General features: G+C 58.9%; 105 protein-coding genes, 2 tRNA genes and 4 pseudogenes (1 of these 111 cut by a window edge). 55 read left to right on the plus strand and 56 right to left on the minus strand.

Features of this window, described 5'->3' with window-relative positions:
• From nosZ to FQ185_RS21455, 6 genes are all read left to right on the plus strand, one after another.
• Positions 1–1,668, plus strand: partial view of a TAT-dependent nitrous-oxide reductase gene (nosZ, locus tag FQ185_RS21430; protein ID WP_149419166.1) — the 3' portion only. It extends 252 nt beyond the left edge of the window; 1,668 of the gene's 1,920 nt are visible here — the last part of the coding sequence; the start codon falls outside the window, past its left edge; it ends in the stop codon at positions 1,666–1,668.
• Between the two features lie 27 nt (positions 1,669–1,695).
• The gene (locus tag FQ185_RS21435) at positions 1,696–2,985 is read left to right on the plus strand and encodes a nitrous oxide reductase family maturation protein NosD (RefSeq protein WP_149419167.1); all 1,290 of its coding nucleotides are present in this window, start codon (positions 1,696–1,698) and stop codon (positions 2,983–2,985) included.
• Entirely contained in the window at positions 2,982–3,905 is a 924-nt protein-coding gene (locus FQ185_RS21440; RefSeq protein WP_149419168.1) for an ABC transporter ATP-binding protein, read from the plus strand. Before FQ185_RS21435 ends, FQ185_RS21440 begins: the two co-directional genes overlap by 4 nt.
• Positions 3,902–4,732, plus strand: coding sequence for an ABC transporter permease (locus FQ185_RS21445; protein ID WP_149419169.1), 831 nt, complete (start codon positions 3,902–3,904; stop codon positions 4,730–4,732). The genes FQ185_RS21440 and FQ185_RS21445 overlap by 4 nt, the downstream gene beginning before the upstream one ends.
• A 33-nt stretch (positions 4,733–4,765) precedes the next feature.
• Positions 4,766–5,272 (plus strand): nitrous oxide reductase accessory protein NosL, encoded by a 507-nt coding sequence (locus FQ185_RS21450; protein WP_149419170.1) that lies wholly within the window; start codon positions 4,766–4,768, stop codon positions 5,270–5,272.
• A gap of 110 nt (positions 5,273–5,382) precedes the next feature.
• Positions 5,383–6,126, plus strand: coding sequence for an SDR family NAD(P)-dependent oxidoreductase (locus FQ185_RS21455; protein WP_149419171.1), 744 nt, complete (start codon positions 5,383–5,385; stop codon positions 6,124–6,126).
• Positions 6,127–6,751: 625 nt separating this feature from the next.
• On the opposite strand, the gene FQ185_RS21470 is transcribed toward FQ185_RS21455, so the two are convergent.
• From FQ185_RS21470 to FQ185_RS30225, 12 genes are all read right to left on the minus strand, one after another.
• Entirely contained in the window at positions 6,752–8,245 is a 1,494-nt protein-coding gene (locus FQ185_RS21470) for a nitrite reductase (RefSeq protein ID WP_149419174.1), read from the minus strand.
• Positions 8,242–9,081, minus strand: coding sequence for a uroporphyrinogen-III C-methyltransferase (gene cobA / locus FQ185_RS21475; protein ID WP_149419175.1), 840 nt, complete (start codon positions 9,079–9,081; stop codon positions 8,242–8,244). The genes FQ185_RS21470 and cobA overlap by 4 nt, the downstream gene beginning before the upstream one ends.
• 70 nt (positions 9,082–9,151) lie before the next feature.
• The gene (gene nirJ, locus FQ185_RS21480) at positions 9,152–10,330 is read right to left on the minus strand and encodes a heme d1 biosynthesis radical SAM protein NirJ (protein WP_149419176.1); all 1,179 of its coding nucleotides are present in this window, start codon (positions 10,328–10,330) and stop codon (positions 9,152–9,154) included.
• A 27-nt stretch (positions 10,331–10,357) separates the two neighbouring features.
• Positions 10,358–10,861: an Lrp/AsnC family transcriptional regulator gene (locus FQ185_RS21485; protein WP_149419177.1), complete on the minus strand. Its 504-nt coding sequence runs from the start codon at positions 10,859–10,861 to the stop codon at positions 10,358–10,360.
• Positions 10,836–11,279 carry an Lrp/AsnC family transcriptional regulator gene (locus tag FQ185_RS21490; RefSeq protein WP_149419178.1) on the minus strand — a complete coding sequence of 148 codons (444 nt, stop codon included), beginning with the start codon at positions 11,277–11,279 and terminating at the stop codon, positions 10,836–10,838. Before FQ185_RS21490 ends, FQ185_RS21485 begins: the two co-directional genes overlap by 26 nt.
• The gene (locus FQ185_RS21495) at positions 11,272–11,787 is read right to left on the minus strand and encodes an Lrp/AsnC family transcriptional regulator (RefSeq protein ID WP_149419179.1); all 516 of its coding nucleotides are present in this window, start codon (positions 11,785–11,787) and stop codon (positions 11,272–11,274) included. Before FQ185_RS21495 ends, FQ185_RS21490 begins: the two co-directional genes overlap by 8 nt.
• On the minus strand, positions 11,784–12,242 hold the full coding sequence (locus tag FQ185_RS21500; RefSeq protein ID WP_149419180.1) for an Lrp/AsnC family transcriptional regulator: 459 nt from the start codon (positions 12,240–12,242) through the stop codon (positions 11,784–11,786). Before FQ185_RS21500 ends, FQ185_RS21495 begins: the two co-directional genes overlap by 4 nt.
• Before the next feature lies 1 nt (position 12,243).
• Positions 12,244–13,422 (minus strand): cytochrome D1 domain-containing protein, encoded by a 1,179-nt coding sequence (locus FQ185_RS21505; RefSeq protein ID WP_149419181.1) that lies wholly within the window; start codon positions 13,420–13,422, stop codon positions 12,244–12,246.
• Complete coding sequence (locus tag FQ185_RS21510; protein ID WP_371926662.1) at positions 13,419–13,742, minus strand: cytochrome c; 324 nt, start codon at positions 13,740–13,742, stop codon at positions 13,419–13,421. Before FQ185_RS21510 ends, FQ185_RS21505 begins: the two co-directional genes overlap by 4 nt.
• Before the next feature lie 19 nt (positions 13,743–13,761).
• Entirely contained in the window at positions 13,762–14,076 is a 315-nt protein-coding gene (locus FQ185_RS21515) for a c-type cytochrome (RefSeq protein WP_149419183.1), read from the minus strand.
• A gap of 24 nt (positions 14,077–14,100) precedes the next feature.
• Positions 14,101–15,792, minus strand: coding sequence for a nitrite reductase (locus FQ185_RS21520; protein ID WP_149419184.1), 1,692 nt, complete (start codon positions 15,790–15,792; stop codon positions 14,101–14,103).
• A complete protein-coding gene (locus FQ185_RS30225) occupies positions 15,776–15,922 on the minus strand; it encodes a hypothetical protein (RefSeq protein WP_178113574.1) in 147 nt (48 codons plus the stop codon). Before FQ185_RS30225 ends, FQ185_RS21520 begins: the two co-directional genes overlap by 17 nt.
• 68 nt (positions 15,923–15,990) lie before the next feature.
• Between FQ185_RS30225 and FQ185_RS21525 the strand changes: the two genes are divergently transcribed.
• From FQ185_RS21525 to FQ185_RS21550, 6 genes are all read left to right on the plus strand, one after another.
• Entirely contained in the window at positions 15,991–16,794 is an 804-nt protein-coding gene (locus tag FQ185_RS21525) for a CbbQ/NirQ/NorQ/GpvN family protein (protein ID WP_149419185.1), read from the plus strand.
• Positions 16,778–17,365, plus strand: a complete 588-nt coding sequence (locus FQ185_RS21530) for a cytochrome c oxidase subunit 3 (RefSeq protein WP_149419186.1) — start codon at positions 16,778–16,780, stop codon at positions 17,363–17,365. Before FQ185_RS21525 ends, FQ185_RS21530 begins: the two co-directional genes overlap by 17 nt.
• A 10-nt stretch (positions 17,366–17,375) precedes the next feature.
• Positions 17,376–17,633 carry a cytochrome C oxidase subunit IV family protein gene (locus tag FQ185_RS21535; RefSeq protein ID WP_149419187.1) on the plus strand — a complete coding sequence of 86 codons (258 nt, stop codon included), beginning with the start codon at positions 17,376–17,378 and terminating at the stop codon, positions 17,631–17,633.
• Between the two features lie 260 nt (positions 17,634–17,893).
• Entirely contained in the window at positions 17,894–18,334 is a 441-nt protein-coding gene (locus FQ185_RS21540) for a cytochrome c (RefSeq protein ID WP_149419188.1), read from the plus strand.
• A gap of 3 nt (positions 18,335–18,337) precedes the next feature.
• A complete protein-coding gene (locus FQ185_RS21545; RefSeq protein WP_149419189.1) occupies positions 18,338–19,768 on the plus strand; it encodes a cbb3-type cytochrome c oxidase subunit I in 1,431 nt (476 codons plus the stop codon).
• Positions 19,769–19,845: 77 nt separating this feature from the next.
• Positions 19,846–21,687 (plus strand): nitric oxide reductase activation protein NorD, encoded by a 1,842-nt coding sequence (locus FQ185_RS21550; protein ID WP_149419190.1) that lies wholly within the window; start codon positions 19,846–19,848, stop codon positions 21,685–21,687.
• A gap of 173 nt (positions 21,688–21,860) precedes the next feature.
• On the opposite strand, the gene FQ185_RS21555 is transcribed toward FQ185_RS21550, so the two are convergent.
• Both FQ185_RS21555 and FQ185_RS21560 read right to left on the minus strand, forming a co-directional pair.
• Positions 21,861–22,052: a protein DnrP gene (locus tag FQ185_RS21555; protein ID WP_149419263.1), complete on the minus strand. Its 192-nt coding sequence runs from the start codon at positions 22,050–22,052 to the stop codon at positions 21,861–21,863.
• Positions 22,053–22,057: 5 nt separating this feature from the next.
• The gene (locus FQ185_RS21560) at positions 22,058–22,741 is read right to left on the minus strand and encodes a Crp/Fnr family transcriptional regulator (RefSeq protein ID WP_149419191.1); all 684 of its coding nucleotides are present in this window, start codon (positions 22,739–22,741) and stop codon (positions 22,058–22,060) included.
• A gap of 469 nt (positions 22,742–23,210) precedes the next feature.
• On the opposite strand from FQ185_RS21560, the gene FQ185_RS21565 reads away from it, so the two are divergent.
• Entirely contained in the window at positions 23,211–24,401 is a 1,191-nt protein-coding gene (locus FQ185_RS21565) for an NnrS family protein (RefSeq protein WP_149419192.1), read from the plus strand.
• Between the two features lie 28 nt (positions 24,402–24,429).
• Positions 24,430–24,867: a hypothetical protein gene (locus FQ185_RS21570; RefSeq protein WP_149419193.1), complete on the plus strand. Its 438-nt coding sequence runs from the start codon at positions 24,430–24,432 to the stop codon at positions 24,865–24,867.
• Between the two features lie 76 nt (positions 24,868–24,943).
• On the opposite strand, the gene ytfE is transcribed toward FQ185_RS21570, so the two are convergent.
• Entirely contained in the window at positions 24,944–25,618 is a 675-nt protein-coding gene (gene ytfE, locus FQ185_RS21575; RefSeq protein ID WP_149419194.1) for an iron-sulfur cluster repair protein YtfE, read from the minus strand.
• 154 nt (positions 25,619–25,772) lie between these two features.
• Here ytfE and norR point away from each other — a divergent pair, with 154 nt between their 5' ends.
• From norR to FQ185_RS21610, 7 genes are all read left to right on the plus strand, one after another.
• On the plus strand, positions 25,773–27,302 hold the full coding sequence (gene norR / locus FQ185_RS21580; RefSeq protein ID WP_149419195.1) for a nitric oxide reductase transcriptional regulator NorR: 1,530 nt from the start codon (positions 25,773–25,775) through the stop codon (positions 27,300–27,302).
• 88 nt (positions 27,303–27,390) lie between these two features.
• Positions 27,391–28,038 carry a pyridoxamine 5'-phosphate oxidase gene (gene pdxH, locus FQ185_RS21585; protein ID WP_149419196.1) on the plus strand — a complete coding sequence of 216 codons (648 nt, stop codon included), beginning with the start codon at positions 27,391–27,393 and terminating at the stop codon, positions 28,036–28,038.
• A 157-nt stretch (positions 28,039–28,195) separates the two neighbouring features.
• On the plus strand, positions 28,196–28,750 hold the full coding sequence (gene moaB, locus FQ185_RS21590) for a molybdenum cofactor biosynthesis protein B (RefSeq protein WP_149419197.1): 555 nt from the start codon (positions 28,196–28,198) through the stop codon (positions 28,748–28,750).
• Positions 28,747–29,982: a gephyrin-like molybdotransferase Glp gene (glp, locus tag FQ185_RS21595; protein WP_149419198.1), complete on the plus strand. Its 1,236-nt coding sequence runs from the start codon at positions 28,747–28,749 to the stop codon at positions 29,980–29,982. Before moaB ends, glp begins: the two co-directional genes overlap by 4 nt.
• Positions 29,983–30,104: 122 nt before the next feature.
• Entirely contained in the window at positions 30,105–31,100 is a 996-nt protein-coding gene (locus FQ185_RS21600) for a peptidase U32 family protein (RefSeq protein WP_149419199.1), read from the plus strand.
• A gap of 10 nt (positions 31,101–31,110) precedes the next feature.
• Positions 31,111–32,001 (plus strand): U32 family peptidase, encoded by an 891-nt coding sequence (locus tag FQ185_RS21605; protein WP_149419200.1) that lies wholly within the window; start codon positions 31,111–31,113, stop codon positions 31,999–32,001.
• On the plus strand, positions 31,995–32,465 hold the full coding sequence (locus FQ185_RS21610; RefSeq protein WP_149419201.1) for an SCP2 domain-containing protein: 471 nt from the start codon (positions 31,995–31,997) through the stop codon (positions 32,463–32,465). Before FQ185_RS21605 ends, FQ185_RS21610 begins: the two co-directional genes overlap by 7 nt.
• Before the next feature lie 844 nt (positions 32,466–33,309).
• Here the strand turns inward: FQ185_RS21610 and FQ185_RS21615 are convergent.
• The 4 genes from FQ185_RS21615 to FQ185_RS21630 all read right to left on the minus strand — a co-directional run bounded on the left by FQ185_RS21615 (position 33,310) and on the right by FQ185_RS21630 (position 36,990).
• A complete protein-coding gene (locus tag FQ185_RS21615) occupies positions 33,310–33,708 on the minus strand; it encodes a putative zinc-binding protein (protein WP_149419202.1) in 399 nt (132 codons plus the stop codon).
• 74 nt (positions 33,709–33,782) lie between these two features.
• Positions 33,783–34,457 (minus strand): Crp/Fnr family transcriptional regulator, encoded by a 675-nt coding sequence (locus FQ185_RS21620; protein ID WP_149419203.1) that lies wholly within the window; start codon positions 34,455–34,457, stop codon positions 33,783–33,785.
• 86 nt (positions 34,458–34,543) lie between these two features.
• Complete coding sequence (gene narL / locus FQ185_RS21625) at positions 34,544–35,191, minus strand: two-component system response regulator NarL (protein ID WP_149419204.1); 648 nt, start codon at positions 35,189–35,191, stop codon at positions 34,544–34,546.
• Positions 35,188–36,990, minus strand: coding sequence for a HAMP domain-containing protein (locus FQ185_RS21630; RefSeq protein WP_149419205.1), 1,803 nt, complete (start codon positions 36,988–36,990; stop codon positions 35,188–35,190). Before FQ185_RS21630 ends, narL begins: the two co-directional genes overlap by 4 nt.
• Positions 36,991–37,295: 305 nt before the next feature.
• On the opposite strand from FQ185_RS21630, the gene FQ185_RS21635 reads away from it, so the two are divergent.
• From FQ185_RS21635 to FQ185_RS21690, 12 genes are all read left to right on the plus strand, one after another.
• Positions 37,296–38,600: a nitrate/nitrite transporter gene (locus FQ185_RS21635; protein ID WP_149419206.1), complete on the plus strand. Its 1,305-nt coding sequence runs from the start codon at positions 37,296–37,298 to the stop codon at positions 38,598–38,600.
• Positions 38,578–39,975 (plus strand): NarK family nitrate/nitrite MFS transporter, encoded by a 1,398-nt coding sequence (locus tag FQ185_RS21640; protein ID WP_149419207.1) that lies wholly within the window; start codon positions 38,578–38,580, stop codon positions 39,973–39,975. Before FQ185_RS21635 ends, FQ185_RS21640 begins: the two co-directional genes overlap by 23 nt.
• A gap of 69 nt (positions 39,976–40,044) precedes the next feature.
• The gene (locus FQ185_RS21645; protein ID WP_149419208.1) at positions 40,045–43,818 is read left to right on the plus strand and encodes a nitrate reductase subunit alpha; all 3,774 of its coding nucleotides are present in this window, start codon (positions 40,045–40,047) and stop codon (positions 43,816–43,818) included.
• 1 nt (position 43,819) lies between these two features.
• Positions 43,820–45,358: a nitrate reductase subunit beta gene (gene narH / locus FQ185_RS21650; protein WP_149419209.1), complete on the plus strand. Its 1,539-nt coding sequence runs from the start codon at positions 43,820–43,822 to the stop codon at positions 45,356–45,358.
• A gap of 2 nt (positions 45,359–45,360) precedes the next feature.
• On the plus strand, positions 45,361–46,116 hold the full coding sequence (gene narJ, locus FQ185_RS21655; protein WP_149419210.1) for a nitrate reductase molybdenum cofactor assembly chaperone: 756 nt from the start codon (positions 45,361–45,363) through the stop codon (positions 46,114–46,116).
• Positions 46,109–46,789, plus strand: a complete 681-nt coding sequence (gene narI / locus FQ185_RS21660; RefSeq protein WP_149419211.1) for a respiratory nitrate reductase subunit gamma — start codon at positions 46,109–46,111, stop codon at positions 46,787–46,789. The genes narJ and narI overlap by 8 nt, the downstream gene beginning before the upstream one ends.
• Positions 46,790–46,799: 10 nt before the next feature.
• Positions 46,800–47,759, plus strand: coding sequence for a peptidylprolyl isomerase (locus FQ185_RS21665; protein ID WP_149419212.1), 960 nt, complete (start codon positions 46,800–46,802; stop codon positions 47,757–47,759).
• Positions 47,760–47,784: 25 nt separating this feature from the next.
• Entirely contained in the window at positions 47,785–48,777 is a 993-nt protein-coding gene (moaA, locus tag FQ185_RS21670; RefSeq protein WP_149419213.1) for a GTP 3',8-cyclase MoaA, read from the plus strand.
• 266 nt (positions 48,778–49,043) lie between these two features.
• Positions 49,044–51,059 (plus strand): ribonucleoside triphosphate reductase, encoded by a 2,016-nt coding sequence (locus FQ185_RS21675; RefSeq protein WP_149419214.1) that lies wholly within the window; start codon positions 49,044–49,046, stop codon positions 51,057–51,059.
• A gap of 32 nt (positions 51,060–51,091) precedes the next feature.
• Positions 51,092–51,259, plus strand: coding sequence for an anaerobic ribonucleoside-triphosphate reductase (nrdD, locus tag FQ185_RS21680; RefSeq protein WP_149419215.1), 168 nt, complete (start codon positions 51,092–51,094; stop codon positions 51,257–51,259).
• A complete protein-coding gene (locus FQ185_RS21685) occupies positions 51,256–51,951 on the plus strand; it encodes an anaerobic ribonucleoside-triphosphate reductase activating protein (protein WP_149419216.1) in 696 nt (231 codons plus the stop codon). The genes nrdD and FQ185_RS21685 overlap by 4 nt, the downstream gene beginning before the upstream one ends.
• A 93-nt stretch (positions 51,952–52,044) precedes the next feature.
• Positions 52,045–53,664, plus strand: a complete 1,620-nt coding sequence (locus FQ185_RS21690) for a methyl-accepting chemotaxis protein (RefSeq protein WP_149419217.1) — start codon at positions 52,045–52,047, stop codon at positions 53,662–53,664.
• 39 nt (positions 53,665–53,703) lie between these two features.
• On the opposite strand, the gene FQ185_RS21695 is transcribed toward FQ185_RS21690, so the two are convergent.
• From FQ185_RS21695 to FQ185_RS21710, 4 genes are read right to left on the minus strand one after another with little or no spacing between them, the layout of a single operon-like run.
• Positions 53,704–55,083: a 4Fe-4S binding protein gene (locus tag FQ185_RS21695; protein WP_149419218.1), complete on the minus strand. Its 1,380-nt coding sequence runs from the start codon at positions 55,081–55,083 to the stop codon at positions 53,704–53,706.
• Entirely contained in the window at positions 55,071–55,925 is an 855-nt protein-coding gene (locus FQ185_RS21700) for an FTR1 family protein (protein WP_149419219.1), read from the minus strand. Before FQ185_RS21700 ends, FQ185_RS21695 begins: the two co-directional genes overlap by 13 nt.
• A gap of 22 nt (positions 55,926–55,947) precedes the next feature.
• Positions 55,948–56,280 (minus strand): cupredoxin domain-containing protein, encoded by a 333-nt coding sequence (locus FQ185_RS21705; protein WP_149419220.1) that lies wholly within the window; start codon positions 56,278–56,280, stop codon positions 55,948–55,950.
• A 1-nt stretch (position 56,281) separates the two neighbouring features.
• The gene (locus FQ185_RS21710) at positions 56,282–56,812 is read right to left on the minus strand and encodes an iron transporter (protein ID WP_149419264.1); all 531 of its coding nucleotides are present in this window, start codon (positions 56,810–56,812) and stop codon (positions 56,282–56,284) included.
• Between the two features lie 188 nt (positions 56,813–57,000).
• Between FQ185_RS21710 and FQ185_RS21715 the strand changes: the two genes are divergently transcribed.
• The 3 genes from FQ185_RS21715 (at position 57,001) to FQ185_RS21725 (ending at position 57,780) form a co-directional block, all read left to right on the plus strand.
• Positions 57,001–57,222, plus strand: a complete 222-nt coding sequence (locus FQ185_RS21715) for a DUF3079 domain-containing protein (protein ID WP_149419221.1) — start codon at positions 57,001–57,003, stop codon at positions 57,220–57,222.
• Between the two features lie 204 nt (positions 57,223–57,426).
• A tRNA-Cys gene (locus FQ185_RS21720) sits at positions 57,427–57,500 on the plus strand.
• A 193-nt stretch (positions 57,501–57,693) separates the two neighbouring features.
• Positions 57,694–57,780 (plus strand) — tRNA-Leu (locus FQ185_RS21725).
• Positions 57,781–57,859: 79 nt separating this feature from the next.
• Here FQ185_RS21725 and FQ185_RS30705 read toward each other — a convergent pair.
• Both FQ185_RS30705 and FQ185_RS21735 read right to left on the minus strand, forming a co-directional pair.
• Positions 57,860–58,068, minus strand: a pseudogene (locus tag FQ185_RS30705) (hypothetical protein).
• Between the two features lie 321 nt (positions 58,069–58,389).
• Complete coding sequence (locus FQ185_RS21735) at positions 58,390–59,226, minus strand: SDR family oxidoreductase (protein WP_149419222.1); 837 nt, start codon at positions 59,224–59,226, stop codon at positions 58,390–58,392.
• Between the two features lie 154 nt (positions 59,227–59,380).
• On the opposite strand from FQ185_RS21735, the gene FQ185_RS21740 reads away from it, so the two are divergent.
• A complete protein-coding gene (locus FQ185_RS21740) occupies positions 59,381–60,046 on the plus strand; it encodes a TetR/AcrR family transcriptional regulator (protein WP_371926660.1) in 666 nt (221 codons plus the stop codon).
• Here FQ185_RS21740 and FQ185_RS21745 read toward each other — a convergent pair whose 3' ends face one another.
• The 11 genes from FQ185_RS21745 to FQ185_RS21795 form a co-directional block, all read right to left on the minus strand.
• Positions 60,047–60,472: a hypothetical protein gene (locus tag FQ185_RS21745; RefSeq protein WP_149419224.1), complete on the minus strand. Its 426-nt coding sequence runs from the start codon at positions 60,470–60,472 to the stop codon at positions 60,047–60,049. It abuts the gene before it with no gap.
• A 152-nt stretch (positions 60,473–60,624) separates the two neighbouring features.
• Positions 60,625–60,909 (minus strand): hypothetical protein, encoded by a 285-nt coding sequence (locus tag FQ185_RS21750; protein WP_149419225.1) that lies wholly within the window; start codon positions 60,907–60,909, stop codon positions 60,625–60,627.
• A gap of 311 nt (positions 60,910–61,220) precedes the next feature.
• Positions 61,221–61,451, minus strand: coding sequence for a hypothetical protein (locus tag FQ185_RS21755; protein ID WP_010460746.1), 231 nt, complete (start codon positions 61,449–61,451; stop codon positions 61,221–61,223).
• 126 nt (positions 61,452–61,577) lie between these two features.
• Positions 61,578–61,799: a hypothetical protein gene (locus FQ185_RS21760; protein WP_149419226.1), complete on the minus strand. Its 222-nt coding sequence runs from the start codon at positions 61,797–61,799 to the stop codon at positions 61,578–61,580.
• 95 nt (positions 61,800–61,894) lie between these two features.
• Entirely contained in the window at positions 61,895–63,535 is a 1,641-nt protein-coding gene (locus FQ185_RS21765; protein WP_149419227.1) for an ABC-F family ATP-binding cassette domain-containing protein, read from the minus strand.
• Positions 63,536–63,717: 182 nt separating this feature from the next.
• On the minus strand, positions 63,718–64,755 hold the full coding sequence (locus FQ185_RS21770) for a DNA topoisomerase IB (RefSeq protein WP_149419228.1): 1,038 nt from the start codon (positions 64,753–64,755) through the stop codon (positions 63,718–63,720).
• Positions 64,756–64,829: 74 nt separating this feature from the next.
• Positions 64,830–65,909: a molybdenum ABC transporter ATP-binding protein gene (gene modC, locus FQ185_RS21775; protein ID WP_149419229.1), complete on the minus strand. Its 1,080-nt coding sequence runs from the start codon at positions 65,907–65,909 to the stop codon at positions 64,830–64,832.
• A gap of 3 nt (positions 65,910–65,912) precedes the next feature.
• Complete coding sequence (modB, locus tag FQ185_RS21780) at positions 65,913–66,593, minus strand: molybdate ABC transporter permease subunit (RefSeq protein WP_149419230.1); 681 nt, start codon at positions 66,591–66,593, stop codon at positions 65,913–65,915.
• Entirely contained in the window at positions 66,594–67,361 is a 768-nt protein-coding gene (modA, locus tag FQ185_RS21785; RefSeq protein WP_149419231.1) for a molybdate ABC transporter substrate-binding protein, read from the minus strand.
• Between the two features lie 166 nt (positions 67,362–67,527).
• Positions 67,528–68,592 (minus strand): nitronate monooxygenase family protein, encoded by a 1,065-nt coding sequence (locus FQ185_RS21790; RefSeq protein ID WP_149419232.1) that lies wholly within the window; start codon positions 68,590–68,592, stop codon positions 67,528–67,530.
• On the minus strand, positions 68,561–69,649 hold the full coding sequence (locus FQ185_RS21795) for a hypothetical protein (protein WP_256730461.1): 1,089 nt from the start codon (positions 69,647–69,649) through the stop codon (positions 68,561–68,563). Before FQ185_RS21795 ends, FQ185_RS21790 begins: the two co-directional genes overlap by 32 nt.
• Before the next feature lie 169 nt (positions 69,650–69,818).
• Here FQ185_RS21795 and FQ185_RS21800 point away from each other — a divergent pair, with 169 nt between their 5' ends.
• Entirely contained in the window at positions 69,819–70,802 is a 984-nt protein-coding gene (locus FQ185_RS21800) for an MDR family oxidoreductase (protein ID WP_149419233.1), read from the plus strand.
• Here the strand turns inward: FQ185_RS21800 and ada are convergent, their stop codons facing one another.
• The 6 genes from ada to FQ185_RS21825 all read right to left on the minus strand — a co-directional run bounded on the left by ada (position 70,803) and on the right by FQ185_RS21825 (position 74,467).
• Positions 70,803–71,867 (minus strand): bifunctional DNA-binding transcriptional regulator/O6-methylguanine-DNA methyltransferase Ada, encoded by a 1,065-nt coding sequence (gene ada, locus FQ185_RS21805; RefSeq protein WP_149419234.1) that lies wholly within the window; start codon positions 71,865–71,867, stop codon positions 70,803–70,805.
• Positions 71,868–71,954: 87 nt separating this feature from the next.
• Positions 71,955–72,635 carry a DNA oxidative demethylase AlkB gene (gene alkB, locus FQ185_RS21810; protein ID WP_149419235.1) on the minus strand — a complete coding sequence of 227 codons (681 nt, stop codon included), beginning with the start codon at positions 72,633–72,635 and terminating at the stop codon, positions 71,955–71,957.
• Complete coding sequence (locus FQ185_RS21815; RefSeq protein ID WP_149419236.1) at positions 72,625–73,329, minus strand: 2OG-Fe(II) oxygenase; 705 nt, start codon at positions 73,327–73,329, stop codon at positions 72,625–72,627. Before FQ185_RS21815 ends, alkB begins: the two co-directional genes overlap by 11 nt.
• Positions 73,326–73,832 carry a methylated-DNA--[protein]-cysteine S-methyltransferase gene (locus FQ185_RS21820; protein WP_149419237.1) on the minus strand — a complete coding sequence of 169 codons (507 nt, stop codon included), beginning with the start codon at positions 73,830–73,832 and terminating at the stop codon, positions 73,326–73,328. The genes FQ185_RS21815 and FQ185_RS21820 overlap by 4 nt, the downstream gene beginning before the upstream one ends.
• Before the next feature lie 126 nt (positions 73,833–73,958).
• The gene (locus tag FQ185_RS30230; RefSeq protein ID WP_178113576.1) at positions 73,959–74,135 is read right to left on the minus strand and encodes a hypothetical protein; all 177 of its coding nucleotides are present in this window, start codon (positions 74,133–74,135) and stop codon (positions 73,959–73,961) included.
• Between the two features lie 29 nt (positions 74,136–74,164).
• Positions 74,165–74,467, minus strand: a complete 303-nt coding sequence (locus tag FQ185_RS21825) for a DUF1883 domain-containing protein (RefSeq protein WP_024164534.1) — start codon at positions 74,465–74,467, stop codon at positions 74,165–74,167.
• 212 nt (positions 74,468–74,679) lie between these two features.
• Here FQ185_RS21825 and FQ185_RS21830 point away from each other — a divergent pair, with 212 nt between their 5' ends.
• Together FQ185_RS21830 and FQ185_RS21835 are read left to right on the plus strand one after the other, a co-directional pair.
• Positions 74,680–75,042, plus strand: coding sequence for a hypothetical protein (locus FQ185_RS21830; protein ID WP_149419265.1), 363 nt, complete (start codon positions 74,680–74,682; stop codon positions 75,040–75,042).
• 72 nt (positions 75,043–75,114) lie between these two features.
• Positions 75,115–75,345: a hypothetical protein gene (locus tag FQ185_RS21835; RefSeq protein ID WP_149419238.1), complete on the plus strand. Its 231-nt coding sequence runs from the start codon at positions 75,115–75,117 to the stop codon at positions 75,343–75,345.
• Between the two features lie 11 nt (positions 75,346–75,356).
• On the opposite strand, the gene FQ185_RS21840 is transcribed toward FQ185_RS21835, so the two are convergent.
• Entirely contained in the window at positions 75,357–75,638 is a 282-nt protein-coding gene (locus FQ185_RS21840) for a hypothetical protein (protein ID WP_149419239.1), read from the minus strand.
• A gap of 139 nt (positions 75,639–75,777) precedes the next feature.
• Entirely contained in the window at positions 75,778–75,966 is a 189-nt protein-coding gene (locus FQ185_RS21845) for a hypothetical protein (RefSeq protein WP_033055162.1), read from the minus strand.
• Between the two features lie 267 nt (positions 75,967–76,233).
• Here FQ185_RS21845 and galU point away from each other — a divergent pair, with 267 nt between their 5' ends.
• From galU to gorA, 5 genes and pseudogenes are all read left to right on the plus strand, one after another.
• Positions 76,234–77,073, plus strand: a complete 840-nt coding sequence (gene galU / locus FQ185_RS21850) for a UTP--glucose-1-phosphate uridylyltransferase GalU (RefSeq protein ID WP_010460715.1) — start codon at positions 76,234–76,236, stop codon at positions 77,071–77,073.
• Between the two features lie 611 nt (positions 77,074–77,684).
• Positions 77,685–78,287 (plus strand): annotated as a pseudogene (locus tag FQ185_RS21855) (anthranilate synthase component I family protein); the annotation flags it as partial.
• Positions 78,287–79,156 carry a prephenate dehydrogenase dimerization domain-containing protein gene (locus FQ185_RS21860; RefSeq protein ID WP_256730462.1) on the plus strand — a complete coding sequence of 290 codons (870 nt, stop codon included), beginning with the start codon at positions 78,287–78,289 and terminating at the stop codon, positions 79,154–79,156. The pseudogene FQ185_RS21855 and the gene FQ185_RS21860, both read left to right, overlap by 1 nt.
• A 95-nt stretch (positions 79,157–79,251) precedes the next feature.
• Positions 79,252–80,781 carry an MFS transporter gene (locus FQ185_RS21865; RefSeq protein WP_149419241.1) on the plus strand — a complete coding sequence of 510 codons (1,530 nt, stop codon included), beginning with the start codon at positions 79,252–79,254 and terminating at the stop codon, positions 80,779–80,781.
• Positions 80,782–80,887: 106 nt separating this feature from the next.
• Entirely contained in the window at positions 80,888–82,246 is a 1,359-nt protein-coding gene (gorA, locus tag FQ185_RS21870; protein ID WP_149419242.1) for a glutathione-disulfide reductase, read from the plus strand.
• Here gorA and FQ185_RS21875 read toward each other — a convergent pair.
• A complete protein-coding gene (locus FQ185_RS21875; RefSeq protein WP_149419243.1) occupies positions 82,243–83,265 on the minus strand; it encodes a DNA-binding protein in 1,023 nt (340 codons plus the stop codon). The two genes, gorA and FQ185_RS21875, sit on opposite strands and share 4 nt — an antisense overlap.
• Positions 83,266–83,443: 178 nt before the next feature.
• Between FQ185_RS21875 and FQ185_RS21880 the strand changes: the two genes are divergently transcribed.
• The 3 genes from FQ185_RS21880 (at position 83,444) to ahpF (ending at position 86,784) form a co-directional block, all read left to right on the plus strand.
• A complete protein-coding gene (locus FQ185_RS21880) occupies positions 83,444–84,388 on the plus strand; it encodes a site-specific integrase (RefSeq protein ID WP_149419244.1) in 945 nt (314 codons plus the stop codon).
• A 146-nt stretch (positions 84,389–84,534) separates the two neighbouring features.
• Positions 84,535–85,098 carry an alkyl hydroperoxide reductase subunit C gene (ahpC, locus tag FQ185_RS21885; protein WP_149419245.1) on the plus strand — a complete coding sequence of 188 codons (564 nt, stop codon included), beginning with the start codon at positions 84,535–84,537 and terminating at the stop codon, positions 85,096–85,098.
• A 123-nt stretch (positions 85,099–85,221) separates the two neighbouring features.
• Positions 85,222–86,784, plus strand: a complete 1,563-nt coding sequence (gene ahpF / locus FQ185_RS21890) for an alkyl hydroperoxide reductase subunit F (RefSeq protein ID WP_149419246.1) — start codon at positions 85,222–85,224, stop codon at positions 86,782–86,784.
• A gap of 109 nt (positions 86,785–86,893) precedes the next feature.
• Here the strand turns inward: ahpF and gloA are convergent, their stop codons facing one another.
• Positions 86,894–87,415 carry a lactoylglutathione lyase gene (gloA, locus tag FQ185_RS21895; RefSeq protein WP_149419247.1) on the minus strand — a complete coding sequence of 174 codons (522 nt, stop codon included), beginning with the start codon at positions 87,413–87,415 and terminating at the stop codon, positions 86,894–86,896.
• Positions 87,416–87,560: 145 nt separating this feature from the next.
• On the opposite strand from gloA, the gene FQ185_RS21900 reads away from it, so the two are divergent.
• Entirely contained in the window at positions 87,561–88,085 is a 525-nt protein-coding gene (locus tag FQ185_RS21900) for a DUF4946 domain-containing protein (RefSeq protein ID WP_149419248.1), read from the plus strand.
• A 175-nt stretch (positions 88,086–88,260) separates the two neighbouring features.
• Here FQ185_RS21900 and FQ185_RS21905 read toward each other — a convergent pair whose 3' ends face one another.
• The 3 genes and pseudogenes from FQ185_RS21905 to FQ185_RS21915 form a co-directional block, all read right to left on the minus strand.
• The gene (locus FQ185_RS21905) at positions 88,261–88,626 is read right to left on the minus strand and encodes a histone-like nucleoid-structuring protein, MvaT/MvaU family (protein WP_149419249.1); all 366 of its coding nucleotides are present in this window, start codon (positions 88,624–88,626) and stop codon (positions 88,261–88,263) included.
• A gap of 233 nt (positions 88,627–88,859) precedes the next feature.
• Positions 88,860–90,054: pseudogene (locus FQ185_RS21910) on the minus strand (CSS-motif domain-containing protein).
• Positions 90,055–90,061: 7 nt separating this feature from the next.
• Complete coding sequence (locus FQ185_RS21915; RefSeq protein ID WP_149419250.1) at positions 90,062–90,934, minus strand: LysR family transcriptional regulator; 873 nt, start codon at positions 90,932–90,934, stop codon at positions 90,062–90,064.
• A 78-nt stretch (positions 90,935–91,012) separates the two neighbouring features.
• Here FQ185_RS21915 and FQ185_RS21920 point away from each other — a divergent pair, with 78 nt between their 5' ends.
• Positions 91,013–91,957, plus strand: a complete 945-nt coding sequence (locus FQ185_RS21920; RefSeq protein ID WP_149419251.1) for a DMT family transporter — start codon at positions 91,013–91,015, stop codon at positions 91,955–91,957.
• Positions 91,958–92,208: 251 nt separating this feature from the next.
• Positions 92,209–93,285, plus strand: coding sequence for a 4-hydroxyphenylpyruvate dioxygenase (hppD, locus tag FQ185_RS21925; RefSeq protein ID WP_149419252.1), 1,077 nt, complete (start codon positions 92,209–92,211; stop codon positions 93,283–93,285).
• 62 nt (positions 93,286–93,347) lie between these two features.
• On the opposite strand, the gene rarD is transcribed toward hppD, so the two are convergent.
• The 3 genes from rarD to FQ185_RS21940 all read right to left on the minus strand — a co-directional run bounded on the left by rarD (position 93,348) and on the right by FQ185_RS21940 (position 96,804).
• Positions 93,348–94,235 (minus strand): EamA family transporter RarD, encoded by an 888-nt coding sequence (gene rarD / locus FQ185_RS21930; RefSeq protein WP_149419253.1) that lies wholly within the window; start codon positions 94,233–94,235, stop codon positions 93,348–93,350.
• Between the two features lie 113 nt (positions 94,236–94,348).
• Positions 94,349–95,362 (minus strand): aldo/keto reductase, encoded by a 1,014-nt coding sequence (locus FQ185_RS21935; protein WP_149419254.1) that lies wholly within the window; start codon positions 95,360–95,362, stop codon positions 94,349–94,351.
• 131 nt (positions 95,363–95,493) lie between these two features.
• On the minus strand, positions 95,494–96,804 hold the full coding sequence (locus FQ185_RS21940) for an MFS transporter (RefSeq protein ID WP_149419255.1): 1,311 nt from the start codon (positions 96,802–96,804) through the stop codon (positions 95,494–95,496).
• A gap of 170 nt (positions 96,805–96,974) precedes the next feature.
• On the opposite strand from FQ185_RS21940, the gene FQ185_RS21945 reads away from it, so the two are divergent.
• From FQ185_RS21945 to FQ185_RS21960, 4 genes and pseudogenes are all read left to right on the plus strand, one after another.
• Positions 96,975–98,096: a sugar diacid recognition domain-containing protein gene (locus FQ185_RS21945; protein ID WP_149419256.1), complete on the plus strand. Its 1,122-nt coding sequence runs from the start codon at positions 96,975–96,977 to the stop codon at positions 98,094–98,096.
• Between the two features lie 213 nt (positions 98,097–98,309).
• The gene (locus FQ185_RS21950) at positions 98,310–99,452 is read left to right on the plus strand and encodes a glycerate kinase (RefSeq protein WP_149419257.1); all 1,143 of its coding nucleotides are present in this window, start codon (positions 98,310–98,312) and stop codon (positions 99,450–99,452) included.
• A 188-nt stretch (positions 99,453–99,640) separates the two neighbouring features.
• A pseudogene (locus FQ185_RS21955) lies at positions 99,641–100,282 on the plus strand (methyl-accepting chemotaxis protein); the annotation flags it as partial.
• Between the two features lie 41 nt (positions 100,283–100,323).
• Positions 100,324–101,511: a pyridoxal phosphate-dependent aminotransferase gene (locus FQ185_RS21960; protein WP_149419258.1), complete on the plus strand. Its 1,188-nt coding sequence runs from the start codon at positions 100,324–100,326 to the stop codon at positions 101,509–101,511.
• Between the two features lie 48 nt (positions 101,512–101,559).
• Here the strand turns inward: FQ185_RS21960 and FQ185_RS21965 are convergent, their stop codons facing one another.
• The 4 genes from FQ185_RS21965 to FQ185_RS21980 form a co-directional block, all read right to left on the minus strand.
• Positions 101,560–102,537 (minus strand): D-glycerate dehydrogenase, encoded by a 978-nt coding sequence (locus FQ185_RS21965; RefSeq protein ID WP_149419259.1) that lies wholly within the window; start codon positions 102,535–102,537, stop codon positions 101,560–101,562.
• 21 nt (positions 102,538–102,558) lie between these two features.
• Positions 102,559–103,857, minus strand: a complete 1,299-nt coding sequence (locus tag FQ185_RS21970) for an MFS transporter (protein ID WP_149419260.1) — start codon at positions 103,855–103,857, stop codon at positions 102,559–102,561.
• A gap of 129 nt (positions 103,858–103,986) precedes the next feature.
• Positions 103,987–104,958, minus strand: a complete 972-nt coding sequence (locus FQ185_RS21975; protein ID WP_149419261.1) for a sugar kinase — start codon at positions 104,956–104,958, stop codon at positions 103,987–103,989.
• Complete coding sequence (locus tag FQ185_RS21980; RefSeq protein ID WP_149419262.1) at positions 104,951–105,733, minus strand: sugar phosphate isomerase/epimerase; 783 nt, start codon at positions 105,731–105,733, stop codon at positions 104,951–104,953. The genes FQ185_RS21975 and FQ185_RS21980 overlap by 8 nt, the downstream gene beginning before the upstream one ends.
• Positions 105,734–106,020: the final 287 nt, after the last annotated feature.

The following is a 106,020-nucleotide window of genomic DNA, read 5'->3' on the forward strand; positions in this document are numbered from 1 at the left end:
ATCATGGGTATTCCGTCGATGCGCGAGTTGTTGCGTGTTCCGGTGTTCAACATCGATTCCGCCACCGGTTGGGGCTTGACCAACGAAAGCAAACGGATCATGGGCGACAGCGCGCATTTCCAGAATGGCGACTGCCATCACCCGCATTTGTCCATGACCGACGGCAAGTACGACGGCAAGTACCTGTTCATCAACGACAAGGCCAACAGCCGCGTTGCGCGTATCCGTCTGGACATCATGAAGTGCGACAAGATGCTCACCGTGCCCAATGTGCAGGCGGTTCACGGGCTGCGTCTGCAGAAAGTGCCACATACCAAGTACGTATTCGCCAATGCCGAGTTCGTCATTCCGCACCCCAATGACGGCAGTACCTTCGACCTGCAAGACAAGAACAGCTACACGATGTTCAACGCCATTGATGCCGAGAAGATGGAGATGGCCTTCCAGGTCATCGTCGACGGCAACCTGGATAACACCGACGCCGACTACACCGGCAAGTACGCGGCTTCGACCTGCTACAACTCGGAGAAGGCCTACGACCTGGGCGGCATGATGCGCAATGAGCGTGACTGGGTGGTGGTGTTCAACATCCAGCGCATCGAAGCGGCGATCAAGGCGGGCAAGTTCATTACCCTGGACGGCTCCAAAGTCCCGGTGGTCGATGGACGCAAAAAAGACGGCAAGGACAGCGCGTTCACGCGTTACATCCCGGTGCCGAAGAACCCCCACGGGATCAACATGACGCCCGATGGCAAGTACTTCATTGCCGCTGGCAAACTCTCGCCCACCTGCACGATCATCGCCACCGCGAAGCTTGATGATCTGTTCGACGACAAACTAAAGGACCCGCGTGACGCGGTGGTCGGCGAACCGGAACTGGGTCTGGGTCCGCTGCACACCACTTATGACGGGCGCGGTAATGCCTACACCACGCTGTTTATCGACAGCCAGGTGGTGAAGTGGAATGTCGAAGAAGCCGTTCGCGCCTACACCGGCGAGAAGGTCAACTACATCAAGCAGAAACTCGACGTGCAGTACCAGCCGGGCCACAACCATGCGTCGCTGACCGAAACCAGCGAAGCCGACGGCAAATGGCTGATGGTCCTGAGCAAGTTCTCCAAAGACCGCTTCTTGCCGACCGGCCCGTTGCACCCGGAAAACGATCAGTTGATCGATATTTCCGGCGAGGAAATGAAATTGGTGCACGACGGCCCGGCGTTCGCCGAACCCCACGATTGCATCATGGCCCGGCGCGACCAGATCAAGACCAAGAAAATCTGGGATCGCAACGACCCGTTTTTCGCCGAAACCGTGGCGATCGCCGCCAAGGACGGGATCAAGCTGGAGACCGACAACAAGGTCATCCGCGACGGCAACAAAGTCCGCGTCTACATGACCTCGATGGCCCCGGCCTACGGCCTGCCGGAGTTCACCGTCAAACAGGGGAACGAGGTCACGGTGACCATCACCAACATCGACCAGATTGAAGACGTGACGCACGGCTTCGTGATGACCAACCATGGCGTGAGCATGGAGATCAGCCCGCAGCAGACCTCATCGATCACCTTCATCGCCGACAAGGCCGGTCTGCATTGGTACTACTGCAGCTGGTTCTGCCATGCGCTGCACATGGAAATGGTCGGCCGCATGCTGGTCGAGAAGGCCTGACCATTGCCCAGCGACAGGAGCGAGCCAATGACTGATAGCAAGGGAAACCCGGTGAAGGTCATTGCGCTTGCGCTCCTGCTGATGTCCGGCAGCGCGCTGGCGGTGCAACCCATCACCACGTTGCCGTTGACGGTGGACGCCGATCAACGCTGGCACCTGCCGGCCGGTGAATACCGTGGCTCGTTCAGCGTCGATCAATCGATGCAGATTGTCTGCGAACCTGGCGCGGTATTTCAGGGGGAGGGGCAGGGCAACGGCTTGATCATCAGCGCACCGGATGTCGGGGTCGAGGGCTGCACGTTTCTGGACTGGGGCCACGACCTCACGGCCATGAACGCGGCGTTGTTCATTCAGCCAAAGGCCCATGGTGCGGTGATTAGAGGCAATCGCCTGCAAGGCAAGGGTTTCGGTATTTGGGTCGACGGTACTCAGGATGTGAGCCTGATCGACAACCGCATTCAGGGTGATCCGTCGATGCGCTCCCAGGATCGCGGCAACGGCATCCACCTGTATGCGGTGCACGGCGCGAAGGTCATTGGCAACCACGTGCGCGATACCCGCGACGGCATCTACATCGACACCTCCAACGGCAACCTGATGCAGGGCAATACCCTGGAAGACCTGCGCTACGGGGTGCATTACATGTTCGCCAACGACAACCAACTGATCGGCAACACCACCCGCCGCACCCGCACCGGCTACGCCTTGATGCAAAGCCGCAAGCTCACGGTGATCGGCAATCGCTCCGAACAGGATCAGAACTACGGGATCCTGATGAACTACATCACCTACTCAACCTTGCGCGACAACGTCGTCACTGACGTGCGCGACGGTTCGACCGGCGACAGCATGATCAGCGGCGCCGAGGGCAAGGCGCTGTTCATTTACAACTCGCTGTTTAACAGCATCGAACACAACCGCTTCGAGCACAGCGCGGTGGGCATTCACCTGACCGCAGGTTCGGAAGACAACCGCATCGCCGACAACGCCTTTGTCGGCAATCAACGCCAGGTCAAGTACGTCGCCACCCGTTTGCAGGAGTGGTCGGCGGATGGCCGAGGCAATTTTTGGAGTGATTACCTGGGCTGGGATCGCAACGGCGATGGCCTGGGCGATATCGCCTATGAACCCAACGACAACGTCGACCGTCTGCTGTGGCTGTACCCGCAGGTGCGGCTGTTGATGAACAGCCCCGGTATCGAGTTGCTGCGCTGGGTGCAACGGGCCTTTCCGGTGATGAAATCGCCGGGCGTGCTGGACAGCCATCCGCTGATGAAATCACCCATTCAACCCCTGACCCAGGAGCCCACCGCATGAACGTCATCGATATGGAAGGCGTCAGCCAGCGCTATGGGCACACCACGGTGTTGCATCAGTTGAGCTTGAGCCTGGCGGAAGGTGAGGTGCTGGGTTTGTTCGGGCACAACGGTGCGGGCAAGACCACCAGCATGAAACTGGTGCTTGGTTTGCTCCAGCCCAGCGAAGGGCAGGTCAGGGTGTTTGGTCGTTTACCCAGTGATCCCCATGTGCGGCGTCTGCTCGGTTACCTGCCGGAGAACGTGACGTTTTACCCGCAGCTGAGCGGTCTCGAAACCTTGCGCCATTTCGCGCGACTCAAAGGCGCAGCGTTTGCTCAGGTGAATGTGCTGCTTGAGGAAGTTGGTCTGGCGGGTGCGGCGCATCGACGGGTCAAGACCTACTCCAAAGGCATGCGTCAGCGCCTGGGGCTGGCGCAAGCGCTGCTCGGCGAGCCGCGTCTGTTGCTGCTTGATGAGCCCACCGTCGGCCTCGATCCCATTGCGACCCAGGACCTATATCGGTTGCTCGATCGGCTGCGCAGCCAGGGCACCAGCATCATTCTCTGCTCTCACGTGTTGCCGGGTGTCGAGGCGCATATCAACCGCGCAGCGATTCTGACCCAGGGCCGCCTGCTGGCGCTCGGCAGTCTGCGCAGTTTGCGCGAAGAAGCCGGGTTGCCCACGCTGATCCGCGCCAACGGACTCAAACACGCCGGGCCCTTGCAGCAACGCTGGAACAACGCCGGGCACGTCACCGAGCGCTGGGGCATAGAAGGGCTTGAAGTGGCTGCGCTCAATGGCAGCAAGCTTGGGCTGTTGCGCCAATTACTCAATGAAGACGAACCGGCCGACGTGGAAATCCATCAGCCGTCGCTGGAAGATATTTACCGCTTTTACATGGGCCGGGCCGGTGCGGCGTCGATTTCGGAGGTCGTATGAACGCAATCTGGAACATGGCTCGCAAGGAATTCAGTGACGGTTTGCGCAACCGCTGGCTGTTGGCGATCAGCCTGTTATTTGCGGTGCTGGCCATCGGCATCGCCTGGTTGGGCGCCGCGGCTTCCGGGCAGTTGGGCTTTACCTCGGTGCCAGCCACCATCGCCAGCCTGGCCAGCCTCGCCACGTTTTTGATGCCGCTGATTGCGTTGCTGCTGGCCTATGACGCCATTGTTGGCGAGGACGAGAGCGGCACGTTGCTGCTGTTGCTGACCTATCCCCTGGGTCGTGGGCAAATCCTGCTCGGCAAGTTTGTCGGCCACGGGTTGATCCTGGCGCTGGCGACACTGATCGGTTTCGGCTGCGCCATGCTGGCCATCGCGGTGCTGGTGGACGATGTCGAACTGAGCCTGCTGCTTTGGGCCTTTGGCCGGTTCATGGCGTCGTCGACGTTGCTGGGTTGGGGCTTTCTGGGGCTGGCCTATGTGCTGAGCAGTGTGTCGGCCGAGAAATCCACAGCGGCTGGGTTGGCGTTGGGCGTGTGGTTCTTCTTCGTGCTGGTGTTCGACCTGGTACTGCTGGCGCTGTTGGTGCTCAGCGAAGGGCAGTTCAACCCGAAAGTGTTGCCCTGGTTGTTGCTGCTCAATCCCGCTGACATCTATCGCCTGATCAATCTCTCCGGTTTTGAGCCTGGCGCCAGTACCGCGGGTGTGCTGACACTGGGCAGCGATTTGCCGATGCCGGGCTCGATGCTCTGGCTGTGCCTGTCGCTGTGGGTGGCAGCGCCATTGGGCTCGGCCTGGCTGTTGTTTCGTCGCCGGGCGACATGAATTTTCACTTTGGTTTTTTGGGAGCAGTTGACGATGAACACCTTTTATCTGACGACGGTACGTGCGGTGGCGGGCCTGATGATGTGTCTGTTACTGACAGCCTGTGACAATCCCGCGCAAGCCACCTACAACGACGCTGCCGCAGCCTTTCATCCCAGTGATGAATGCCATGTCTGCGGGATGATCATCAACGGATTCCCCGGGCCCAAGGGCGAAGTGGTCGAGCCGGCCGGGATCAAGAAGTTTTGTTCCACGGCGGAAATGATCGGTTGGTGGTTGCAGCCGGAAAACCATCATGGCAACGCAAAACTGTATGTCCACGACATGGGCCGCAGTCCTTGGAATGCGCCGGATGACGCTCACCTGATCGATGCCAAAGATGCGTTTTACGTGGTCGGCACCCAACTCAAAGGCGCCATGGGCGTGGTGCTGGCGTCCTTCTCCAGTCGCGAGGCGGCTGAAAAGCTTGCCGCAGAACAGGGTGGTGGCCGCTTGCTGCGCTTCAGCGAGATCACGCCTGCGCTGTTGCAGCAACACTAACGCCGTCGAGAAAATCTGATCGCCGTCAAGTCGGTATTTCTTCACCTGCTCAAAGATAGGGGCTGGCTATGTCCCCAGTGCTTGGCATCCGCGATGCCCAGGAGTAAATGATGAATACCGAGTTTCAGGATCGTTTGGCGGTGGTTACGGGTGCCAGCTCAGGGATTGGCCTGGCACTGTGCGCCGCGCTGTTGCCGCGCGGCGTCAAGGTGCTGGCGATGTCACGGACCCCGGGTGAACTGCCGGCGCTGCAGCAGATCTACGGCGAGCGATTGCAGTGGTTTGTCGGTGACGTTACGAATCAACAAGACCTGCGCGAGCTGGCCGAGTGCGCTGCGGCGCTGGGGCCGGTGGACTATCTGGTGCCTAACGCGGGTATTGCAGAGATGGCTGATAGCCTGGACATGGCGGCCTTCCAGCGTCAGTGGGCGGTTAATGGTGCCGGGGCGTTGAATACCCTGGCGGCGTTGCGCGGTAATTTGGCGAGCCCGGCCTCGGTGGTGTTTGTCGGGAGTTTTCTGATCGGTTCGAGCTTTCCGGGGTTGGCTGCGTGCATTGCCAGCAAGGCTGCGCTGGCGGCTCAGGTGCGGACGCTGGCGGTGGAGTTTGCGCGTTACGATGTGCGCATTAATCTGGTCTCTCCGGGGCCGACGGCTACCTCGATGTGGGATCACTTGGGGTTGAGCGATGGGGAGCTTGGCGATGTTGCCGACACGCTTGGTAAGCGTCTGTTGCCGGGGCATTTTCTTGATGCTGCGGCGGTGGCCAATGTGATTGTTTTTCAGTTGTCGCAGGGGGCCCGGGGTGTTTATGGTCAGGATTGGAAGGTTGATAACGGGTACACCTTGGGCTGAAGTCCGTTCGGGGTACATATCCGTTGCTGCGGTCACGGCGGCTATTGGTTCCGCCCTTACGGCGGGTCACTTTGAAAAGCGCAAAGTAACCAAACGCTTTCGCCCCTGACGTACGGCCCTTCGCTTAGGCTCAGGGTGCCCTCGCTCCGGTCCTGCTCCGTGGGCCCGCCGCCATCGGCCATCCATGGCAGGGGGCGGCTACCGCGGCATCCCTGCCGCGGTGCCCACTGCGCAGAACCTGCGCTCGGCCTTCCGACGGGGCAGATCAAGATCAGAAGCAAGATCAAAAGCAAGATCAAAAGCAAGATCAAAAGCCAGGCGTTCAACCTGTGGGAGCGAGCCTGCTCGCGAAAAACATCCGGACACCGCGTTCATTCAGTCGGCACGCGTTATCGTTCACGTCTTTCGCGAGCAGGCTCGCTCTCACAGGGGAATGCGTAGGTTTGAAGAGGCAGGCCGACCGGTAGGCCGCCTCGCGGTGCTTTTGCGATACTCGCCCCCTCGAGAGGCCGAATGAAAGGGGCAAGAACCCTTTGGTTACTTTGGGGTTCTTTTCCAAAGTGACCCGCCGTAAGGGCGGAACCCTAAGCCGCCGTTACCGAAAAAACGGATATACACCCAAGGCCTAATGCGAAGTCCCCTCGGCAAACTCAATCTTGTTCCCCACGTTGTACTTGCCCGAAGGCTTGTTCATCGGAATACGTTTGATCTCCTTGAGAGTGTTGCTGTCGTAAACGATCAGCGCACCGTCGGTGGCCCAGATGCTCAGCAGCAAGTAGCGGCCATCCCGGGTGAACTCAACATGAGCAGCGGTTTTCCCCGGCATCGGACGCAAGGTGTGGGCAATTTCCAGGGTTTGCTTGTCGATCAGGTGGATCGCATCGTTGTCCGGCCCAAAGAACACATCACTCCAGGCATACCGTGAATTGACGTGACTGCGCATGAAAAACCCCGGCCCCAGGGTCGGGATTTCCTTGATCAGCTTCCAGGTCTTGAAGTCGATGACCGAGATCAGCCCCTTGCTGATATTCGGCGTGGCGAACACCCACTCGCCGTTGCGTTTCCAATAGGTCCCCGAGCCCAAATGCGGCATCCCCGGCAGCGGTATGTCGGTGACGACCTTGCCGTTGTCGAGGTCGATCACCTGACCGCCCTTGGCCTTGCGCGAGGTGGCCAGCAACTGCTTGTAGTCCGGCGAAAAGGAAAAATCGTCCAGCACATCCCCGGCGTGGATTCGCCGTGGCACGAAATCCGGAGTACCGGCCCAAGACAGTTCCCAGACTTCCTTCACATCCTTGAGCGCCACAATGAAACTGTCCCGCGGCGGGGCGGAGTACACCGCGCTGACCCGTGACGCGGTACCGTCTTCGCCGATCGTGGGAATGGTTTTGACCAGCGACAGATCGCGGGCATCGAGCACCACCACGTTGCCGGGCAAATAGTTACCCACCAGCACCCAGCGTCCATCCTTGCTCACCGCCAGGTTGCGGGTGTTGAGGCCGGCGCGGACCTCGGCGATCAGTTTCAGGTTGTGCAAGTCATACAGGCTGATCCAGCCGTCGCGTGAGGCTACGTAAACGAAGCGCCCATCTGGCGAAAACTTCGGCCCGCCATGCACCGCGAAGTGCGAAGTAAAGCGCGCCAGCACCTCGAAACGGTCGCCGTCGAGGATGTTGATGTGGTGATCGCCGGCCTCCACCACCACGAACAGGTTCAGTGGATCGGCGCCATGCTGGGGCGTGGTGGGCAACTTGCTGACATCCGCAAGAATCGAATGACTGCCGAGAATGTCGTCGTTACTCCACGTGGGCGGTGTGGCGGGCGGTTGCTGAAGGTAGTCCACCAGCGCGGTGATTTGCTCTGGATTGAACACGTTGGCATACCCGGCCATCTGGCTGGCGGGGCGACCGTTTTGAATGACGTTGCGGATTTCGTCCGGTTTGATCCGGCTGAGACTTTCTGGCAGCAACGCCGGACCCGCACCGCCGAACCGGTTGGCCCCGTGGCAGCTCAGGCAATGTTGCTGATAGTTTTTCGCCGCTTGTTCAAGTGCCGGAGTCGTAAGGTCGGCATGGGCCGCACCGACCCATAACAAGGGGGCAAGGATCAGACGCCTCATATCGCCACCTTGGCGCGGCGTTGCAGCACTTGAACGGGGTAAAGGCGGGCCGGGTATTCCAGCGGTTGGGCTGCGAACAGATCGACCACTTTGCCGATCACCGTCAGTGTCGGAATACCCGGTGGACACCCCAGCGCCAGGGTCGGCAATTGGTGCAGCTTGCCACGGGCGACGTGCTGGTCGGGGCGGGTACCGTTGCTGATCAACGCGGCCGGTGTATCGGCCGGCAGCCCGGCTTCGATCAAGCGCTGGGCGATGATCTCAAGGTTGGACAACCCCATGTAAAACACCAACGTCTGGCTGCTGTCGGCGAGGCTGCTCCAGGGCAGCGACAACTCGCCATCACGTTGCAAATGGCCGGTGATGAATCGGCAGGAATTGACCAGATCCCGATGAGTCAGCGGAATGCCCGCGTAAGTGCTGCAGCCGGAAGCGGCGGTAATCCCCGGGACCACCTGGCAATCGATGCCGCGTTGCAGCAGGTATTCCAGCTCCTCGGCACCGCGACCGAAAATGAACGGGTCGCCGCCCTTGAGCCGGACCACGCGCTGCCCTTGATCGGCAAGGTCGGCGAGCAGTTCGTTGATCTGTTCCTGGGGCAGGCTGTGGCAGCCGCTGGCCTTGCCGACGTAATGCCGGGCGCAGGTCAGGGGAATCAACGTCAGCAGCTCGGGGCTGATGAGGCGGTCGTACACCACCGCGTCGGCCTGCATCAACAGGCTCCAGGCGCGCAATGTCAGCAGGCGTGGATCGCCAGGGCCGGCGCCGACCAGGGCGACTTCGCCCGGTCTGAACGCGGACTCAAGTGTGGCCGGTATTTCAATTGATGGAGGCATGAGACGTCCTTGGTGCTTCATCAGGTTGGCCGGCCCCAGCCTTTTTCAGGTGGTTTGCCGGACGGGCGATTCAGTAGGTGATGCAAGGAATGGTCGTTGACGGCGGCACACCGATTTCGTCATCACTGAGGTGGCAGCCGGGGTCCTGCCCCCAGAGATCGCCCTCGGCCCAGGCGCGTGTGCGGGTATTGCCGTTGCAGATGTGCAACCAGCGGCATTGCGCACAACGGCCGCCGACGGCGCGAGGGTGTTCACGCAGTCGCAACAGCAGGGCATCCGGTTGATCCAGCCACAACGTGCGAAACGGCGTGTGCCGGACATTGCCCACCGAATGCTGCCACCAGTAGGTGTCGGGGTGCACTTCGCCGGTGTTGTCGATATTGGCGATGCCACTGCCCGAGGCATTGCCGCCCCAGGCGCGGAGCATGCTTTCCAGGCGTGGGTAATGCTCTGGCAGACGAACAGCGGCCCATTGCAGCAGCAGAATCGCGTCGGCATCGTTGTTGCCGCTGACAAAGTCGCTGTCGCGGCCCTGCTGGATGTCTTCCCAGGCGCGTTCAAAGATCAACGTCATGGCCTCGCGGCTCATCTGCTGGTGCGCGTCGAGTTTGCGACTGCGTTTGCCACGGCCGCTGTAGTTGAGGTGCGACAGATAAAACTTCTGCACGTCGTACTCGCGCATCAGCGCCAGCAGTTGGGGCAACTGTTGATGGTTCTCCTGGGTCAGGGTCGTGCGCAGGCCGACCCGAATACCCTGTTCGCGACAGAGCCGGATCGCCCGCATGGAACTGACAAAACTGCCTTTGAGTTGGCGGAACGTATCATGGGTCGCTTCCAGGCCATCGATGCTGATGCCGACATAGTCGAATTTCGCCGCGCTGATCTGCGCGATGTTCTGCTCATCGATCAGCGTGCCGTTGGTGGACAAGGCGACAAAGAAACCCTTGGCACGGGCGTAGTCGCTGAGTACAAACAGGTCCTCGCGCAACAGCGGTTCGCCGCCGGAAAGAATCAGCACCTTCACCCCGGCGTCGTGCAGATCGTCAATTACCGCCAACGCGGCCGGCGTATCCAGTTCGTCGCGAAAGACGCTGTCGGCCGAGGTGGCGTAGCAATGTTTGCAGGTCAAGTTGCAGCGTCTGAGCAAGTTCCAGATCACCACCGGCGGCCGGTTGCTGCCCGGTGGACTGGTTCTCGGCGCAGGCGCCTGGCCGGCCAGCGCACGCAGGTATTGGCTGATCCTCAACATGTAACTCTCCTTGAGTCGGGAACGTGTTCAGCGCGAAGGGGGCGGCAGGCGCAAGCCGGTTTTCTTCAGGATGCGGCTGCTCACCAGCATCTCGTCGGCGGCACTGGCGTCGCCCAGCAAGTAGCGCAGGTGCTCGCGGTAACTGTTGATTTCATCGCTGCTGCGGCCGTGAACCATGGCGAACAGGTTGTAGCGCCAGTCGGTTCGTCGCGGGCGGCGATAGCAGTGGCTGACGAAGGATTGCGCGCCGATCAGCGCACCCAGGCGCGGCATGTCGGCGTCGCACACATCCCAGACCGTCATGCCGTTGTGGCGATAGCCCAGTCGGTAGTGATTGGGCACGGCGGCAATCCGCCGAATCGCGCCCTCGGCCTGCAAGCGCTTGAGCAAATCCAGGGTGGATTCGATGCTCAGCCCCAGCTGTTCGGCGAGCCAGGCCCACGGGTCATCCAGCAACGGCAGGCCGGCCTGGGTCAATGCGATCAGACGCTGGGCGAGGGTGTCTTCAGATCGGGAAATACAGACCGACATGGTAGGTCTCCTCTTTGGGCAGGTTGAGCAGTGACAGACCGGTCAGGGTTTCGATGTGCTGCAGGGTTTCGGTCAGGTCAAGTTCAGTTGCGCAGGCGAGCACGAACCACATGTTCCAGGTGTGCTCGCGTCGGTAGTTGTGCGCCACTTCAGGCATACCGTGCAGTTGCTCGGCGACGTCGTCGAAACGCTCTTCCGGTACCGCCAAGGCGGCGAGGGTGAAGGCGCCACCCAGCCGTTCGATGTCGAACATCGGGCCGAAGCGCGTGAGAACGCCGTCATCGAGCAGGACATGCAGTCGGCCGAGCAGTTCAGTGCTGCTGCTCTCCAGCTCGGTAGCCAATGCTTGCCAAGGGTGGCGCACCAGCGGCAGGCCCAATTGCAAACGGTTGATCAGTCGACGGTCAAGATCATCCACGGGTTGGCGCTCCTGTTCGCGATGGCGCAAAACGTCCGCCGCACTGTTTGAACACCTGGGTGCTGAACAGCAGTTGGTGGGGCAGGTCGCTCAGCAGATGTTCTTCGAGCAACGCCTGGATTTGCGCTTCAACCCGATCACGTTGACGCCCGTGCACCATGCAGAACAGGTTGTAGCGCCATTGCGGCAAGCGCCGGGGCCGTTGATAGCAGAGGTTGATGCCGGGGGCTCGCCCCAGGCGTTGGCCGACTTCGTCGATCAACGCATCTGGAACGTCCAGCACCAGCATGGCGTTGGCGGTAAAGCCCAGCGCGCGATGGTGCAGCACCAGGCCGATACGGCGGAACAGCCCTTGCTCGCTCCACTGGCGCATTTGTTCAAGCACCTGGTCTTCGTCAGTCTTTATCCGTTCGGCCAGGGCCTGGTAAGGGCGCGATACCAGCGGCAATCCACCTTCCAGATGCCGGCGCAGCGCCAGGGCCTGTTTGGGGCTCAAGCCGGGCTTCATAGTTTTTCTCCGAGGGCAAAGCCGAGGTCGATGCGGTAGGCGGTCAGCATCGGCAGGTCCAGCGGCATGAGGCCGGTGCCATCTTCAAGTTCTTTGAGAACACGGTCGATGTGCTGGCGATCTGGGCCGGTCAGCACAAACCACAGGTTGTAGAAATGCTCCCGTGCGTAGTTGTGATTGACCTCGGGGTACTGACTGACGTGATCGGCAACGTGTTGCAGGCGTTCGGCGGGCACGGCGAGGGCGGCGAGGGTGCTGGCCCCGGCGCGGCTGTGTTCGAACACCGGGCCGATCCGTGAAAGGGTGCCGGCCTTATCCATTTCTTCCAGGCAGGCCATGACTTGCGATTCGCGGCAACCGAGGATCCGCGCCATCTCCTTATACGGTGCCGGGCACAGCGGCATGCCGTGCTGGAAGCGGTCGATGAGTTGGCGAGTGAGCAGCTCAAGGTTCATTTCAATACCCCATTTTCTGCGCGCGACTGCTGAAGAAGATGCCGCTCGGCGCGGTGGCCGGCAGGGTACTCAGCAGCTTCAGGCTGTACGGATCCCAGACTTGAACCTGATCGCCGTCGCGTAACGACAACCACAACTGATCGCCGCGCGCGGTGAATTCCATGTGCAGCACCGCCGGCCCCGGGCGCAGATCGGCGATTACGGTGTGGGTTTCGGTGTCGATAACCTGAACCCGATCGTTGTCCGGGTAGGCGAAATTGACCCACAACTGCCGACCGTCCGGGCGTGAGGTGACGAATATCGGTTGGCCGGCCACCGGGATGACTGCGGTCTGCTGCCAGGTGCGCGAATCCATCACCAGCACCTGGTGACGGCCAACGGCGGGCACGAACGCCTGGTTATCGGCGACGGCCCAGCCTTCCAGATGCGGCATCTTGTACACGGGCAGTTTCGCCTGGCCGCGTCCGTAGTCGCCGAGTACCCGCTGAACACCGCGCTCCGGATGCCAGAGATCGAGTTGCGCCATGCCGTCTTCGCCGAACAGCCCGGCCATGTAATAGCGGCCATCCGGGGTGATCAGGGCGTCGTAGGGTTGTGAGCCAATACCGGTGAAACGGCTGATGTGCGGTGTGCTGCCCTGGCTGAAATCGGCGGTCCAGATCTCGCCGGTATCGAACAGGCTGAAAACAAAACGTTGCCCCGGCGCGTCGACCAGGCCGACCACTCGCGAGCGTTTGGTGCCGTCGGCGAGTGGTGTAGCGGGGATATCGGCCACTTGTTGCAGAGTGGCCGCATCGAACACCTTGACCCCGCCGGGCACGTAGTTCGACACCGCGATCAACTTGCCGTCCTGACTGATGGCGCCGCCAATGCTGTTGCCGCCCTGGATGACTCGATGGTCGATACGTTGGGTCAGCAAATCGATTTTGCTCAACCCGCCGTCGCGGCCGAAGACGTACGCATAGCGCTGGTCGCGTGAGAACACCACGGAGGCATGGGACAGGTCGCCCAAACCCTTGAGTCGGGCCAGCGCCGTATGGGTGTCGCTCTCGATGATTTGCACGCTACCGGTGGCGCGTTCCACCACCACGCCCAGATCGCCGGTGCCACGCAACGGTGGCTGAACGCAAGCGGACAACAACAGCCCGGTCGCCGCTGACAGCAGGATTGAACGGATCATGGTGCGGGGTATCCCTGCAGAAGAAGGTCGACCAGCCAACGGATGTCACCGGGGCTGAGCAACGGCGCCCAACCGGGCATCGCGGTGCCGGGCCGGCCTTGGCTGACGGTGGCAATCAGGCTGTCCCTGGACTTGCCGGCCAGCGCCGCGCGTGTCAGCTCGGGACCGAGCCCGCCGGTCAGGTGCAGCCCATGGCAGGCGCCGCAGTCCTGCACCAGCAGGTGTTCGAGTTGTGCCTGACGCTGGGCGTCCGGCGACGCAACCGCAGTTGCGCAAATGAGGAGGAGGGCCGCCAGAATCGCAGCGTGTGGGTAAACCATCATGACGCCCTCGAGTCGGTTATTTGAGTGTCAGTACCCAGGTCGCGAGAATTTTTGCTTCTTCGTCGGTCACTGGGTTCGCGGGCATTGGCATCGGGCCCCAATTGCCTTGTGTGCCGTTTTTGATGTGGCCTGCCAGGGTGTCTGCGGCGCCGGCCACGCCAGCGTTCTTGGCCGCTACATCCTTGAGTGCGGGACCGACCAGCTTGGTGTCAATGGAGTGACAGGCTGCGCAGGGTTTGCTCTTGAACAGCGCCAGCGCGTCTTGGGCCATGACCGGCTGCACGCTCAGCGCAGCGGTCAGGGCAAACAGTGCAAACAGAGTATTTTTCATGGTGTTTCCTTGCATTGATGAAGCTCAATAAATGTCGTGTTGGGTGTTGTAGACGTTGAACTTCCCGGTGGGTGTGATCAGTCGTTTGTCCTTGATGACTGACTTGAGCTTTAGTGTTTTGTCGTCGATCACCACCAGCGCCGATTCGTCTTCCTGGCCGCTCCACACGGAGAACCAGACTTCATCGCCGGCCTTGTTGTATTCCGGTTGCACAACGCGCATGGCGCCTTTCTTGATGCCAGCGTATTCAGCGATAGGCAGCACGGTGTAGCCGGCATCGAGTTTGTCGATGTCGAATACCGCCACTGACTGGCTGAGCTTGGCCTCCGGGTTGAGGGTGGTGTCGACGTACAAGTGACGGGATTTTGGATGGGTCTTGATAAACAGCGAGCCGCCGCCCTGGCCCTTGAGTGAGCCGACCTGTTTCCAGGCGTATTGCGGGTGTTTGGTCGGGTCGGTGCCGATCAGCGAAATGCCGTCATCGCCCAAATGGCTGGTGGCCCAGACCGGGCCGTAGGTCGGGTGGTTGAAGTTGGCGCCGCGACCCGGGTGAGGGGTTTTGCCGACGTCCACCAGCGCAGTCAATTTGCGCTCCTTGGAGTCGATCACGGCGACCTTGTTCGAGTTGTTGGCGGCGGTCATGAAGTAGCGGTGCGTGCTGTCCCAGCCACCGTCATGCAGGAACGGCGCGGCGTCGATGTAAGTGATGGTGAGGTTTTTGATGTCCTGGTAATTGACCAGCATGACCTTGCCGGTTTCCTTGACGTTGACGATGAACTCCGGCCATTCGTGGGAGGCGATGATCGCCGCGACGCGAGGTTCAGGATGGTATTCCTGCTTCTCGACGGTCATGCCGCGGGTCGAGACGATCTGCTTCGGCTCCAGGGTTTCGCCATCCATGATGGTGAATTGCGGCGGCCAATAAGAACCGGCGATGGTGTATTTGTCTTCGTAGCCTTTGAACTTGGAGGTCTCGACCGAGCGTGCCTCGATGCCCACTTTGACTTCGGCAACCTTGGTCGGCTCGACCGGCCACAGGTCGATCATGTCGATCCGGGCGTCTCGACCAATCACCAGCAGGTAGCGGCCCGAGGCAGAGATCCGCGAGATGTGCACCGCGTAACCGGTCTCGATCAACTTGACGATTTTCTTGCTGTCGCCGTCGATCAGGGCAATCTTGCCGTCATCGCGCAACGTCACCGAAAACAGGTTGGGCAGGTTGAGTTTGCTCAGCTGCTTCTTCGGACGATCTTCGGGTTTGACCAGCACTTTCCAGGTTTTCAGCGTCTCGGCCATGCCCCATTCCGGCGGCGTCGGCGGCGCGTGCTGAATGAACTTGGCCATTGACGTTATCTGATCCTTGGTCAGCGCATTGGACGTGCCCCAGTTCGGCATGCCCGCCGCAGACCCATAGGTAATCAAGGCCTCCAGAAACGGTTGCCCTCGGTTCTGAGTAATGTCCGGTGTCAGCGGTTTGCCGGTGGCGCCTTTGCGCAGAACGCCGTGGCAGCCTGCGCAGCGCTGGAAGTAGATTTCCTTTGATGAGTCGAACTCGGCCTGGCTCATGTCGGGAGCGCCAGCGGATTTGACCATGGATGGGTTGGCCGCAACAGCGGCGGGCTCATCAGCGCTGGCGGCATGACTCACCGCCAATGCCAGTGCCGAACACAGCGTGGTAAGGGTCAGGGCAAACGTTTTTCTATTGCTGATCAGCATTCCATTTCTCCTCAGGCAAGACCTTTGCGATGTGCTGAAACGGCAGCGCAGAACGCAGGTTCTTAGTGCCGTGCAAGGCTATGCCGAGCAGGCCAATGTTCGCTTGACGACGATCAAGTTTGCCGGCCATCTCACTTGCCAGGTTGTCGCAGGGGCCCGTAGCGTGTTCCTTGAATCCGCTTTTGGAACAGGCAGCCCATGGACCGTACCCAGTCTTGCGAACACTCGATCCAACCCTTCTACCAACCGCTGAATAATGAGGAGGCGCTGTTCGAACAAGCCTGGCGACACGGCATGCCGGTGTTGATCAAAGGTCCGACGGGGTGCGGCAAAACCCGTTTCGTCCAGCACATGGCCCATCGGCTGAAACTGCCGCTGTACACCGTGGCTTGCCATGACGATCTGAGCGCTGCCGACCTGATTGGTCGCCACCTGATCGGTGCCCAGGGCACTTGGTGGCAGGACGGACCGCTGACCCGCGCGGTGCGTGAAGGCGGCATTTGTTATCTCGACGAAGTAGTCGAGGCACGTCAGGACACCGTGGTGGTGTTGCACCCGTTGGCAGATGATCGTCGCGAGCTGTTCCTGGAACGCACCGGCGAAGTGCTGAAGGCGCCGCCGTCATTCATGCTGGTGGTGTCTTACAACCCCGGCTACCAGAACCTGCTTAAAGGCATGAAGCCCAGCACCCGACAACGCTTCGTGGCGATGCGCTTCGGCTATCCGCCGGTAGCCGATGAAGAGCGCATTGTCGCCAGGGAAGCTCAGGTGGACAGCGCGCTGGCGGCGCAAGTGGTCCGGCTGGGGCAGGCGCTGCGCCGGCTCGATCAACATGATCTGGAGGAAGTCGCCTCGACGCGATTGCTGATTTTTACCGCGCGGATGATCCGCTCCGGCATGAATCCGCGTGAGGCGTGCATGGCCTGTCTGGCCGAGCCGCTGAGCGATGATCCGCTGACCGTCGCGGCACTGATGGACGTGGTTGATGTCCATTTCGGCTGAGTCCACGGGTGTATCCCGTGGCCACTTGCCGGGCGATCTGGCGATGTGGTTTTTCATCCTGGCCGAGCTGTCGGTGTTTGCCATCCTGATCCTGGTGTTCGCCGTGACCCAGGCACTCAAGCCGCAGATGTTCGACGAAAGCCGTCTGTTGCTCAACACCTCTACCGGGTTGGCAATGACCCTGAGCCTGCTCACCGCAGGCCTGTTCGCCGCGCTGGCCCAAGAGCAAATCAGGCGCTCACGGTCCCGCCACGGCGCGGTGTTCCTGCTGCTGGCGTTGCTTGCCGCCAGTGTCTACGTGGTGCTGAAACTCGCCGAATACCGGCACTTGCTGGCCTCAGGGCTGGGCATGGAGCACAACACGTTTTTCACCCTTTACTGGATCCTCACCGGTTTTCATTTTCTGCATGTATTGCTCGGCATGGTCATTCTTGGATGGCTGGCCGAGCGTTGCCGCTGTGGCCTGTACGACGCCAGCAACCGCAGTGGTTTTGAGTCCGGCGTGTTGTATTGGCACATGGTCGATTTGATCTGGGTGGTGCTTTTTCCGCTGGTTTACATACTCAATTGACGAGGTGCTCATGACTGTTTCCCGGGTTTTGGTCGCCTGCTGGGCAGGCCTGGCCACGCTGAGCGTGTGCACCGTGGCGCTGGCCCAGGTCGGCGCGACGTCGTTGCTGACGATTGCCATCTTGCTGGTGGCAGTCGGCAAGGCCTGGCTGATCGCCGATGGCTTCATGGAAATGCGCCACGCGCCACGACTGTGGCGCCGCTTGATGTTGAGCTGGGCGCTGGTGTTGGCAACCGTTGTGGGGCTGACGCTGATTTTTTTCCGTTAAACGATCCCTGTAGCTGGCGAAGCCTGCGTTCGGCTGCGCAGCAGTCGTGAAATCAGGCAACGCGGCCCGTCAGTTACACCGTGCATTCAGGGTTTACGACTGCTGCGCAGCCGAACGCAGGTTTCGCCAGCGGCTACAGGGACCGAGTCCGGCTCACGTTTAATACCCGACCAAAACCATCTGACTTTCTTGATCGCCATCAAGCAGCTTTCAACCCTTCGCTTCCTATCATGGACACGCCTAGCAAAGAGGAAGCGACCATGTCAGACACCTTCACCAAAGGCATGGCCAGGAATATTTACTTTGGGGGAAGCATCTTCTTCTTCCTGATATTCCTGGCTTTGACCTATCACACGGAACAGACCTTTCCAGAGCGCAGCAATGAAGCGCTTCTAACCGAGTCAGTGGAACGCGGAAAGTTGGTCTGGGAGCAAAACAATTGCATCGGCTGCCACACGCTGTTGGGCGAGGGCGCCTACTTCGCGCCTGAGCTGGGCAACGTGTTCCAGCGGCGCGGCGGAGAGGAGGGCTTCAAACCTTTCTTGCATGCCTGGATGAAGATGCAGCCACTGGGCGTACCGGGCCGACGCGCGATGCCTCAGTTCAAGTTGAGTGACCAGGAGGTGGATGACATCGCCGAGTTCCTCAAATGGACCTCGAAAATCAACACCAATGGCTGGCCGCCAAACAAGGAGGGCTAAGAGATGAGCATTGCTAATCCGCATCTGAAATTCGCCTCGCAATCCGTGGCCAAACCGTACTTCGTGTTTGCTCTGATCCTGTTTCTCGGTCAGATACTGTTCGGTTTGATCATGGGCCTGCAATACGTGGTCGGGGACTTTCTCTTTCCGATCATCCCCTTCAACGTGGCGCGGATGGTGCACACCAACCTGCTGATCGTCTGGATATTGTTCGGCTTCATGGGCGCTGCCTACTACCTGATTCCGGAAGAGGCCGACCGCGAACTGCACAGTCCGAAGCTGGCGATCATCCTGTTCTGGGTATTCGCCGCCGCTGGCGTGCTGACGATCCTCGGTTACCTGCTGGTGCCATATGCCGGCCTGGCCAAGCTGACGCACAACGAGCTGCTGCCGACCATGGGTCGAGAGTTCCTCGAACAGCCGACCATCTCCAAGATGGGCATTGTGGTGGTCTGCCTGGGCTTCCTCTACAACATCGGCATGACCTTGCTCAAAGGGCGCAAGACCACCGTCAGCATGGTCATGATGACCGGGTTGATCGGTCTCGCGGTGTTCTTCCTGTTCTCCTTCTACAACCCCGGCAACCTCGCCCGCGACAAGTTCTACTGGTGGTGGGTGGTGCATCTTTGGGTGGAAGGCGTGTGGGAACTGATCATGGGTTCGATGCTGGCCTTCGTCCTGATCAAGATCACCGGCGTGGACCGGGAGGTCGTGGAAAAATGGCTCTACGTGATCATCGCCATGGCGCTGATAACGGGAATCATCGGTACCGGTCACCACTTCTTCTGGATCGGTGCGCCTGAGGTCTGGTTGTGGGTGGGTTCAATCTTCTCCGCACTCGAACCGCTACCGTTCCTGGCGATGGTGATATTCGCCTTCACCATGGTCAAGAACCGTCGCCGGGACCACCCGAACCGTGCCGCCACACTATGGGCCAAGGGCACCACGGTCACCGCGTTCTTCGGTGCTGGCGTCTGGGGCTTCTTGCATACCCTGGCTCCGGTCAACTTCTACACCCATGGTTCGCAGTTGACAGCGGCTCACGGTCACCTGGCCTTCTACGGTGCTTACGCGATGATCGTGATGACCTTGATCAGCTACGCCATGCCGAAACTGCGTGGGCTCGGTGAAGCAGCGGACGAGCGTTCGCAGCAACTCGAGATCTGGGGTTTCTGGTTGATGACCCTGTCGATGGTGATGATCACGCTGTTTCTCACCGCTGCCGGTGTCGTGCAGATCTATCTGCAACGCTGGCCGGTAGATGGCGTCGCGTTACCGTTCATGGCCACTGTCGATCATCTGCAAGTGCTGTTCTGGGCTCGTCTGGGCGCCGGTCTCGGTTTCTTCGCAGGGCTGATCTGCTACCTGTTCAGCTTCAAGCGACGGGTGCCAGTGGGGATCACTACGACTGCCGCCTCCGCTGTTCGTTCGTGAGTCAGTAACACCTTGAAGGACGACGGCCCGGCTGGTACAGCGGGCCGTTTTACATTGGTTTTCAGAGGAAAAAAACCATGGCCTTTACCGTCGAACTGGAAGAGTGGGTCGGCAGTGTCTGGCATCGCTTTATCACCCGCCGCGCCAGCCCGGACTTTCCCGAAGCCCGGGTCGAACTGATCCATCAGCAGCGACCGCTGGCGTTGTTGTTTCGCGCCATGGGGGGCGCCAATGGCGTCGGCGTGGAAGCTGCCAGCGACCGCGATCTGCTACTGCGGCGCAACGTGCTGCAGCAGATCGCCGGCACCTGCAAGCAAGTGCCCTTGGCGTGGTGCGACGAGACCAACCTTCGTCTGCCGTCGAGCCTGGCGGTGTTCCCTGAAGTTGCATTGAACGAGGAACTCTATCGTTGGCTCGCGTTGCTGGCAGCCCAGGCCGGGCAGATGCGTCATTGGGGGCGGGACAATCAACGCTGGACGCAACAGCTGTTGCGGCGCTATCCCGCGTTGCGTGCCCGGTACAAACGTCTGGTCGATGCCCATCTGCAACTTCGCCCGGATCCAGCAACATTGAACCCCGGCGAAGCCGCACTGGAACGAGCGTTATGCCAGGCGCTACGCGAGCCGGGCAGTGTCGAGCATTTTCCCCGCAGCGAACGGGCCGCATGGCCGCTGCCGCTGTGGTTGTACCCGCCGCAAAGTCTCGCGAGCCCGCAGGCTGCCGACCTGGGGGACGAGTCGGAAGAATCGCTGACGACCCCGCCCGGCGAGCAGAAGGGTGGAAGCAAACGCGCCAAGCGGATCGATGAAGGCAGTCGCGACGGCGGGTTGTTGATCGTGCGCCTGGAGAACCTGTTCAGCTGGACCGAACACGTCGACCTGGATCGCTGGACAGACGACAGCGAAGACCCGGACGCAGCCAGAGTCGCCGAAGACCTCGACGAGTTGAGCTTGTCGCGCACCCGTCTGCGCAAGGGCGGCGGTCTCAAGCTGCACCTGGATTTGCCACCGGCCGATGTCGACGATATTCCTCTTGGCGAGGGCATCAAGTTACCGGAGTGGGACTATCGCAAACAGCAGATGCAGGACGCCTTCGTCAATCTGCAAATGATGGTGCCCCGCGACAGTGAGCCACAACCATTGCCGTCACGACTGAAGGCCTCGGCGCACCGTCTGCGCCGCCAGTTCGAACATCTGCGCAATGACCGTCAATGGCTACGCCAGCAACCTCAAGGGTCTGAACTGGACATGCAGGCCTGGCTGGATTTTCACGTTGAACGCGAGCATGGCCAGTGTGCGGAGCGAGGTCTGTTCATGGAGCAACGGCAGACGCGCCGCGACCTGGCGTGCCTGTTGCTGGCCGATGTGTCGATGTCCACCGACGCGCACCTGAACGATGAGCATCGGGTGATTGATGTCATCCGCGACAGTTTGCTGCTGTTCGGCGAAACTCTGTCGGTGCTGGGTGATGATTTCGCCCTGTACGGATTTTCATCGCTGCGTCGTCATCAAGTGCGCATGCAAGAACTCAAGTCCTTCACCCAGCGTTATGACGACAACACCCGCGGTCGCATTCAAGGGCTCAAACCGGGTTATTACACACGCATGGGCGCCGCCATCCGCCACGCCACCCAACTGCTGGGCAAGAGCAAGCGCCGCAGCAAACTGTTGCTGCTGCTGACGGATGGCAAACCGAATGATCTGGATTTGTACGAGGGGCGCTACGGTGTTGAAGACACTCGCGAGGCGGTGCTGGAGGCGCGGCGTCAGGGTTTGACGCCGTTCTGTATCACGATTGATCGCGAGGCCGGGGATTACCTGCCGTATATGTTCGGCGCCAATGGCTACACCTTGATCCGCCAGCCCGAGCAATTACCCTTGCGTTTACCGCAGTTGTATCGGCAGTTGACCCAACCATGATGGACACGGTCCCTGTGGCCACCTGCGTCCTAGCAGCTGGCGCAGCCTGCGTGCGGCTGCGCAGCAGTCGTGAAATCAACACCACGGTGTTTCAGGAATACCTTGGACTCAGGATTTGCGACTGCTTCGCAGCGGAACGCAGCCTCGGCAGCTGCTGGGGGGCGGGGCGGGCTTCAGGAGATGCTGCGTGGCAACCAGAAAAACATCGTCACGCAGAAGATGGTCAGGCCGATGCAGAACCACATGAATCGGCGCAGCCGGCGTTCCCCCGCCTGTGCGGCCAATACCGGCAGGGGCATGCCGCATTGGCGGCACTCCGATTCTTGTACGGGGTTAACGTGTTGGCAATACAGGCAGACGGGCATGTCGCTCACTCGAACTGTTCCAGGCGCAGGCGATCGAGAATGACGATCAGGCGGCCGTCCTGCGTAATGATTTTTTCATCGATCAAGCGACGGATAATCCGCGAAAAAGTTTCTGGCTGAATCGACAGATGCCCGGCAATCAGTTGCTTGGCCATTGGCAGTTCGAATTGGCTGTCAACGGTTTGCTGGCGCACCAGTTGCGTCAGCAGATAACGCACGACCCGGTGGGTGGCGTTTTTCAGCGACAGGGTTTCGATTTCGTTGATCCGTTGATGCAAGCGAACGCAGAGCTTGCCGAGCAGCGCAAAGGTCAGTCGGCTGTTGCTCTGCAGCAGGCGCATGTAGGTGTTGTTGGATAACCGGTAGAGCTGGGTTGGGCAGATCGCCTCAGCCGAGGCCACATAATTTGGCGTGTCCATCAGCATCATCGCTTCGGCGAACGTTTGCCGATCGCCGATGACCTCAAACACTTTCTCCTGCCCGTCCGGTGTCAGGCGGTAGATTTTCACTGCGCCGGCAATCACGAAATAGAACGAGTCTGCCGGCTCGCCCTGACGGAACAATGGTTCGCCCTTGTCGATGCTCAGCAAGTGGCTGGTACTCATCAATTCATCCAGCTGTTCTTCGTTCAACGGCTCGAACAAATGATGACTGCGCAGAATCTGGTGATGGACGCGATGGAGCACCATAGGGATTCATCCTGAAGGTTGGAGAGGGGATGGCGATCAAGTCAAACGAGGCCCAGGGAAACTCCGCTGGCCAACGCCAGAACGGAGGTCAACACCACAAACCAGGCCAGTGGCTGGATGACTTTTTTCATGAGGACTCCTGATGGGAGGTTTCTTTGATATCCATAAGCGTGAGCAAGACCCGGGCCATGCCTGAATGCCTTGATTTAGTGGGGTTTGAAGCCGGCAGGGTAAAAACAACCATGCACGTTAGGGTTTAAATAACCCTTAAATGGTCATTTTTACCCTGATCAGCCTTGCCGCTGGCCCGGAGGAGCGCGGCCTGGCGATGATCGCCACCGGGGCACGGCCCTTGCACACTTGATCTGCGACAAAGGCAATTGATCGCAAACACGCGATGATTGACCCCTGATTTACCTGGGCGCTTGCGAGTTAGCTTAGGTCAGCAATAAGGCAGAGGAGTGGTTTTATGCAAGTGCTTGACCGCCGGAAAGCGATGGCCATCGCGCCGCTGTTACGTCTGGCCTTTCGGCCGTTTTTCCTCGCCGGATGCCTGTTGGCGGTGCTGGCCATTCCACTGTGGCTGGCCGCGTTCAGCGGGTCGATTACCCAATGGCAACCGGCCGGTGGCTGGCTGGGTTGGCATCGCCATGAATTGCTGTTCGGGTTCGGGCTGGCGATTATCGCGGGTTTTCTGCTGACGGCCGTGCAGACCTGGAGCGGTCGCCCCGGCATCAGCGGTAAACCATTGGCCGCGCTGGCATTGCTGTGGTTACTCGCACGTGTCGCTTGGCTGGCCAACGTGCCGTGGCCGCTGCTCGCGGTACTGGAATTGGCGTTCCCGCTGGCGGTAGCAGCGCTCATGGGGTTCACCCTGTGGAAGGTGCGGCAGAAACGTAATTACCCGATTGTCGCTGTGCTGCTGCTGTTGGCCGTGGCTGACGGGTTGTCGTTGTACGGCCTGGTTGAAGGTCATGAAGGCTGGCAGCGTCAAGGCGTGTTGACCGGCCTCTGGCTGGTGGCAGCAATGATGGGATTGATTGGCGGGCGAGTCATCCCGTTCTTCATCCAGCGCGGACTTGGCCGGGTCGACAGCGTCGCGCCTTGGCCTTGGCTGGATTGGCTGCTGCTGATTGGCTCACCACTCGTGGCGTTGTTATATGCCGCGGGACCTGCGCTTGACCCAAGCCTCTGGGTGGGTCTGTTGTTCGCCGCATTGGCCGCCGGGCATCTGGTACGCCTGGTCCGCTGGCATGATCGCGCACTCTGGCGCGTGCCATTGCTGTGGTCGTTGTACCTGGCGTACGGCTGGTTGGCGGTGGCTTGTCTGGGCATGGCGCTGTGGCATTTCGGCGCGCCGCTGAACCCGAGCCTGGCGGTGCATTGTTTGACGATAGGCGCCATGGGTGGGCTGGTGCTGGCGATGATTGCGCGAGTCAGCCTGGGCCATACCGGCCGAGCGCTGGAGCTGCCGTCGGGCATGACCCTGGCGTTCATTTTGCTCAACCTGGCGTGTCTGAGCCGGGTTGTGTTGTTTGTGTTTTTTCCCTTGCCCGCGTTGTGGCTGGCCGGCCTGTGCTGGGCGCTGGCGTTTGCGCTGTACGCCTGGCGCTATGGGCCGATGCTGCTGCGGGCCCGGGTGGACGGTCATCCGGGATGAGCAAGCAAACTGATGGAGGCTGCCGGTGATGTATCCCTTTTTACTGGTGACACACTTGCTGGCGGCGATTGCCTTCATCGGCACGCTGTTTTTCGAGGTGGTCATCTGGCACCGCGCCCGCCAGCAGTTGGCGGATACCGCGCAATCGACAGCAGATCAGGCGATTGCTGTGCGTTCGCGAAAAGTGCTGCATGGCGTGGTGTTGCTGTTGTATGGCGCCGGCATCAGTCTGGCGTGGCAACACCGTGGCGTGTTGAGTCAGCCGCTGGCCAGTAGTTTTGGTACGTTGCTGAGCCTGAAAATTCTCTTGGCCCTGAGCATCATCGGCCATTACTTTTTGCTGGCGTATTGGTTGAAAAGTGCGCGACTGACCACGACCCGGGCCAGCTGGATTCGCCGCAGTATCCTCGGACACATGGTGTTGATCGTGATCCTGGCCAAGGCCATGTTCTATTGGCACGGCTGATCGCACGTCGTCCCGTATAAACAAAACCCGCGCCATCCGGTTTGGCTGGCGCGGGTTTGGTGTGATGGGCAATCGATCAGTGACGCGAGTTCAGGGCGTTAATGAACAGCACGTTGTTTTCCAGATGGATGTGTTGCATCAGGTCATCCTTGAATTCCAGCAACCCGCGATAGAGCGCACGCCAGGTGTTGCAGGCATCCGCAGGCGGGATGATGTGGTTGGTCAGGGCGAGCATCTTCTCCAGCGCTTCGCCATGTTGATCATGTTCGAAACGCAGCACCTGGATAGGCGGTGCCGCCTGAGGGCCGATGCCCTGTTGCAGCATCGGGAAGAGCACTTGTTCCTCCTTGAGCATGTGGCCTTCGAGTTCTTGCTGCATGTCGGTCAGCAGATCGGCCAGGCCGTTGGGGCAGCTGCTGCGCGCGCCATGCACCTGCTCGACGCGGCGAGCCAGGCGGATCAGTTCCGGCAGTTGCTCGCGGTGGCGGGCGTGGTAGCGCGCCAGGAGGTGGGCAATTAATACGTCCGACGGTTCATCGCGCCAGTCGTGCTGGGTTTCGCCGGCGTCTTGCAGAACGTGCAGGGCATCGGCAATCAGCTGCGGGTCGAGGTCCTTGCCAAGGGCTGCTTCACGCAGGCTTTTATGCCCGCCACAACAGAAGTCCAGTTTGAAGGTGTGGAAAATCCGCGTGGCGCCGGGAATGTCGCAGGCCAGTTGGCCGAGGCTTTGTTCCAGTAGGGTCTGGCTCATCAGGGTTCCTTATTTGGATTTCAACGGTTCCCCAAGCTCATTGCATCCGGCATGCCATATTTAACTGATTGAAAAATATGGCTTAATTTTTAGTTGTGGTGATACGCACCCTGACGCTTTAGGGTGAATCCAACCATAGAGGGTGATTACTACCATGCTGCGTGAAAGCCTGGCGGCCGACCTGATTGTCGAGTTGCCCAATGCCGTGCGATTGCAACGACTGGTCCAGACCCTGCGCGAATACTTCAACAGTGGTGCGGTGGGATTACTGCGTCTGGATGACGACAGTCTGAGGCCGGTGGCGACGGCGGGCCTGGTTCATGAAGCGTTGGGGCGCCGGTTTGTCATTGCCCAACATCCTCGGCTGGCGGCGATCATGGCGTCGCGGGAACCGACCTGGTTCGAGCCCGACAGTCGCTTGCCGGATCCCTATGACGGCTTGCTCGACAGCCACGTCGGCGAACCGCTGCCAGTGCATGACTGCATGGGTGTGAGCCTGTATGTCGAGGGGCGGATCTGGGGCGCGATCACCCTCGATGCGCTGCACGCCGGGACCTTCGACAGCCGTGCGCGGGAGGAACTCAAGCGTTGTACCTTGCAGATCGAAGCCGCCGTACGGGTGACTCGACTGGAACAGGAAAACCGCAGTTTGCGTTTGTCCCGCAGCGATCCTCAGGACTTGCGAATGCCGGTCGAGGAGGGCGAGATCCTCGGGCAGAGTGAGGTGCTGTATCAGTTGCTCAATGAGCTGGACGTACTGGCCGACTCCGATTTGCCGGTGTTGCTGTTGGGCGAGACCGGCGTCGGCAAAGAGCTGTTCGCCCGGCGCTTGCATCGTCTTTCGCGGCGCAGTCACAAGCCGCTGATACAGGTCAACTGCGCCGCTTTGCCGGAGTCTTTGGCGGAAAGTGAATTGTTCGGTCATGTCAAAGGCGCGTTTTCCGGCGCCACCAGTGACCGTGCCGGGCGTTTCGATGCCGCCAACGGTGGCACGCTGTTTCTCGACGAGGTCGGTGAATTGCCGCTGGCCGTGCAAGCGAAGTTGCTGCGCACCTTGCAGAACGGCGAGATCCAGCGTCTCGGCGCCGACAAGCCGCTGCATGTCGATGTGCGAATCATCGCCGCGACCAACCGACACCTGCCCGACAGCATCCGCGACGGCTTGTTTCGGGCCGACCTGTATCACCGGCTCTCGGTGTACCCGGTGCCGATTCCGCCCCTGCGCGAGCGGGGTAACGATGTATTGATGCTGGCCGGGCATTTCCTTGAACTCAATCGGGCGCGGCTCGGCTTGCGCGGCTTGCGTCTGTCGCCGACGGCCGAGCGCTCGCTGCTGGCTTATAGCTGGCCGGGCAACGTGCGCGAACTGGAACACGTGATCAGCCGGGCGGCGTTGAAACAGCTCAGTCGCGGCACCAGTCGCACGTTGATCATGACGCTGGAGCCCGAGATTCTGGATCTCGACAGCGCAATGGGCGGGCCAGGCGCGGTCGTCGAGCTCCCGTCGGACGTTGCGTCTGATGTGCCGTTCCAGCCTTTGGGTGAAGCCGTCGACGATTACCAGCGTAAAAAAATCCTGCAGGCCTTGAGTTTGTCCGGGGAAAATTGGGCCAGCGCCGCGCGGATTCTGGAAGTCGATCCCAGTAACCTGCACAAACTGGCTCGGCGTCTGCGCCTCAAGTAAGCGCGGCAGCGCTCAGTGTTGATGGTGGTCAAGGAGGTTTTGCGCAGTGTCTCGCACACTAGGCAGAACCTTTTTGGAGATCACTGTCATGCCCCTTTCCCTGGCACAAATGCGCCGCAACTACACCCTGTACGGCCTGCAAGACGAGTCTGCGCTGGACGATCCGCTGGCGATGTTTCGGCAGTGGATGCAACTGGCCCGCGATACCGAGCGTGCACCAGTCGAGGCTAACAGCATGGTGTTGGCGACGGTCGACAGTGAAGGGCGCCCACACGGTCGAGTCCTGCTGCTCAAGGGGATGAGTGATGAGGGCTTCACTTTTTTCGGTAATTACCAGAGTGACAAAGGACTACAACTGGCCGCCAATCCCAATGCCGCCATGACCTTTTTCTGGCCGGGGCTGGAACGTCAGGTTCGTATTGAAGGCCGGGTGTCCAGGCTCGACCCGACGCTGTCGGATGCGTACTTCGATTCCCGCTCGGTGGACAGCCGCTTGGGCGCCTGGGCTTCACCGCAAAGCCGCCCGCTGGCCAGCCGTGCCGCGCTTGGATCGCTGTTGCGGGAAACCACCCAACGTTTCGCCGGCCAGACCGTGCCACGCCCCGAGCATTGGGGCGGTTACTGTCTAAATCCTGACCGTCTGGAGTTCTGGCAGGGCCGCGCAGACCGTTTGCATGATCGTCTCGATTACCGTTTGCTCGATGGAGTGTGGCAGCGCAATCGCCTGGCGCCGTGATGGATCGTGCAAAGCGGGTAGCGACGCAGATCAACTGTGGGAGCAGGATCTATGCCCGACACATTCTCCTGTGGAGGTACCTCCTTGGAGGAATAGGCTCGCTCGGGATTCCGGTTCAGGCTTGGGCCCATACCCTCATCTACGGGAAGGCTTGGATATGGCCCATCTGGCGCAACGCACGTTTGAACCCCTGAACATCGCCGTGCTGACCATCAGCGATACGCGCACCTTCGACACCGACACCTCCGGGCAGACCCTGACGGATTTACTGCAAACCGCCGGGCATGTATTGATCGACCGCGATCTGGTGAAGGACGACATCTATCAGATCCGCGCCAAGGTCTCCCACTGGATCGCCGACCCCAAGGTGCAAGTCGTGCTGATGACCGGCGGCACCGGCTTCACCGCTCGTGATAACACACCGCAAGCGGTCTTGCCGTTGCTGGACAAACACGTGGAAGGCTTCGGCGAACTGTTCCGGCAGGTGTCCCTGGCGGAAATCGGCATGTCCAGTCTGCAGTCACGAGCCCTGGCCGGGATGAGTAACGGCGTGCTCGTGTGCTGCGTTCCGGGATCGCCGGGTGCGTGCCGGACCGCCTGGAACAAGATCCTGCTCGAACAATTGGACAGTCGCACCGGGCCGTGCAATTTCGCCCCGCATTTGAAACCGCAAGGGCAACGGGACATCGACGCCTGCGAGTCACGCTCATGACCGGCCGGGTGTGCGACCTCGGCAACCTGATGCCGGTGGACGAGGCCATCAGCCGTCTGCTGGACCAGGCACCGCCGCCACCGCTGACGCAGATGATCGGTCTGGATCAAGCCATGGGCCGGGTTCTGGCGGCAGACATTCATTCCCCCGTTAACCTCCCGGCCTGGGACAACAGTGCCATGGACGGTTATGCCCTCAGGGCGGCTGACCTGCCGACGGAGGGTGGCAGTTTGTTGATTGGCGGGCGGATCGCGGCGGGTGATCAGGCGTGCTCGCCCTTGCTCGCGCAGCAGACGGTACAGATATTTACCGGCGCGCCGTTGCCACCGGGTGCCGACACGGTGGTGCCGCAAGAGCGCTGTCGGATCGAGGGCGAGCGCGTCTGGTTCCCGCCCGTAAAGGTTGGCGATCATGTGCGCAAGGAGGGCGAGGAAGTTCGCTCGGGAGATTTGTTGCTCCAGGCCGGTAAACGCCTGCGCGCTCAAGAAGTGGGCTTGCTGGCCGGCGCTGGCCTCGCGCGGGTCGAGGTCTATCGACCGTTGCAGGTCTGCTTGCTCAGCAGCGGCAATGAACTGCGTGAGCCGGGCGTTCCGTTGGCGCCCGGGCAGATTTACAACAGCAATCGTTATTGCCTCGCTGCGTTGTTACGCGGTTGGGGCGTCGAGGTGCACGACTACGGCGTGATGGCCGATGAGTTGGCGGCCAGTCGGCATGCCTTGACCCTGGCGTCTTCGGAATGCGACGTGTTGTTGAGCTCCGGTGGCGTGTCGGTCGGTGAAGAAGATCACCTCAAACAAGCGATCAAGGAACTGGGCAGCGTGGATTTCTGGCGGCTGGCGATTCAGCCGGGTAAACCGCTGGCCTTCGGCGAAGTGGCCGGCAAACCCTGGATCGGCATGCCGGGAAATCCTTCGGCGGCGTTAATTACCGCGTTGGTCGTGGTGCGTCCTTTCCTGCTTAGGGCCCAAGGCGTGACTAATGTGCTGCCGGTCCCATTGACCCTGCCCGCCGGGTTCGACTGGTTGCAACGCAACAAGCGTCGGCAATACTTGCGGGCCAGACTGGTGCCCGGTGCTGAAGGCCAGGTGAGCGTGGAACTGCACCCTCAGCAAAGTTCGGCGATGTTGACCGCGGCGTGCTGGGCCGATGGCCTGGCGGTGATCGAGTGCGAGCAGCAAGTGCTCAAGCACGACAACGTGATGTTCCTGTCCTTCGCTGACCTGATGCAGTGATGGCAATTGATTGCCGTCAAGGTCATGCCTGCCGGTCTGGCTAGACTGGCAGCGCCTTTTTTCGATCGGTGCCTCGCAAGGTACCGGACGATGTCGAGACGCGATTTTCATGAGGATTACCCATGCAACTGGTCTGCCCGGCAGGGAACCTGCCTGCGCTCAAAGCGGCGGTGCGCCAAGGCGCCGATGCCGTCTATGTCGGCTTTCGCGATGACACCAATGCCCGGCATTTCGCAGGGCTGAACATGGACGACAAACAGTTCGACGCGGCGGTCGCCCACATCCGCGAGCACAAACGCAAACTCTACGTCGCCGTCAACACGTACCCCCAACCCAAGGGCTGGGAACGTTGGCAGCGGGCGGTCGATCGTGCCGCTGATTTCGGCGTGGATGCGCTGATCGCCGCCGACCCCGGGGTGCTCAACTACGCCAGCCAGCGCCATCCGCAATTGGCGTTGCACTTGTCGGTCCAGGGCTCGGCAACCCACGCTGCGGCGCTGGAGTTTTATGCGCAGCGCTACGGGATTCGTCGCGCGGTGCTGCCACGGGTGTTGTCGTTGGCGCAGGTGCGCCAGGTCGCCGCGAGCAGCCCGGTGCCCATCGAAGTCTTTGGCTTCGGCAGCTTGTGCATCATGGCCGAAGGGCGTTGCCACCTGTCTTCCTACATTACCGGCGAGTCGCCGAACCTGTGCGGTGTCTGTTCTCCGGCCAAAGCGGTGCGCTGGAGCGAAGACGCCGAAGGCTTGAGCGCACGGCTCAGCGAAGTGCTGATCGACCGCTACACCCCCGAGGAACCCGCCGGTTACCCGACCCTGTGCAAAGGCCGCTTCCTGGTCGGCGGCAAACGCTTTCATGCGCTGGAGGAACCCACCAGCCTCGACACCCTGGACTTGCTGCCGGAATTGACGGCCATCGGCGTTGAGGCAGTAAAAATCGAGGGCCGGCAACGCAGCCCGGCCTATGTCGAACAAGTCACCCGCGTCTGGCGCGCGGCACTGGATGCCCACCGTGGTTCGCCGGGCAATTTTAGGGTCAAGGAGGAATGGCGCAAGGTGCTGGCCGGTTTGTCCGAAGGCAGCCAGACCACCCTGGGTGCTTACCATCGATCATGGCAATGAGGGAGGCGACATGAAGCTCAGCCTGGGACCTGTCCTGTTTTATTGGGACAAAGAGCAACTCAGCAACTTTTACGCCGAGATGTCGGCCTTGCCCCTGGACGTGATTTACCTGGGGGAAACCGTGTGTTCGAAACGTCGGGCGTTTTCACTGGATCAATGGCTGGGGCTAGGGCGCGAGTTGCAGGAATGCAGCCAGGCACAGTTGGTGATCTCCAGCCTGACGCTGATCGAAGCGGCCTCCGAACTTTCCAGCCTGCGTCGGCTCTGCGACAACGGCCAATTGTTGGTGGAGGCCAACGACATGGGGGCGGTGCAGTTTCTGGCCGCGCGCAAGTTGCCGTTTGTGGGCGGCCCGGCGCTGAATTTGTACAACGGTCATACGCTGGCGCAACTGCTCGACTGTGGGATGACCCGTTGGGTGCCGCCGGTGGAATGCTCGGCGGCGCTGATTGGCGATGTGCTCGATCAAGTGCGCGAACTGGGCCGTGAGGTGCCGGAAGTCGAGATCTTTGCCTATGGGCATTTGCCGTTGGCCTATTCCGCACGCTGTTTCACCGCACGGGCGGAGAACCTGCCCAAGGACGACTGCCGGTTTTGCTGCCTCAACTACCCCGACGGCCTGCCGTTGACCAGTCAGGAAGGGCAGGCGCTGTTCACCATTAACGGTATTCAGACGATGTCGGCTGAGGTGACCAATCTGTTGGCGGATTACGCCGGGTTGGTATCTTGCGGTGCCGACGTGTTGCGTCTGAGCCCTCGTGCTCAGGGCATGGCCGAGGTCATTGACGCCTATCAACGGGTGCGTTTGGGCGAGACGCCGCCGCTGTTCGTCGACGGTTGTAACGGCTACTGGCATGGCCAGGCCGGCATGTTGCGCGTCGAGGAGGTCGGCCTGTGTTGAATCGAAAGAAGTGGTTGTTGAAAGGTGCCGACCGGTTGTTGCCGCTGGTGCGCCGGGTGCCTTTTGCGGTGCAGCGTCTGGCGTTGCAGCAGGCGCTCAATCGCTGCCTCGCCGAGCCTTTGCGCGATGGCGAATTTGAAGTATTGCGCGGGCGTTGGTTGTGCTTGCGGATTCCGGACTTGGGGTTGTCCTGGTACCTGACGCTGACCCGTGAAGGGTTGCGAATTGCTGAACGCGCCACGGCGCATGTGACGATCAGCGGTAACTGGCGCGAGTTTTTATTGCTGGCGAGTCGTCAGGAAGATCCGGATACGTTGTTCTTTCGCCGGCGTTTGGTGATTGAGGGGGATACGGAGTTGGGGCTGGCGTTGAAGAATCTGATCGACAGTCTTGATCCTGATGTGTTGCCTGTGTGGTTGTGGCGCAATCTGGAGCGGGCGGGGAAGGGGTTGGCGGCGGGGTAGCCGATCTGTGTTTTTGGTCGGGGTACATATCCGTTGTTGCGGTAACGGCTGCTTAGGGTTCCGCCCTTACGGCGGGTCACTTGGAAGAGCGCCAAGTAACCAAACGCTCTTGCCCCTGACGTACGGTGCCTCGCTGTGGCTCGGCATACCCTCGCTCCGGTCCTGCTTCGTGGGCCCGCCGCCATCGGCCATCCATGGCCGGGGGCGGCTACCGCGGCATCCTTGCCGCGGTGCCCACTACGCAGAACCTGCGCTCGGCCTTCCGATGGGGCAGATCAAGATCAAAAGCAAGATCAAAAGCCAAAGCGAGGCGGCCTGATAGCCGACCTGATGTCTGTCATGGTCATCGGCGGTGGACACCTATGTCATGCCCGCCAAAAATCCAACTGTGGGAGCGAGCCTGCTCGCGAAGGCGGACTTACATTCAACATTGATGTCGACTGACAGGGCCTCATCGCGAGCAGGCTCGCTCCCACAGGGGAATGCGTACGCTTGAAGAGGCAGGCCGGCCGGTAGGCCGCCTCGCTTTTGCGGTGCACGCCCCCTCGAGAGGCCGAGTGGAGGTTCTGCGCAGTGGGCAACCCGGCATGGATGGCGGCGGGCCCACGGAGCAGGACCGGAGCGAGGGCATGCCGAGCCTAGGCGAGGCACCGAACGACAGGGGCAAGAGCCCTTGGTTACTTGGGGCTTTTCCAAGTGACCCGCCGTAAGGGCGGAACCCAAAGAAGCCGTTACCGCAGCAACGGATATGTACCCCGACCAAAATCATAGGTCAGCGACCAGTCCGCCTTCGCGACGATGCGGCGCCCCGACAAGCCCACTCCCACTGGGCTTTTGTCGTTCTTCAGACCACCGTTTCCTGCCGGCTTTCATGCTGCCGAGCATCACTGGCAATCAACTGCTTGATCCCTTCAAACAACTCATCACCCTGCGACTCCGTGCAATCCTCGCCATAGCGCTTACGCAACCCGTAATGACTGAGAATCAAATGCACATCCGCGTGCAAACCATGCTGCTTCAGGCAATTTTCAACACATTGCAACGGACACCCATCCAGCGCAAAAATCCGCCGCCCCGAGCGTGCTTTGTTGACCAGTGCCGCCACATGCCCGCCGACCCCGACGATGCAGGACATTTCCGCCAGGCCGCTGCGATCCAGCCGCACGGCCAGGGAATTGGCCAGTTGGGCGACGTTCGAGCAGCCTGAGCAGGAGTAAATCAGGGGCAAGGTTGAACGGGACATGAGCGTTCTCCATGGATGGACTTCTTCAGTGTGCAAGGCCGGTGGCATTACGCATTGACTGCGGTCAATTCCGCCTATTGGAAGGCCGCGAGATCCTCTTCGGCGAGGATGCTGATATTGCGCCGTTCCATGGTGATCAGGCCGCCGTCCACCAGGCGGTGCAAGATCCGCGAAAAGGTTTCCGGCTGAATCCCCAGCTTCGACGCCACCAGCCGTTTGGACACCTGCAAGACAATCAGACCCGTGATCGGGTTGCGTTCCTGGAACAGGAAATTGATCACCCGACGGCTCGCACTGGCCATGGTCAAGGTATCGATGTCGCGCAGACGCAGGTGCAGGTGAATGCTCATGCTCGCCAGGATCGCCAGGCAAACTTTCGGCTGGTCTTCCAGGGCGTTGCGATAATGGCTGCCCTCGATAGTCACCAGTACGCTGTCCTTCAGCGCCGTGGCACTCACCGGATAGAGGCGGGCCTGGCTGAACAGCAACGCTTCGGCAAACGTCTGGCCGGGTTGAATGATCTCCACCAGGTTTTCCTGGCCTTCGCCGGTGAGCCGGTACAACTTGATCTGGCCGCTGACCAGCAGGAAAAACCGCTTGGCCGGGTCCCCTTGATGCATGAGTGTGCTGTGACACGCCAGACGCTTGAGCATCGCCAGGCCGCAGACTTCCTCGAAGACTTTCTCCGGTAGTTGGCTGAACAGATGATGACGGCGCAACGTTAAAACGATGGAAGGGTGGGTCAGCATGGCGTACCTCCGCTGACGGTCATAGTAGAGAGCAAGAGGCGAATGACCTATGCCTCTGCCGGCCTACCTCTAAAGGGGCATGCTGCTCAGCCGGCATTGCGCAGATGCTCCATGGCCCATACCGCCGCCTCGACCCGCGAGCGCAAACCGAGTTTGTGCAGCAGGTTCTTGACGTGGACTTTGACCGTTCCCTCGGTGATGCCCAGCTTGTGCCCGATGACTTTGTTGCTGAAGCCGCTGGCGATGGTTTTCAGCACCTGACGTTCACGTTCCGTCAGTTCCACCACGGTTTGACGCTGCGGTGAGCGCAGTGCCTGGGCCATGACCTGGGTCAGTCCCGGGCTGATCACCAATTCGCCGTTCAAGGCATTGCGGATGTACTGAATCAACAGTTCCGGCTCCATGTCCTTGAGCAGATAGCCATCGGCATCCAGACGCAGTGCATCGCGAATATCGTCTTCAGCATCCGACACCGTGAACAGCAGCACCTTGCCGGTGTAGTGCGTCGCCCGTAATTGGCGCAGGGTTTCAATGCCATTCATCTGCGGCATGTTGTTATCGAGCAGCACCAGATCCGGTTGCAACGGCTCGATCACAACGAGTGCTTCTTCACCGTTATTGGCTTCGCCGACGATCAGGAAATCATCTTCGAGTTCGAGCATCTGGCGGATGCCGTGACGCATCATCGGATGGTCGTCGACCAGCAGGATTCTGTGTTGCAGGGACGGGTTCATGTGACGCTACCTTCTGTTTGCTCCCCGAGAAACTCCGGTTGGAATTCCAGTTGGACGCGGGTGCCTTGCGGCTCCCTGGAGACTATTTCGAGTTGACCGCGCAAGCTGCGGGACCGCTCATCCATGATTTTCAGGCCGTGGTGTTCGCGTTGGTCGACATTGCCGCTGAAACCACGCCCATCGTCTTCAACCGACAGCCTGACGGTTTCACCGTCCTGACGCAGTTCGAGCCAGGCGTTTTGCGCATGGGCGTGACGCAGGCAATTGGAGAGTGCTTCGCGGGTGATCTGCAATATGTGGATTTGTTCGCTGGCCGATAACTGAAAGGCCAGCACGTCGACGTGCAGGTGCACCTGAAATTCCCCGCGTCGGGAAAACTCTTCGGCGGTGTCCTTGAGTTCCTGCACCAGCCCCGCATCGTGAATCTGCAAGCGAAAGGTGGTCAGCAACTCGCGCAATTGGCGGTAGGCATTGTTTAGCCCTTCGCGCAATTCGGCGGTGACGTTTTCCAGGGTCTCGACCGACTCACCACGGCGCATCAGGGTTTGCAGGCGGCTGACTTGCAGCTTCATGTAGGACAGGGCCTGGGCCAGTGAGTCGTGCAGCTCGCGGGCAATGATCGTGCGTTCCTCGAGCAGCAGCAGGCGATGATCCTGTTCCCGCTGGCGCTTGAGCGAGAGCGAGGTGCCAATCAGATTGGCCAGGGCCTGGATCAGTTGGGTTTCCCAGGCTTGCGTCGGATGCCCGTCGACAAAATGCGCCTTGAGTTCACCCAGTTCACTGCCCTGATTGCTGATGCTGAAGGTTTGCGGGCTGGCTTTATGGTGCTTCTGGCACGTGGCGCAATCGCTGCTGGCGCAGACTTCCCGGACGTTCGCGCCGTGCAGGGCGAGCAACTGCTGGGCCGGTGCCTGCAATTGTCCTTGCAGGCACAGTGACAAGCGCAAGCCGGGCAGGCGTTGCTGGAAGCGTCGAATCAATTCATCCAGGCCTTCGGCATTGGCCAGGCGAGTGGCCAGGCTTCTGCTGCTTTGGTACAGCAGTTCGAGGGCGGCATTGGCTTGTTGCAGGTTCAGGGTTTTTTGCTGGACCTGACTCTCAAGGGTGCGATGCGAGTCTTCGATCGTCTCGGCCATGGCGTTGAAACTCATGGCCAACTGGCCCAGTTCGTCCTGGGACTGATGGTTGACCCGCACCTTGAAATCACCGCGACGAAAACGCTGGGTCGCGTCCACCAACTCTTTCAACGGCGTGATCACGCCGCATTGCAGTTCGTATAGCCCAATGAGCAGCACAATCATGGTGGTGAACAGGGCCATCCCCTGGATTACCTGTTGCCAGCCTTGCTTTTGTTCGCTTTGGCGCTGCAACAGGTTGACGAACTGGTTCAGTTGTTCGACGAAGGGCGGGGCATGGGTCTGGAAATAGGCGGAGTCGCCGCGCTCCAGTGCCGGGCGCAAATCTTCGTTCCAGTGCTGCTGGATTTGCCCATAGCTGATCTGTAGCGCGGTGGTCGGGCCATCTTCCAGCACAGCCTTGAGTGATTGGCTGTTGAGTCGGGTTTGCAGGCTGTCGATGACGGCGGCGACTTCTTCGGTTGTTGCACCCGTGGTCAGCTTCCAGCTCAGATGGTAGGTCTCCATGCGCACCGAGCCGGCGGTGTTGATGGCTGCGGCATCGCCCTGGCTGAACCAGGCGATCAGTCCGGCGCTCAATGAACTGGCGAGGGCGAGCACGGCGATCAGAATCACCGCGAGCCCGGCGCGAGCGGGCAGGGAGCTGCGCAACCAGCGGATCATCAGCGCAGGTCCCGGAAGAAATCAGGAAAACAGAGCATGTGCAGCTCCAGGAAGGGGTTTTGCCGCCGATCCCGAGCGCGCTACCTCTAAAGAGTTGTCGACTGATCCTTGTCAGCAAAAACCTTGGCAGAAAACCTTAAAACGCTGATAAACAAACGGTTTTAGGGTTTTCCTGTACTACCTCCTTAGAGGTAGACCGCACAAGCATAGGCCTATGCCCCCTAGGGCTTCGTTGACATGGATCAAGTTTTTGCGGGGTTGGTCTCTCTAGTCTGCCGCCATGGCTAATTGATTGGAGAGCATTTGTGAACCAACCGCGTGTACGACAAGGCTTGGTGCTGGGCATGAGCACGCTGGCCTTCACTGTCTGTTTCATGGTCTGGATGATGTTTGCCGTGCTCGGGGTGCCGATCAAGGACCTGCTCCAGCTCAACGAAACCCAATTCGGCCTGCTGGCCGCAACCCCGGTGCTGACCGGCTCGCTGGTACGTTTGCCGCTGGGTCTGCTGACTGATCGTTTTGGTGGTCGCAGTGTGTTCTTCCTGCTGATGCTCGCCTGTGTGGCGCCGCTGTACCTGATCAGTCACGCCACCGCCTACTGGCAGTTCCTGGTGCTGGGCTTGTTTGTCGGTCTGGCCGGCGGCTCGTTTTCGGTCGGGATTGCCTACGTCGCCAAATGGTTCGACAAAGAGAATCAGGGCTTCGCGATGGGCATCTTCGGCGCCGGTAATGCCGGGGCCGCAGTCACCAAGTTTCTCGCCCCGGCGCTGATCGCTGCCGGCAGCTGGCAGCTGGTGCCGAAAGTCTTCAGCGCGATCCTCTTTATTACCGCGCTACTGTTCTGGTTTCTCAGCGCCGAAAACAAGGATCACCGCAGCGCCACCGGCGCCACGTTGCGTGAGCAATTGAGTTCGTTGAAGGACCCGGCGGTGTGGCGCTACTGCCAGTATTACTCGATTGTCTTCGGCGGCTATGTCGCCCTCGCACTGTGGATGACCAAGTACTACGTGCAGGAATACGGTTTCAGCCTGCAAAGCGCGGCGCTGCTGGCGGCGTGTTTTTCCCTGCCCGGTGGCGTGCTGCGTGCCGTCGGCGGCTGGATGTCGGATCGCTGGGGTGCGCAAAGCGTGACCTGGTGGGTGTTGTGGGTCAGCTGGATTTGCCTGTTCCTGCTCTCGTATCCCCAGACCCAACTGCAAGTGCAAACGATCAACGGCCCGGTGGATTTTCACATCGGCCTCAATCCCGCGCTGTTCACCGTGCTGCTGTTCGTCATGGGCATCGCCTTCGCGTTCGGCAAGGCCTCGGTCTTCAAATACATCGCCAATGACTACCCGAAAAACATGGGCGCGGTGTCCGGCATTGTCGGCCTCGCCGGTGGCCTGGGCGGTTTCGTCTTGCCAATCCTGTTCGGCGCCCTGGTGGACCTCACCGGCGTGCGCTCTTCCTGCTTCATGTTGATGTACGGCGTGGTCTGGGTCTCCCTCACCTGGATGTACTTCAGCGAAATACGCAAAAGCCCGGTGCTGGGTAAAGCGCCGCTGCCGACCCCGTTTCCGATTTCCAGCATTGCCCAAGGAGAAGAACATGTCCGTTCTGCAAAAGCCTGACAAAGGCCCGGTCATTCATGACTGGCGCCCCGAGGACCCGGCGTTCTGGGGCCGTAGCGGCAAACAGACCGCCACCCGCAACTTGTGGATTTCCATTCCTGCACTGTTGCTGGCCTTTGCGGTGTGGATGGTCTGGAGCACGGTGATCGTGCGTCTGAACGCCATCGGCTTCAGTTTCACCACCGACCAGCTGTTCTGGCTGGCGGCGTTGCCGGGCCTGTCCGGGGCGACCTTACGGGTCTTCTATTCCTTTATGGTGCCGATCTTCGGTGGCCGTCGCTGGACCGCCCTGAGCACCGCGTCACTGTTGTTGCCCTCGATCTGGATGGGCTTCGCCGTGCAGGACCCGAGCACTTCCTACAGCGTGTTCGTGCTGATTGCCTTGCTCTGCGGTTTCGGTGGCGGCAACTTCGCCTCGAGCATGTCCAACATCAGCTTCTTCTATCCCAAGTCGCAGCAGGGCACGGCCCTTGGCCTCAACGCCGGGCTGGGTAACCTGGGCGTCTCGGTGATGCAGTTCTGTGTACCGCTGGTGATCACCTTCGGTGTGTTCGGCTTTATGGGCGGTTCACCGCAAGCACTGCCGGACGGCGGTCAGTTGTGGCTGCAAAACGCCGGCTTCATCTGGGTACCGTTTATTGTCCTGGTGACGGTGCTGGCCTGGTTTGGCATGAATGACCTGTCTAGTGCCCGTGCTTCGTTCAGCGAGCAGGCCGTCATCTTCAAACGCAAACACAACTGGCTGATGTGCTGGTTGTACCTGGCGACTTTCGGCTCGTTCATCGGTTTCTCCGCCGCATTTCCGCTGCTGATCAAAACCTCGTTCCCTGACGTCATCGCTTTGAAATTCGCCTTCCTCGGCCCGTTGGTGGGTGCGCTGGTACGCCCATTGGGCGGCTGGCTGGCGGACAAGCTCGGCGGTGCGAAGGTGACCTTGTGGAACTTCGTGGCGATGATCGTGATGGTCTTCGGCGTGATGCACTTCCTGCCGCAGAACGGTGAGCCCGGCAACTTCTACGGCTACCTCGGCATGTTCATGCTGCTGTTCATTACCACTGGCATCGGCAACGGCTCCACCTTCCGCATGATCCCGGTGATTTTCCGCACCCAGCACGAAAAAGCCTCGGCCGGAAAACCACCCACCGTGCGCGAACAAGCACTCAAGAATGCCGGCAAGGAATCGGCCGCCGTCCTGGGCTTCAGTTCGGCCATGGGCGCCTTCGGTGCGTTCTTCATTCCCAAATCCTTCGGCACCTCGATGGCCCAGACCGGCGGCCCCGAGATGGCGTTCTACATGTTCGTCGGCTTTTACCTGAGCTGCATCGTGGTGACCTGGTGGTGGTACGCGCGCAAAGGCGCCGCGACACCCTGCTGAGACGACCCGAATCCAACCATTGCGTGGGCGGGGCACAGACCCCGCGACAAAGCCTGAGAGGACTACACCGTGAGTCATTTACTGGATCAACTGAAGTTTTTCAATCGCAAGCAAAATGAGTTTTCCGACGGTCATGGCGAGACCCGCAAAGAGTCTCGCGACTGGGAGAACGTCTACCGTTCGCGCTGGCAGTACGACAAGATCGTGCGTTCGACCCACGGGGTGAACTGCACCGGCTCGTGCTCGTGGAAAATCTACGTCAAGAACGGCCTGATCACCTGGGAAACCCAGCAGACCGACTACCCGCGTACCCGTAACGATCTGCCCAACCATGAGCCCCGTGGTTGCCCGCGTGGCGCCAGTTACAGCTGGTACATCTACAGCGCCAACCGGCTCAAGTACCCGAAAATCCGTAAGCCGTTGCTCAAACTCTGGCGCGATGCGCGGCAAACCATGGCGCCGGTTGAAGCCTGGGCCAGCATCGTCGAGGACAAGGTCAAGGCCGACTCCTATAAAAGCAAGCGCGGCATGGGTGGTTTCATTCGTTCCAACTGGGAAGAAGTCAACGAGATCATCGCCGCCGCCAACGTCTACACCATCAAGCAATACGGCCCTGACCGGATCGTCGGCTTCTCGCCGATCCCGGCCATGTCGATGGTCAGCTATGCCGCAGGCTCGCGTTACCTGTCGCTGATCGGCGGCGCCTGCCTGAGCTTCTACGACTGGTACTGCGACTTGCCACCGGCCTCGCCGATGGTTTGGGGCGAGCAGACCGACGTGCCGGAATCGGCCGACTGGTACAACTCCAACTACATCATTGCCTGGGGCTCCAACGTCCCGCAAACCCGTACCCCTGACGCGCACTTCTTTACCGAAGTCCGTTACAAGGGCACCAAGACTGTCGCGATCACCCCGGATTACTCGGAAGTCGCCAAGCTCACCGACCTGTGGCTGAACCCTAAGCAAGGCACCGACGCGGCGCTGGCGCAGGCGTTCAACCATGTGATCTTCAAAGAATTCCACCTGGACAAACCGAGCGCCTATTTCACCGATTACGCCAAGCGCTTCACCGATCTGCCGGTGCTGGTGCTGCTCAAGCAAATGGTCGACAAGGCACCGGGCGCCGGTTACCAGCCGGACCGCTTCCTGCGCGCCAGTGACCTGACCGACAACCTCGGCCAGGAAAACAACCCGGAATGGAAAACCATCGCGCTCGATGTCAGCGGCGAATTGGTTTCCCCGCAAGGCTCCATCGGCTATCGCTGGGGTGAGAAGGGCAAGTGGAACATCCTCCCTCGCGAAGGTGGCGAAGGCCGTGAGATCGATCTGAAATTGAGCCTGATCGGCGATGACGTCGCCGAAGTGGCGTTCCCGTATTTTGCCGGCGAGTCCCACGAGCACTTCCAGCACGTGGCCGGCGATGCCGTGCAATACCGCCGCGTACCGGTGCATAACGTGGTGCTGGCGGACGGCAGCGTGGCGAAAGTCGCCACCGTGTTCGACCTGTCGGCCGCCAACCTGGCCATCGATCGCGGCCTCGGCGGCGAGAACGTGGCCAAGGATTACGACGACGCCTCGGTACCCGGCACACCGGCGTGGCAGGAGCAGATCACCGGCGTCAGCCGTGAGAAAGCCATCCAGATTGCCCGTGAGTTCGCCGATAACGCCGACAAGACCAAGGGTCGCTCGATGATCATCGTCGGCGCGGCGATGAACCACTGGTACCACATGGACATGAACTACCGCGGGCTGATCAACATGCTCATGCTCTGCGGGTGTGTCGGTCAGACCGGTGGCGGTTGGGCGCACTACGTTGGTCAGGAAAAACTGCGTCCGCAATGCGGCTGGCTGCCCCTGGCGTTCGGCCTGGACTGGAACCGTCCGCCTCGCCAAATGAACGGCACCAGCTTCTTCTACGCCCACAGTTCGCAATGGCGTCACGAGAAAATGAGCATGCACGACGTGCTCTCGCCATTGGCCGATAAATCACAATTCCCCGAGCATGCGCTGGACTACAACATCCGCGCCGAGCGCGCCGGCTGGTTGCCCAGCGCACCGCAACTCAACACTAACCCTTTGCACATTTGCCGCGACGCCGCTGCGGCCGGCATGGACCCGAAAGACTACGTGGTCAAGTCGCTGCAGGACGGTTCGCTGCGCTTCTCCTGCGAACAGCCGGACAGCCCGGTCAACTTCCCGCGCAACATGTTCATCTGGCGTTCCAACCTGCTGGGCTCCTCGGGCAAGGGCCACGAGTACATGCTCAAGTACCTGCTCGGCACCAAAAACGGCGTGATGAACGAAGACATCGGCCAGGTCGGCGATTGCAAACCCGAAGAAGCCGAATGGGTGGACGAGGGCGCCATCGGCAAGCTCGATCTGGTCACCACGCTGGACTTCCGCATGTCCTCGACCTGCGTTTATTCCGACATCGTGTTGCCGACCGCAACCTGGTACGAAAAAGACGACATGAACACCTCGGACATGCACCCGTTCATTCACCCGTTGTCGGCTGCCATCGACCCAGCGTGGGAATCGCGTTCCGACTGGGAAATCTACAAAGGCATCGCCAAGGCGTTTTCCAGCATGTCCGAAGGGCACCTGGGCGTTGAAAAGGACCTGGTGACCATCCCGTTGATGCACGACAGCGTCGGCGAACTGGCCCAACCGTTTGGCGGCACCGACTGGAAAAGCGACGGCGTGGCACCGGTGCCGGGGAAGAACGCGCCGAACCTGCACGTGGTCGAGCGTGACTACCCGAACATCTACAAGCAGTTCTCGTCTCTTGGGCCATTGCTGGAGAAAAACGGCAACGGCGGCAAAGGTATCAACTGGAACACCGAAGACGAAGTGAAATTCCTCGGTGAACTCAATCACAAAGAAGGCGATGCCGGTATCAGTCACGGCCGTCCGAAAATCGACACGGCGATCGATGCTGCCGAGGTGATTCTGTCCCTGGCACCGGAAACCAACGGCCAGGTCGCCGTCAAGGCCTGGGCTGCGCTGTCGGAATTCACTGGCATCGACCACAGCCACCTGGCGCTGTCCAAGGCCCACGAGGCGATTCGTTTCCGCGACATTCAGGCACAGCCGCGCAAGATCATTTCCAGCCCGACCTGGTCGGGTCTCGAAGACGATCACGTCAGCTACAACGCCGGCTACACCAACGTTCACGAAGGGATTCCATGGCGCACCATCACCGGTCGCCAGCAGTTCTACCAGGATCACCCGTGGATGCAGGCGTTCGGCGAGCAACTGATGAGTTACCGGCCGCCGGTCAACACCCGCACCATCGAAGGGGTGAAAGGCAAACGCAGTAATGGCCACAAGGAAATCGTCCTGAACTGGATCACCCCGCACCAGAAGTGGGGCATCCACAGCACCTACAGCGACAACCTGCTGATGCTCACCCTCAGCCGTGGCGGGCCGATTGTCTGGCTCTCGGAGAACGACGCGAAAAGCGCCGGTATCGAGGACAACGACTGGATCGAGTGCTTCAACATCAACGGTGCACTGACTGCCCGTGCGGTGGTCAGCCAACGGGTCAAGGACGGCATGGTGATGATGTATCACGCACAGGAACGGATCGTGAACGTACCCGGTTCGGAAACCACCAAGACCCGTGGCGGCCACCACAACTCGGTCACCCGGGTGGTGCTCAAGCCGACCCACATGATCGGCGGCTATGCCCAGCAGGCCTACGGTTTCAACTATTACGGCACGGTCGGTTGCAACCGCGATGAATTCGTCGTGGTGCGCAAAATGTCCAAAGTCGACTGGCTCGATGGTTCAAGTGGCGATGATCTGCCGCGTCCACTGCCGACCGATATCGAGGAGAACTGAGATGAAGATTCGCTCACAAATCGGCATGGTTCTGAACCTGGACAAATGCATCGGTTGCCACACCTGTTCGATCACCTGCAAAAACGTTTGGACCAGCCGCGAAGGCATGGAATACGCCTGGTTCAACAACGTCGAATCGAAACCCGGCATCGGCTACCCGAAAGAATGGGAAAACCAGGACAAGTGGAAGGGTGGCTGGATCCGCAATGCCAACGGCACGATCAATCCGCGCATCGGCGGTAAATTTCGCGTGCTGGCGAACATTTTCGCCAACCCGGACCTGCCCAGCCTCGATGACTACTACGAGCCGTTCGACTTCGATTACCAGCACCTGCACACCGCGCCGCTGGGCGAGCATCAACCTACCGCGCGCCCGCGTTCGCTGATCTCCGGCAAGCGCATGGAGAAGATCGAGTGGGGCCCGAACTGGGAGGAAATCCTCGGCACCGAATTCGCCAAGCGCCGCAAGGACAAGAACTTCGACAAGATCCAGGCAGACATTTACGGCGAGTACGAAAACACGTTCATGATGTATTTGCCGCGCCTGTGCGAGCACTGCCTCAACCCGACGTGCGCCGCGGCTTGCCCGAGCGGGGCGATCTACAAGCGTGAAGAAGACGGCATCGTCCTGATTGACCAGGAAAAATGCCGCGGCTGGCGCATGTGCATCAGCGGCTGCCCGTACAAGAAAATCTACTTCAACTGGAAGAGCGGCAAGTCCGAGAAATGCATCTTCTGCTATCCGCGTATCGAAGCCGGGCTGCCGACTGTTTGCGCGGAAACCTGTGTCGGGCGCATTCGTTACCTCGGTGTGTTGCTGTATGACGCCGACCGCATCAGCGAAGTGGCGAGCACCGCCAATGAGCAGGACCTGTACGAGAAACAACTGGAGATCTTCCTCGATCCGAATGACCCAGCAGTGATTCGTCAGGCCCTGGCCGATGGCGTACCGCAGTCGGTGATCGATTCAGCCCAGCGTTCGCCGGTCTACAAAATGGCCGTGGACTGGAAACTCGCGCTGCCGCTGCACCCGGAATACCGCACCTTGCCGATGGTTTGGTACGTACCGCCGCTGTCGCCGATTCAGAACGCCGCAACCGCTGGCACCGTCGGTATGAACGGGGTGATCCCGGACGTCGACAGCCTGCGTATTCCATTGAAGTACCTGGCCAACCTGCTGACGGCGGGCGATGAAAAACCGGTCAAGCGTGCGCTTAAACGCTTGCTGGCGATGCGCGCCTACAAACGTTCCGAGCAAGTCGACGGCGTTCAGGACCTGCAAGTGCTGAAGGATGTCGGCTTGAGCGTGGCCCAGGTCGAGGAAATGTATCGCTACCTGGCGATCGCCAACTACGAAGACCGTTTTGTCGTACCTAGCGCCCACCGTGAAGACGCCATGAGCGACGCCTTCGCCGAACGCTCCGGTTGTGGCTTCAGTTTCGGCAGCGGCTGTAGCGGCAGCTCCGACACCAATATGTTCGGCGCCAAGAAAGCCAACCGCCGCGACATCCTGAAAACCGTCCAGTTGTGGGAGGAATGAGCATGCAAATTCTCAAAGTGATTTCGCTGCTGCTCGATTACCCGACCGAGACACTGATTGGCGGTCGTGACGAGCTGGAACAAGCGATCATTCAGTCACGGGAAATCAGCCCTAAGCAGCGCGGTGCGTTGTTCGAATTGTTGGAGTTGCTCTGCGCCAATGACCTGATGGACGGGCAGGAGCACTACGGTGCGCTGTTCGGCCGGGGGCGCTCGTTGTCGCTGCTGTTGTTCGAACACGTGCACGGTGAATCCCGCGACCGTGGTCAGGCGATGGTCGACATGATGGCGCAATACGAAGAAGCCGGTTTTGCCATCGGCGTCAAAGAGCTGCCCGATTACATCCCGCTGTACCTGGAGTTCCTCTCCACCCGTGAAGACATTGAGGCCCGCGAGGGCCTGGCGGATGTTTCGCACTTGCTGGCCTTGCTCGCGGCACGTCTGGAAGAGCGCGAAAGCGCCTATGCCAGCTGCTTCCGGGCGCTGCTGCAAATTGCCGGCGCCGAGCCGCATCAGGCGGTCGCCGACCTGCGGGCGCAGGTCGCGGCGGAACCTCGCGACGACTCCCTCGAAGCCCTCGACAAGATCTGGGAAGAGGAGGCCGTGGATTTCCTCCAGGCCGAACAGCAGGACCGTTGCAGTTCGCTGCCAAGCGCGCCGGGCAAGGCTCGGGAAGAAAGTGCGGTGCCGTTGCACTGGGTGGATTTTCAGCATGAAGGGCTGGCCGCCGTGCCAGCCAAGGAGGTAGGCAATGTCTAAATGGAACCTGTTGTTGTTTGGGGTCTATCCCTACGTCGCCCTGGCAATTTGTCTGATTGGCAGTTGGGCCCGCTTCGATCTGTCGCAGTACACCTGGAAAGCAGGTTCGAGCCAGATGCTCAACCAGCGCGGCATGCGTGTGGCGAGCAACCTTTTCCACGTTGGCGTGTTGTTCGTGCTGGCCGGGCACTTCGTCGGCCTGCTGACACCCGCGTCGATTTATCACCACGTGATCAGCACTGAGAACAAGCAGTTGCTGGCGATGGTCTCGGGCGGGTTTTTCGGTCTGCTGTGCCTGATTGGCCTGTTGATGCTGGTCAAACGACGCCTGACCGATCCACGCGTTCGTGCCACCTCCAGTCCTTCGGACATCCTGATTCTGCTGGTGCTGCTGGCGCAATTGCTGCTCGGTCTGCTGACCATCGTCGCGTCCACCGGACACATGGACGGCTCGGTGATGGTGATGCTCGCCGATTGGGCGCAGAACACCGTGCTGTTGCGGCCGATGGAAGCGGCCGCGGCCATCGCCCCGGTCGGGCTGACCTACAAGTTGCACGTGTTTCTCGGTTTGACCCTGTTTGTGCTGTTCCCCTTCACCCGTCTCGTACACATGATCAGCGCACCGATCTGGTACCTGGGGCGTCGTTATCAAATCGTTCGTCAGAAGTACTGAGGAGAAAATCATGTCAGGTGGATGTGGATGTGGTGGCGGTAACGGGGGCAGCGGTGGCTGCGGTTCTTCAAAAAAAGCGGAGGCGATTCTCGACATCGCGCCGGTCGCAGCGGCGCAGTTTGAAGCACTGCCGGTTGAGCCCGCGGCGGCCGATGACGCCCCGGCGCAGTTGATCGCCAGCAGTGAACAGGAGTGGCCGATCGTCAGCGTCAACGAGGTGTCGATCACCCCGGAAGCGATGGCCCAGGAGCTGCAATATCACCCGGCCGAAAGCCGTGAGGAAGCGGTCTATCTGGCCGCCAGGGCGCTGGTGATCCGCGAGTTGCTGCAGCAGCGCATCACCGAACTTGGTGTGTCGCTGGAGATCGGCGCGGGTGAGAACGAAGAAGAAGCGGCCACGCGCTTGCTGCTTGAGCGTGAGGTGAAAGTACCGCAGTGCGACGAGGAAACCAGTCTGCGGTACTACGAAAACAATCGCGGACGCTTTCACAGCGCGCCGTTGCTGGCGGTGCGGCACATCCTGCTCGAATGTGCGCCGGACGATGTTGAGGCCCGCGAGCTTGCGCAGGGTCAGGCCGAAGTCCTGCTGCAGCAACTGGATGAGTTCCCCGGCAGTTTCGCCGAGCTGGCCGTGAAATATTCAGCCTGCCCGTCGAAAGCTCAAGGCGGTTCTTTGGGGCAAATCAGCAAGGGCCAGACCGTGCCCGAACTGGAGCGTCAGTTGTTCACCCTGGTACCTGGCCTTGCCAGCAAACCGCTGGAAAGCCGTTACGGCTGGCATGTGATCAGTGTCGATCAGCGAATCGAAGGCATGCCGTTGCCCTATGAAGTGGTGTCGACGGCGATCCGCACGCAGTTGCAGCAAGGCGTGTGGCAGAAAGCGCTGGTGCAATACCTGCAAACCCTGATCGGTGCCGCCGATATTCGTGGCATCCACTTGCAGGGCGCCGACTCACCGCTGGTGCAGTGAGCATCAAGGCAAACCGGGAGAAGTGATGAACGCTGTGATGCAGGATGGTTTTGGGCGGCAGATCGATTATCTGCGGATGTCGGTGACGGACCGGTGTGATTTTCGCTGTGTGTATTGCATGGCGAAAAACATGACCTTCCTGCCGCGCCAGCAGGTGCTCACGCTGGAGGAATTGCAGCGCTTGGCGACGCTGTTCGTCGGCATGGGCGTACGCAAAATCCGTCTGACCGGCGGCGAGCCATTGATCCGTCCCGGCATCGTCGGACTGTGCCGCAACATCGCCGCTTTGCCCGGTTTGCGCGAACTGGTGATGACCAGCAACGGCTCACAGCTGGGCCGTCTGGCCCGGCCGTTGGTCGACGCCGGGGTCAAGCGGATGAACATCAGCCTCGATAGCCTGGACGGGCAGAAGTTTCGCGCGATCACCCGTAACGGTGATCTCGATCAGGTGCTCAACGGCATCGAAGCGGCGCGCGACGCAGGGTTTGAGCGGATCAAGCTCAACTGCGTGGTGATGAAAGGAAGAAACTTCGATGAAGTCCCGGCGTTGGTGCAATACGCCATCGACCAGCGCATCGATATCAGTTTCATCGAAGAAATGCCCTTGGGCGACGTCGGTCGTTCCCGGGGCGAATCGTTCTGTTCCAGCGATGAAGTGCGCACGTTGATCGCCAGCCAGCATCGGTTGCTCGACAGTACCGAGAACAGCGGCGGACCGGCGCGCTATGTGCGCCTGGAACGCCATCCCGAGACACGCATCGGTTTCATTTCACCCAACAGCCACAATTTCTGCGGCAGCTGCAACCGGGTGCGGATGACTGTTGAAGGGAAGCTGTTGCTCTGCCTGGGGCAGGACGACGCCCTGGATTTGCGGGGATTGCTACGACGGTATCCGCTGGATGACCAACCGGTGATCAGCGCGGTCCAGCGGGCGTTGCGCGGCAAGCCGCTACGCCACGATTTCAGCCCCGACGGGGAGGTACAGATTGTGCGGTTCATGAACATGAGTGGTGGTTGAACTGATCTATAAAACACAGCAAATCCAATGTGGGAGCGAGCCTGCTCGCGATAGCGTTCTATCAGGCAACAATGATGTCGACTGACACTCCGCCTTCGCGAGCAGGCTCGCTCCCACACTAGATTTTCTTTTGCCGCATTCGGGCGGTTTTTTTTGCCGACAAATCTTGATATCGATCAATTGCAGAACCGCGCTTTCTCCGTAGTCTTCCCTGCATGTTGTGTTTGATTTTATTTAAACATCTATATGTAGTGTCTGGAGGACGAATGCAGAGCACGCTGATCGCAGTAGGATGTAACCGCTTGCACAAACGTGATGGCAGTCAGGTCGCTTTCGATGCGGACAAGATCCGTCAGGCATTGATCGCTGCCGGCGAGGCAACCGGGGAATACACCGACTTTGAAGTCGAAGGTTTGCTTCAAGCGGTATTGACCCGGTTGGAAGGGCTGCCAAGGCTGCATGTCGAGCAAATCCAGGACCGTGTTGAGCGGGTGTTGATGGACGCCGGTTACTTCCTCGCCATGCGCGCCTATATCGTCTACCGCGAACAGCACGGGCGCTTGCGCCGCGACCGCCGGACCATGGTCGAGGTGGCAACCTCAATGAATGAATACCTGGACCGCGAAGACTGGCGGGTCCAGGCCAACGCCAATCAGGGTTATTCCCTGGGCGGTCTGGTGCTGAACGTGTCGGGCAAGGTCACCGCCAATTACTGGCTGGACGAGGTGTACAGCGAAGCCATCGGCCAAGCCCACCGCGAGGCAGATTTGCACGTGCACGACCTCGACATGCTCGCCGGTTACTGCGCGGGCTGGTCGCTGCGAACCCTGTTGCACGAAGGTCTCAACGGTGTGCCGGGGCGTGTCGAAGCCGGTCCGCCGAAGCACTTGAGCAGTGCCTTGGGGCAGATGGTGAATTTCCTTGGCACCCTGCAAAACGAATGGGCCGGCGCCCAGGCGTTCAGCTCGTTCGATACCTACCTGGCACCTTATGTGCGCAAGGACCAGCTGAGTTATCAGGAGGTGCGCCAGGCGATCCAGGAGTTCATCTACAACCTCAACGTTCCCTCGCGCTGGGGCACCCAGACGCCGTTCACCAACCTGACTTTCGACTGGGTGTGCCCGCAGGATTTACGTGAGCAGATTCCCGTCATCGGCGGTGAGGAAATGCCGTTTGCCTATGGTGACCTGCAAGTCGAAATGGAGCTGCTCAACCGCGCCTACATCGAGGTGATGCAGGCCGGCGATGCGAAAGGGCGGGTGTTCACCTTTCCGATCCCGACCTACAACATCACCCATGACTTTCCATGGGACAGTGAAAACGCCGACCGCCTGTTCGAAATGACCGCGCGTTACGGCTTGCCGTACTTCCAGAACTTCCTCAATTCGGACCTCCAACCCAATCAGGTGCGCTCAATGTGCTGCCGGTTGCAGCTGGATGTCCGCGAGTTGCTCAAGCGTGGTGGTGGTTTGTTTGGCTCGGCGGAACAGACCGGTTCACTCGGCGTCGTCACCATTAACTGTGCACGCCTGGGCTATGTGTTCAAGGGCGATCTCAGCGGTTTGCTCAAGCGTCTGGACACACTGATGGAACTGGCGATGGAGAGCCTGGAGGTCAAGCGCAAAGTCATTCAGCGCCATATGGATGCCGGTTTGTACCCTTACACCAAGCGTTACCTGGGCACCTTGCGCAACCATTTCTCTACCATCGGCCTCAACGGCATGCATGAAATGCTGCGCAATTTTACCGGCGATGAGGACGGCATGCACACCGAGCATGGCCGCCGTTTTGCCCTGGATATGCTCGACCACGTGCGCGCCACGTTGCTGCGTTTCCAGGAGGAAACCGGCCACATGTACAACCTGGAAGCGACGCCCGCCGAGGGCACCACCTACCGTTTCGCCAAGGAAGACCTCAAACGCTACCCCGACATTCTCCAGGCCGGCAGTACGCAAGCGCCGTATTACACCAACTCTTCGCAGTTGCCCGTGGGCTACACCGAAGACCCTTTCGAAGCCTTGGAGCTTCAAGACGAGCTGCAATGCAAATACACCGGCGGCACGGTCTTGCACCTGTACATGGCCGAGCGGATTTCATCGACCGAGGCCTGCAAGCAACTGGTGCGCAAAGCCCTTGGCCGCTTCCGCCTGCCGTATCTCACCGTGACCCCGACATTCTCCATCTGCCCGGTGCACGGCTACCTCGATGGCGAGCATGAGTTCTGCCCCAAATGCGACGAAGCACTGCTGCTGCGCGAACAGAAGCTCGGCACCGTTAATTGATTTCGATCCACTCAACTGCAAGGAGCTACACCATGACTGCATCGCAAATACTGCCCCAGGCTCAACGTCAACGCTGCGAAGTCTGGACCCGGGTGATGGGCTATCACCGTCCTGTGGCGGCGTTCAACCCGGGTAAACAGTCGGAGCACCGCGAGCGCGTGCACTTCACTGAAAGCGCGGCGCTGGCTGGGGGCCAATGAGTCGAACGCTTCGGGTCGGGGGCATGGTGCCCCTGACCACTATCGACTATCCGGGACAGCTCGCCTGCGTGTTGTTTTGCCAGGGTTGCGCCTGGCGTTGTCGTTACTGCCATAACCCGCAGTTGATCCCGCCTCGTAGCACAGACGAAGTGGATTGGCGGCGGGTGTTGGCGTTTCTGCAACGCCGTCAGGACTTGCTCGATGCGGTGGTGTTCAGCGGTGGTGAGCCGACCTTGCAGGACGGTTTGCTCGATGCGATGGATGAGGTGCGGGAGATGGGATTTCGCATCGGCCTGCACAGCGCGGGCATCAAGCCGGCTGCGTTTGCCAAGGCACTGACCGGGGCCGATTGGGTCGGCTTCGACGTCAAGGCGTTGCCTGAGGATTGCCAGAAGATCACTCGGGTCGAGGGCAGCGGAACGGCCAACTGGCGCAGCCTTGAGCATCTGCTGGCCAGCGGTGTCGACTACGAATGTCGCACCACCGTGCATTGGCATTTGTTCGAACCGGCGCGCCTGCTGATCCTGGCTCAGCGCTTGAGCGAGCTCGGCGTCAAACGCTTCGCCGTGCAACTGGTGCGCACCGAGCGGATGTTCGATCCGCTGCTGCCAAGCGTTTCGGCACAAGCCTTGCTACCTGAGCTGTGGGAGGCCATGCGCGAGTTGTTCCCATCCTTCGTGTTACGGGGGTAACCGAGTCTGAGGTTTAACGTTTAACGGTGAGATCCACCATTAGGTTTTCAAATGCGCTGCCAATCGGCAGGTATCAAACGGGGAGCATTTGATATGGCCAAATTAAGCACGGCACACCGTATCGTCATCGGTTTTGCAATTGCGCCGCTGGCCTTGATGGGTATGGCGTTTTACGCGTTGCACGATCTGGCAACGCTCAAGGAACAGGCGGTGGTCATCGTCAAACAGGACTGGCCGAAAATCGATCCGATCATGGTCATCGCGACCGGCGTGCGCGATAACGCCAGGAACACCCGGGATTTGCTGATCGACAAAGACAATCAGCAAGTGCAGCAGTCAATAGACGCCACCAAGAAACGCATCACTCAGGCGCTCGAAACGCTTGAACCGCTGTTTTATTTGCCAGAAGGCAAAGCCACTTACGCCGCCCTGAAAAAGAATCGCGAGGCCTATGTCGCTGCGTTCACCCAAGTGCAGGTATTGATTAGGCAAGGGGCTTTCGATGACGCCATGATTCAGCTCAAACAAAGGGTCGTCCCGGCTGAATTTGAGGTTTATAAAAGCCTGGATGAACTGATGACGCTGCAAGGAACAATATTCGCCGATCGCGAGCAGGCGGCCCAGGAACTCTACAGCGATGCCCGGCGCAATATGCTCGGGTTATTTTTGTTCTGTGTGGCGCTGGTTATCGCCGCCGCGGTGATCGTCACGCGCAGTGTGACCCGGCCATTGGGTGGCGAGCCGGATGACGCAGCGCGGTTTTTGAGTCAAATGGCTCAAGGCGACCTGACAATTCAAGTGCCCGTAAGCTCAAGCGACGGTGGCAGCGTGATGATGAACATGCACCAGATGCAGCAAAGTCTGAATGCCATGGTCAGGCACATCGCGACCTCGGTTGACCAGGTGGCCAGTTCCTCCGAAGAACTGAGTGCCGTCAGCAGCCAGACCAGCAGCAGCGTGCAATTGCAGGGGCTGGAGATCGAGCAAGCGGCTGCGGCGGTGAATCAAATGACTGCTGCGGTCGATGAAGTGGCGCGCAATGCGGTCAGTACTTCCGAGGCGTCCCGACAGTCCGAACAAACCGCCCAGCGCGGTCGAGAGCAGGTTCAGGAAACCGTGGTTTCAATCGGTGAACTGGCGGACGGCGTCACCGATACCTCGCAACGCATCGAACAACTGGCGGGCAGGGTGCAGGACATCAGCAAGGTCCTGGATGTGATTCGCAGTATCGCCGAGCAGACCAATTTGCTGGCCCTTAACGCGGCGATTGAAGCGGCGCGGGCCGGTGACGCCGGACGCGGTTTTGCCGTGGTCGCCGATGAAGTACGCGCCCTGGCCCATCGCACGCAGGTGTCCACCCAAGAGATCGAGCAGATGATTGGCAACATTCGTCTGGATACCGTCCATGCGGTAACGGCCATGCAAAGCAGCAGCAATCTGGTTCGGGCCACCCTTGAAGTGGCGCAGCGGTCGGGCGAAGCACTGGATGAAATCACCCGGTCGATCTCGCAGATCAACGAGCGCAACATGATGATCGCCAGTGCAACGGAGGAGCAGGCGTTGGTGGCCCGTGAGGTGGATCGCAATCTGATGGGTATTCGTAACTTGTCCGAGCAGGTCTTGCTTGGTGCCCAGCACACCCACACCGCCGGCCACGAATTGGCGCAGATGGCGGGGGCGCTGCACCAGACAGTGGCGCGTTTTAAAGTGTGATTGATACGGGTTGGTGGTTGGAGGAGGGCGCTGAGGTACTCAAGCCCAGCCCCAGAATTGCAGCCACCAGCCAAGCCCTATCCACCCGTTGGCCAGTAACAGGCAAACGCTGCCAGACCATTGACGAGGCAGGGAAATAGGTTCGCGGTTCAGCCGTTTCCAACCCAGGAGCAGGCTCCAACCCATCGCGGCCAATAACAGACAGGCCCTCGCCGGTTGCACCCATTCCAGCAGCAGACCTTCGTAGCGCAGCAATTTCACCGTTGTTGCCGACAACCCGAGAAACAACCCGGCACCACCCAGGGGCGTGAGCGTCAGCGCCAAGGGCCAATAGAGTGCGCGATTGTGTGCCAGGCGGGCCGTGAGGTGCAGGAGAATCATCAACCCGGTGCCGATCACGATCGAACTCAAACTCAGATAAGCGACGATGCTGAAACCGTCCAGCCAGCTGAAGCTGTCGTTGAGCTGCGGGTAGTGGGTCAGCAGCCACCACGGCGCGTTGTCCTGCAAGGCCCAGAGTTGGTTGTGTTCGACCAGCCATTGGGCGAGGGTTTGTTTGAGGGCGACGAACCATGGACTGACCGTCCACTGAAACGCGCCCATGGCCAGGCCAATCACGCCGAACAGCAATAAACGCGCGTCCCACGGTGAAAGCGACTGCGCCGTCGCGTTAAGAATTTCCTGATGGCTGGAGCGGGCGATCAACTGAACGGCGCCGCGTTGGCCGCTGCAGCGTCCGCAGGCATGGCAATCGCTGGCGCCTTGCATACGACGGATATCGAGCAAGGGCGCGCAGTTGGGAGGCGGCAGGCGCGGTGCAGCATTTTCCATCCAGCGTTGTTCATCCACCTGAAAGTGCACCGGAGCCAGTCGCGCGAGCAGGGCGAACACGCCACTGACCGGGCACAGGTAACGGCACCAGACCCGCTTGCCCCGGGCGAACAGCAGACCGACGGCGACCGCCGCGACAGTCGAGCCACCCAGAATCAGCAACGCTGCTTGGGCGTAGTCGTAGACGCTGATCAATTGGCCGTAAAGAGTTGTCACGCAGAACGCCAGGGTCGGCCATCCGCCCCAACGCAACCAGCGCGGCACGCCCAGGCCCTTACCGTAATGGCTGGCCCATTCGCTGAGTGAACCTTCCGGGCAAAGAACGCCACACCAGAGTCGACCGAATAACACGATCGACAACAGCACGAACGGCCACCAGATCCCCCAAAACAGAAACTGCGCAAGCAAGGTCAGGTTGTCGAGCATCCGTGCCTGGCTGTCCGGCAAGGGCAGCAACGCAGGGATCACCAACAGCAACGCGTACAAAAGTACAACGACCCACTGCACGGCGCGAATAACGGGCGCATGGCGACGCATGCTGTCGCCCAGGCGCTGGAGCCATCGATTGCGGCGACTCAGCTCAGGCATGGGGCTTTTTCCGTCGCGCGTTGACGCAGCCAACCACCGACGGCCAGCCAATAACCTGCCAACACTAGCAAGGTCATGGCACTGGGCGTCGCCCGATAACCGGCAAAACCTGAAAGAAAACCACCCAATCCATGGCTGTCGCTGAGCAAGGCGCTACTGTCCCAAAGCGCATCCCCAACGAGGTTGTACATCACCTCCGGCAACTCCAGGGCGAGTAATTGACCGCTGATTCGCTCGGCACCGCTGACCAGCAACGCCGCCCCGAGCATTAGCAAAACAGCTTCGCTAATCGCAAAGAATCGTTGCCACGAAATGAACCGGCGGCTGCCGTGGAGCAGGGCAATTGTCAGCCCCGATAGCACCAGTCCCAACACGCCGCCGATGGCAAACAAACCGAGCTGCGGACCGCTCAACCGGGCTCCGGCGCCATAAAGAAACACCACCGTTTCGCTGCCTTCGCGGCTGACGGCGAGCATGGCCAGCAGCAACAATCCCCAGCCGCCTCGCCGGGCCAGGTGGCTATCGGCATGGCGTCGCAAATCATGCTTGAGCGTGCGTCCGTGGCGATGCATCCAGCCGACCATTTGCACCATCAGCAGGCTGGCAACCAGCGCGAGTACCGCCTGGAACCACTCATTGGCTGAGCCGCTCATGGCCTCGCCGGCAAACAGAATCAGCACCGCCAGCAGCCCCGAAAGCATCAGCCCCAGCACCACACCTGCCCACAGATAGTTGACCAGGCGACTGCCTTGGCTTTGCTGACTGGCCCAAGCCTGGAGAATGCCGATCACCAGCAGCGCCTCGACGCTTTCGCGCCAGACGATGAACATTGATTGATTCATGGAAGCTCCGTACGTGATCGGGTTATTTCGCGAGGATGCCGCCTTCGGGCAATTGCGGATTGAACTCGTCGAAGAAGGGGTAGTGACCGGGTCTGAGGGGATGGATCACCACAAAGGTTGTCACTCCCGGCGACAGTACTTTTTCAACCCGTAACGGTGTGCTCTCGAATTCCGCAGGTCCTTGACCGATGTTTTTCAAGACGATCTTGAAGCGCTGGCCGGCTGGTACCTCCAGCAAGGCAGGGGTGAAATGGCCGTCGCGCAGGCTTAGTTCGTAAGTGAGTAGCTCGGCATTAGCCGTGAAGGGCGCAACTGCTCCGGCAAGCACCAGCCCGGCGAGGTGCAGGCGTTTCATTTCAATAGCCGCCTTTTTTGCCGATGCCGGCATAGATGAATTCGTAGTGCAACTCGCAGCGTTCAAACCAGGGCGCGACACCGGTTTCCTTATCGGTATGGCGGCCAAGCGAACCATGACCGCTGGGTGGCATGACCGTGAAGGTCAGTTGATATTTGCCAGGGCCCAACAGCTTCACATTGTCGCCATAATGCGGACCGTCATTGGCGACCATCGCGTGGAAATCGCCTTTTAGTTCGTTCTCGTTACCCTGTTTTTTCAGGTTGAATGAGACGTTGAGGTAAGGCACGAAACTGCCTTCCTGAAAACCTTGTCGATTGTCCGCTGTGGCGCGAATGTCGGCTTCCAGATGCACATCGGAATCCGCGGTGGCTCGCATCATTCCGGCAGGTGCCATCTCGATCGGCTGCAAATACACCGCCCCGACTTCCAGTCCTGGACACAGTTGCGGGTCGCCGATCGGGTATTCCTTGGCTTGAATCAGTGGGGAGAGCAAGAGGAGGGCGAGTGACAACGAAAAGGTTGTACGCATGATGACTTCCTGGGCACTAACGAAGTGGGAGCCCGAGTCTAGAAAGCTTTCTTGCGAATAATAATGATTATTGTCAATTTTTGATGCGATGGCATTGGCCGGATTTTGCGCTTCTTGATCTTCATCAAGCCCACTGCTGCCCAAGCGCGGTAGTTTGGGGGTCTCCTTTACGTTAACCGGAGATCGGCATGGCCAAGAATTTTCCCATCAGCCCCAAGCACCCCGAACGCATTTGCTGGGGCTGCGACAGATACTGTCCGGCAAATTCCCTGGCCTGCGGAAATGGCTCCGACCGGACGATGCACCCTGCCGAAATGATCGGAGACGATTGGTATTTGCATGGGGACTGGGGCATTGATCCGTTGATCGCAGTAGTACAAGTGCCGGAAGATCCCGACCGGAAGGACTGAGTAACCCCGTACACACATGCAAACTGCCCGGTAGAATTTTTTTTGAAATCAAGGGGTTGCCAGCCTCGGGAAATCAGTACATAATTCACGCCATCGAAAGCACTGACTGCTGAAAAAGCTCAATGTTTTCAAGGAGTTAGATCACGTATCTGATTCCAAGTTTGTACGCGTTTGATGTTGTGCTACATGACATCAGATGTTTGAGGCCGAGTAGCAAAATGGTTATGCAGTGGATTGCAAATCCACCTACGCCGGTTCGATTCCGACCTCGGCCTCCACTTTAAACAAGCTCCGTAGATCTATGATTTACGGAGCTTTTTTATTGCGCGGTGCTGCAAGATTTAGTCTTGAAAAGCATATTTGCGAACTTGCTTCACCGGGGCGGGGTGTATATATTTCCTCCTCTGTTGCAGACGCGTAAGAACTGCCAGCGCGTTATTGGCAGTATTCAGACCGCATCACCGCGCTACCGCCCGAATGGCGAAACTGGTAGACGCATGGGACTTAAAATCCCCCGCTCGTAAGGGCGTGCCGGTTCGATTCCGGCTTCGGGCACCATCTAAAATCAAGGGTTTGCGGGCGAAAGCTGATGCAAACCCTTGTTTGTTTCTGCTCTGATATTTTTAGTGCCCCGCAATTATTGATGCCCATCGCCAGTTGTCGGATCAGCGTTGCGTCTTTCCACCCCCGCAGAATTGCCGGTATTTACTAGCCTTCTTTCTACCAGAACGTTGTGAAGTGCTTGTCGAGCGGTCGGGTCCAGCTGATGCTCTCTTTCCTTGAGTTCAAGCAAAATCGGGCTGGACCAGGTGCATAGGTTTGCTCGACATCACGGATTGGTATCATTTCTCTCCTCCTTGATTAGATGCCCGCTAACAAAGGTGCGACCGTTCGGCGCGATAGAAACCTTAGTCGGTAAAACTGTTTGTCGCGAACCAACGGCATGGCGATCGTGAGCAAATAGCAGGTGGCGCTATTGGACGTGATCTGCGTGACAGACACCGAATACGGGAAGGAGTGTAATACCGTTCACAGTGATGGTACTTCAGTTTGGCTAGTGGATGAAAAAAGCAAGAAAACCAACAATAAGTTCAGTGTGCATTAGTTTGGGATTCCTAACTAACACACACTCTTTATCTCATCGGAAGCGAGCGCTGGGCTTCGATTTCATCCTTCGTTTGCCCAGACACCCGTAGCGGCGGTGCGCCGAACATAGTCGGTAAAGTCCCGCGCCGGCCGCCCCAGCGCACGCTGCACGCCATCGGCAACCGGTGTATTGCGGCCATCAAGTACGGTGGTGAAGAGATACAGCACCAGATCGATCAGTTGAACTGGAAGCTGTTGCTGTTCCAACGCCTGGCGATAGGCGTCCGGTGGTACTGCCACGAAACCGATATCGCGTTTTGTCTCACGGGCAATGTCGTCGACCGCTTCGACAAAGGTCAGCGCTCGTGGACCTGTCAATTCATAAAGTTGGCGTGAGTGACGTGGTTGGGTCAGCGCCTCAACAGCAATCTCGGTAATGTCTTCTACGTCGACGAAAGGCTCTGCGATGTTACCGACCGGGAGAGCCAGTTCGCCCTGAATAATCGGCTCCAGGAAGTGTGCCTCGCTGAAGTTCTGGAAAAACCAGCTCGCTCGCAGGATGGTCCAGTCGACACCGCTGTTCTGTACGACGCGTTCGGCCTGTTCCGCTTCGACCTCCCCGCGTCCGGATAGCAACACCAATTTGCTGACACCGCTTTTGACGGCCTGATCGGTGAACGCCTGAACCGTTTCGAGGGCGCCGGGAACGGCGAGGTCCGGTTGATAGGAGATGTAGACCGCGCGAATGCCATCAAACGCAGCTTGCCAGGTGCTCTGATCTTCCCAGTCGAAAGGCGGGATCGCCCTGCGTGAACCCCGACGAACGGGAAAGCCGGCAGCTTCCAGTTGTTGAGTGATGCGCCGTCCGGTCTTGCCAGTCGCGCCGAGAATCAGGAGGGGTTCTTGTTTGGCATTCATCGCGTTCATCTCCCTTCGGTTAATGTGAGTTATGCTCACGTTTAGAAGATGATAAACACTCATATTCTTCCGTCAACTCAAAGAAGCGATGAAACCGACGTACGGGCGATGCTAAGGTGAGCCTATGTCACGTTATTGATCGGGAAGCATGCCAGTGCGCAAGAAAACCACCGAAGTGCCCGAGCGGCCGGGTTCAGAGCCAACTCGACGTAACCCCACGCAACAACGCAGTCGCGAGCGGCAGGAGCGAATCCTGGCCGTGGCAACTCAACTGATCGCGACCAAAGGCAGCGATCAAGTAAAGATGAGTGAAATTGCCGAGCGATCGGAAATCTCGATCGGATCGCTTTACCAGTACTTTCCCGACAAGAGTTCGGTCATTCGCACATTGGCCGAGCGTTATAACGCTCAAAGCCGCCGCTGTATCGAAGGGGCGCTGAGTGCGGTCGAGGATGCGCAAGGGCTGCGTACCGCCTATGCGCAGCTGCTCGATCTGTATTACGAGATCGTTCTTGCTACGCCTGCGATGCGTGATATCTGGTCGGGCATGCAGGCAGACAAGCAGCTTCTGGAGCTGGAGCTGGAGGAAAGTCGTGTCGCTGGAGCGTTGCTGGCCAAGGCGATGCTGCGGGTGAATCCAGACAGTGATGCGCAACAGGTTGCTGATGCAGCCTTTCTGATCTGGCAATTAGGGGAGGCGACGATGCGATTGGCCATCTCCTGTGCACCCGAGGAAGGGCGCCGCCTGGTCGATGTCTTCAAGCGTATGTCACTGCGCGAAATAATGGAGCCAGTGACCATCAACATGCCCGATTCTTAGCTATTTCTGCTTCCAGCGGCCACCGCCTGTTTCGCAATCAACCTTGGCTTGCTGCAGGTTTCCAGCGTCATAGTAATAGGTGGTTATCTGGGCATTGTCGGGGATGTTGAGCGACTTACTGTTCTTGTCCTTGCTAATGGACTGAGGGTTCGCCAGAGACTCTTGAGTCAATGTACCCAGGCAGGTCGCTTGATAATGATCGCCGCACTGTTCGACTTTTTTCTTGGTGCGGGTCAGCATTTCCTTGCTCTCGTTGCTGCATGACCAATCGATGGCGTCCACTGGCATGCCTTCGTACTCATAGCAGGTACGGGTTTCGACGACCGGAACGGAAGGGCTTTGCGACCGGGTTATGACCTCGCATCCTTGAGCGAACGCCAGGGCGGGACTGAGGCTGGCAATCAGAAGCAGCAGTCGACTGTTCATCAGGATTTCCTCTCCAATAGCGCCCTGTGTGAAGTCAGGGGCCTATAGGTTTCGAAACATGATGAGCCGCCTCGTTCAATCCAATTTCTGATTCAGTGCCCGCATTTGGCAGCTGGGTTGAACCAGCTCGACTCAGCCGCCAAAACTACCCGCTAAACGAATGGTTGACCGGTAAAACCACGAGGTAATCTTTGCAGTCCTTCCATGGCGGTTAGCCGTTCGACCCAGGATGCGCGCCAATCGTTGGCGGTGTGGGTGACTTTGGCTTTACGGGCGGCGCGGCGGGCGGCGTTACGTTGTTCTTTGCGCGCGTCCTTGAATGCGTCGGTGTTTCGGCAGCTTCTGCATTTCACACGGGTAAGTTCAGTCGTGGAGGTGAGTTTGCTGCCCTTGTGACCGCAGGCCAAATGCCCGCCGATTTTGAAGTGAGTGACCATTGGGACGTCTCCTTCGTGACGTGTGATCATTTGACCTTCGGCGGGCAACGACGTTCGTTACTTGCCAAAAGGGCAAAAAAAGGCCCGCATGCGGGCGGGCCAAGGGATTCATCAAAAGGAGTAGGTTCACTGTAGGACTTGAGTTGTGAAGGCTGTGTGAAATGAAAATCCAGCCACAAAAAATCCCGACGACAGACCGGGTTGAGGGTGTGGCGGGTGGCAATCAGGCAAGGACGCACACGGTGACGATAACGTCGCCGTTCATGCGTCCTGAATCAGGCCGTGTCCTTGAGGCGCGTGTCCAGATCGAATCATCTGAACCGCGGCAGGGGCGGGTCGACAGGTTTGAGCGAAGACAGCGTATTGCGAATCAGTGGCGCATCCTTCTCGATGTCATTCAGACGATCACGAATTCTGAGCGCAGTCGGGTGCCCGCCTTGATGATCGACCCAGTCGGCGATCTCCTTGCACGCCGCAGCCAGACGAGCCTGGCGAGAATCAAGCAATGTAAGCAGGGTGGTGATGGACTCTTTTTCGGACATGGCAAACACCTCCGTTCAAGAAACCTTGTAATTGGCAGCAAAAAGCCCGCTGGGTGCGAGCTTTCTGCCGATGGGGTCGCTGTTCCTTCAGCATTTTCAGTATAGACCCGCAAAAGGTAGCTGACTTCAACCTAGTCGGGCCGTCATTTGTGACCTGGCGTTCAGCTGTCGGCATTCACGTCGAGCGTCTTCTTCAAGATCAAAACCGTCACCGATGAACCCGCGGGTGCGCGTATCGGCGATTCGGTACCAGACGGCGGCGTCGGGTGGTTGATGACTGACTTCACCGGCTCGGCGGCCATGGATGATGATCTTGTTACAACGCTTCACTACGAAAATGTCTTCCATGGCGCCACCACAGCTGATTCTGTTCAGAACAACTATAGAAGCCATTTGCAATCATGCAAAAAATAGACAGGTCAGTTCGTCGGTTGAAGCCCTGATCATGTGCCGACTTGTTGCATCAGCCAACCGGTCTGGTGCCATTTCAGGGTGTGGGTCGGTGCAAGCGCATTCATGAAATGCTCGTCATGGGAGACCGCCACGATGGCCCCCGGAAAATCTCGCAATGCTTGTTCGAACGCCTGCACAGACTCAAGGTCGAGGTGATTGGTCGGTTCATCAAGCAAAAGCAATTGCGCCGGGATTTGCCGCCACAACGCAACGGCAATCGCAGCCTTCAGGCGTTCGCCGCCGCTGAGTGACGCACACGGCCGGGTCACGCGGTTGGCGTCCAGTCGCAGCAGAGCGAGGTGGCTGCGCAAGGTGCCCTCGGTCAGCGGCGTGTCGAGCACGCCCAATTGCTCGACGATGGAACGTTGATCGTCGAGTAACGCCAGCTGCTGATCAAGAAATGCGCAGGGTACGTGGGTCGTGCAGTGGCCGTTGCTCGGCGACAGTTCGCCGGCCAGCATTCGCAACAAGGTCGATTTCCCACAGCCATTCGGACCGCTTACCGCTATGCGTACAGGTCCTGCGATTGAAAGTGTCAAGCGGGTAGCGGGTTCATCCTTCGACAGCCAGGGCAACTGAGCGTCGACCAGCGTGAGCATCTGTCGAGCCGCCGGCACGAGCGTCCCCGGCAGGTTCATCACCACGCACGCTTCGTCCTGAACCCTGGCATTAGCGTCCCGAACCCGGGCGTCCAGTCCATTCTTGCGCACCTGATGCGTCTGGCGGACAGGGCCCATGGCGTCCATGGCAGCCCCTTTCATCTTGGCGCGTTCGAAGCCTGAGACATTGGCGACGTCGGCTTTTTTGCGCGCCCCCGCGGCGTGTCGCTGGATCGTGTCGTGCTCGCGCTGCAGGCGGTTACGTTCGCGGCTGCGCTCGGTTCGGGCCTGATCAAGCATCGCCTGGGCTGCGGCTTGATCAGTCTCCCGTTGTGCCTGGAATACCTGGAAATTACCGCCAAAAATCCTCGGGCCCAGCGGCGTGAGTTCGATAATACGTTGCATACGGTTCAATAACTGCCGGTCATGACTGATGACGACCAAACCACCGCGCCACTGTTCAAGCTTGCGCATCAGCCAGCGACGTCCTTCGGCGTCGAGGTGATTGGTCGGTTCATCCAGCACCAGTAACTGCGCCGGGCCAAGAAACGCGCCGATCAGCGCAATACGCGCTTGCTGCCCGCCGCTCAAGGTTTGAGTCAGGTGCTGCGGGCCAATGTCGCGAAGTCCTGCTTCATCCAGTAACGAGCGCAAGCGTTCGGCCAGGTCCCAGCGCTCGGCCAGTGTCTCGACGTCCTCGGCCGAGGCGGTGCCCAGATTCAAGCGCGACAAGGCCTGAAGCACTTTGGCAGAACCGGTCACTTGGGCGACAGTCTGTCCTTGCACGGCTGAAAATGTTTGAGGAACGTAAGCGACCTGAGCCTGAAAGGTCAGACTTCCGCACGTAGGTTTCAGTTGCCCGGCGAGTAACCGCGCAAGGACACTTTTACCGATGCCGTTACGGCCGACGATAGCAGTGTGAACGCGATCGAAACTCAGGTTTAGTGAATCGAAAATCGTCTCGCCATTGGCGAACTGAAAACCCAGTTGGTTCAAGGAAACGAGTGCAGGCAGACGCGTGACGTGAGTCATCGGCACCTCCGGAAAATGTCGAAAAGACCAACAAGCGCCATTGGCGGCTTGCTACGAAAACATTTTTGGAAGGCTTAGTTGTTCACGTCGAAGTTCGTCCTGAGGAGGGGAGGATCGGTAGCCTAGTCGAGGATTCAAGTTCGATCAAGAACGCTGTCGGAGGAATATCTGCGTGTCGCAGGTCAGCGTTTTTCCTCGGCCTCAATCATCTTCTCGAGGTACATCGCTAATCCGACTTCCTCGGCTCTGAGCCCTTTGCGTAACCTCGGTCGAGGCAATTGCGCCAGTGCTCCGAGCATAAATCCATCGAGCACAGCAGGGTGGATATAGCACTTTCGGCAGACTGCCGGGGTGTTGCCCAGTTGCCTGGCGACGTTTTTCACCATCTCCACCACATGTCGTTTCGCATCTGATTCGGGCTCCCATTGCAGTTCGCGCAAAACCGCCAATGCCAGCGCACTGCCGGCCCAGGTGCGGTAGTCCTTGGCGGTGAAGTCGGCACCGGTAAGCGTTTGCAGGTAAGTGTTGACGTCGGAAGAGCTGACGGTGTGGCGATCACCGTTTTCATCAAGGTACTGAAACAGGTTCTGCCCGGGAATCTCCTGGCAGCGTTTGATGATCCGCGCCAGACGCCGGTCTCTCACGGTGATTTGATGTTCGACGCCGCTCTTGCCGCGGAACTGGAAGAGGATCGCACTGCCGTTGACCTCGACGTGACGGCTGCGCAAGGTGGTCAGGCCGTAGGAACGGTTGTCCCGCGCGTACTGGGTGTTGCCGACACGGATCAGTGTCGCATCGAGCAAAGTAATGACCGTGGCCATGACCTTGTCGCGGCTGAAACCCGGTGCGGCCAGCAGCGCTTCCAGTTGTTTGCGCAGTTTCGGCAGGGCCAATCCGAAGTCCCGCAGGCGAGAGTATTTATCGGCATCGCGCACTTCGCGCCAACGCGGGTGATAACGATATTGCTTGCGGCCCCGGGCATCACGACCGGTGGCTTGCAGATGACCGCGTGGGTCTGCGCAGATCCATACATCGGTGTAGGCCGGTGGCACGGCGAGGGCGTTGATACGTTTGATCTCGTCCGGATCGGTAATGCGTTGACCTGCCGAATCGAAGTAGCAGAACTTGCCGCGCAGTTTCCTGCGGGTGATTCCGGGCTGAGTGTCATCGACGTAATGCAAGTCGGGCGGCAGCACATCGGGTAGCGCGGTATCGGGCATGGCGGTAGTCCTTGGCAACGAATCAGGGCCGTTACAGCCATTGACCGCACGCCATTGCAGTCGTGCCAGCGGGTTTACGCCAGCACCGCCACAGCCTTGATCTGTGCCCAGAGTTGCTGACCGGGGTGCACGCCCAACTGATCCCGGGAATAGCGGGTGATCCGTGCCAGCAGCGGTGTGCCGGCAGCGTCCAGGCGGATCAGCACGTGGGCGGCGTTGTCCGCGCCCATTTCGCTGATTACTGTGACCGGCAGGCGATTGAGGATGCTGCTTTGCTCGACACTTTGCAGGCTCAGGCTGACATCCCGCGCCTGGACTTTGCAGCGAAGCGCCTGCCCCGTCTCCATCGGCGTGTGAGCCACGCGAATATTCAGGGTGGTGCCGGGTAGTCGTAAGGTCAGCAACTGATAGTCAGCGTCATAAGCGCTGACGTGACCCTCGATCACCACGCCGGCGTCATCACCCAGCGCCAAGGGCAGGTCGAGACGGGCGAGGGTTTCGCCGATGGGGCCGCTGGCCAGCGCTTTGCCGTTGCTGAGCAGGACGATGTGGTCAGCCAGCCGCGCTACTTCGTCCTGGGAATGGCTGACATACAGCACCGGGATGTCCAGTTCATCGTGCAGCCGTTGCAAGTAGGGCAGGATTTCGCTTTTGCGTTGGGTGTCCAGCGCCGCCAGCGGTTCGTCCATCAACAACAGTTTCGGGCTGGTAAGCAGAGCGCGGGCGATGCCGATGCGCTGGCGTTCACCGCCTGAAAGGTTTTGCGGATGACGGTCCAGCAAATGGCCGATCCCGAGCAGTTCGGTGGCGTGCGCCATATCGACCCGGCGCTGTGGGCGAGGAATGCGCTTGAGGCCGAATTCCAGATTGGCCAGCACCGACAGATGAGGAAACAGGCTGGCTTCCTGGAAGACGTAACCTAACGCGCGCTTGTGCGGCGGCACGAAAATCTTCCGGTCACTGTCCTGCCAGACCTCATCGTTGACCTGAATAAAACCCTGTTCGGCCTGTTCCAGCCCCGCTATGCAGCGCAGGCAGGTGGTCTTGCCGGAGCCGGAATGACCGTAAAGTGCCGTCACTCCGCGACCGGGTAATTGCAGATCCACGTCCAGAGCGAAGCCCGAATAATTAAGTTTCAGACGCGTATGAATCATCGATCAGCTCCAGCCCGCTTTGGTTTTACGGCTGGAGTAGAGCGCCAGCAACACGGCAAAGGAAAACACTAGCATCGCCCCGGCCAGCCAATGGGCCTGGGCGTATTCCATGGCTTCGACGTGATCGTAAATTTGTACCGAGACCACGCGGGTCTTGTCTGGAATGTTGCCACCGATCATCAGTACCACGCCGAACTCGCCGACCGTGTGGGCGAAACCGAGAATAGCAGCCGTGATAAAACCCGGTCGAGCCAGCGGCAGGATCACGCTGAAAAAGGTGTCCCAAGGGTTGGCACGCAAGGTGGCGGCCACTTCCAGAGGGCGAGTGCCAATGGCGGAAAATGCGTTTTGCAGCGGTTGGACAACGAATGGCATCGAGTAGATCACCGAACCGATTACCAGCCCTGCAAAACTGAACGTCAGGGTGCCGAGCCCCAGTGACTGGGTGAAGTGACCGACAAACCCGTTAGGGCCGAGTGCCAGCAACAGATAAAAACCAATCACCGTGGGTGGCAGCACCAGGGGCAGGGCGACGATCGCCCCGACCGGGCCGCGCAACCAGGACTGGGTGCGCGAGAGCCATAACGCAATCGGAGTACCGATGATAAGCAAGATGACCGTCGTCAGAGACGCCAGTTTCAGGGTCAGCCAGATGGCGGAAAAGTCTGCACTCGTTAGCGTCATTTAGAGTTGATAACCGTAGGACTTGATGACAGCAGCAGCTTTCGGACCCTTGAGGTATTCAACCAGCGCCTTGGCGGCCGGGTTGTCCTTGCCTTTATTGAGGATCACCGCGTCTTGTTTGATGGGTTCGTGCATGTCGGCTGGAACAATCCAGGCCGAGCCGCTGGTGACTTTGCCGTCTTTATAGATCTGCGACAAGGCCACAAAGCCGAGTTCGGCGTTGCCGGTGGACACAAATTGATAGGCCTGGGTGATGTTCTGGCCTTCCACGATTTTGCCTTTGACCTTGTCGGTCAGGCCGAGCTTGGCCAGTACTTGAGTCGCGGCGAGACCATAAGGCGCAGCTTTGGGATTGGCAATGGACAGATGCTGATACTGGTTGTCGCTCAGCACCTTGCCCTTGGCATCGACGTAACCGTCCTTGGCCGACCACAGCGCCAGGGTGCCGATGGCGTAGGTGAAGCGCGAACCCTTGACCGAGTCGCCTTCGGTTTCGAGCTTTTGCGGCGTGGTGTCGTCCGCCGAGAGGAACACTTCGAACGGCGCACCATTTTTGATCTGGGTGTAGAACTGGCCGGTTGCACCAAAGGAAGTGACCAGTTTGTGCCCGGTGTCTTTTTCGAAATCGGCAGCGATGGCCTGAATCGGCGCGGAGAAGTTGGCCGCGACGGCGACCTGGACTTCCTCTGCCTGGGCAGACCCAATGATGAACACCGCAAGCAGGCTCGCAAGGCCGGTTGGGGCAAAACGTGAGGCACGAACAGTCATGGAACGGCTCCGTGGTAGGCAAGTACAGCGAGGGGTTAAAACGCTATATAGCGGAATATATAGCGAAATGCCTGCAAACGGAACGAGCTGGATGATGGGCAATGTTGAGAGCGCAACTTTGTAGCCGCTGGCGTAGCCTGCGCCAGCCGCTACAACGGATAGTGCGTTACCGGCGAACCAACTTGGCCAATCCTTCCTCCGCCAGACGCCGGGTCAGCTCTGCCGTGGTCATTTCAACGCCCAACGTGAACGCCTGCCCGGCCCAGAGGTTGCTGAAATCCGCTTCCCCCTTGGCCCGTAATGGCATCAACGCACCACCCGCCAGCGGAAACGACGGTGCTTTGTCGCTCATCGGCCCGAGTTCACGCATCACCCGATTGAGAATCCCGCGCGCCGGGCGCCCTGTGAAAATGTTGGTGATGGCTGTCTCGCTTTCCTTGGCCGTGCGCAATGCCTTGTGATGTGAAGCGCTGACCTTGGCCTCTGGCGTGAATAAATAGGCCGTGCCCACTTGTACCGCCGAAGCACCCAACATAAATGCCGCTGCGACGCCTCGCGCATCGGCTATACCGCCAGCCGCAATCACCGGCACTTTCACGGCATCCACGATCTGTGGCACCAGCGCGAAGATGCCCACCTGGCTGCTGAGGTCGTCGCTGAGAAACATCCCGCGATGGCCGCCAGCTTCGTATCCCATGGCGATGATAGCGTCACAGCCATGCTGCTCCAGCCAGATGGCTTCTTCGACTGTAGTTGCCGAAGACAGGACTTTTGCCCCGCTCGCTTTGACGCGATCCATCAGGGACTTTTCCGGCAGGCCGAAGTGAAAACTCACGACTTCGGGGCGTAATTCTTCGATCACTTTGCAGGTAGCGTCATCAAACGGTGCGCGATTGGATACCGGTGTCGGTGCGTCGAAGTCGACGCCCAGTTCCCGGTAGTAGGGCTCCAGCAGATTCTTCCATTCCAGAGCGCGTTGTTTATCGGCAGCCGGAGGCTGATGGCAGAAGAAGTTGACGTTGATCGGGCGCTGGCTGTGTTGACGAATCGTCTTCAGCTCCTCGCGCAACTGCTCGGTACTCAACATGGCAGCGGGCATCGAGCCCAGACCGCCGGCGTTGCTCGCCGCAATCACCATGGCCGTGCCGGTGGCGCCGGCCATGGGGGCCTGGATAATCGGCAGCTCGATCCCGAGCAGGTCAAGAATGCGGGTGTCTGGCCATTGGCTCATTTGAAGGGTTCTCCGGCGTAAAAACAGGGCAGGGACGGTAGAGGGGGTTTTGTATCAGCAATGACTGGCGCAAGACCAGTCGAGTTTTTGGATGGTGTGCTCCCCCCTCAACGTCGATGCAGTCCGCCACCCCCGCCAAACGAGCGATCATCACCCGGGAAGAATCGTGATAATTATTCAAGCGTTGGTTGCCCAACGAGCACGCCGCTGATTCGCGATTGAGATTTTGCACCTGAGCGGAGTTCGCAGGATTGACCCGGTCCTTTGGATCACTTTGCCCGGTCCGCAGGTCCACCTGGCGACTCTGGATCGCGGCTTTCCTGGCTTTTTCCAGATCGGCTGAAGGTGAGGGCAGCGGCGCATATTGGCCGCTCAGTTCGTCGGCCTTCATCCAGCCGTCGAACACATGCAGATAGTGTTTGCCTTGGGCATCCTTGAGCAACAACGGTCGAGTGTTGATCACCCGTTGCAGCGCAGTGCCATCGACAGGGCGATAAGCCGGTTCGCCGTCGATGTACACCAGCAAGGCTGGAACATCGGATGTGATGATGCTCGGCGGGGTGTTTTCTCTGGGCTCTTTGCTGGATTTCTGTTCCGCTGTGAGTACGCCCACGGCGGCTTCGAGTTGATCGAGGGAAATGGCTTTCTTGCGGCTCGCCGCGTCTTTTCTCAGTGTGGCGACCCAAGTGTCGGCCTGCGTCGCGCTGGACGGGAAATCGGCCTTGGTGATTGTGTACTGATCGAGGGCGACCCAACGGCTGGCCTTGTCGACCAGTGTGTGGGCGCTGAACTGGACGATGCCGTAAGTGGATTTTCCATCGTTCCCTCTGGCCTCGACCGTTGCACGGGCTTGAAGGGTATAGCCATCCCAACTGTCGAGCTGTGGCTGATAAATCGTCAGTCTGGTGTCGCTGCTGGTCAGCACCTGGGGCCAGGTCGGGCTTGCCAGTGCCTGTTCTATGGACGCCGCCGGTGCTTTTGCCGGTGCTGCCTGCGCGCTAGTGAACGCGAGCAGACAGAGCATCAGCAAAACGGCAAGCGAGCATGGGTAAGACATTGTCAGCTCCATCGACGAGGCGGCTTTTTCAGGTATTTCAGGGCCGAGAAAAAAGCATAGCCCCGGGCACGGGAAACGCCCGAATTGGCTTAAAGTCGAGTACGGCTAAATGTTGCTATGTGATATTTCAACTGTACGACAACCTGAGCGATTCCATTGGGAGGCAGTAATGTTCAAAGGCATTTTGATCGACAAAGACGACAGCGGTTACCGGGCGACACTGCAAGAGATCAATGACGATCAACTGCCTGAGGGCGATGTGACAGTGCGAGTGGCGTTCAGCACGCTGAATTTCAAGGATGGCCTGGCGATCACCGGCAGCAGCCCGGTGGTGCGAAAATTCCCGATGGTGCCGGGGATCGACCTGGCCGGGACTGTCGAAGTCAGCGGGCATCCGGACTACAAAGTGGGTGATCAGATCCTGCTCAATGGCTGGGGCGTAGGCGAAGGACATTGGGGCGGGTTGGCGCAAAAGGCTCGTTTGAATGGCGACTGGCTGATTGCGCTGCCCAAAGAATTCACCGCCGCACAGGCCATGGCAATAGGCACCGCCGGCTACACGGCCATGTTGAGCATACTGGCGCTGGAACATAACGGCGTGACGCCTGAGCAGGGCGAAGTATTGGTCACCGGTGCCAATGGCGGGGTAGGCAGTTTCGCCATCGCGTTGCTGAGCAAGCTCGGGTATCGGGTGGTCGCGTCCACGGGCCGCACCTCCGAGCACGACTACCTCAAGCAATTAGGCGCGAGTGAAATCATCGATCGCGCCACACTGTCCTTGCCGGGCAAGCCCCTGGCAAAGGAGCGTTGGGCAGCGGTCATCGACTCGGTTGGCAGCCACACCCTGGCCAACGCCTGTGCCAGCACGAAAGCCAACGGCACTGTCGCCGCGTGTGGTCTGGCTCAGGGCACGGACTTCCCGGCCTCCGTCGCTCCGTTCATTTTGCGCGGTGTGACCCTCGCCGGCATCAACAGCGTGACCCAACCGAAAGCCAGGCGGGTATTGGCCTGGAATCGTCTGGCCAAAGATCTGGACTTCGCTTTGCTGCCGCTGATCAGCCACGAAATCGGTTTGAGTGAAGCCATCGATGCCGCTCCGCGCTTGCTCGCCGGTCAATTGCGCGGGCGGGTGGTGGTGGATGTGAATCGCTGATTATTGGGTCTCACGCTCCAGCAACTGGCGTTTTCGTTCCACGCCCCAGCGATAACCCGACAAGTTGCCGTCGCTGCGCACCACGCGGTGGCACGGAATCGCCACTGCCAGATTGTTCGCGCCGCAAGCTTGAGCCACGGCGCGAACGGCTTTTGGCGCGCCGATACGTTGAGCGATATCGGCGTAGCTGGCGGTGCTGCCGGCGGGAATCTCACGCAGTGCTTGCCAGACCCGTTCCTGAAAGGCCGTGCCGCGCACGTCCAGCGGCAGGTCCAGGCCGATGGCGGGCGCCTCGATAAAACCGACGACCTTGGCGATCAGTTGCTCGAATTCGTGATCGGCGCCGATCAGGTTGGCGCGCCGAAACTTGTCCTGCAGATCGCAAACCAATTGGTGCGGATCATCTCCCAACAGGATCGCGCAAACACCCCGTTCACTTTGCGCAACCAGAATCGCTCCCAAGGTGCATTCTCCGACGGCAAAGCGAATGTCGTTGTTCTGACCGGCCGCGCGGTAATCACCGGGTTTCATGCCCAACAACTGATCTGCCGCCTCATAGAAACGGCTGTTGGAGTTGAAGCCGGCGTCATACAGCGCGTCGGTCACTGAGCCTCCGTTTGCCAAATGCTCACGGACCCTGCGTGAGCGATGGGCCGTGGCGTAACCCTTGGGCGTCAGGCCGGTGACTGCCTTGAACACCCGATGAAAGTGGAAACTGCTGAGGCCCGCAGCAATGGCGAGTTCATTCAGCGCAGGCAAATGCTCGGCAGTTTCGATCTGACGACACGCAGCAGCCACGGTGGCGGCATGTTGCGCGGCGACGTCGCTTTGATCTTTCGCGGCGCGTTTGCTCGGGCGATAACCCGCGGCCTGGGCCTGTTCGGCGGTGTCGAAGAATTCGACGTTCTGTGGTTTCGGCAACCGCGCCAGACTGCTGGGACGACAATAGATGCCGGTAGTTTTAACCGCATAGACAAACTGCCCGTCTGCCCGAGGATCGCGAGCGACAACGGCGGCCCAGCGAGGATCGTTCTCGGTGGTGATTTTTGTCGAATGGCTTGTCATGGCTTCATGTCCGTTGACCCGTTTAATCAAGGTTAACCAGTCGGTTGATTCGCTGCACTCCGGGTCTTGCGGTCGAATTCGAGGATTTCATCCAGCGGTACGAAAAGTGAAATTGATCCGTTGTTCGCCGAGTCGCGGGTGTAGGCCGTCCTTGATCGGCAAAACCCCGTGGTAACGCAAGCGATCGACGCCGCCCCAAACCACGATATCGCCATGCAGCAGCGGCACCCGCTGGCTCTTGTCGCTGCGCTTGAAGCCTCCGAACAGGAACATCGCCGCCAGCCCCAGGGACACTGAAACAATGGGCGCTGCGTAGGAACCTTCGTCCTTGTCCTGGTGCAACGACATCTTTGCCCCAGGGACATAGCGGTTGATCAGGCAGGAATCGGGCACGAAATCTACAAACCCGGCTTCCCGCGCCGCCGCTTGCGCCAACTCGAAAAACACATCGGGCATCTCGGGCCAGGGTTCGCCGGTTTGCGGATCATTGCGGGTGTACCGATAACCGCTGCGGTCGGTGGTCCAGCCCAGCGTGCCGCAACTGCTCAAGGCCACCGACATGGTGAAACCGCCAGGCGTGACCATCTGCCGAAACGGTGCCGCCGTCAGAACCGCATCCAGTGCGGGTAGCAACCGATCCAGCAAGGGAAGGGCAAAGCCTCTCAGGACGCAGGATTGTTCGCCGATCTGATCGCGTCTGGGTTGTTGCTCATGTTCGGTGTCGGCAAACAGATCGAAAGTGCTCGGGTTCATGGGGTCATAACGCATCGTGAAAGATGATTCCAAGGGTATGCCGTTTTCCACTGTGCAGGCGACTCACGCCGTGACGCAGGGTCACTCGGTAATAACCACGAACGCCTTTGACGGGGCGCTGGTTGACGGCAAAGATCAGCCCGTCGCCTTTTTTCAAACCGATGACCTGAGGGCGCGATTGCATCCGTGGGCGCTGTTCGGTCAGGATGAACTCACCGCCGGTGAAATCTTCATCCGGTTCTGACAGCAGAATCGCCACTTGCAGCGGGAAAACGTGTTCGCCGTACAGATCCTGATGAAGGCAGTTGTAGTCCTGTGGGCCATATTGCAGCAACAATGGCGTCGGGCGTTCCTGACCGGCGGCATGGCAACGTTCGAGGAACGCTTCATGCGCATCAGGGAAGCGGGGCGGCAGGTCCATCTGCTCGTACCAACGATTGGCAATCGGCACCAGTCGAGGATAAAGCGCACGGCGTAAACGAGCGACGACATCCGGCAATGGGTACCTGAAGTATTTGTACTCGCCCCGGCCAAAGCCGTGACGAGCCATGACTACTTGAGAGCGAAACGGTTCGGGCCGGGCATACAGGGCGCTGACTTCGTCGCACGTGTTATGGCTCAAAAGCGACCTGATGATCGCGCAGCCATCCTGATCGAGTTGCTGTTCGAGCGCCGGCCAGTCCAGTTTTGCGAGAAATTGCTCGCTCATCGCTGCGCCTCACGATCAAGCAGCTGCCGTTTGCGTTCCAGCCCCCAACGGTAGCCGCCGAGGCTGCCGTCCTGACGCAGTACCCGATGGCACGGCACGATAACGGCCAGCGGGTTCGCTCCGCAGGCATTGGCCACCGCCCTGAAGGCCGTGGGTTGACCCAACTGCAACGCGATTTCCCGGTAGCTGGCGGTTTCACCCACCGGTATTTGTCGCAGGGCATTCCAGACACGTCGTTGAAACACGCTGCCCGACAGGTCCAGCGGCAGATCGAGGACAGTGCGTGGGTTTTCGAGGTGATAAAGGGTTTGCTCCAGCGCAGGCATCAAGCCCTCATCGCGCTGCGGTGTCTGTTTGCCAGGAAAGCGCCTTGCAAGATCGCGTTCCAGTGTTGCCAGGTCGTCACCGAGCAGCAACGCGCACAGGCCCTTGGCGCTGAACGCCAACATCAAGACGCCGAGGCTGGAAGTGCCGCTGATGTAGCGAATCGAGGAAGTAGACATGTTCTGACTCCTTAACCAAAGGTTGAGGTGGCCAGTCTAGGGAGCGATGACTTCGTTAACACTCCGGCGCTTGCGGTCGAATTTCTACGCAAGGAGCAGACGTCCATGTTGTCGCTCCGGATCGCGTTACAACGCTTTGCTGACGCTTATTTCACTGATGACGTCGTCGCTCGAAGCATGAAGGGCGTTCAGCGCGGCCTTGGCTTCTTCTTCGGTGCCATTTTCAAGCTGGGCAAATTCGAAACGGCGCTCGCCATTGAGCTTGTATTTGATGACGTACTTGGTCGTTTGGGTCACGGTCATACCTGCTTGTCTGCGTACGGGAACGTCACTCAGCTCAGTTTCGTGCTGGAGCGGCGGATGATCTTGATGGTGTGAGTCAGGGTCGGTTTGCGGGTCACGCTGATCGGCCGGCGGTTGACCGTGTCGATGGTGATATTCCAGAAACCGGTGCTCGGCGCAGTAATACGGGCCGGGAAGGTGTCGAATGCTCCGCCATGGTAAGTGTGACGACCGCCATTCTTGAAGCTGCGGAAATTGGCGTCGTTCATCAAGCGGATGTTGCACGTTTGGGAGCACTGGATGACGACGATGTCGTCTTCGTTGAGGTGCTCGCGCTGGTGGATAAATTTCATGAGGCGCCTCCAGAAGGGCTTTTTCTACAAAATCAAAACGATAGCATGGGCGATTGGCGCAGTTTATCAGCCCGAACGCGTTATTATCCGGTCGTCGAGGTGTGCTTTGACAATTAAAAACGGTTATTCGGAATTCTATGAGCGATAAACGCAACGAGCCTCGGAGAAAAACGGCATTTGCGCTGTCGGAGGGTCTTTATCGGAGGTTTTATATGAAGTGGGGTGTGTTGTTTCTGCCTGTGGCGTTGGCGATGGCGATGAGTGGTTGTGCGAATGTCTCCGAAATCAATGAATCGCTGCCCACCATGAGCGTGATTTCAGGTAAGAAGCCCCATGAATACGCGCAGTGCCTGGTCGAACAATTGGCTGAAAGTCGCGGCGCGTTGCAAGTTGAGTCGCACAAAGACGGGATGCGAGTGATCGTCCCGGCCAAATTCTCGTCGGCCCCCGCAGCCGTATTCGACATCGAAGACCGCTCCACTGGCAGTAGCATCAAGCTGCATGAGCGTATGTCCAATGTGCCGGTGCGTCCAAAAGACGTACAGAAAGCCGCCAACACGTGTATTTCCGGCTGATAGAATGTCGACCGTCAGCATCGGTGCCGTCAAAGCAACACTGTGGCGGCATTGTCATTTCTGGAGTCGAGCATGAAGCGAGAGCAGGTACGGGAACGCCATGCAGAGGGTCATATCTCTGCTACCCACGTCATTCAGAACCCGGCGGATCCGGGGGAATGGATCGTATTCTTCAAGAAGAGCGCCGGGCGCAGTTATTTCCTGGTGGATGAAAACGACGAAGTCGAATCATTCAGTTGCCTCGACGATTTGATCGAGACCGTACGCGGCCTCGGGATCAAATTCGCCGAAATTCACATGTAGGGCAGGGCGTCTTACTTGCAGACGACCACGACACTGCGGTTTTTGTAGTTGCCAACGTCGACACCCATGGTCTTGTCGCTTTCCTTGGTGGAAGGTGTTCCGTCGGTACCGACGATCCGGTAACCGGTGCCGGCGCAGGAGGCATCGGCTTTTTCGTAGCAAGTGGCCCAGGAATTGGCTTCCCCGGAGCAGTCGATGGCCAGGCCTTGCTCGCCGTTGTTCAGGTAAGTCGTTTCGGAAGTGGCACAGCCACTCAGGGCCAGTACCGCAAACAGAGGCAAAAATTTAGTCATGTCGTTGTCGTCGTCAGGATGATGGGGCTAAGCCTGTGACAGCGCCGGCATCAAAAGGTTATAGCGAATGGCCACTTCGTTGCAGGCAATCACAAAAAAGCCCTGCGCAAGGCAGGGCTTGGGTCAAGTCAGGTGCTTATCAGGACTTGTCCTTGCCGCGACGCTTCGGGGCTGGGTGTTCGAGCTCCAATACGGATGCCACTTCGATCGCCAACGCCTCGGTCGGGAAAGGTCCGGCAATATTCTCGCCGCTGGCACTGTCTACCCACCATTGGCCGTCTTTCGCCTGATTGATCAGGAACCCGTTGACACTTTTTGCTACCGACATCTATCTGCCTCGTTGACTGGTTCAATCGCGCAATGATAGCGCCAAATGCACTCAACGGGTGCTGATGGTGTAGGGTAGTGAGATTCACGGCCGTGCAGATCTGATGGTCTGTGCTATCTATAAAGGCTGCGGAGCTATCTCGGGAACTATCCGCGAGAATATTTCTCTATGATGGCATTGGCTAGCCAGCGCGGGGGCATTGTAAGGTGCACTCCGCCTGATTAGACTGCGCCGAAACTCGTACACACAGCCCTTTCAAGGACTTATATGATCAAGAAATGCTTGTTCCCAGCAGCCGGTTACGGTACTCGCTTCCTGCCAGCGACTAAAGCCATGCCCAAAGAAATGCTGCCGGTGGTAAACAAGCCACTGATCCAGTACGGCGTCGAAGAAGCACTGGACGCTGGGTTGACCGAAATCTCCATCGTCACCGGCCGCGGTAAACGCGCCCTGGAAGACCACTTCGACATCAGCTACGAGCTGGAAAACCAGATCAAGGGCACCGACAAGGAAAAATACCTGGTCGGCATCCGCAAACTGCTCGACAACTGCTCGTTCTCCTACACCCGCCAGACCGAAATGAAGGGCCTGGGCCACGCCATCCTGACGGGCCGTCCGCTGATCGGCGACGAACCTTTCGCTGTGGTGCTGGCGGACGACTTGTGCGTCAACCTTGAAGGCGACGGCGTACTGACCCAGATGGTCAAGCTGTACAAGCAGTTCCGCTGCTCGATCGTTGCCATTCAGGAAGTTGATCCGCAGGAAACTCACAAATACGGTGTGATTGCCGGCGAGATGATCCGCGACGACATCTACCGCGTTCACAGCATGGTCGAAAAGCCAAAACCAGAAGATGCACCTTCGAACCTGGCGATCATCGGCCGTTACATCCTGACCCCGGACATCTTCGATCTGATCGAACAGACCGAGCCAGGCAAGGGCGGCGAAATCCAGATCACCGACGCCCTGATGAAGCAGGCCCAGAACGGCTGCGTCATGGCCTACAAGTTCAAAGGCAAGCGTTTCGACTGCGGTGGTGCTGAAGGCTACATCGATGCGACCAACTTCTGCTTCGAGAACTTCTACAAGACTGGCAAGGCTTACTGATAGCACTTGACCTGCTTGTACTGAAAATTTACCTTCGTAGACTGTGTGAAAACACACTGCTGAAGGCCCAAGCAAACGCCCGACTTGTTCGGGGCGTTTGCTTTTGTGCGCGTAATTCTCGGCGAAAATACTTAAGTTCATTATTACCGACAGGCGTTTAGCGCGTGCGGCAACTGCCCGCTAATTTGAAAAATTTTCACCAGCAAGGTCCTTTCAACCTGGCATATTCAAACTTTCGAACAAAAAATTTGTAGTTGCCAATATTGATTTTCTGAGATTGTCAAAGATGCTCGCCAGGATAACTAAACTGGTCAGTCATGCTGTTTCTCAAACGCTACGAGAGGCTCGCTTCTAGATATCTGAAGTCTTATTCCTACATTTATTCTAGCGATGTTTCGAGTTGTTTCATGGATACAATATGAAGTGAATTCTCGGTTGAGTTGTATTGGGCTGGAGTTATAGAACTGAATTGTTTTTTAGTTGTGAAAAACTTTTCTTTCTAAATTTCAGTTCAATACTGGAGGTCGGGGCATGGAGTTCGACGTCATTGTTGTGGGGGCAGGAGCAGTAGGTGGTTCAATCGCGTATGAGTTGTCGACGCTTCGCCCGAAACCTTTCTCAGGATCGATGACAGCGGCTTGATCGAATCCAGACCGATCAAGGGAACCAGGCCGCGTAGTAAACAATTCGCAGAGGACCAAATACTGCGCGATGAGCTATGCAGCTCGGCCAAGGACAGGGCCGAAAATCTGATGATTGTCGATTTGGTGCGCCATGATTTGAATCAGGTGTGCCGTCCAGGGAGCGTTCATGTTCCTGAGATTTTCTCAGTGGAAAGCTTTTCTTCGGTTCACCAACTGGTCTCAACGGTTCGTGGGCACCTTCGCTCGGATGTTTCAACGATCGAAGCAATTCGAGCCTGTTTCCCGGGCGGCTCAATGACGGGAGCTCCGAAGAAACGCACGATGGAAATTATTGACGTATTGGAGTCTTCTGCCCGTGGGGTCTACTCAGGTGCTTTAGGCTGGTTATCTTTCAGTGGTGGAGCGGAGCTGAGTATTGTCATCCGAACGGCAGTGCTCCAGGGTAACGAGGCGAAATTTGGAATGGGTGGCGCGATAGTTGCGCACTCCGATCCACAGCAAGAGCTTGAAGAAACTTTGGTCAAGGCTAGCGTGCCTTATTACAGTTTTGTCGCAGGGAGCGAATCGTGATGAGCGACACGATTGTTGTATTGGGTGGGGCGGGTCTGGTTGGTTCGTTGATCAGCCGCATTCTTATGCAATATCGATACGATGTCCGGGTGGTGGATCGCAGGCCTTCGGAACAGGAAAGTGGCTTCTATGAAGTTGATGTCACAAGTCCGTTCAGCAACACCGAGCACATCTTCCAAGGGGCGGTTGCAGTGGTCTTTGCGCTGCCCGAAAGCGTGGCTATCCGGGCAATACCTTGGGTTGTTGGTTCCGTTTCGAGCGATGTTGTGTTCATACCGATGTGTTCTGTTCAGGAGCCTTTTTACAGAGCACTGAAGGATATTTCGTCCCAGCAGCCTTTCGTCGGTGTCAATCCGATGTTTTCACCCAAGCTCTCCGTTCAGGGGCGCACCGTCGCAATTTGCCTAGAAGACGGCGACTCGCCTTCGACCTTCATCGAGCAACACCTGATGGGAGCTGGGATGAAGATAAAGCGAATGACTCCGGTGGCCCATGATGAGCTCATGGCGCTCTGTCAGGCACTGCCTCATGCCGCAATTCTCGGGTTCGGTCTAGCGCTGGCAAGGTCTTCGTTGGATCTGGAAAGCGCTCTTGAGGTGATGCCACCACCGATGCGTACAATGATGGCGTTACTGTCCCGGGTTCTGGTGAATCCGCCTGAAGTCTACTGGGATATACAGTTAGAAAATGACCAGGCCAGCCACCAGCGCGCTGCGCTAGCGGAAGGGATGGAACGCTTGATAAAAAATGTTCGTAATCAGGATTACGACGAGTTCCGAAGTGATCTACAAGACGTTTCAAATGCATTGGGCCGTCGTATGAATTCGGGGGCTGTCGATTGTCAGCACGTTTTTTCATTGCTGAACTGATTAAATCCTCGCCAAGGAAGCGCGTGGGAAACGTTTCACGGGCGCATTGAAAAATGTCCCGTGAATTTTTTTGTGTGCAGTAAGGAGTTTTACCCATGGCGTTAATAAGTGAGGCGACACACCGCGGAGCAAAATCAAAACGTTGGTTAGGCCTAAGCGTGCTAATGCTGCCTGTCTTGCTAGTGACTGTCGACAATACGGTACTTGGATTCGCGTTGCCAAAGATTGCCGAGGCCCTGCGTCCAAGCGCTAGCCAGCAGTTGTGGATGATCGATGCTTATTCGCTGGTATTGGCGGGATTACTGGTGTCGATGGGTAGTCTGGGAGATCGAATCGGTCATCGTAAGTTGTTGCTGGCCGGGTCCTTGGGGTTTGCCATTGTGTCGGTGTTAACCGCGTATTCCGACACCGCCACGCAACTGATTGCCGGGCGAGCTTGCATGGGTATTTTCGGTGCGATGCTGATGCCCTCAACGTTGGCATTGATACGTTCAGTGTTCGAGGATCGAGAAGAGCGCAGAATAGCAGTCGCGATCTGGGCAACGACGTTGACGGTCGGCTCGGCACTCGGTCCTTTAGTGGGCGGGGTGTTGTTGCAATTCTTCAGTTGGGGGTCGATTTTCCTATTGGCGATTCCCGTGTTGGTGCCGCTGCTGGTATTGGGACCGCTGTTGTTGCCCGAATCCGAGCGAGATGCTTCAGGGTCGATGGATCCGATAAGTATTTTGCAATCGATGGTCGCCCTTGGTGCCATTGTTTATGGCATCAAACACAGCGCCAGTAATGGTATCGACTGGATGGCGTTGACAGCATTTGCAGTAGGCACAGTTGCGGGCTGGATGTTTGTGCATCGCCAATTGCGTCTGCCAGTGCCGCTGATGGACCTGAGTCTGTTCCGTAGTGGAACCTTTAGCGGATCGGTCTTGATCAATCTGATGAGTCTCGCATTCCTCGTCGGCTTCGTATTCTTTACCACGCAGTTCTTGCAGATCGTTCTTCAGATGTCTCCCTTGAGTGCTAGCCTCGCGTTGGTACCTGGTCAGATCATGGCGATTGTAGTTGGGATGGCGGTCGTGCCTGTCGCGCAGCGATTACAGGTGTATGTGCTGATACCGATTTTGATGGCGTTTGCTGGAGCGGCGTTTTTTCTGGTCGCCAGCATAGGTAGTAGCCTGATCGTTCTGGTGGTGGCTTTTGCTTTGCTGAACATCGGTGTAGGCGCAATTGCGACGGTATCCAATGATGTGATTTTGTCGGCCGCACCACCGGCAAAGGCGGGTGCAGCGTCGGCCATTAGCGAAACGGCCTATGAAGTGGGCGTGGTTTTGGGGACGACAGTGCTCGGCGGTCTCGTCACTGCCTATTATCGAGGTGCATTGCAGCTTCCGGGGTTTCTGAGCGAAGTGCAGATGGTGCTGGCGAGTGAGACGCTATCCGGCGCCCATCATGTGGCGGCAGATTTGTCGGGCGATCAAGCGAGAGAATTAATGGCGCAGGCAGGAAGGGCATTCGAGGGTGGAATCGGCTTGGTTTCGTGGGTGACGTTCGGCCTGGCACTCATGGCGATTTTGATTGCTTGGCGGACTCTGCGGATACCGAAAACGCACCCCGCAGAGGGGCGTTGATCGAAAACAAGGTCGGACGGCGCATCGCACGGCCCGACCATTTCAGCGCAATGTTTGCTCAACGAGCGCCCGCAGGTATGCTTGTGGACTGCCGAGGAGATTGAAAATGGCCTACGATTTTGACCTTTATGTGATTGGTGCCGGTTCCGGCGGTGTGCGGGCTGCGCGCTTTGCGGCCGGTTTTGGTGCGAAAGTGGCCGTAGCCGAGAGCCGCTACCTGGGTGGCACGTGTGTGAACGTCGGCTGCGTGCCGAAGAAACTGCTGGTCTACGGCGCGCACTTCGCCGAAGACTTCGAGCAGTCGCAAGGTTTTGGCTGGACTCCGGGCGAAGCGAAGTTCGATTGGTCAACGCTGATCGCCAACAAGGATCGCGAGATCAATCGCCTTAACGGTATCTATCGCAACCTGTTGGTTAGCAGTGGCGTGACCTTGCATGAAGGTCACGCGAAAATCGTCGATCCACATCAGGTCGAGATCAATGGCGAGCGCTTTACCGCCAAGAACATCCTGATTGCGACTGGCGGCTGGCCGCAGATTCCGGAAATTCCCGGACACGAGCACGCGATCAGTTCCAACCAGGCGTTCTTCCTCAAAGAGCTGCCAAAGCGCGTTCTGGTGGTGGGCGGTGGATACATCGCCGTTGAGTTCGCGGGCATCTTCCACGGTCTGGGTGCCGAAACCACGCTGCTTTATCGTGGTGAACTGTTCCTGCGCGGCTTCGACGGTGCTGTGCGCAAGCACTTGCAGGAAGAACTGACCAAGCGCGGCATGGACCTGCAATTCAACGCCGACATCGAGCGCATCGACAAGCAGGCCGACGGCAGCCTGAAAGTGACGCTCAAGGACGGTCGCGAGCTGGAAGCGGATTGCGTGTTCTACGCCACCGGTCGGCGTCCGATGCTGGACAATCTCGGGCTGGAAAACACCGGCGTCAAACTCGACAAGAAAGGCTTCGTCGAAGTTGACGAACAGTATCAGACCGCCGAGCCGTCGATCCTGGCGCTAGGCGATGTGATCGGCCGGGTTCAACTGACACCAGTCGCTCTGGCCGAGGGCATGGCCGTTGCGCGTCGGTTGTTCAAGCCTGAGCAATATCGCCCTGTGGATTACAAAATGATCCCGACGGCCGTGTTCAGCTTGCCGAACATCGGCACTGTCGGTTTGACCGAGGAAGAGGCCCGGGAAGCCGGGCACGACGTGCAGGTTTTCGAAAGCCGTTTCCGGCCAATGAAGCTGACCCTGACCGAATGCCAGGAGCGCACACTGATGAAGTTGGTGGTGGACGCCAAAACCGACAAGGTGCTGGGCTGCCACATGGTCGGGCCGGAAGCGGGCGAAATCGTCCAGGGCTTGGCGATTGCCTTGAAGGCTGGTGCCACCAAGCGCGATTTCGACGAAACCATCGGTGTGCATCCGACGGCCGCCGAAGAGTTCGTGACCATGCGTACGCCGGTCGCGGGTTAATCGCTTTTCGTGGACTGTGATGCGTCTGGTGCTGTCGCAACGACAGTGGCCAGGCGCTGTTCGCTCTCATCCAGGCTTGCCTGGGTTTTGGCCAGTTCAAGTTCCAGTGACTTGTGTATCTGCGCCTGCTCATCGACGCTCTGTTTAAGGGACTGGCTTTCCAGCTGCGCTACACGCAAGCGTTCCTGGAGGAGGGTGCGTTCGCCGTCAACGCGAGTGGCTTGCTCCAGTAGTTGATCCTGACGGCTATTGCTCTGCTTGAGTTGCTCCTGCAGCAGGCTCAATTCTCTCAAGGTCCCGCGGTTCTCTGTCAGCAAGCGCTCATTGTCGCGGTGTAGCTGCGTGATTTCATCCTGGCGTACCAACGCGCTTTGCTGGGCCTGGCGCAATTCCATCTGAATCTGTTGCACCTGGCCTTCATGGCGACGCTGCTCCTGCTCGCGCTGGTCCTTGACGGCGTTGCGGTAGTGTTCCAGCGCATCGCGAGCGTGCAGGTGTTTCTCTTCAAGGGAGCGAATCTGCTCATCCTTGTCTTGCAAGCGTAATTCGAAATCGGCCAGCGCCTGGTTCAGTCCGGCGTTGCGGGTTTGCTCGGTCTGCAACATGGAGCGATTTTCTTGCAACGCTTCGGATTCCTGGGTCAATGCCAGGCTTTGAACTTCGTAATGCTGCTGCAGCTGTGTATTGGACTCCTGCGCGTCATGCAGCTGGGTTTCCAGGTCTTTTCTTTGTCGTTCGAACTGCTCGCGGGCCTGATCGATGGGCTCCTGCGCCTGTTCCTTGAGGCGTTGCGCCAGCCGAGAAACCAGCCTGGCCAACTCATCATCGATAGGTTCCGACGGTGCTTCAGCGCGCTCGGCGCCATCATCCAGTTCTTTCAAATAACGATGAATCGTGGTTTTCGAGCCCGTGTTGCCCATCTCGATCCGTACTGCGTCGATGCTCGGGTTTTCTCCGCGCGCCAGAAGGGCCAAGCGTGCTGCTTGCACTACCGCTTTGTTTACGCCGCCACGTGCCATGTGTTCTCCTACGATTTCGTACTGTGGTATGTACCACTTAAATACACAATGTACCACGTTGTAAAATAACTTGAAATACGTTAAGTACTCATACGGGATATACTAGTATTACCCCGTGTGATGAGCCCTATGGCGGGTTTTCACCCGCCAAAGCGGTACGTTTTAGAGAGTTGAGCCCATGACTGAGCTGGATCGTTACCTGCAAGCCGCCACCCGCGACAACACCCGTCGCAGCTACAGGGCGGCTATCGAGCACTTCGAAGTCAGTTGGGGTGGTTTCTTGCCGGCAACCAGCGATAGCGTCGCGCGCTATCTGGTGGCGCATGCGGGTGTGCTTTCGATCAATACCTTGAAGCTACGGTTGTCGGCGCTGGCGCAGTGGCACAACAGCCAGGGTTTCGCCGATCCCACCAAGGCGCCAGTAGTGCGCAAGGTTTTCAAGGGCATTCGCGCGTTGCACCCGGCTCAGGAGAAACAGGCCGAGCCGTTGCAGCTTCAGCACCTTGAGCAGGTGGTTGTTTGGCTGGAGCAGGAGGCACAAACCGCAAAGGCGCAGGATGATCGACCCGGATTGCTGCGAGCCAAGCGCGACATGGCGCTGATCTTGCTGGGCTTCTGGCGCGGTTTTCGCAGCGATGAGCTATGCCGCGTGCAGATCGAACACGTGCAGGCGAGCGCCGGTTCGGGCATCACTCTCTACCTGCCACGCAGCAAGAGCGATCGCGAGAACCTTGGCAAGACTTACCAGACGCCGGCGTTGCAGCGTTTGTGCCCGGTGCAGGCGTACATCCAGTGGATCACTGAAGCCGCGTTGGTCCGTGGGCCGGTATTCCGCGGTATCGACCGCTGGGGCAACTTGAGTGAGGAGGGGCTGCACGCCAACAGCGTGATTCCATTACTGCGTCAGGCACTGGAGCGTGCCGGCATCCCGGCCGAGCACTACACCAGTCACTCATTGCGGCGCGGCTTTGCCACCTGGGCCCATCAGAGCGGATGGGACTTGAAGTCGTTGATGAGTTATGTGGGCTGGAAGGATATGAAGTCCGCCATGCGCTATGTTGAATCCAACCCGTTTCTCGGGATGACACCGCTCGCGGAAAAAACCATTGGCGCTGCTAAGTAAGTTTTCTTCTATTAATACATTCGGCTAATAGCGAAAACCAATGAGCAGCATGAGCTTTGCCAATGAGCCATCCGGCAATCGAGTCGGTAGGATTCACTCCATCAACTTCTCAACCAAACTTTTCAACCCCTGACGGAGAGTCATCGATGCCTATCATCAACAGCCAAGTTAAACCGTTCAAAGCTGACGCCTTCAAAAATGGCGACTTCGTAAAAGTGTCGGACGCTGACCTGAAAGGTAAGTGGTCTGTCGTGTTCTTCTACCCAGCTGACTTCACATTTGTTTGCCCGACCGAACTGGAAGACCTCGCTGAGAACTACGACGCGTTCCAGAAACTGGGCGTCGAGATCTACAGCGTTTCCACCGATACCCACTTTGCCCACGCGGCCTGGCACAACACTTCGCCAGCCATTGGCAAAATCCAGTACACCATGATCGGCGACCCGACTCATGCCATCTCCCGCAACTTCGACGTACTGATCGAAGAAGCTGGTCTGGCTGACCGTGGCACCTTCGTGATCAACCCAGAAGGCCAGATCAAAATCGTTGAACTGAACGATGGCGGCGTTGGCCGTGACGCATCCGAGCTGCTGCGCAAAATCAAGGCTGCTCAGTACGTCGCTGCTCACCCAGGCCAGGTTTGCCCTGCCAAGTGGAAAGAAGGCGAGGCCACTCTGGCTCCGTCCCTGGACCTGGTCGGCAAGATCTAAGTCTGTGAATAGCATCACCAGGGCGGGTTTCCGCACCTAAGTAAGCTGCAACCGCCCAATAAAAACGCCCGGGCGAGATTCGCTCGGGCGTTTTTTTTCGAATTGAAAAAGGAGATCGCCCGTATGTTGGACGCCAATCTTAAAGCCCAGTTGAAATCGTACCTGGAACGGGTCACCCAACCGATCGAGATCGTTGCCTCCCTCGACGACGGTGCGAAATCCCAGGAAATGCTCGCTCTTCTGAAAGACGTTGCCAGTCTTTCCAACCAAATTACCTTGCTCGACAACGGTGACGATTCACGTAAACCATCGTTCTCGATCAACCGCCCGGGTGCCGATATCAGCCTGCGTTTCGCCGGCATCCCGATGGGCCATGAATTTACTTCGCTGGTGCTGGCCTTGCTGCAAGTCGGCGGTCACCCTTCGAAGGCCAGCGTTGAAGTGATCGAACAGATCCGCTCGCTCAAAGGCGAGTTCAACTTCGAGACTTACTTCTCGCTGTCCTGCCAGAACTGCCCGGACGTGGTCCAGGCGCTGAACCTGATGGCGGTACTGAACCCGAACATTCGCCACGTCGCTATCGACGGTGCGCTGTTCCAGGCCGAAGTCGATGAGCGCCAGATCATGGCCGTACCAAGTATTTACCTGAACGGCGTCAATTTCGGTCAGGGCCGCATGGGCCTGGAAGAAATCCTCGCCAAGATCGACACCAGTGGCATCGAGCGTCAAGCCGAGAAAATCAGCGCCAAGGAAGCCTTTGACGTATTGGTTGTCGGCGGTGGCCCGGCCGGTGCTTCGGCAGCTATTTACGCGGCTCGTAAAGGCATTCGCACCGGTGTCGCAGCTGAGCGTTTTGGTGGGCAGGTGCTGGACACCATGGCCATCGAGAACTTTATCTCCGTGCAGGAAACCGAAGGACCGAAACTGGCTGTGGCGCTGGAAGAACACGTCAAGCAATACGACGTCGACATCATGAACCTGCAACGTGCCGATAAGTTGGTACCGGGCAAGAATGGCGAGCTGCACGAAGTTCACTTCGCCAGCGGCGCGACTCTGAAAGCCAAGACCGTGATCCTGGCAACCGGTGCGCGGTGGCGCGAAATGAACGTCCCGGGTGAGCAGCAATACCGCAACAAAGGCGTGGCGTACTGCCCGCACTGTGACGGTCCGTTGTTCAAAGGCAAGCGTGTGGCGGTGATTGGCGGCGGTAACTCCGGCGTTGAAGCGGCCATCGACCTGGCCGGTATCGTTTCCCACGTCACGCTGCTGGAGTTCGACGTACAGTTGCGCGCCGATGCGGTTTTGCAGCGTAAATTGCACAGTCTGCCGAACGTCACCGTGATTACCAGTGCGCAAACCACTGAAGTGACTGGCGACGGGCAGAGGGTCAACGGTCTGCGTTACAAGGATCGTCAGTCGGATGAGCTTCGTAGCGTCGAACTGGAAGGGATCTTCGTGCAGATTGGTCTGTTGCCGAACACCGATTGGCTCAAAGGCACCATCGAGCTGTCGCCTCGCGGCGAGATCATCGTTGATGCCCGTGGTGAAACCTCGATGCCGGGTGTGTTTGCTGCCGGTGACGTGACCACCGTGCCGTACAAGCAGATCGTGATTGCGGTAGGCGAGGGCGCCAAGGCTTCCCTCAGCGCCTTCGACCACCTGATCCGAACGTCGGCCCCGGCATAAACGCCAACGCCGAAAACACAAAACCCCATGAGCGATCATGGGGTTTTTTTTGCCTCACGCTGATCGATCCCACGCCGCGCGTGGGAACGATCAGTGTCAGCGCGCTTTTTTACATCGGGGCCGGCTGAATGATTTCAACCCAATAAGCATCCGGGTCCTTGATGAACGCCAGGCTCTTCATGCGGCCGTCGTTCAGGCGTTTCTGGAAATCGCAGCCCAGCGCTTCGAAGCGCTCGCAGGCAGCACGGATGTCCGGCACCGAGATGCAGATGTGACCGAAACCGCGCGGATCGGTGTTGCCGTTGTGGTAAGCGAAATCCGCGTCGTTCTCGGTGCCGTGGTTGTGGGTCAGCTCGAGAATGCCGGGGATCGACTTCATCCACTCGGTGCGCGCTGCCGCATCGGCCGGGATCTGGCTTTTATCGACCAATGCCAGGAAGTACAGGCTGAACTCGGCTTCCGGGAAGTCGCGTTTTTCCACCAGCGAGAAACCCAGAATGCGCGTGTAGAAATCCAGGGACTTGGTGATGTCCTTGACCCGCAGCATGGTGTGGTTGAAGACGAACTTCAGGGTGGCGGTGTCGGGTTGGGCGGTCACGCCGGGGAAGGTGTTCAGTTCGTGCAGGCTCATGGGCCCTCCGGAAAATAAGTGTGTCTAACGAATGGCGACAATGATACGCAAGGGCTCTGACATCACCAAACCAAAACAGTCGGCTATTGCCTGACGGGCGGGCGAGGCTCAGACTTTGCGGTTCTATCCGTGAGTGTTCATTGCAATGACTCGATTCTGTAAATCGACCTTCGTCCTGATTGGCGTGTTTTCGGTGCTTGCCTGTGCTCACGCAGACGAGCCCGTCATGACCTGGCCCAACGGCTGGGAGGTCGAAGCCGTCCCGCAAGATGCAGCCGCGTCCGGGGTGTCCCGTCAGCGCGCGGTAAAAAACGATCAGGGCGGCACGCCCGTCATGGTGATGGAGTTGACCATGACGCAAGTGGAAAGCGGTCATCAGGTGAATCTGCAAGGCGTGTTGCTGGAGATGCGCAAGTCGGTGCAGAAGGACTTCTTTCAGGGCGGGTATCAGAGTGTTTGCAACAAAATTCATCCAGCGACCTTGAGCCGATTATCGGCGCTGGAAACTACCTGCACGATCACGCAAAACGGACGGCATGTGCTCTCTCAAACATTGGTCGCTGCGGTGGATGCCGATAAAGCTTATGTTTTTTCCTACGCAGGGCAGGCCGAGGCTTATAAGGCAAGTCAGGAAGAAATAGAGGTTGCCCGTAACAGCTTGAAACTTTAGTTGAAGATTTCAATGGAGGCAGATGTCCGCGCCTTCCAGCATTTTTAGATGCCCGAAGGAATTAACCACAAAGTTATTTGGCAAGTAGCGAGTTGATCGACGCCGATCGTTGCATTTAGAGGGTATCCATGAAAAAGCCCTGTTTTGGCAGGGCTTTTTTTGTCACCGCGAGTGCTTAACCACGCAGCCAGGAATCAACGGTGGCTGCACCGTATTGTTCCTTCCAGGCTTTCAAGCCGCGGTGGTTGCCGCCCTTGGTTTCAATCAGTTCACCGGTGTGCGGGTTCTGATAAACCTTGACCACGCGGGCGCGACGGGTTTTAGGTGCGCTTGCCTGTCGCAGACCCGATTTTGCCGGGTTCGGATCGAGAATGGCGATGATGTCACGCAGGCTCTTGCCATAGGCTTTCATCAGCCCCTGGAGCTTTTCTTCGAATTCGATTTCTTTCTTGAGCCCGGCATCGTTCTTCAGGGATTCCAGCTGCTTGAGCTGTTCTTGAAGGGCCTTTTCAGCTGCACGAAATTCAGCGAGTCTGGACAATATCTTTACTCCAATAGTGTGTTTGGCTGATACCAACCGCAAACAAAGCTATAAGCCAAGAGCCTTGAAGCGACTCGGTGATAATGGCTCACCTGCCAATCTTGCGCAGGCAGGAAAAATTGTAGTAGTTAATTGGCCAAGAGTAAATCCTGTCTTTTTCTTCATGTAACAACAGTAGTCTTTTGATTCAATTTGGTGCGCGGTGTCGTTGTTCTGTCGCTTAGAGCCGCTAGTTAATGGTGACTTAATGCATTAACGAACTCCGCGCCGGGTATCGGTCGACCGAACAGATAACCTTGCAGGAAACTCACACCGTGGACGGTCAGATAATCACTTTGCTCCTCGGTTTCAACGCGTTCGGCGACAATACCCAGGTCAAGCTTGGCCGACAGTTCGATAATCGTATCCAGCATGTGCCGAGAGAGGGCGTCGACACCGATCATGGCGACGAAACTCTGGTCGATTTTCAAGAAGTCCACATTGAACTGGCGCAGATAACCGAGGCTTGAGTGACCGGTGCCGAAGTCGTCGATGGCGATCATCACGCCGAGTTCATGGAGCTGTTCGAACAGTTGGAGTGTGATGGGCGTGGGTCCGGACCACTTCTTGTTGTCGCCATGCACGACGGGTTGAAAATACGGAATGAATTCTGCTGCCTCCAGCGCGCGCTGCATTTCACGACTCGGTGAAGATGAGCGCATTTGCAAAACATGTCCGGCAAAACCGGAAAGCACGCCAAAAAAAATCAACAGACTGAACAGTGGCGCAAATCACTGCGCATGTAACGCCAGGTCTCTCCGTCGGGGGAAACCGGCGGCCACGGTAAACGCATAACGTGAAGATGCCAGTTTGGCATGCGCAACCTGGAAGGTGGGCAGAGGGTCGTCGTGGAACTTACTGTCGGAGGACAACCAGTGGGGGCTGACTTGCAATAGCAGCAGAGTCTCGCGGCCGATCAGGCGCAGTACATTACTGAGGTGAACCGTCCAGTGTGCTCAGCGCTCCCTGTTTCCCTTCGCTGAGCCGATACACCAGTACGGCGGTGTCGGGAGTGACCAGGTTGCCCTTCATCAGCAACAATTTGCCTTCGGTGTAGTCGCCGGCAATGATCTTTTCCTGATATTCGCCAAACAATGAACTGCAGTAGATGTTGTTGTCCCACACCAAATTGGTCGAACGCACAAACGGGCGGCGGGTGACCTGTTCGCGCAAGGCCAGTTTGATCTCGTTGCAACTTTGTCCGGCCAGCGGCACTAATTCGCGCGCGGCCAGGGCGGTGTTGTCGAGCATCAGTTCGAACTGGCGAACGGCTTCTTCAGCGGTTTGCTCTGTGCTGTGCTTAAGTGCGCGTTCAGCCTGCATATGGAGAATGGCGAACCCCAGTAATACTGGGAGCAATCCACTCAATACAGTCACCGCTATCCTGATGCTACGCTCAACGGTAGTTCAAGCGTTCGGCGAGTTTGATAAACGCCATCGCCGCAGGAGATGACTGGCGTTGGTCGAGCACTGCCAGACCGACCTGTCGTGCGACCGGGGGCGACAGTGGTTTTTTCACATAGCGGTTGTCGCTGTGGTCAGGTAGTGAACCTTCGGCGACAACTGTCAGCGCATCGCCTCGGCCGACGGTGTCCAGCGTGCTCAGTAGCTGCGAGCAGCGATAGCGGATATTCGGTGTCAGCCGGGCGGCACTGAACAGTCGTGAAACCAGCTCCGAAGAGCCCGCCTCGGTCAGCACGAAAGGGTCATGGCACAAATCGCTCAAACTCAGGCTGTCGCGACTGGCCAGTGGATGATTGACGGGTAGCAACGCGACCATCTGGTCTTCGATCAACGCAAAGGTGTCGAAGCGCTCCTCTGGCAACACCACGAAGCCGATATCGACACGGCGCTCCTCCAGCCACTGGATGACCTGACGGTCCGGGCCTTCATCAATATGGACCTCGATGCCCGGGTGCTCGGCACGGTAGTGCTGCAAGATCAGTGGCAGTAATTTGATTGATGAGGTCGGGCCAAACGAGCCGATGCGCAATGTGCCGCGTTTCATCCCGCGTGCATCGGCTGCTTCCTGGCGCAAGGTGTTGGCCAGGCCCAGCATCGCCCGGGCGCGCTGCAAAAGCTGTTGGCCGATGTCGCTCAGTTCGACCCGGGACTGATGCCGCCGCAGTAACTCGACGCCCAATTCCTGTTCAAGCGACTTGAGGGCGTGGGAGACCGCAGATTGTGAAATGCCCAGACGATTGGCCGCCGCCGTAAAACCGTGTAACTCGGCCACAAGCGAGAAAATCTCAAGCTGGGTGAGGGTCATGAGCGTTTACTCATTTTACGATGACTTGGTATTAGCCGAATGATAGGTCATCTAACCGATTTTACGTTCTGGAAACTTATGACGACCTGTGAGCAAAGCCTGTCCAACCCATCGGATGTACCGGTTTATCTGAAGCTGGCTGCGGTCACCATGATCTGGGGTGGTACGTTCGTGGCCGGGCGGTTTCTGGCAGATAGCCTCAGCCCTTTATTCGCCGCCAGCCTGCGATTCCTGTTAGCCAGCGCAGCGTTGCTGCTGTTTCTGCTACTGGCCCGTGTTCCATTGGCTCGACCCAGCCCCAGGCAGTGGCTGCAATTGGCGTTGCTGGGGTTTTTCGGGATCTTCTTCTACAACCTGTGTTTCTTTTATGGCCTGCATTACATCAATGCTTCACGGGCGTCGTTAATCGTGGCGTTGAACCCGGCCGTGATCGGGCTGGCGTCATGGCTGTTGTTCAAGGAGCACTTGAGTCGCGCGAAGGTCATCGGAATCGCGATTTGTATTGCCGGGGCGAGCCTGGTGATCGTCAGCCGAAACCCGCAATTGCTGGCCGGCAACGCCGACGCCTGGATCGGCGACTTGTTGATCTTCGGCTGCGTGCTCGGCTGGGGCGTCTATTCGTTGTTCTCCAAAGCGTTGAATCAAACCCTGGGGCCGGTTCAAACGGTGACGTACTCGATTTTGCTCGGTACGGTAATGCTCTGGGTGACCAGCGCCGTTAGAGGTGAGTTGAGTGTGGCGGTGCTCACCAGTCTCGGTACGCAACAATGGCTAAGCCTGATGTATTTAGGCGTATTGGGTTCGGCACTGGCCTACATTGGCTATTACGACGGTATCCGCAAAATCGGCGCCACGCGCTCAGGCGTGTTCATTGCTTTGAATCCACTGACAGCGGTCATCCTCGGTGCACTGCTGTTGGGCGAGCAGTTGACTCTGACGATGTGCTTGGGTGGCGGGTTGATCCTGGCGGGGATTTTCCTGTGCAACAAACCCCTTGCGCGACCAGGGAAAAAGGGGATTTGATACAGAAGGCGGACAAACCTAGTTACGCTGTGTAGAATCGGGTTACGCATACAATAATAATCGTCTTCTGGAAGCAGAAGCCTCGCCCGCAAAAGCCTTGGGTCGATAATGAAGAGTGACGGGTTTCAACTGATCTACGGTGACTTCCTCGCCCGCAGCGTGCGGGGCATCTCCTGCGCGCCACCCGCCGGTCTCAGCATTGCTAGCAACTAACGATCCGTTAATTGATAAGAAAATGATGAGGCGCCACCATGGCAGATTTATACGAAAACCCAATGGGCCTGATGGGCTTTGAATTCATTGAGTTCGCATCGCCGACCCCGAACACCCTGGAGCCGATCTTCGAGATCATGGGCTTCACCAAGGTCGCGACCCACCGTTCCAAAGACGTGCACCTGTATCGCCAGGGCCAGATCAACCTGATCCTCAATAACGAACCTCACAGCGTTGCTTCGTACTTCGCGGCCGAGCACGGCCCGTCGGTGTGCGGCATGGCGTTCCGCGTCAAGAATGCCCAGCAGGCATTTGCTCGTGCCCTGGAAATCGGTGCCCAGCCGATTCACATCGAAACCGGCCCGATGGAGCTGAACCTGCCCGCGATCAAGGGCATCGGCGGTGCGCCGCTGTACCTGATCGACCGTTTCGGCGAAGGCAGCTCTATCTATGACATCGACTTCGTGTTCATCGAAGGCGTTGACCGCAACCCGGTCGGGGCTGGCCTGAAGATCATCGACCACCTGACCCACAATGTGTATCGCGGGCGCATGGCCTACTGGGCCAACTTCTACGAGAAGCTGTTCAACTTCCGCGAGATCCGTTACTTCGACATCAAAGGCGAATACACCGGCCTCACTTCCAAGGCCATGACCGCGCCGGACGGCATGATCCGCATCCCGTTGAACGAAGAATCGTCCAAGGGCGCCGGGCAGATCGAAGAGTTCCTGATGCAGTTCAACGGCGAGGGCATCCAGCACGTTGCCTTCCTGTCCGATGACCTGATCAAGACCTGGGATCATCTGAAAAGCATCGGCATGCGCTTCATGACCGCGCCGCCGGAAACCTATTACGAAATGCTCGAAGGCCGTTTGCCGAACCACGGCGAGCCGGTTGATCAACTGCAATCGCGCGGCATTCTGCTGGACGGTTCTTCCGAGTCGGGCGACAAGCGTCTGCTGTTGCAGATCTTCTCGGAAACCCTGATGGGCCCGGTGTTCTTCGAGTTCATCCAGCGCAAAGGTGATGATGGTTTCGGCGAAGGCAACTTCAAGGCACTGTTTGAATCCATCGAACGCGACCAGGTTCGTCGTGGCGTGCTTTCCACCGACTAAGCGGTATTAGATGTACAAAAGCCCGGTCAGCAGCAATGCTGGCCGGGCTTTTTCGTTTGGTCTTACATGGGTTTTCGTTTAAGCCGGACCAGGTGTTTGAACCCTTCGAATACCAGTACAACTACCGCCAACCAGATCGGGATGTAGGTCAGCCATTCACCGGCCTTGATGCTTTCCCCCAGCAGCAGTGCGACGCCGAGTAACAGCACCGGTTCGACATAGCTCAACAATCCGAACAGGCTGAACGGCAACAGTCGACTGGCGATGATGTAGACCACCAGCGCTGAAGCACTGATCAGCCCAAGCATAGGGATCAACAGCGACAGCCACGGATGTTGATCAAACACGCCGAAACCTTGTTCACCGCCCTGAACGAACCAGAACGCCACGGGCAGCATCAAGGCCATGTCCATCCACAAGCCGCCCAGGTTGTCGGTCGCCAGTCGCTTGCGCAGGAAGAAGTAGAGCGGATAACCAACGACGACCAGCAAGGTCGCCCAAGAGAAACCGCCGACCTGATACAGCTCATTGAGCACGCCGAGGGACGCAAAAAACACCGCAACCTTTTGCAAGTAAGACAAACGCTCGCCATACGCGAACCGCCCGGTGAGGACCATCGACAGCGGCAACAGGAAATAGCCCAGTGACACGTCGAGGCTATAGCCATTGAGCGGGGCCCACATGAACAGCCAGAGTTGCAGGCCAAGCAATACTGCGGAAAGGATCATCCCGGCGAGCAATTTGGGTTGACCAACCAGCCGCCGGAAGAGGGCGACCACGCGTTTCCATTCGCCGGAGACCACCATGAACACGGTCATGCAGGGCAAGGTCAGCAGCATCCGCCAGCCGAAAATTTCCACGCCGCTCAAAGGGGCGAGCAGCGAAGTGTAGTAATACATGACGGCAAACAGCACCGAGGCTGTGACCGATAGAGCGATACCTTTAGACAAACTGTCCTCGCGGGTTGAAGGTCAAACGGGGCGCGCAGGATACGTGTTTTTTGTGCTGAATATTGGTCAAGTGATCAATATTTGCAACATCACTGCAAGATTGATCAATCATCTCAAGCCAGACGCGGTTTACGCCCCGACACAAAGTGGCTCACATCATTAAACCCTGGCGTCGACGAATGCCCAGGCACAACCAGCGAATCAATAAACGCCTCATCCTCAGCCGTAATCTTCACCGCCTGCGCTTTAGTGTAGGCATCCCATTGTTCTTCGGTGCGCGGGCCAACGATGGCCGAGGTGACGGCGCTGTTGTTTAGTACCCAAGCGATGGCGAACTCGACGATACCCACGCCGCGCCCTTGGGTGTACTGCTGGATTTGCTGAGCAATGCGCAGAGATTCGACGCGCCATTCGGTTTCCAGAATGCGTTTGTCTGCACGTCCGGCGCGACTGTTAGCGTCCGGCTTCGCGTCCGGCGCGTATTTACCGCTGAGCACACCGCGCGCCAGCGGGCTGTAAGACACCACGCCGAGGCCATAGTTTTGCGCGGCGCTGATCTGCTCGGCTTCTGCCTGGCGGTTGACGATGTTGTACAGCGGCTGACTGATCACCGGCCGGTCAACGCCCAGTTTATCGGCCACACGAATCACTTCAGCGATGCGCCAGCCACGGTAGTTCGACAAACCCCAATAGCGAATCTTGCCCTGGCGGATCAAATCGCCGAGGGCCGACACCGTGACCTCCAGCGGCGTGTTGTGGTCTTCGCGGTGCAGGTAATAGATGTCGAGATAGTCAGTGCCCAGGCGCGTCAGGCTGGCGTCGATGCCATTGAACAGGTGCTTGCGGCTCAGGCCGCTGCGGTTCGGAACGCCGTCCACGGGGCCGAAACCGACCTTGGTCGCCAGCACCCATTCGTGGCGGTTCCCGGCAATCGCTTCGCCGACGATCTCTTCGGAGCGGCCGTTGGTGTAAACGTCCGCGGTGTCGATGAAATTGATGCCCTGGTCCCAGGCCTTGTCGATGATCCGCAGGGAATCTTCGGTGCTGGTCTGTTCGCCGAACATCATGGTGCCCAGGGTCAGGGTGGATACCTGTAAACCCGAATGACCCAGCGTGCGGTAGCTCATGACGAATTCCTTTTACCGGAGGGAAAGGCGTCAATCAAATACCAGAACGACTGCACGGGGCAAACGGAATTATCGAACACCCTGTGCCGATCGGTGCAGAGCGTGGGAACGATCAATCAGTTGCCCGGTGATCAGACGCGAAGCGTACGGGTCATGCGCAACGCCAGCAAACTCCCGCAAACAATCACGCCTGCCAGCAGGTAAAGCGCCGCATCCGTCGAACCGGTGCTGTCCTTGACCCAACCCACCAGGTACGGGCTGAGGAAACCCGCCATCTGCCCCATGGAATTGATCAACGCCAAACCACCTGCCGCGGCACCCGCGCTGAGCAGGGCTGTCGGCACGGGCCAGAACATTGGCAGGCCGGTGAGGGCGCCCATGGTGGCGATGGACAGGCCGAGGATGGCGATGGCCGGGTGGGCGGCGAAGTTCACGGCGATCAGCAGGCCGACCGCGCCCATCAGCATCGGCACCACCAAGTGCCAGCGGCGTTCTTTGCGCAGGTCCGCCGAGCGACCGACCATCAACATGAACAACGCTGCCAGCAGATAAGGAATCGCACTCAACCAGCCGATCACCAGGTTGTCGCTGAAACCCAGATTCTTGATGATCGACGGCAGCCAGAAGTTGATCGCGTAGACGCCGCTCTGGATGCAGAAATAGATCAAACCAAACGCCCAGATCGCCGGGTTCTTGAACACGGCCAGCAGCGAGTCGGTGGTGGTTTTCGGTTTGTTGGCCAGGTCTTCAGCGTGGTCGGCTTCCAGCACCGAACGCTCGAATGGCGTGAGCCATTTGGCATTGGCGTAGCTGTCGCTGAGCAGGAAATAAGCCAGCGCACCGAGGATCACCGTCGGAATGCCTTGCAGCAGAAACATCCACTGCCAACCCGCCAAACCACCTTGGCCAGCCGCGAAGTGAGTGAGAATCCAGCCGGAAAACGGGCTGCCGAGCAGGCCGGACACAGGGATCGCCGACATGAACAACGCCATGATGCGGCCACGGCGGAACGTCGGGAACCACTGCGAAAGGTAAAGCACCACGCCCGGGAAGAACCCGGCTTCCGCCGCGCCGGTGAACAGGCGCAAGGTGTAGAACTCGGTCGGTGTGGTGACAAACAGCAAACAGGTCGACAGCGAACCCCAGACGATCATCATCAGCGCGATCCAGCGGCGCGGGCCGAATTTGGTCAGTGCCAGGTTGCTGGGTACGCCGCAGAGTACGTAGCCGATAAAGAAGATCCCGGCCCCGAGGCCGTACACGGTTTCGCTGAATTTCAGCGCGTCGAGCATCTGCAGCTTGGCAAATCCAACATTCACCCGGTCGAGGTAGTTGAACAGGTAGCAGATGAAAATGAAGGGAATCAAACGCAGGGTAATGCGCTTGTAAACGGCGTTTTTGTCGTCAACGATGGCCTGGGTAGCGGCGGCGCTCTGTGACATGGCGGGCTCTCTCTTTATTATGATTTTTTGCGATGCAAAGGGTAACGTTGACCGCCCGGTGAGTCTCGGCCACCCCTTGGGTAATTGTCTTTGTGCCTGAGCACAGGGTTTGCAACCAAGGCCTGTGCGGGTGAACAATCCGCCTCATCACGCTTTCAAGGATCACCGCTATGTTCGAACTCGATCACGACCTGGCCCAGGACATCGTCGACCGGGCGATGGCTATTCTGCCGTACAACGTCAACGTCATGGACAGTCAGGGTCTGATTCTCGGCAGCGGCGAGCCGGAGCGGGTCAACACCCGTCATGAAGGTGCGCAACTGGTGCTGGCCAACGGTCGCGTGGTGGAGATCGACGCCCAAACCGCAATTCATTTGAAGGGCGTGCAGCCGGGCATCAACCTGCCGCTGTTGCTCGATCAACGTTTGATCGGCGTGCTGGGCATCACCGGCGAGCCCGAACAATTGCGTACCTACGCCAAACTGGTGCGCATGACCGCCGAGATGTTGGTGGGCCAGCGCAATCAGCAGGCCGAGCAGCAATGGCGGCGTCAGCGTTGCGATGATCTGCTGGCGCTGCTGCTCAGCGAGGCCGGAGATTCGCCGCGGTTGATTGATGAAGCGCAACAACTGGGGCTCAAGCCGCAGATGACGCGAGTGCCGTATCTGTTCGAGCTGGGGATGGAACACGGCCCGGGGCAAACCGTCGAGGCACTCAGCGCCTGGCTGACCTCGCGCTACCCGGACAGCTGGTGCGTGAGTTCGGCCAAGTCCTCGTTGCTCTGGTGTCGGCCAGCCAGTCAGGCGATCGAGAATGATCGGCTGCTGGAAAAACTCGACGGCCTGGGCTGGAACATCCTGCGCATCGCCGTGGGTGGGCAAGCCGATGGGTTGTCGGGGTTGCGTCGCTGCTATCGCCGGGTCGGTGACTTGCTGGCCTACGGGCGCGATGTATTGCCCCGGTCCCGATTGCTGACCCTGACCCGTTATCGGCTGCCGGTGATGCTCTGGCGTCACCGCAACGACGATGCGCTGGACGAACTGCTCAAGCCACTGCGCAAAGTCATCGCCAAGGATGCCAACGGCCAACTGCTGGCGACCTTGCGCTGCTGGTGTGATCACGACGGCCAGAGTCAGGCCTGTGCCGATGCACTGGGCATCCATCGCAACAGTCTGCGTTATCGGATGGAGCGCATTGCCGAGCTCAGCGGTGTCGACCCGCTGAAACTGGACGGGATGCTCGCGCTTTATCTCGGCGTCCAGCTATTGCCCGAGGCAGACATCCACTCATGAACGACACATTCCCCTGTGGGAGCGGGCTTTCAGCGAAATCAGTGTCGAGTTTTAAACCGCCATCGTCGAATCGCTGCCCGGAGCAAGCCGCAACTACAGAAGACGGTAGTTTTGTGAGAATGAACAATAATCGTCATACCCGCTTGTGCAGCGGACAGGCGTTATTGTGCGTGGCGGCTGGCAGCATGAGGGCATTGGAACTGGAGAATTCGTATGAAAATCGTCATCGCCCCCGATTCGTTCAAGGACAGCCTGAGCTCGCAAGGTGTGGCAGACGCCATTGCGCTTGGGCTTACGGAAGTCTGGCCCGACGCGCAGCTGGTCAAATGCCCGATGGCCGACGGCGGGGAAGGGACCGTCGAGTCGATTCTGGCGGCCTGCGAGGGCGAACTGCGCCGAACCATTGTCCGCGGGCCATTGGGTATAACGGTCGATGCCGCTTGGGGCTGGTTGCCCCAGAGCCACACCGCGATCATCGAAATGGCTGAGGCCAGTGGCTTGCAACTGGTCCCGCCGAGTCAGCGCGATGCGTGCTCCAGCAGCACGTTCGGCACGGGTGAATTGATTCGGGCGGCGCTCGATGCCGGCGCGCAACGAGTGATCCTGGCGATTGGCGGCAGCGCCACCAATGACGGCGGTGCGGGGGCGATGCAGGCCTTGGGCGTGAAACTTTTCGACGCACAGGGCCAAACACTGGCTCCGGGCGGCCGGGCCCTCGCGCAATTGGCCCGCATCGACATCAGTGACATTGATCCGCGTCTGGCTGAGGTGCGCTTCGACATCGCCGCCGACGTCAACAATCCGCTGTGCGGTCCCCACGGCGCTTCGGCAATCTTCGGCCCACAAAAAGGCGCCTCGCCCGAGCAAGTCCAGCAACTGGATCGTGCCCTGGAACACTTTGCCGAACGGTGCGCTCAAGTCCTGGGCAAAGACGTCCATGACGAGCCGGGCAGCGGTGCGGCGGGAGGCCTGGGTTTTGCCGCCAAGGCGTTTCTGGGTGCGCAGTTCAAGGCCGGGGTTGAAGTGGTTGCCGAACTGGTTGGCCTGGCTGATGCGGTCAAGGGGGCCGATCTGGTGATTACCGGCGAAGGGCGTTTCGATGCCCAGACGCTGCGTGGCAAGACACCGTTTGGAGTGGCGCGAATAGCACAGCAACAGAGCGTGCCGGTGATCGTCATCGCCGGGACGCTGGGTGAGGGTTATCAGGACCTGTACGCACATGGCATCGATGCCGCGTTTGCCCTGGCGAGCGGGCCGATGACGCTGGAACAGGCTTGCGCCGAGGCCCCGCGTTTGTTGCGTGAACGCGCAAGTGATATTGCGCGGGTTTGGCGGTTGGCCGCTCGCAACACCTGAAGCCCTTCACAATCCGTTTTAGCCGCTGGCGAAGCCCGCGTTCGACAACTATTACGAGGTCACGGGTGTTTCATAATTGAAACACCCGCAACGCTGTGAAATATACTCCTGAACTCCCCGCAAAAAAACTCATCCCCGGCCGATACAGCCAATAGGCGCACAAAACCTATTCCAAACACTGGCGCCAAGCTGAAAAGGCTGCCCGCGAAGGTCGCGACCGTGTGGTGGACACGGTCGGTGCGATTCAGACCATGACCCACGATGTGCAAAACACTTCGCTGATGATCGAAGGCCTGGCCGCTCAGGGGCGCGATATCGGCAAGGTGCTGGACGTGATCCGCGCCATCGCCGAACAGACCAACCTGTTGGCATTGAACGCGGCGATCGAAGCGGCCCGGGCCGGTGAAGCCGGACGTGGTTTTGCGGTGGTGGCGGACGAGGTCCGGGCGCTGGCCCATCGCACCGCGCAATCGACTCAGGAAATCGAGAAGATGGTCGCCGGCATCCAGAACGGCACGGGTGAAGCGGTCTCGTCGATGCAGCAAAGCAATCAGCGCACCCAAAGCACCCTGGAAATGGCCCGCGCCACCGGTGTTGCACTGGAGCAGATCACGCAATCGATCCACCTGATCAACGAGCGCAACCTGGTGATCGCCAGCGCTTCAGAAGAACAGGCTCAGGTTTCCCGTGAAGTGGATCGCAACCTGGTGAACATCCGCGACCTGGCCATCCAGTCCGCCGCCGGCGCCAACCAGACCAGCGCAGCGACCCACGAACTGTCACGCCTGGCCGTGGATTTGAATGCCATGCTGGCGCGTTTCGTGATTTGAGATAGGGTTGAGGCTTGGAACCCGCGCGACTGGAGAAATACATGCGCTATTCAGCCTTGACCAAACGAATCGCCGGGGACGGCGCAGCGGCCTGGCAAATTCATTACCGAGCATTGGAATTGCGCGAGCAGGGTGTCGATGTGCTCCTGCTGTCAGTCGGCGATCCGGACTTCGATACACCCAAACCGATTGTCCAGGCCGCCATCGACAGCCTGCTGGCCGGCGACACTCACTACTCGCAAGTTCGTGGCAGCCGGGGGCTGCGCAACAGCATTGCCAGTCGTCATCGGCGCCAGAGTGGTCAAGCGGTGGATGCCGATCATGTGATTGTGCTGCCGGGCGCGCAGTGTGCGGTGTATTCGGTTGCCCAATGCCTGCTTGATCCCGGCGATGAAGTGATCGTCGCCGAACCGATGTACGTGACCTATGAAGGCGTGTTCGGCGCCTGCGGGGCCAAAGTGGTGCCGGTGGCAGTGCGCCCCGAGAACGGGTTCCGGGTCGATCCGCAGGATGTCGCCGCGCTCATCACGCCTAAAACCCGCGTCATCTTGCTCAACAGTCCGAACAATCCTTCCGGCGCCAGTTTGCCGCTGAAGATCTGGCAGCAACTGGCGTTGCTGTGTATTCGTCATGACTTGTGGCTGATCAGTGACGAGGTCTACAGCGATCTGCTGTACGAAGGCGAACACATCAGCCCGGCCAGCCTGCCGGGCATGGCCGAGCGCACCGCGACGATCAATAGTCTGTCCAAATCCCACGCCATGAGCGGCTGGCGCGTGGGCTGGGTCATCGGGCCGAAAGCGTTGAACGACCATCTGGAGCATCTGTCGTTGTGCATGCTGTTTGGCATTCCGGATTTCATTCAGAACGCCGCGCAATTGGCCCTTGATGAAGACCTGCCGGAAGTGGCGCAGATGCGCCAGGAGTATCGCCAGCGTCGCGACCTGGTGTGCGCGAGCCTGAGTAATTGCCAGGGTATCCGCCCGATTCGACCCGATGGCGGGATGTTTGTGATGGTCGACGTGCGCCAGACCGGGCTGTGCGCCCAGAGCTTCGCCGAGCGTTTGCTGGAAGGTTATGGCGTGTCGGTGCTGGCCGGCGACGCGTTCGGGCCGAGCGCGGCGGGGCATATTCGATTGGGGTTGGTGGTGGATCAACTGAAGCTGGCGGATGCGTGTCGGCGGATTGCGTTGTGTGCGTCGGACCTGCTCGAAGCCCGACGTGCCTGATTCAGATATAGATCGTTCCCACGCTCTGCGTGGGGAACGATCATCGGTTCAGGCCTTCCACGCCTTTGTGTTCACCAGATTTTTCGGACGCTCACCCGCCAGTGCCGCCAACAGATTGTCCACCGCACACGTGGCCATCGCCTCGCGCGTTTCATGGGTCGCCGAGCCAATGTGCGGCGTTGCCACCACATTGTTCAACTGCAACAGCGGCGAGTCGTGGTTCAGCGGCTCACGTTCAAACACATCCAGCCCCGCCGCCCGAATCTGCCCCTCACTCAAAGCCTGTATCAGCGCCGCTTCGTCCACGACTTTGCCGCGGGAAATGTTGATGAAGATGCTCTCGCGGCGCATCAATGCAAACTGCTTGGCCCCGATCAGGCCTTCGGTTTCAGCCGTCAGCGGCAATGTCAGGCAAACGAAATCGGCCTGCTGCAACAGCTCCGGCAGGCTTCGATATTGCGCATTGAATCGCTGCTCCACCGCTGGCTTCGGCGTGTGGCTGTGATAGATCACCGGCATGCCAAAACCGAAATGCCCACGCTGTGCCAAGGCCTCGCCAATGCGTCCCATGCCAATGATGCCCAGGGTTTTACCGTGCACGTCGGTGCCGAACTGCGTCGGGCCGACATTGCGCGTCCACTGGCCGGCGCGAACCATGTTCGCCAGTTCCACCACGCGCCGGGCGGTTGCCAGGATCAGCGCGAAACCAGTGTCGGCGGTGGTTTCGGTGAGCACGTCCGGGGTGTTGCTGAGCAGGATTCGTCGCTCGGTCAAGTAGTCGATGTCGTAGTTATCGACGCCCACGGAGACGCTGGCGATGGCTTCCAGGTCGGGCGCCAGATCGAGTAACCCGGCATCCAGCTTCAGGCTCGCACCGAGCAAACCGTGGGCGCGGGGCAGGGCGTCGCGCAGTTTGGCCAGACCGTCGGCGTTGAGGTTGTCGATCAGCGTCACCTCGGTCTGCTCGTGCAGGCGAGCCATCAGCAGCGGCGAGAGTTTCTTGTACAACAAAACCTGCTTTTTCATCGTCATCATCTCAACTTCAATTCAGGAATGAGCCGCCGTCGGCGGTTGTACAACGGCCTTGGCCACCACCCGGTCACTGGCGCCGGGCTTGAGGAAAATCGTCAGCACCACCGAGAGCATCAACGCGCCGCTCATCAACAGATAAGAAGCACCCGGCGAGCCGGTCGAACTGTTCAGGTAGCCCACCAGATACGAACCACCAAACGAACCGAGTGCACCCATGCTGTTGATCAACGCCATGGCGCCCCCCGCCACGTTGGCCGGAAGGATCTCCGGAATGATCGCGAAGAACGGCCCGTAAGGTGCGTACATGCAAGCGCCAGCGATCACCAGCAAGGTGTAGGACCACCAGAAATGTTCAGCGCCCAAGGCGTAAGAACCGTAGAAAGCAATCGAGGCGATCAGCAGCGGCGGCCAGACGAAGCGTTTGCGCTTCTGCATTTTGTCCGAGCCCCAGGACACCAGCAGCATGCCGATCACCGCGGCCAGGTAAGGCAACGCCGAGAGCCAGCCGGCTTCGATCATGTCCATCTGCGCGCCGGCCTTGAGGATCGACGGCAGCCACAGCACAAAGCCATAAACGCCGATGCTCCAGCAGAAAAACTGCAAGGCCAGGATGATTACTTTCGGCGAGCGGAAGGCCTCGGCATAGTTCTTCACCGCTTTGATGCCCACCTGTTCGGCGGCCAGAGCACTTTCCAGATCGTGCTTTTCCTGGTCGCTGAGCCACTTGGCTTGCGCCGGACGGTCATCGGCCAGACGCCACCAGATAAACGCCCAGAGCACCGCCGGCAAACCTTCGATGATAAACATCCAGCGCCAGCTGTAATGCTGCACCAGATAGCCCGACACCACCGACATCCACAGCATGGTCACCGGGTTACCGAGAATCAGAAAGGTGTTGGCGCGCGAGCGTTCGGCACGGGTGAACCAGTGGCACAGGTAGATCAGCATCGCCGGCATCACCGCGGCCTCGACCACGCCGAGCATGAAGCGAATCACGATCAACCAATAGGCGTTGGAGACGATCCCGGTCAGCGTGGCCAGGCCACCCCAGAGAATCAGGCTGACGAAGATCAGCTTCTTCACGCTGTGTTTTTGCGCGTAGATCGCCCCCGGCACCTGAAAGAAAAAGTAGCCGAGGAAGAACAGCGCGCCGAGCATCGACGACAGGCCTGGCGTGATCATCAGGTCGGCAGCCATGCCCGAGGCGGCGGCGAAGCCGTAGTTGGCGCGGTCCAGGTACGCCAGGCTGTAGGTGATGAACACGATGGGCATGATGTACCACCAGCGGCGGGCGGCGAGTGTTGCGGTTTTCATAGTGGTGCTCCTGAGCTTGTTGTTTTTGTCGCAGCAGGTAACGGTATTCGTAGATCGAGTAGATCGTTCCCACGCTCCGCGTGGGAATGCAGCCCGTGACGCTCTGCGTCACAGGGACGCGGAGCGTCCCTAGAGGCATTCCCACGCAGGAGCGTGGGAACGATCAATCAAGGGGGGTGGCAGTTCTTCCCGGGTAGGCAACCCCTCCATATCCCCTCGGCTCTGCACCGCGCGGCTGCCAATCCAGTTGGCCCGCTTCACGGCGTCGGCAACGCTGTGGTTTTCCAACAGCGCGCTGATCATGCCGACGGCAAAACCATCGCCGGCACCGACGGTGTCCACCACTGTTTCCACCGGCACACCCGCCACGAAACCCTGATCCAGATGGGTGCGGTAATACGCACCGTGCGGGCCAAGCTTGATCGCCACGGCTTCGGCGCCCAGATCGAGGTAGAACGCCGCAATGTCGGCGGGGTCTTCTAAACCGGTCAGCAAGCGACCTTCGCTCAAACCCGGCAGCACCCAGTGGGCGAGGGCGGCGAGGCGGTTGATCTCGCTAATCATTTGTTGCTCGCTGGCCCACAGGCTCGGGCGCAGGTTCGGGTCGAAGGACACGCTGCGCCCGGCATCGCGCATGCGGGTCATCAATTCGAAAGACATTTCCCGGGCTGTTTCCGACAACGCCGGTGGAATGCCGGTGGCGTGCAAGTGCCGGGCGTTCAGCAATTCAGGAACGATCGATTGCGGCGACAGATGGCTCGCCGCCGACCCGCGCCGGAAGTATTCGACGACCGGATCACTGCCATCATCGCTGCGTGACTTGAGTTGAAAGCCGGTGGGGTGTGCGGTGTCGATGGCGACGTTACGGCAATCCAGGCCTTCTTTCTCCAGGGTGTCGATCACGAACCGGCCCAGGGAATCGGCGCCGACCCGACTCAGCCACGCCACCTTGAACCCCAGACGCGATAAACCGATGGCGACATTGCTGTCGGCCCCGGCGATGCGTTTATGGAATTGGCCAACGTCGGCCAGATCACCGTTCTGCTCGGCGACAAACATCGCCATGGTTTCGCCGAACGATAGGATATCGATCTCAGACATGAGCGCTCTCCAACCGAGTTTGACCGAGGCGGGCGAGGGTAGCGACGTGCTCGGTGGTCAACTGCACCAGGTCATCGCCTTGCAGCGGATATTCCGCCGCCCGCATGACGCCTTGGGCCATGTGCCGCAGCAGTTGTTCCCACAGATGCAGGTCGCTGGCGGCAGGCGGTATGGCCACCAGTTTGCCGTCGGCGCGGCGTGCCACGGCCTTGCAGTGCACATAGCCGACATGCCGACCCAGCAACCGCGCAGCGCTGCTGGCGGACTGGTCTTGCCATTGCCAGTTGCCGATATCGAAGGTCATTTTGACCGGCAGCTTGTGTTGCTCGATTTCATTGAAAAAGCGCTGAAAAGGTTCGATCCGGCCGCCGTGCAAGGTCTGGTCGTTTTCCACCAACAGCTGCACCGCACTTTTGCCCAGCACTCGGGCCAGGGTCTGGAGATCGCTGTTGTCGGTGAAGTACCCCAGCGAAACCTTCAGCCATTTGGCGCCAAATGCCTGGGCGCGCTGCAGCGCAGTGATCAGTTCGGGGTTGGGTCTGGACTGGCCGGCGAGCCACAATTCCATCGGTGAGGAATAGACGCTTTCCAGTCCTTGGGACTGGGTGGCGTCGGCCAGTTGCGCCGGGTCTTCGACCGTCAGCAGTTCTTCGCGCCATTCAATTCGGGTAGCGCCGGCGGTGGCCAACACTTCGATGAACGACCCTTGGCCACGTTGGCGAACCAGGTCAGCACCGTAGCTGGACAGGCTGATGGAAACGGGTGGTTTATTCATTGTTCTACACCTCTGAAACCGGTTTCATTTTTGTTCAAAAAAAAAGGCTGTCTGGGTTGCGGTGTTCTTGAGGGCCTCTTCGCGAGCAGGCTCGCTCCCACAAGGGCTCTGTGACGAACACGTATTCGATGTGCACCTCAAACCCCCTCTGGGAGCGAGCCTGAACTGGTCAAGTAAATCCGGACACCGGTTACGGTGCTTATGCCGCTTTTTGCTCCATAGCTATTGGCGACAGGTAGTTGTTGTAGCTGTGGAGTCTGGTGCGGTTGTAGTACATGAAGAAGCGA

The sequence above is a fragment of the Pseudomonas sp. ANT_H12B genome (genome assembly GCF_008369325.1).
GTDB lineage: Bacteria > Pseudomonadota > Gammaproteobacteria > Pseudomonadales > Pseudomonadaceae > Aquipseudomonas.

Coding starts and splice junctions, on each gene's coding strand:
- galU (WP_010460715.1), top strand. CDS start 76,234: ATGATCAAGAAATGCTTGTTCCCAGCAGCCGGTTACGGTACTCGCTTC.
- hppD (WP_149419252.1), top strand. CDS start 92,209: ATGGCAGATTTATACGAAAACCCAATGGGCCTGATGGGCTTTGAATTC.
- FQ185_RS21790 (WP_149419232.1), bottom strand. CDS start 68,592: ATGAGCCAATGGCCAGACACCCGCATTCTTGACCTGCTCGGGATCGAG.
- FQ185_RS21975 (WP_149419261.1), bottom strand. CDS start 104,958: ATGTCTGAGATCGATATCCTATCGTTCGGCGAAACCATGGCGATGTTT.
- FQ185_RS21515 (WP_149419183.1), bottom strand. CDS start 14,076: ATGAAAAATACTCTGTTTGCACTGTTTGCCCTGACCGCTGCGCTGAGC.
- modC (WP_149419229.1), bottom strand. CDS start 65,909: ATGATTCATACGCGTCTGAAACTTAATTATTCGGGCTTCGCTCTGGAC.
- FQ185_RS21755 (WP_010460746.1), bottom strand. CDS start 61,451: ATGTCCGAAAAAGAGTCCATCACCACCCTGCTTACATTGCTTGATTCT.
- FQ185_RS21435 (WP_149419167.1), top strand. CDS start 1,696: ATGACTGATAGCAAGGGAAACCCGGTGAAGGTCATTGCGCTTGCGCTC.
- alkB (WP_149419235.1), bottom strand. CDS start 72,635: ATGCGTTATGACCCCATGAACCCGAGCACTTTCGATCTGTTTGCCGAC.
- narL (WP_149419204.1), bottom strand. CDS start 35,191: ATGAACCCGTCCCTGCAACACAGAATCCTGCTGGTCGACGACCATCCG.
- nrdD (WP_149419215.1), top strand. CDS start 51,092: ATGACTGCATCGCAAATACTGCCCCAGGCTCAACGTCAACGCTGCGAA.
- FQ185_RS21505 (WP_149419181.1), bottom strand. CDS start 13,422: ATGATCCGTTCAATCCTGCTGTCAGCGGCGACCGGGCTGTTGTTGTCC.
- narJ (WP_149419210.1), top strand. CDS start 45,361: ATGCAAATTCTCAAAGTGATTTCGCTGCTGCTCGATTACCCGACCGAG.
- ytfE (WP_149419194.1), bottom strand. CDS start 25,618: ATGAGCCAGACCCTACTGGAACAAAGCCTCGGCCAACTGGCCTGCGAC.
- FQ185_RS21620 (WP_149419203.1), bottom strand. CDS start 34,457: ATGCTGACCCACCCTTCCATCGTTTTAACGTTGCGCCGTCATCATCTG.
- FQ185_RS21520 (WP_149419184.1), bottom strand. CDS start 15,792: ATGCTGATCAGCAATAGAAAAACGTTTGCCCTGACCCTTACCACGCTG.
- ahpC (WP_149419245.1), top strand. CDS start 84,535: ATGCCTATCATCAACAGCCAAGTTAAACCGTTCAAAGCTGACGCCTTC.
- FQ185_RS21825 (WP_024164534.1), bottom strand. CDS start 74,467: ATGAAATTTATCCACCAGCGCGAGCACCTCAACGAAGACGACATCGTC.
- FQ185_RS21960 (WP_149419258.1), top strand. CDS start 100,324: ATGCGCTATTCAGCCTTGACCAAACGAATCGCCGGGGACGGCGCAGCG.
- FQ185_RS21875 (WP_149419243.1), bottom strand. CDS start 83,265: ATGGCACGTGGCGGCGTAAACAAAGCGGTAGTGCAAGCAGCACGCTTG.
- FQ185_RS21980 (WP_149419262.1), bottom strand. CDS start 105,733: ATGAATAAACCACCCGTTTCCATCAGCCTGTCCAGCTACGGTGCTGAC.
- FQ185_RS21820 (WP_149419237.1), bottom strand. CDS start 73,832: ATGTCTACTTCCTCGATTCGCTACATCAGCGGCACTTCCAGCCTCGGC.
- FQ185_RS21950 (WP_149419257.1), top strand. CDS start 98,310: ATGAAAATCGTCATCGCCCCCGATTCGTTCAAGGACAGCCTGAGCTCG.
- gorA (WP_149419242.1), top strand. CDS start 80,888: ATGGCCTACGATTTTGACCTTTATGTGATTGGTGCCGGTTCCGGCGGT.
- FQ185_RS21540 (WP_149419188.1), top strand. CDS start 17,894: ATGTCAGACACCTTCACCAAAGGCATGGCCAGGAATATTTACTTTGGG.
- FQ185_RS21450 (WP_149419170.1), top strand. CDS start 4,766: ATGAACACCTTTTATCTGACGACGGTACGTGCGGTGGCGGGCCTGATG.
- FQ185_RS21945 (WP_149419256.1), top strand. CDS start 96,975: ATGTTCGAACTCGATCACGACCTGGCCCAGGACATCGTCGACCGGGCG.
- FQ185_RS21565 (WP_149419192.1), top strand. CDS start 23,211: ATGCAAGTGCTTGACCGCCGGAAAGCGATGGCCATCGCGCCGCTGTTA.
- FQ185_RS21555 (WP_149419263.1), bottom strand. CDS start 22,052: ATGCCCGTCTGCCTGTATTGCCAACACGTTAACCCCGTACAAGAATCG.
- FQ185_RS21665 (WP_149419212.1), top strand. CDS start 46,800: ATGTCAGGTGGATGTGGATGTGGTGGCGGTAACGGGGGCAGCGGTGGC.
- FQ185_RS21830 (WP_149419265.1), top strand. CDS start 74,680: ATGAAGTGGGGTGTGTTGTTTCTGCCTGTGGCGTTGGCGATGGCGATG.
- FQ185_RS21715 (WP_149419221.1), top strand. CDS start 57,001: ATGGCCAAGAATTTTCCCATCAGCCCCAAGCACCCCGAACGCATTTGC.
- FQ185_RS21735 (WP_149419222.1), bottom strand. CDS start 59,226: ATGAATGCCAAACAAGAACCCCTCCTGATTCTCGGCGCGACTGGCAAG.
- FQ185_RS21800 (WP_149419233.1), top strand. CDS start 69,819: ATGTTCAAAGGCATTTTGATCGACAAAGACGACAGCGGTTACCGGGCG.
- norR (WP_149419195.1), top strand. CDS start 25,773: ATGCTGCGTGAAAGCCTGGCGGCCGACCTGATTGTCGAGTTGCCCAAT.
- modA (WP_149419231.1), bottom strand. CDS start 67,361: ATGACTGTTCGTGCCTCACGTTTTGCCCCAACCGGCCTTGCGAGCCTG.
- glp (WP_149419198.1), top strand. CDS start 28,747: ATGACCGGCCGGGTGTGCGACCTCGGCAACCTGATGCCGGTGGACGAG.
- ada (WP_149419234.1), bottom strand. CDS start 71,867: ATGACAAGCCATTCGACAAAAATCACCACCGAGAACGATCCTCGCTGG.
- FQ185_RS30225 (WP_178113574.1), bottom strand. CDS start 15,922: ATGGCCGGCAAACTTGATCGTCGTCAAGCGAACATTGGCCTGCTCGGC.
- FQ185_RS21795 (WP_256730461.1), bottom strand. CDS start 69,649: ATGTCTTACCCATGCTCGCTTGCCGTTTTGCTGATGCTCTGTCTGCTC.
- FQ185_RS21675 (WP_149419214.1), top strand. CDS start 49,044: ATGCAGAGCACGCTGATCGCAGTAGGATGTAACCGCTTGCACAAACGT.
- FQ185_RS21705 (WP_149419220.1), bottom strand. CDS start 56,280: ATGAAACGCCTGCACCTCGCCGGGCTGGTGCTTGCCGGAGCAGTTGCG.
- FQ185_RS21940 (WP_149419255.1), bottom strand. CDS start 96,804: ATGTCACAGAGCGCCGCCGCTACCCAGGCCATCGTTGACGACAAAAAC.
- FQ185_RS21600 (WP_149419199.1), top strand. CDS start 30,105: ATGCAACTGGTCTGCCCGGCAGGGAACCTGCCTGCGCTCAAAGCGGCG.
- FQ185_RS21970 (WP_149419260.1), bottom strand. CDS start 103,857: ATGAAAACCGCAACACTCGCCGCCCGCCGCTGGTGGTACATCATGCCC.
- narI (WP_149419211.1), top strand. CDS start 46,109: ATGTCTAAATGGAACCTGTTGTTGTTTGGGGTCTATCCCTACGTCGCC.
- FQ185_RS21920 (WP_149419251.1), top strand. CDS start 91,013: ATGACGACCTGTGAGCAAAGCCTGTCCAACCCATCGGATGTACCGGTT.
- FQ185_RS21495 (WP_149419179.1), bottom strand. CDS start 11,787: ATGAAGCCCGGCTTGAGCCCCAAACAGGCCCTGGCGCTGCGCCGGCAT.
- FQ185_RS21760 (WP_149419226.1), bottom strand. CDS start 61,799: ATGGAAGACATTTTCGTAGTGAAGCGTTGTAACAAGATCATCATCCAT.
- FQ185_RS21485 (WP_149419177.1), bottom strand. CDS start 10,861: ATGTCGGTCTGTATTTCCCGATCTGAAGACACCCTCGCCCAGCGTCTG.
- FQ185_RS21640 (WP_149419207.1), top strand. CDS start 38,578: ATGTCCGTTCTGCAAAAGCCTGACAAAGGCCCGGTCATTCATGACTGG.
- FQ185_RS21535 (WP_149419187.1), top strand. CDS start 17,376: ATGACTGTTTCCCGGGTTTTGGTCGCCTGCTGGGCAGGCCTGGCCACG.
- FQ185_RS21690 (WP_149419217.1), top strand. CDS start 52,045: ATGGCCAAATTAAGCACGGCACACCGTATCGTCATCGGTTTTGCAATT.
- ahpF (WP_149419246.1), top strand. CDS start 85,222: ATGTTGGACGCCAATCTTAAAGCCCAGTTGAAATCGTACCTGGAACGG.
- FQ185_RS21710 (WP_149419264.1), bottom strand. CDS start 56,812: ATGCGTACAACCTTTTCGTTGTCACTCGCCCTCCTCTTGCTCTCCCCA.
- FQ185_RS21745 (WP_149419224.1), bottom strand. CDS start 60,472: ATGAACAGTCGACTGCTGCTTCTGATTGCCAGCCTCAGTCCCGCCCTG.
- FQ185_RS21750 (WP_149419225.1), bottom strand. CDS start 60,909: ATGGTCACTCACTTCAAAATCGGCGGGCATTTGGCCTGCGGTCACAAG.
- FQ185_RS21865 (WP_149419241.1), top strand. CDS start 79,252: ATGGCGTTAATAAGTGAGGCGACACACCGCGGAGCAAAATCAAAACGT.
- FQ185_RS21695 (WP_149419218.1), bottom strand. CDS start 55,083: ATGCCTGAGCTGAGTCGCCGCAATCGATGGCTCCAGCGCCTGGGCGAC.
- narH (WP_149419209.1), top strand. CDS start 43,820: ATGAAGATTCGCTCACAAATCGGCATGGTTCTGAACCTGGACAAATGC.
- FQ185_RS21900 (WP_149419248.1), top strand. CDS start 87,561: ATGACTCGATTCTGTAAATCGACCTTCGTCCTGATTGGCGTGTTTTCG.
- FQ185_RS21845 (WP_033055162.1), bottom strand. CDS start 75,966: ATGTCGGTAGCAAAAAGTGTCAACGGGTTCCTGATCAATCAGGCGAAA.
- FQ185_RS21605 (WP_149419200.1), top strand. CDS start 31,111: ATGAAGCTCAGCCTGGGACCTGTCCTGTTTTATTGGGACAAAGAGCAA.
- FQ185_RS21880 (WP_149419244.1), top strand. CDS start 83,444: ATGACTGAGCTGGATCGTTACCTGCAAGCCGCCACCCGCGACAACACC.
- moaA (WP_149419213.1), top strand. CDS start 47,785: ATGAACGCTGTGATGCAGGATGGTTTTGGGCGGCAGATCGATTATCTG.
- FQ185_RS21835 (WP_149419238.1), top strand. CDS start 75,115: ATGAAGCGAGAGCAGGTACGGGAACGCCATGCAGAGGGTCATATCTCT.
- FQ185_RS21455 (WP_149419171.1), top strand. CDS start 5,383: ATGAATACCGAGTTTCAGGATCGTTTGGCGGTGGTTACGGGTGCCAGC.
- FQ185_RS21500 (WP_149419180.1), bottom strand. CDS start 12,242: ATGAACCTTGAGCTGCTCACTCGCCAACTCATCGACCGCTTCCAGCAC.
- FQ185_RS21630 (WP_149419205.1), bottom strand. CDS start 36,990: ATGATCCGCTGGTTGCGCAGCTCCCTGCCCGCTCGCGCCGGGCTCGCG.
- FQ185_RS21525 (WP_149419185.1), top strand. CDS start 15,991: ATGGACCGTACCCAGTCTTGCGAACACTCGATCCAACCCTTCTACCAA.
- gloA (WP_149419247.1), bottom strand. CDS start 87,415: ATGAGCCTGCACGAACTGAACACCTTCCCCGGCGTGACCGCCCAACCC.
- FQ185_RS21445 (WP_149419169.1), top strand. CDS start 3,902: ATGAACGCAATCTGGAACATGGCTCGCAAGGAATTCAGTGACGGTTTG.
- FQ185_RS21765 (WP_149419227.1), bottom strand. CDS start 63,535: ATGACTCACGTCACGCGTCTGCCTGCACTCGTTTCCTTGAACCAACTG.
- modB (WP_149419230.1), bottom strand. CDS start 66,593: ATGACGCTAACGAGTGCAGACTTTTCCGCCATCTGGCTGACCCTGAAA.
- FQ185_RS21570 (WP_149419193.1), top strand. CDS start 24,430: ATGTATCCCTTTTTACTGGTGACACACTTGCTGGCGGCGATTGCCTTC.
- FQ185_RS21560 (WP_149419191.1), bottom strand. CDS start 22,741: ATGGTGCTCCATCGCGTCCATCACCAGATTCTGCGCAGTCATCATTTG.
- FQ185_RS21510 (WP_371926662.1), bottom strand. CDS start 13,742: ATGGTTTACCCACACGCTGCGATTCTGGCGGCCCTCCTCCTCATTTGC.
- FQ185_RS30230 (WP_178113576.1), bottom strand. CDS start 74,135: ATGACCGTGACCCAAACGACCAAGTACGTCATCAAATACAAGCTCAAT.
- FQ185_RS21440 (WP_149419168.1), top strand. CDS start 2,982: ATGAACGTCATCGATATGGAAGGCGTCAGCCAGCGCTATGGGCACACC.
- pdxH (WP_149419196.1), top strand. CDS start 27,391: ATGCCCCTTTCCCTGGCACAAATGCGCCGCAACTACACCCTGTACGGC.
- FQ185_RS21915 (WP_149419250.1), bottom strand. CDS start 90,934: ATGACCCTCACCCAGCTTGAGATTTTCTCGCTTGTGGCCGAGTTACAC.
- FQ185_RS21860 (WP_256730462.1), top strand. CDS start 78,287: ATGAGCGACACGATTGTTGTATTGGGTGGGGCGGGTCTGGTTGGTTCG.
- nirJ (WP_149419176.1), bottom strand. CDS start 10,330: ATGTTGAGGATCAGCCAATACCTGCGTGCGCTGGCCGGCCAGGCGCCT.
- FQ185_RS21545 (WP_149419189.1), top strand. CDS start 18,338: ATGAGCATTGCTAATCCGCATCTGAAATTCGCCTCGCAATCCGTGGCC.
- FQ185_RS21700 (WP_149419219.1), bottom strand. CDS start 55,925: ATGAATCAATCAATGTTCATCGTCTGGCGCGAAAGCGTCGAGGCGCTG.
- FQ185_RS21770 (WP_149419228.1), bottom strand. CDS start 64,755: ATGCCCGATACCGCGCTACCCGATGTGCTGCCGCCCGACTTGCATTAC.
- cobA (WP_149419175.1), bottom strand. CDS start 9,081: ATGCCTCCATCAATTGAAATACCGGCCACACTTGAGTCCGCGTTCAGA.
- FQ185_RS21840 (WP_149419239.1), bottom strand. CDS start 75,638: ATGACTAAATTTTTGCCTCTGTTTGCGGTACTGGCCCTGAGTGGCTGT.
- FQ185_RS21935 (WP_149419254.1), bottom strand. CDS start 95,362: ATGAGCTACCGCACGCTGGGTCATTCGGGTTTACAGGTATCCACCCTG.
- FQ185_RS21470 (WP_149419174.1), bottom strand. CDS start 8,245: ATGAGGCGTCTGATCCTTGCCCCCTTGTTATGGGTCGGTGCGGCCCAT.
- FQ185_RS21965 (WP_149419259.1), bottom strand. CDS start 102,537: ATGAAAAAGCAGGTTTTGTTGTACAAGAAACTCTCGCCGCTGCTGATG.
- FQ185_RS21815 (WP_149419236.1), bottom strand. CDS start 73,329: ATGAGCGAGCAATTTCTCGCAAAACTGGACTGGCCGGCGCTCGAACAG.
- FQ185_RS21550 (WP_149419190.1), top strand. CDS start 19,846: ATGGCCTTTACCGTCGAACTGGAAGAGTGGGTCGGCAGTGTCTGGCAT.
- moaB (WP_149419197.1), top strand. CDS start 28,196: ATGGCCCATCTGGCGCAACGCACGTTTGAACCCCTGAACATCGCCGTG.
- FQ185_RS21530 (WP_149419186.1), top strand. CDS start 16,778: ATGTCCATTTCGGCTGAGTCCACGGGTGTATCCCGTGGCCACTTGCCG.
- FQ185_RS21615 (WP_149419202.1), bottom strand. CDS start 33,708: ATGTCCCGTTCAACCTTGCCCCTGATTTACTCCTGCTCAGGCTGCTCG.
- FQ185_RS21685 (WP_149419216.1), top strand. CDS start 51,256: ATGAGTCGAACGCTTCGGGTCGGGGGCATGGTGCCCCTGACCACTATC.